Annotated in this window: 99 protein-coding genes, 1 tRNA gene, 2 pseudogenes and 2 riboswitches (2 of these 104 cut by a window edge); of the genes and pseudogenes, 68 read left to right on the plus strand and 34 right to left on the minus strand. The window is 66.6% G+C overall.

The annotated features are described in order from the left end of the window. On the minus strand, window positions 1-1,052 hold the 5' portion of the coding sequence (gene serC, locus ACHMXB_RS00250) for a phosphoserine transaminase (protein ID WP_395401729.1). Its footprint begins 79 nt before the window's first position; 1,052 of the gene's 1,131 nt are visible here — the first part of the coding sequence; it begins with the start codon at window positions 1,050-1,052; its stop codon lies beyond the left edge, outside the window. A 344-nt stretch (window positions 1,053-1,396) separates the two neighbouring features. Between serC and ACHMXB_RS00255 the strand changes: the two genes are divergently transcribed. The 10 genes from ACHMXB_RS00255 to ACHMXB_RS00300 all read left to right on the plus strand — a co-directional run bounded on the left by ACHMXB_RS00255 (window position 1,397) and on the right by ACHMXB_RS00300 (window position 12,784). Then, on the plus strand, window positions 1,397-2,092 hold the full coding sequence (locus ACHMXB_RS00255; RefSeq protein WP_395401731.1) for a metal-dependent transcriptional regulator: 696 nt from the start codon (window positions 1,397-1,399) through the stop codon (window positions 2,090-2,092). 151 nt (window positions 2,093-2,243) lie between these two features. Next, window positions 2,244-2,485: riboswitch (cyclic di-AMP (ydaO/yuaA leader) on the plus strand. Window positions 2,486-2,496: 11 nt separating this feature from the next. Next, entirely contained in the window at window positions 2,497-3,321 is an 825-nt protein-coding gene (locus ACHMXB_RS00260; RefSeq protein WP_395405037.1) for a M23 family metallopeptidase, read from the plus strand. Window positions 3,322-3,443: 122 nt separating this feature from the next. After that, window positions 3,444-3,628, plus strand: a riboswitch (cyclic di-AMP (ydaO/yuaA leader). Between the two features lie 160 nt (window positions 3,629-3,788). After that, the gene (locus ACHMXB_RS00265; RefSeq protein ID WP_395401733.1) at window positions 3,789-4,391 is read left to right on the plus strand and encodes a C40 family peptidase; all 603 of its coding nucleotides are present in this window, start codon (window positions 3,789-3,791) and stop codon (window positions 4,389-4,391) included. Between the two features lie 102 nt (window positions 4,392-4,493). After that, on the plus strand, window positions 4,494-5,282 hold the full coding sequence (locus tag ACHMXB_RS00270; protein WP_395401735.1) for an NlpC/P60 family protein: 789 nt from the start codon (window positions 4,494-4,496) through the stop codon (window positions 5,280-5,282). A gap of 222 nt (window positions 5,283-5,504) precedes the next feature. Next, complete coding sequence (locus ACHMXB_RS00275) at window positions 5,505-6,005, plus strand: HNH endonuclease (protein WP_003804664.1); 501 nt, start codon at window positions 5,505-5,507, stop codon at window positions 6,003-6,005. Window positions 6,006-6,040: 35 nt separating this feature from the next. Next, on the plus strand, window positions 6,041-6,634 hold the full coding sequence (locus ACHMXB_RS00280; protein WP_395401737.1) for a molybdenum cofactor guanylyltransferase: 594 nt from the start codon (window positions 6,041-6,043) through the stop codon (window positions 6,632-6,634). 36 nt (window positions 6,635-6,670) lie between these two features. Continuing rightward, complete coding sequence (locus ACHMXB_RS00285; RefSeq protein WP_395401739.1) at window positions 6,671-7,018, plus strand: DUF6457 domain-containing protein; 348 nt, start codon at window positions 6,671-6,673, stop codon at window positions 7,016-7,018. Continuing rightward, on the plus strand, window positions 7,015-8,571 hold the full coding sequence (locus tag ACHMXB_RS00290; protein ID WP_395401741.1) for a molybdopterin molybdotransferase MoeA: 1,557 nt from the start codon (window positions 7,015-7,017) through the stop codon (window positions 8,569-8,571). The genes ACHMXB_RS00285 and ACHMXB_RS00290 overlap by 4 nt, the downstream gene beginning before the upstream one ends. A gap of 62 nt (window positions 8,572-8,633) precedes the next feature. Further along, complete coding sequence (gene fdhD / locus ACHMXB_RS00295) at window positions 8,634-9,506, plus strand: formate dehydrogenase accessory sulfurtransferase FdhD (protein WP_395401743.1); 873 nt, start codon at window positions 8,634-8,636, stop codon at window positions 9,504-9,506. A 176-nt stretch (window positions 9,507-9,682) separates the two neighbouring features. Next, entirely contained in the window at window positions 9,683-12,784 is a 3,102-nt protein-coding gene (locus ACHMXB_RS00300) for an alpha-mannosidase (protein WP_395401745.1), read from the plus strand. 176 nt (window positions 12,785-12,960) lie between these two features. On the opposite strand, the gene ACHMXB_RS00305 is transcribed toward ACHMXB_RS00300, so the two are convergent. From ACHMXB_RS00305 to ACHMXB_RS00335, 7 genes are all read right to left on the minus strand, one after another. Continuing rightward, window positions 12,961-13,791: an amino acid ABC transporter ATP-binding protein gene (locus ACHMXB_RS00305; protein WP_395401747.1), complete on the minus strand. Its 831-nt coding sequence runs from the start codon at window positions 13,789-13,791 to the stop codon at window positions 12,961-12,963. Beyond that, window positions 13,778-14,443, minus strand: a complete 666-nt coding sequence (locus ACHMXB_RS00310; RefSeq protein ID WP_395401749.1) for an amino acid ABC transporter permease — start codon at window positions 14,441-14,443, stop codon at window positions 13,778-13,780. Before ACHMXB_RS00310 ends, ACHMXB_RS00305 begins: the two co-directional genes overlap by 14 nt. Beyond that, window positions 14,444-15,277 carry an amino acid ABC transporter substrate-binding protein gene (locus ACHMXB_RS00315; protein ID WP_395401751.1) on the minus strand — a complete coding sequence of 278 codons (834 nt, stop codon included), beginning with the start codon at window positions 15,275-15,277 and terminating at the stop codon, window positions 14,444-14,446. It abuts the gene before it with no gap. 288 nt (window positions 15,278-15,565) lie between these two features. Next, window positions 15,566-16,303: a hypothetical protein gene (locus tag ACHMXB_RS00320; protein WP_395401753.1), complete on the minus strand. Its 738-nt coding sequence runs from the start codon at window positions 16,301-16,303 to the stop codon at window positions 15,566-15,568. After that, on the minus strand, window positions 16,300-17,061 hold the full coding sequence (locus tag ACHMXB_RS00325; RefSeq protein ID WP_395401755.1) for a hypothetical protein: 762 nt from the start codon (window positions 17,059-17,061) through the stop codon (window positions 16,300-16,302). The genes ACHMXB_RS00320 and ACHMXB_RS00325 overlap by 4 nt, the downstream gene beginning before the upstream one ends. Before the next feature lie 35 nt (window positions 17,062-17,096). Continuing rightward, a complete protein-coding gene (locus tag ACHMXB_RS00330) occupies window positions 17,097-17,831 on the minus strand; it encodes a hypothetical protein (protein WP_395401757.1) in 735 nt (244 codons plus the stop codon). Beyond that, window positions 17,828-18,583 (minus strand): hypothetical protein, encoded by a 756-nt coding sequence (locus ACHMXB_RS00335; protein ID WP_395401759.1) that lies wholly within the window; start codon window positions 18,581-18,583, stop codon window positions 17,828-17,830. Before ACHMXB_RS00335 ends, ACHMXB_RS00330 begins: the two co-directional genes overlap by 4 nt. A gap of 194 nt (window positions 18,584-18,777) precedes the next feature. On the opposite strand from ACHMXB_RS00335, the gene ACHMXB_RS00340 reads away from it, so the two are divergent. Both ACHMXB_RS00340 and ACHMXB_RS00345 read left to right on the plus strand, forming a co-directional pair. Then, window positions 18,778-20,442, plus strand: a complete 1,665-nt coding sequence (locus tag ACHMXB_RS00340) for an ABC-F family ATP-binding cassette domain-containing protein (RefSeq protein WP_395401761.1) — start codon at window positions 18,778-18,780, stop codon at window positions 20,440-20,442. Continuing rightward, window positions 20,439-22,352, plus strand: a complete 1,914-nt coding sequence (locus ACHMXB_RS00345) for an ABC transporter ATP-binding protein (RefSeq protein ID WP_395401762.1) — start codon at window positions 20,439-20,441, stop codon at window positions 22,350-22,352. Before ACHMXB_RS00340 ends, ACHMXB_RS00345 begins: the two co-directional genes overlap by 4 nt. A gap of 103 nt (window positions 22,353-22,455) precedes the next feature. Here ACHMXB_RS00345 and ACHMXB_RS00350 read toward each other — a convergent pair whose 3' ends face one another. From ACHMXB_RS00350 to ACHMXB_RS00360, 3 genes are all read right to left on the minus strand, one after another. After that, window positions 22,456-22,860 (minus strand): NUDIX domain-containing protein, encoded by a 405-nt coding sequence (locus ACHMXB_RS00350; protein WP_076798721.1) that lies wholly within the window; start codon window positions 22,858-22,860, stop codon window positions 22,456-22,458. Next, on the minus strand, window positions 22,857-23,396 hold the full coding sequence (locus tag ACHMXB_RS00355; RefSeq protein WP_395401763.1) for a DUF6314 family protein: 540 nt from the start codon (window positions 23,394-23,396) through the stop codon (window positions 22,857-22,859). Before ACHMXB_RS00355 ends, ACHMXB_RS00350 begins: the two co-directional genes overlap by 4 nt. Window position 23,397: 1 nt before the next feature. Next, window positions 23,398-23,470: transfer RNA gene (locus ACHMXB_RS00360), tRNA-Arg, on the minus strand. Window positions 23,471-23,557: 87 nt separating this feature from the next. On the opposite strand from ACHMXB_RS00360, the gene ACHMXB_RS00365 reads away from it, so the two are divergent. After that, entirely contained in the window at window positions 23,558-24,340 is a 783-nt protein-coding gene (locus ACHMXB_RS00365; RefSeq protein WP_395401765.1) for a hypothetical protein, read from the plus strand. A 49-nt stretch (window positions 24,341-24,389) separates the two neighbouring features. On the opposite strand, the gene ACHMXB_RS00370 is transcribed toward ACHMXB_RS00365, so the two are convergent. Next, window positions 24,390-25,034 carry a hypothetical protein gene (locus tag ACHMXB_RS00370; RefSeq protein ID WP_395401767.1) on the minus strand — a complete coding sequence of 215 codons (645 nt, stop codon included), beginning with the start codon at window positions 25,032-25,034 and terminating at the stop codon, window positions 24,390-24,392. A gap of 73 nt (window positions 25,035-25,107) precedes the next feature. Between ACHMXB_RS00370 and ACHMXB_RS00375 the strand changes: the two genes are divergently transcribed. The 15 genes and pseudogenes from ACHMXB_RS00375 (at window position 25,108) to ACHMXB_RS00445 (ending at window position 43,199) form a co-directional block, all read left to right on the plus strand. Then, window positions 25,108-25,983, plus strand: a complete 876-nt coding sequence (locus tag ACHMXB_RS00375; RefSeq protein ID WP_395405039.1) for an inositol monophosphatase family protein — start codon at window positions 25,108-25,110, stop codon at window positions 25,981-25,983. Between the two features lie 121 nt (window positions 25,984-26,104). Beyond that, window positions 26,105-28,661, plus strand: a pseudogene (gene pcrA / locus ACHMXB_RS00380) (DNA helicase PcrA). 2 nt (window positions 28,662-28,663) lie between these two features. Then, window positions 28,664-29,389, plus strand: coding sequence for a hypothetical protein (locus ACHMXB_RS00385; protein ID WP_395401769.1), 726 nt, complete (start codon window positions 28,664-28,666; stop codon window positions 29,387-29,389). 224 nt (window positions 29,390-29,613) lie between these two features. After that, window positions 29,614-30,780 carry an ADP-forming succinate--CoA ligase subunit beta gene (sucC, locus tag ACHMXB_RS00390; protein WP_102973202.1) on the plus strand — a complete coding sequence of 389 codons (1,167 nt, stop codon included), beginning with the start codon at window positions 29,614-29,616 and terminating at the stop codon, window positions 30,778-30,780. A gap of 30 nt (window positions 30,781-30,810) precedes the next feature. Then, on the plus strand, window positions 30,811-31,713 hold the full coding sequence (gene sucD / locus ACHMXB_RS00395; protein WP_102973203.1) for a succinate--CoA ligase subunit alpha: 903 nt from the start codon (window positions 30,811-30,813) through the stop codon (window positions 31,711-31,713). A 185-nt stretch (window positions 31,714-31,898) separates the two neighbouring features. After that, a complete protein-coding gene (locus tag ACHMXB_RS00400; protein WP_395401771.1) occupies window positions 31,899-32,372 on the plus strand; it encodes an SRPBCC family protein in 474 nt (157 codons plus the stop codon). Between the two features lie 204 nt (window positions 32,373-32,576). Continuing rightward, the gene (locus tag ACHMXB_RS00405; RefSeq protein WP_395401773.1) at window positions 32,577-32,981 is read left to right on the plus strand and encodes a tautomerase family protein; all 405 of its coding nucleotides are present in this window, start codon (window positions 32,577-32,579) and stop codon (window positions 32,979-32,981) included. A gap of 223 nt (window positions 32,982-33,204) precedes the next feature. After that, window positions 33,205-34,239 (plus strand): 5-dehydro-2-deoxygluconokinase, encoded by a 1,035-nt coding sequence (iolC, locus tag ACHMXB_RS00410; protein WP_395401775.1) that lies wholly within the window; start codon window positions 33,205-33,207, stop codon window positions 34,237-34,239. Beyond that, window positions 34,236-35,174, plus strand: coding sequence for a deoxyribose-phosphate aldolase (locus ACHMXB_RS00415; protein ID WP_395401777.1), 939 nt, complete (start codon window positions 34,236-34,238; stop codon window positions 35,172-35,174). Before iolC ends, ACHMXB_RS00415 begins: the two co-directional genes overlap by 4 nt. Before the next feature lie 3 nt (window positions 35,175-35,177). Next, window positions 35,178-37,127 (plus strand): 3D-(3,5/4)-trihydroxycyclohexane-1,2-dione acylhydrolase (decyclizing), encoded by a 1,950-nt coding sequence (gene iolD, locus ACHMXB_RS00420; protein WP_395401779.1) that lies wholly within the window; start codon window positions 35,178-35,180, stop codon window positions 37,125-37,127. Between the two features lie 47 nt (window positions 37,128-37,174). Beyond that, window positions 37,175-38,686, plus strand: a complete 1,512-nt coding sequence (locus ACHMXB_RS00425; RefSeq protein WP_395401781.1) for a CoA-acylating methylmalonate-semialdehyde dehydrogenase — start codon at window positions 37,175-37,177, stop codon at window positions 38,684-38,686. A 96-nt stretch (window positions 38,687-38,782) separates the two neighbouring features. Further along, the gene (locus tag ACHMXB_RS00430; RefSeq protein WP_395401783.1) at window positions 38,783-39,694 is read left to right on the plus strand and encodes a sugar phosphate isomerase/epimerase family protein; all 912 of its coding nucleotides are present in this window, start codon (window positions 38,783-38,785) and stop codon (window positions 39,692-39,694) included. Window positions 39,695-39,730: 36 nt separating this feature from the next. After that, window positions 39,731-40,744, plus strand: a complete 1,014-nt coding sequence (locus ACHMXB_RS00435) for a Gfo/Idh/MocA family protein (RefSeq protein WP_395401785.1) — start codon at window positions 39,731-39,733, stop codon at window positions 40,742-40,744. Window positions 40,745-40,872: 128 nt separating this feature from the next. Further along, complete coding sequence (locus ACHMXB_RS00440) at window positions 40,873-41,748, plus strand: sugar phosphate isomerase/epimerase family protein (protein ID WP_395401787.1); 876 nt, start codon at window positions 40,873-40,875, stop codon at window positions 41,746-41,748. Further along, window positions 41,745-43,199 (plus strand): sugar porter family MFS transporter, encoded by a 1,455-nt coding sequence (locus tag ACHMXB_RS00445; RefSeq protein ID WP_395401789.1) that lies wholly within the window; start codon window positions 41,745-41,747, stop codon window positions 43,197-43,199. The genes ACHMXB_RS00440 and ACHMXB_RS00445 overlap by 4 nt, the downstream gene beginning before the upstream one ends. Before the next feature lie 169 nt (window positions 43,200-43,368). Here ACHMXB_RS00445 and ACHMXB_RS00450 read toward each other — a convergent pair whose 3' ends face one another. Then, window positions 43,369-43,818, minus strand: a complete 450-nt coding sequence (locus ACHMXB_RS00450; protein ID WP_395401791.1) for a MarR family winged helix-turn-helix transcriptional regulator — start codon at window positions 43,816-43,818, stop codon at window positions 43,369-43,371. Window positions 43,819-43,994: 176 nt separating this feature from the next. Between ACHMXB_RS00450 and ACHMXB_RS00455 the strand changes: the two genes are divergently transcribed. Beyond that, entirely contained in the window at window positions 43,995-45,290 is a 1,296-nt protein-coding gene (locus tag ACHMXB_RS00455) for an MFS transporter (protein WP_395401793.1), read from the plus strand. Window positions 45,291-45,373: 83 nt separating this feature from the next. Here ACHMXB_RS00455 and iolB read toward each other — a convergent pair whose 3' ends face one another. From iolB to ACHMXB_RS00470, 3 genes are all read right to left on the minus strand, one after another. Continuing rightward, entirely contained in the window at window positions 45,374-46,291 is a 918-nt protein-coding gene (gene iolB / locus ACHMXB_RS00460; RefSeq protein ID WP_395401795.1) for a 5-deoxy-glucuronate isomerase, read from the minus strand. A 103-nt stretch (window positions 46,292-46,394) separates the two neighbouring features. Continuing rightward, window positions 46,395-47,135 carry a GntR family transcriptional regulator gene (locus ACHMXB_RS00465; protein WP_111902934.1) on the minus strand — a complete coding sequence of 247 codons (741 nt, stop codon included), beginning with the start codon at window positions 47,133-47,135 and terminating at the stop codon, window positions 46,395-46,397. 128 nt (window positions 47,136-47,263) lie between these two features. Next, complete coding sequence (locus ACHMXB_RS00470) at window positions 47,264-48,256, minus strand: gamma-glutamyl-gamma-aminobutyrate hydrolase family protein (RefSeq protein WP_395401798.1); 993 nt, start codon at window positions 48,254-48,256, stop codon at window positions 47,264-47,266. A gap of 41 nt (window positions 48,257-48,297) precedes the next feature. Between ACHMXB_RS00470 and ACHMXB_RS00475 the strand changes: the two genes are divergently transcribed. From ACHMXB_RS00475 to ACHMXB_RS00495, 5 genes are all read left to right on the plus strand, one after another. Further along, entirely contained in the window at window positions 48,298-48,765 is a 468-nt protein-coding gene (locus tag ACHMXB_RS00475) for an SRPBCC family protein (protein ID WP_395401800.1), read from the plus strand. Between the two features lie 83 nt (window positions 48,766-48,848). Then, entirely contained in the window at window positions 48,849-49,556 is a 708-nt protein-coding gene (locus ACHMXB_RS00480; protein WP_395401802.1) for a FadR/GntR family transcriptional regulator, read from the plus strand. Window positions 49,557-49,841: 285 nt separating this feature from the next. Next, complete coding sequence (locus ACHMXB_RS00485) at window positions 49,842-51,209, plus strand: MFS transporter (protein WP_395401804.1); 1,368 nt, start codon at window positions 49,842-49,844, stop codon at window positions 51,207-51,209. Between the two features lie 36 nt (window positions 51,210-51,245). Then, the gene (locus ACHMXB_RS00490) at window positions 51,246-52,022 is read left to right on the plus strand and encodes an SDR family NAD(P)-dependent oxidoreductase (RefSeq protein ID WP_395401806.1); all 777 of its coding nucleotides are present in this window, start codon (window positions 51,246-51,248) and stop codon (window positions 52,020-52,022) included. Between the two features lie 170 nt (window positions 52,023-52,192). Beyond that, complete coding sequence (locus ACHMXB_RS00495) at window positions 52,193-53,326, plus strand: LOG family protein (RefSeq protein ID WP_395401808.1); 1,134 nt, start codon at window positions 52,193-52,195, stop codon at window positions 53,324-53,326. 75 nt (window positions 53,327-53,401) lie between these two features. Here the strand turns inward: ACHMXB_RS00495 and ACHMXB_RS00500 are convergent, their stop codons facing one another. Then, a complete protein-coding gene (locus tag ACHMXB_RS00500; protein ID WP_395401810.1) occupies window positions 53,402-53,977 on the minus strand; it encodes a matrixin family metalloprotease in 576 nt (191 codons plus the stop codon). Between the two features lie 14 nt (window positions 53,978-53,991). Here ACHMXB_RS00500 and ACHMXB_RS00505 point away from each other — a divergent pair, with 14 nt between their 5' ends. Beyond that, a complete protein-coding gene (locus tag ACHMXB_RS00505; RefSeq protein WP_395401812.1) occupies window positions 53,992-54,510 on the plus strand; it encodes a hypothetical protein in 519 nt (172 codons plus the stop codon). A 123-nt stretch (window positions 54,511-54,633) separates the two neighbouring features. Here ACHMXB_RS00505 and ACHMXB_RS00510 read toward each other — a convergent pair whose 3' ends face one another. After that, entirely contained in the window at window positions 54,634-55,818 is a 1,185-nt protein-coding gene (locus ACHMXB_RS00510) for a VIT1/CCC1 transporter family protein (protein WP_395401814.1), read from the minus strand. Between the two features lie 248 nt (window positions 55,819-56,066). On the opposite strand from ACHMXB_RS00510, the gene ACHMXB_RS00515 reads away from it, so the two are divergent. Then, window positions 56,067-56,303, plus strand: a complete 237-nt coding sequence (locus ACHMXB_RS00515; RefSeq protein WP_102973224.1) for a hypothetical protein — start codon at window positions 56,067-56,069, stop codon at window positions 56,301-56,303. A 160-nt stretch (window positions 56,304-56,463) separates the two neighbouring features. Here ACHMXB_RS00515 and ACHMXB_RS00520 read toward each other — a convergent pair whose 3' ends face one another. Further along, window positions 56,464-57,987 (minus strand): sodium:solute symporter, encoded by a 1,524-nt coding sequence (locus tag ACHMXB_RS00520; protein WP_395401816.1) that lies wholly within the window; start codon window positions 57,985-57,987, stop codon window positions 56,464-56,466. A gap of 289 nt (window positions 57,988-58,276) precedes the next feature. On the opposite strand from ACHMXB_RS00520, the gene ACHMXB_RS00525 reads away from it, so the two are divergent. The 12 genes from ACHMXB_RS00525 to ACHMXB_RS00580 all read left to right on the plus strand — a co-directional run bounded on the left by ACHMXB_RS00525 (window position 58,277) and on the right by ACHMXB_RS00580 (window position 73,854). Further along, the gene (locus tag ACHMXB_RS00525; protein WP_111902923.1) at window positions 58,277-58,852 is read left to right on the plus strand and encodes a helix-turn-helix domain-containing protein; all 576 of its coding nucleotides are present in this window, start codon (window positions 58,277-58,279) and stop codon (window positions 58,850-58,852) included. Between the two features lie 167 nt (window positions 58,853-59,019). Further along, window positions 59,020-60,132 carry an agmatinase gene (gene speB, locus ACHMXB_RS00530; protein ID WP_395401819.1) on the plus strand — a complete coding sequence of 371 codons (1,113 nt, stop codon included), beginning with the start codon at window positions 59,020-59,022 and terminating at the stop codon, window positions 60,130-60,132. Next, the gene (locus tag ACHMXB_RS00535) at window positions 60,129-61,793 is read left to right on the plus strand and encodes a thiamine pyrophosphate-binding protein (RefSeq protein WP_395401821.1); all 1,665 of its coding nucleotides are present in this window, start codon (window positions 60,129-60,131) and stop codon (window positions 61,791-61,793) included. Before speB ends, ACHMXB_RS00535 begins: the two co-directional genes overlap by 4 nt. Before the next feature lie 173 nt (window positions 61,794-61,966). Beyond that, the gene (locus ACHMXB_RS00540) at window positions 61,967-62,464 is read left to right on the plus strand and encodes a MarR family winged helix-turn-helix transcriptional regulator (RefSeq protein WP_395401823.1); all 498 of its coding nucleotides are present in this window, start codon (window positions 61,967-61,969) and stop codon (window positions 62,462-62,464) included. 61 nt (window positions 62,465-62,525) lie between these two features. Next, complete coding sequence (locus ACHMXB_RS00545) at window positions 62,526-64,499, plus strand: MFS transporter (RefSeq protein ID WP_395405041.1); 1,974 nt, start codon at window positions 62,526-62,528, stop codon at window positions 64,497-64,499. 331 nt (window positions 64,500-64,830) lie between these two features. After that, window positions 64,831-66,564 (plus strand): ABC transporter ATP-binding protein, encoded by a 1,734-nt coding sequence (locus tag ACHMXB_RS00550; RefSeq protein ID WP_395405043.1) that lies wholly within the window; start codon window positions 64,831-64,833, stop codon window positions 66,562-66,564. Further along, on the plus strand, window positions 66,561-68,642 hold the full coding sequence (locus ACHMXB_RS00555; RefSeq protein ID WP_395401825.1) for an ABC transporter ATP-binding protein: 2,082 nt from the start codon (window positions 66,561-66,563) through the stop codon (window positions 68,640-68,642). Before ACHMXB_RS00550 ends, ACHMXB_RS00555 begins: the two co-directional genes overlap by 4 nt. A 59-nt stretch (window positions 68,643-68,701) precedes the next feature. After that, window positions 68,702-69,130, plus strand: a complete 429-nt coding sequence (locus ACHMXB_RS00560) for a thioesterase family protein (protein WP_102973233.1) — start codon at window positions 68,702-68,704, stop codon at window positions 69,128-69,130. Between the two features lie 2 nt (window positions 69,131-69,132). Beyond that, on the plus strand, window positions 69,133-69,420 hold the full coding sequence (locus ACHMXB_RS00565) for a hypothetical protein (protein ID WP_395401828.1): 288 nt from the start codon (window positions 69,133-69,135) through the stop codon (window positions 69,418-69,420). Between the two features lie 53 nt (window positions 69,421-69,473). After that, entirely contained in the window at window positions 69,474-71,705 is a 2,232-nt protein-coding gene (locus ACHMXB_RS00570) for an McrB family protein (protein ID WP_395401830.1), read from the plus strand. A 115-nt stretch (window positions 71,706-71,820) separates the two neighbouring features. Continuing rightward, window positions 71,821-73,017, plus strand: coding sequence for a restriction endonuclease (locus tag ACHMXB_RS00575; RefSeq protein WP_395405045.1), 1,197 nt, complete (start codon window positions 71,821-71,823; stop codon window positions 73,015-73,017). A gap of 288 nt (window positions 73,018-73,305) precedes the next feature. Further along, on the plus strand, window positions 73,306-73,854 hold the full coding sequence (locus ACHMXB_RS00580) for a TetR/AcrR family transcriptional regulator (protein WP_395405047.1): 549 nt from the start codon (window positions 73,306-73,308) through the stop codon (window positions 73,852-73,854). A 9-nt stretch (window positions 73,855-73,863) separates the two neighbouring features. Here the strand turns inward: ACHMXB_RS00580 and ACHMXB_RS00585 are convergent, their stop codons facing one another. Next, the gene (locus tag ACHMXB_RS00585) at window positions 73,864-75,555 is read right to left on the minus strand and encodes a sensor histidine kinase (RefSeq protein ID WP_395401832.1); all 1,692 of its coding nucleotides are present in this window, start codon (window positions 75,553-75,555) and stop codon (window positions 73,864-73,866) included. Window positions 75,556-75,656: 101 nt separating this feature from the next. Here ACHMXB_RS00585 and ACHMXB_RS00590 point away from each other — a divergent pair, with 101 nt between their 5' ends. Further along, entirely contained in the window at window positions 75,657-76,412 is a 756-nt protein-coding gene (locus ACHMXB_RS00590) for a response regulator transcription factor (RefSeq protein WP_395401834.1), read from the plus strand. Window positions 76,413-76,428: 16 nt separating this feature from the next. Here ACHMXB_RS00590 and ACHMXB_RS00595 read toward each other — a convergent pair whose 3' ends face one another. Next, a complete protein-coding gene (locus ACHMXB_RS00595) occupies window positions 76,429-76,854 on the minus strand; it encodes a very short patch repair endonuclease (protein ID WP_395401836.1) in 426 nt (141 codons plus the stop codon). A 26-nt stretch (window positions 76,855-76,880) separates the two neighbouring features. Further along, entirely contained in the window at window positions 76,881-77,315 is a 435-nt protein-coding gene (locus ACHMXB_RS00600) for a pyridoxamine 5'-phosphate oxidase family protein (protein WP_395401838.1), read from the minus strand. Window positions 77,316-77,707: 392 nt separating this feature from the next. On the opposite strand from ACHMXB_RS00600, the gene ACHMXB_RS00605 reads away from it, so the two are divergent. Together ACHMXB_RS00605 and ACHMXB_RS00610 are read left to right on the plus strand one after the other, a co-directional pair. Then, window positions 77,708-78,175, plus strand: coding sequence for a DUF6318 family protein (locus tag ACHMXB_RS00605; RefSeq protein ID WP_395401840.1), 468 nt, complete (start codon window positions 77,708-77,710; stop codon window positions 78,173-78,175). Window positions 78,176-78,666: 491 nt separating this feature from the next. After that, window positions 78,667-79,110, plus strand: a complete 444-nt coding sequence (locus ACHMXB_RS00610; RefSeq protein WP_395401842.1) for a PKD domain-containing protein — start codon at window positions 78,667-78,669, stop codon at window positions 79,108-79,110. 77 nt (window positions 79,111-79,187) lie between these two features. Here the strand turns inward: ACHMXB_RS00610 and ACHMXB_RS00615 are convergent, their stop codons facing one another. Beyond that, window positions 79,188-80,183 carry a patatin-like phospholipase family protein gene (locus ACHMXB_RS00615; RefSeq protein ID WP_395401844.1) on the minus strand — a complete coding sequence of 332 codons (996 nt, stop codon included), beginning with the start codon at window positions 80,181-80,183 and terminating at the stop codon, window positions 79,188-79,190. A 316-nt stretch (window positions 80,184-80,499) separates the two neighbouring features. Between ACHMXB_RS00615 and ACHMXB_RS00620 the strand changes: the two genes are divergently transcribed. The 9 genes from ACHMXB_RS00620 to ACHMXB_RS00660 all read left to right on the plus strand — a co-directional run bounded on the left by ACHMXB_RS00620 (window position 80,500) and on the right by ACHMXB_RS00660 (window position 90,495). Then, on the plus strand, window positions 80,500-81,573 hold the full coding sequence (locus tag ACHMXB_RS00620; RefSeq protein ID WP_395401846.1) for an alkene reductase: 1,074 nt from the start codon (window positions 80,500-80,502) through the stop codon (window positions 81,571-81,573). Between the two features lie 145 nt (window positions 81,574-81,718). Beyond that, complete coding sequence (locus tag ACHMXB_RS00625; protein WP_395401848.1) at window positions 81,719-82,450, plus strand: GntR family transcriptional regulator; 732 nt, start codon at window positions 81,719-81,721, stop codon at window positions 82,448-82,450. A gap of 312 nt (window positions 82,451-82,762) precedes the next feature. Continuing rightward, a complete protein-coding gene (locus ACHMXB_RS00630) occupies window positions 82,763-83,758 on the plus strand; it encodes a sugar phosphate isomerase/epimerase family protein (protein ID WP_395401850.1) in 996 nt (331 codons plus the stop codon). 61 nt (window positions 83,759-83,819) lie between these two features. Beyond that, window positions 83,820-85,595, plus strand: a complete 1,776-nt coding sequence (gene dhaL / locus ACHMXB_RS00635) for a dihydroxyacetone kinase subunit DhaL (RefSeq protein ID WP_395401852.1) — start codon at window positions 83,820-83,822, stop codon at window positions 85,593-85,595. Then, window positions 85,592-86,074, plus strand: coding sequence for a ribose-5-phosphate isomerase (locus ACHMXB_RS00640; protein WP_395401854.1), 483 nt, complete (start codon window positions 85,592-85,594; stop codon window positions 86,072-86,074). The genes dhaL and ACHMXB_RS00640 overlap by 4 nt, the downstream gene beginning before the upstream one ends. Before the next feature lie 2 nt (window positions 86,075-86,076). After that, window positions 86,077-87,045, plus strand: coding sequence for a 3-hydroxyacyl-CoA dehydrogenase family protein (locus tag ACHMXB_RS00645; protein WP_395401856.1), 969 nt, complete (start codon window positions 86,077-86,079; stop codon window positions 87,043-87,045). Between the two features lie 166 nt (window positions 87,046-87,211). Beyond that, window positions 87,212-87,979, plus strand: coding sequence for an SDR family NAD(P)-dependent oxidoreductase (locus ACHMXB_RS00650; protein ID WP_395401858.1), 768 nt, complete (start codon window positions 87,212-87,214; stop codon window positions 87,977-87,979). Between the two features lie 209 nt (window positions 87,980-88,188). Further along, window positions 88,189-89,592, plus strand: a complete 1,404-nt coding sequence (locus ACHMXB_RS00655) for an MFS transporter (RefSeq protein WP_395401860.1) — start codon at window positions 88,189-88,191, stop codon at window positions 89,590-89,592. 66 nt (window positions 89,593-89,658) lie between these two features. After that, window positions 89,659-90,495: a triose-phosphate isomerase family protein gene (locus ACHMXB_RS00660; protein ID WP_395401862.1), complete on the plus strand. Its 837-nt coding sequence runs from the start codon at window positions 89,659-89,661 to the stop codon at window positions 90,493-90,495. Here ACHMXB_RS00660 and ACHMXB_RS00665 read toward each other — a convergent pair. Continuing rightward, window positions 90,492-90,788, minus strand: coding sequence for a hypothetical protein (locus ACHMXB_RS00665; RefSeq protein ID WP_395401864.1), 297 nt, complete (start codon window positions 90,786-90,788; stop codon window positions 90,492-90,494). The two genes, ACHMXB_RS00660 and ACHMXB_RS00665, sit on opposite strands and share 4 nt — an antisense overlap. A 135-nt stretch (window positions 90,789-90,923) precedes the next feature. On the opposite strand from ACHMXB_RS00665, the gene ACHMXB_RS00670 reads away from it, so the two are divergent. From ACHMXB_RS00670 to ACHMXB_RS00680, 3 genes are all read left to right on the plus strand, one after another. After that, window positions 90,924-93,665 (plus strand): Tex family protein, encoded by a 2,742-nt coding sequence (locus ACHMXB_RS00670; protein ID WP_395401866.1) that lies wholly within the window; start codon window positions 90,924-90,926, stop codon window positions 93,663-93,665. Between the two features lie 93 nt (window positions 93,666-93,758). After that, window positions 93,759-95,681 (plus strand): gamma-glutamyltransferase family protein, encoded by a 1,923-nt coding sequence (locus ACHMXB_RS00675; RefSeq protein WP_395401868.1) that lies wholly within the window; start codon window positions 93,759-93,761, stop codon window positions 95,679-95,681. 110 nt (window positions 95,682-95,791) lie between these two features. Then, entirely contained in the window at window positions 95,792-96,112 is a 321-nt protein-coding gene (locus ACHMXB_RS00680) for a hypothetical protein (protein ID WP_395401870.1), read from the plus strand. A gap of 179 nt (window positions 96,113-96,291) precedes the next feature. Here ACHMXB_RS00680 and ACHMXB_RS00685 read toward each other — a convergent pair whose 3' ends face one another. The 3 genes and pseudogenes from ACHMXB_RS00685 to ACHMXB_RS00695 all read right to left on the minus strand — a co-directional run bounded on the left by ACHMXB_RS00685 (window position 96,292) and on the right by ACHMXB_RS00695 (window position 100,654). Next, complete coding sequence (locus tag ACHMXB_RS00685; RefSeq protein WP_395401872.1) at window positions 96,292-98,670, minus strand: DUF222 domain-containing protein; 2,379 nt, start codon at window positions 98,668-98,670, stop codon at window positions 96,292-96,294. 133 nt (window positions 98,671-98,803) lie between these two features. Next, window positions 98,804-99,665 (minus strand): annotated as a pseudogene (locus ACHMXB_RS00690) (NAD-dependent epimerase/dehydratase family protein). Window positions 99,666-99,673: 8 nt separating this feature from the next. Then, complete coding sequence (locus ACHMXB_RS00695) at window positions 99,674-100,654, minus strand: MSMEG_6728 family protein (RefSeq protein WP_395401874.1); 981 nt, start codon at window positions 100,652-100,654, stop codon at window positions 99,674-99,676. A 265-nt stretch (window positions 100,655-100,919) separates the two neighbouring features. Here ACHMXB_RS00695 and ACHMXB_RS00700 point away from each other — a divergent pair, with 265 nt between their 5' ends. Beyond that, window positions 100,920-101,447, plus strand: coding sequence for a hypothetical protein (locus ACHMXB_RS00700; protein WP_395405049.1), 528 nt, complete (start codon window positions 100,920-100,922; stop codon window positions 101,445-101,447). A 189-nt stretch (window positions 101,448-101,636) separates the two neighbouring features. Here ACHMXB_RS00700 and ACHMXB_RS00705 read toward each other — a convergent pair whose 3' ends face one another. Continuing rightward, a complete protein-coding gene (locus ACHMXB_RS00705; protein ID WP_395401876.1) occupies window positions 101,637-102,332 on the minus strand; it encodes a transglycosylase family protein in 696 nt (231 codons plus the stop codon). Between the two features lie 298 nt (window positions 102,333-102,630). Next, window positions 102,631-105,309, minus strand: a complete 2,679-nt coding sequence (locus ACHMXB_RS00710) for an ABC transporter (RefSeq protein WP_395401878.1) — start codon at window positions 105,307-105,309, stop codon at window positions 102,631-102,633. A 185-nt stretch (window positions 105,310-105,494) separates the two neighbouring features. On the opposite strand from ACHMXB_RS00710, the gene ACHMXB_RS00715 reads away from it, so the two are divergent. Continuing rightward, on the plus strand, window positions 105,495-106,463 hold the full coding sequence (locus ACHMXB_RS00715) for an adenosine deaminase (RefSeq protein ID WP_395405051.1): 969 nt from the start codon (window positions 105,495-105,497) through the stop codon (window positions 106,461-106,463). A 28-nt stretch (window positions 106,464-106,491) separates the two neighbouring features. Here ACHMXB_RS00715 and ACHMXB_RS00720 read toward each other — a convergent pair whose 3' ends face one another. Beyond that, window positions 106,492-107,139, minus strand: a complete 648-nt coding sequence (locus ACHMXB_RS00720; protein WP_395401880.1) for a hypothetical protein — start codon at window positions 107,137-107,139, stop codon at window positions 106,492-106,494. A gap of 493 nt (window positions 107,140-107,632) precedes the next feature. Between ACHMXB_RS00720 and ACHMXB_RS00725 the strand changes: the two genes are divergently transcribed. After that, on the plus strand, window positions 107,633-109,936 hold the full coding sequence (locus ACHMXB_RS00725; RefSeq protein WP_395401882.1) for an FdhF/YdeP family oxidoreductase: 2,304 nt from the start codon (window positions 107,633-107,635) through the stop codon (window positions 109,934-109,936). Window positions 109,937-110,011: 75 nt separating this feature from the next. Here ACHMXB_RS00725 and ACHMXB_RS00730 read toward each other — a convergent pair whose 3' ends face one another. The 3 genes from ACHMXB_RS00730 to ACHMXB_RS00740 form a co-directional block, all read right to left on the minus strand. Then, window positions 110,012-110,353 carry a DUF6457 domain-containing protein gene (locus tag ACHMXB_RS00730; RefSeq protein ID WP_395401884.1) on the minus strand — a complete coding sequence of 114 codons (342 nt, stop codon included), beginning with the start codon at window positions 110,351-110,353 and terminating at the stop codon, window positions 110,012-110,014. 61 nt (window positions 110,354-110,414) lie between these two features. Then, window positions 110,415-111,389 carry an aldo/keto reductase gene (locus ACHMXB_RS00735; RefSeq protein WP_395401886.1) on the minus strand — a complete coding sequence of 325 codons (975 nt, stop codon included), beginning with the start codon at window positions 111,387-111,389 and terminating at the stop codon, window positions 110,415-110,417. A gap of 243 nt (window positions 111,390-111,632) precedes the next feature. Then, window positions 111,633-112,526: a glucose 1-dehydrogenase gene (locus ACHMXB_RS00740; RefSeq protein WP_102971062.1), complete on the minus strand. Its 894-nt coding sequence runs from the start codon at window positions 112,524-112,526 to the stop codon at window positions 111,633-111,635. A 323-nt stretch (window positions 112,527-112,849) separates the two neighbouring features. Here ACHMXB_RS00740 and ACHMXB_RS00745 point away from each other — a divergent pair, with 323 nt between their 5' ends. Continuing rightward, window positions 112,850-113,146: a DUF2630 family protein gene (locus tag ACHMXB_RS00745; RefSeq protein ID WP_395401888.1), complete on the plus strand. Its 297-nt coding sequence runs from the start codon at window positions 112,850-112,852 to the stop codon at window positions 113,144-113,146. A 131-nt stretch (window positions 113,147-113,277) separates the two neighbouring features. Here ACHMXB_RS00745 and ACHMXB_RS00750 read toward each other — a convergent pair whose 3' ends face one another. Beyond that, complete coding sequence (locus tag ACHMXB_RS00750; RefSeq protein ID WP_395401890.1) at window positions 113,278-113,577, minus strand: hypothetical protein; 300 nt, start codon at window positions 113,575-113,577, stop codon at window positions 113,278-113,280. Window positions 113,578-113,822: 245 nt separating this feature from the next. Here ACHMXB_RS00750 and ACHMXB_RS00755 point away from each other — a divergent pair, with 245 nt between their 5' ends. Further along, window positions 113,823-114,210: the beginning of a glycosidase gene (locus ACHMXB_RS00755; protein ID WP_395401892.1), read on the plus strand. It continues 476 nt past the right edge of the window; 388 of the gene's 864 nt are visible here — the first part of the coding sequence; its start codon is at window positions 113,823-113,825; the stop codon falls past the right edge of the window.

Genomic DNA, 114,210 nt, shown 5'->3' on the forward strand with positions numbered 1-114,210 from the left:
GTGGCGATACGCAGCTGGTTGCGTCCCAGCTTCCGGTAGGGCTCTGTGTCCACGATGCCGTTGGCGCGAAGCACCTTGGCGATGGCGGCGGCATCGATCGAGTCGTCGAAGTCGATGGTGGCGATGACGTTGGAGCGCTCGGCGGCGTTCGCAACGAACGGGGCAGCGAATTCGGAGGCTTCCGCCCACTTGTAGATGCGGCCGGCCGAGTCGGCCGTGCGGCCGGCGGCGAAGTCAAGGCCGCCATTGGCGTTCAGCCACTGCACCTGGGCATCCAGCGTGACGAGCGTGGACAGGGACGGGGTGTTGTACGTCTGGTTCAGCTTGGAGTTGTCGATGGCGGTCTTCAGGTCCAGGAAGTCCGGGATCCAGCGCCCGCTGGCCTTGACGCGCTCGGCCCGCTCCAGCGCTGCCGGGGAGAAGAGCCCCAGCCACAGCCCGCCGTCGGAGGCGAAGTTCTTCTGCGGCGCAAAGTAGTAGACGTCCGTCTGGGCCACGTCGACATCGAGGCCGCCTGCGGCCGAGGTTGCGTCCACCAACACCAGCGCGCCCTCGTCGGCGCCGTTCACTCGTTGGACGGGAGCAGCGACGCCCGTTGAGGTCTCGTTCTGCGGCCATGCGTACACGTCAACGCCCGCCTCTGCCTTGGGGGCGGGGCAGGTGCCGGGCTCGGACTTGATGATGGAGGACTCGGCGAGGAACGGCGCCTTGTTCGTTGCCGCGGCAAACTTGGACCCGAACTCGCCGAAGGACAGGTGCTGTGCCTTCTCTTCCACGAGGCCGAAGCTGGCGACGTCCCAGAACGCGGTGGAACCGCCGACGCCGAGAACAACCTCGTAGCCTTCGGGGGCACGGAAGAAGGTGCTCAGGCCTTCGCGGACGGATCCCACGAGGTTCTTCACGGGGGCCTGGCGGTGCGACGTGCCCAGGAGCGTCGTGGCGGCCGCCGAGAGGGCCTCGATCTGCTCGGGCCTGACCTTGGAGGGACCGGCGCCGAACCGTCCGTCCTTGGGCAGGAGGTTTGCGGGAATAGTGATGCTGGTGTCGCTCACATTGGCTCCAATTTTCGGCATGGAAGTGCGGTTCGGCTGGGTCGGGGCGATGGCCGGCAGGCACCATGACCGCCACGAAAGACTCTCCTTATTCTGCCCGAAGCGCGGATACCGCGGGAACACGCCCACGTCATAGTCCAGTCACTGAGATGGCCCCCGTCACAGGTCCGCGGATTATCCGGACTAATTCAAAATAGGCTAAGCTGGCACTGGACGTACGGGCAGACAGCCGGTGCTGCGCCGCCGTCATACAGGACCGCCGCTGCAGCTTGCCGGATCCCGGTGCGGCGGGCCCGCGGTACGGTGGGACGGACACAAATACTGGGCTCGAGGAGCTGAGCTGAATGACGGATCTGATCGACACCACGGAGATGTACCTTCGCACCATTCTGGAGCTGGAGGAAGAGAACATCGTGGCGCTTCGGGCACGCATCGCCGAACGTCTCCGCCACTCGGGCCCCACTGTTTCGCAGACCATCGGCCGGATGGAGCGCGACGGACTCGTCGTCGTCTCCGGTGACCGCCACCTGGAACTGACCGAAGTGGGCCGGAAGCGCGCCACCGAGGTGATGCGCAAGCACCGGCTCGCCGAGCGCCTGCTCGCCGACGTGATCGGCCTTGACTGGGCCTACGTTCATGACGAGGCCTGCCGGTGGGAGCACGTGATGAGTGAACGCGTGGAGCGCCGGATATACGAAATGCTGGACCACCCCACGGAATCGCCCTATGGCAACCCGATTCCCGGCTTGGCCGCGCTTGGGGGCCAGCCTGCCCGCCCGTTCTCGGACGGTGTGGTGAACCTGCTCGATGCCATGACCGGCTATGCTCCGGAATCCAGGGTCACCGTGAGCCGTCTGGCAGAACCCATCCAGGTGGAGCCGGAGTTGCTGGTGCAGTTGGATGAAGGCGGGATCCGGCCCGGCGCCGCCGTCTCGCTCGAACGCGTGGGGGAGTACATTTCGGTCCGGGTGCCCGGGTTCGAAGGTGCCCTTGAGCTGCCGCCGGAAGTCGCTGCGCACGTGTTCGTCAGGGTGGGTTAGCCCCGAAAAGCGGCGGTCGGCCGGGTGCTTTGTCCTGTCTGACATCTGCAGGCAGGATGACCCACCTCTTTTGCACAGCGAATATAACGGAATTATTACTGCGTCCCTTAATCGCCTATAGTTAAACAGCAACGCCGATGCAAAAGCGTTACCTGATCTGGAGCCGAACCTTGCCAGCAGATCAGTAGCACGAGTCACCTACTGGCAGGGGCGGGGGAACCACAACCGGCTGTTTCTACAGCCTTGGGGTGAAGTCCGCAGCAGCAAGTCTCTTCCGCAGAAGGAATCCTCCCGGGATACCCCTGTGCCGGAATGGCTTGTCATGGCGGGCCGGGTCTGAACTCTCTGACCCGAATCCGACAGCTAACTTCGCAGGCTATCCAGAGAGGAAGCAGTACTTGTCCATGCAGAATGCCCGGGGCCGCCGCCGCGCGTCCGGTCCCGCTCCTGAGCCGCGCCTCGCGGAGGCCATTGCCGCGGACCGTCCCCGGGACGCCCAGCGCGAAGCGCGCCGCCGCCGTCGGGGTCCGTTCCGGCAGGTTACGGATTTCGCTTCGGCCAGTGGTGTGGGGCAAAAAGCTGGAGTGGCCCTTGCTGCCACCGGCCTGCTGCTGACTGTTACTGTCCCCGCCACGAGCCCCGTCCTGGCTGCCGGAGAGCAGCAGGGAGCGGCATCCGCGTCCGCCGCCGCACCGGCCCAGCCGAAGGTCTCGGCGGAAGCGGCAGCAAAGATCGACTTCAGCCGCACGTCCGTCTCCACCACCGGAGACCCGGACGGAAAGCTTAAGCAGCTCCTGAGTGCCCAGTCTGCCGGCAGCATCAGCCGTGCGGCCTCTGTGGGCACCCTGGGCGGGCCGCTGACCACGCTGGTCAAGTCCTCGCCGTTTGGTTACCGGGTCAGCCCGATCACCGGCGGCGCCGGAGAGTTCCACCGCGGCCAGGACTTCGCCGCCCAGTGCGGCACTCAGGTGCTTGCTGCGGCCAGCGGCAAGGTCACGTTCTCAGGGTGGCATCCGTACGGGGGAGGCAACCGCGTGGTCATCGACCACGGCAACGGCTTGGAGACCACGTACAACCACCTGTCGTCCTCCAGCGTCGAGGTTGGCCAAAAGGTCACCCGCGGTGAGGCGATTGCCCTGAGCGGGACCACCGGCGCCTCCACCGGCTGCCACCTCCACTTCGAGGTGATGGTCAACGGGGAAGTCGTTGATCCCACCCTCTGGCTCTAAGCCAAACCGAGTGAGCACTCTCATTCCTGTGACATGCCGTGACCTGAATGTGACATTCGCTCGGAACTGCTGTACCGTCTAAACCGCGTCAACTTTTCCGAAGTTGACGCTCTTGAGTGGATTGCCTAGCTCTGCCACCGCTCAAGGTCCGTTCGCATTACATCGTCTGGCAGGGGCGGGGGAACCAATTTTGGTCTTCGCAAGAAGGCCTTGGGGTTAAGTCGCAAAGCTTCCCAGGAAGCCGAGCGGCCGGGTGCACTCCCATCCGAATCCGACAGCTCACCTCGCAGGCATTGGGAGAGGCTACCTTCGTGTCTTCACGCCACAATGCCGCGCGCCACCGCGCGCAAACGGTTCGTATGAACCCATTGGACTCCGTGTCCAAGGCGGTTAGCGCCAATGCCGGCACAGTAGGTCGCCAGGCAGCTGTTATCGCAGCCGCTTCAGGTCTCATCCTGAGCGTTGGCATGCCTGCCAACGCAGCCGACGCCAACATTGGTGTTTCCGCCTCCTCGGAGACCGGATCCCAGGCCGCGCAGCTTGCTGTGACCGCCGCGCCCACCGCCACTGTCTCCTTCGAGCGTCCTGCCGTCACCACCGTGGCAGCCCCGGTCGTCGAAACTATTGCTCCGCAGGCGAGCGATGAGGGCCAGGCGGGCGACGTAGGCCAGGCCACCGACGAGAGCACCGGTGCGGCCCAGGCCGTCACCGCCAAGTCCACCGATGGTGCGGCATCCGCCGCGGCGTCCGGACTGGCTGCAATCGCGTACACCGGCATCGGCAACCCCTACGTCTGGGGCGGCACCACCCCCAGCGGCTGGGACTGCTCCGGCTTCACCCAGTGGGTTTACGCTCAGGCAGGCATCAGCATTCCTCGCGTCAACGCATGGAACGCCATGAAGCCCACCTCCACGCCTGCTCCCGGCGACCTGGTCATGCAGAACGGCGGCGCCCACGTGGGCATCTACGTTGGCAACGGCATGATGATCAGCGCGCTGAACCCCTCGGACGGCACTCTGCTGCACGCGGTGTCCGCAACGGGCACGTCCGCTTTTTACACCCTTCGCTAAAAATCCGATTCGAGGCGGGCCGGCTTACCCCCAAGATGCCGGCGCGTCGATAACCCACGTCCTGCTACCGCGGTCCGTGGAACACGAAAGAGAGACATTTTCATGACTACACGTGCGACCATTGCACGGCACCGCGCCGAGGTCACCAAGACCAGCTCGCTGGCTGTCATTGCCAAGGCCGTCGGCGACAACGCCGGTGGCATGGGCCGCCAGGCCGCAGTTATCGCTGCTGCTTCCGGTCTTGTCCTGACCAGCGGCATCGCGGCCAACGCTGCTGAGACCAACGTTCAGCGCGAATCCGTTCCGGCTTCCACGCTGGAAGTCCAGTCTGTTGCGCCGGCCACCATCTCTGCTGCATCCAGCATCGCGATCTCCTACGAGAAGCCGGTGGTCTCCACCGCCCCGGCTCCCGTCGTTGAGGCCCCGAAGCCGGTCGTCAAGGTCCAGGAAGCGGCCCCCGCAGTTGAGGCTGCTCCGGTTGCTGAAGCCACCCCCGCAGTCCAGACCACGGCCGCTGTCGAAACCGCTGCCCCGGCAGCGCCGAAGACCACTGCCGCCAGCGGCAAGGGCGCTGCAATCGCTGCTGCCGCCTACGCGCAGCTGGGCGTTTCCCAAGACTGCACCGCCCTGGCCACCAACGCACTCGCAGCTGTGGGCATCCACTACCACGGCTGGCCGGCAGGCTACCTGTCCCTGGGCCGCACCGTCAGCGCTGCTGAGGCTCAGCCGGGCGACCTCGCCTACTACCAGAACGGCGGCATGGGCCTGGCCCACATCGCTGTCTACGTCGGCAACGGCCAGGCCGTCCACGGCGGCTGGAACGGCGGAACCACCGCACTGTTCAGCGTAAACGTCGGCTCCGGCCCGGTCTTCATCCGCGTCGGCGGCTAAGACACCCAATCGTTACGGAAGGACCCCCGCCAGCATGGCGGGGGTCCTTTTTTGCCTCGTGCCCGCACGAATTTTCGGCGACACGCCATGGTGATGCTTGTGTTCGATTCGCTCATCTGCCTAGTGAGTGTTTACTCTTATGGTGTCGATCCATAGCCCGGACATGCAGAGGGCAGCCGGCCCTCGCGCCTCTGCCGGGTGCGGCCGTGAAGAGGTATGTGCATGCGCACTCTCGTTCTGAATGCTGGATATGAACCGCTGGCGGTAGTGACCTTCCGCCGGGCGCTGGTCCTTGTGCTCACCGGAAAGGCAAGCGTGGTGGCCGAAGGCGACGATCCTGTCGTCGGGCCGCAGGACATCATGGGCCGTCCGTCCGTGATTCTCCTCAACCGCTACATCCGCCCCCGGTACAACATGATCACCGCGGTGAGCAGACGCGGTGTGCTTCGCCGCGACGGCCACCGGTGCGCCTACTGCGGCAAGGCAGCCCACACCATAGACCATGTCCAGCCGAAATCGCGGGGCGGTGCGGACTCCTGGGAGAACCTCGTCGCAGCCTGCCTTCGCTGCAACAACGTCAAGGGTGATCACACGCCCAGCGAAATGGGCTGGAAGCTCCGGTTCGATCCGGCGCCACCGGTGGGCACCATGTGGCAGATCAAGGAGCTGGAAAAGCCCACACCGGCGTGGGATCCGTTCCTGCTTCCGGAAAGAGCAGCCTGACGCTAGCCTGAGCCTTCGCGGCTTACTCTGGGTGGGTGGACTTTGACGCAATAATCTTGGCCGGCGGCCGCTCCTCGCGACTGGGCGGCTCACCCAAGTCTGCCCTGATGTACGACGGCGCTACCCTCCTTGAGCGCTCCCTCGCGGCTGCCGCGGGTGCCCGGCACACTGTTGTGGTGGGACCTGAGGCGGCGGGCATTCCTGGTGAAGTCCTCACCGCGCGTGAGGATCCTCCTTTCGCGGGTCCGGCGGCGGCAATCGCGGCCGGCCTGGCCGCGCTCCGGGGTGCAGACCTTGCGGGCATGGTGCTGGTTCTGGCGTGCGACATGCCCCGCGTGGGCGATGCTGTCCGCGCCCTCGTGGACGCTCTCCCCGGCGCGGGCGCCGACGGCGTCATGGCGGCATCCGCAGACGGGCGGCTGCAGCCGCTGGCGGGTTTTTATGGCACAGCTGTGCTGGAACGCGCCGTGCAGGCTGCCGCCGCAGGCAACGCCCTGGTGCACGGGTCAGTCTTCGCCCTCCTTGCTAGTCTTGACGTGCAGGCTGTGGTTGTCCCTGCCGGCTCCACCGACGACGTGGACACCTGGGACGATGCGGCTGCGTTGGGAGTAGCTGTCCGGGAGCAATGACCCGCATTCCGGACCGCCGTAAATTTGGAGGCAGGCATGAAAAGCCAGGACGAAACGCTTGAGGAGTGGTGCCGTCTGCTGCTGCGGGCCTTCGAGCTCGAGGACGTGGACGTGGACATCAACGAGGTGTTGTCCGTTGCGGGAGTTGCCGCGCACTCCGTGGTGCGTCCCGCCGCCCCGCTGACCACCTTCATAGCAGGGCTCGCCACCGGCCTCAAATGTGCTGCGGGCCAGGCCCCGGACGGTCACGCCATGCAGGGCGCCATGGACGTGGCCCGTGCCGTTGCCAAGGCCTACGCCGCCGATGAGGCGCAGGCTGCTCCCGGTACCCCGGCCGCAGGCACCGCTGGAACTTCGGCCCCCACCGGGACCCCGGGGGAATGACAGCCGCGCCCGGGCACCGCTCTACCGACCCATACTCCACCGGGGACGCAACCTCCACCGGGGATGCACCCGCTGACGACGACGCACCTGCTGCCGCGTCCGACGTCGAGCCTGCCTCCGAAGCCGGGCCTGCGCCCGTCGCCGGACCCGGTGCCGATATCCAACCCGGCGCCGGCGCCGAATCCGCCGCAGGCGAGCCGGACGCACAGGGCGAGCCGGACGCGCCGGCGAAGCATCTGGCGCACACCTGGGCGGAGGCCCGGCAAGCCGCCTTCGACTGTGCTGCGCCGATACCCGCAGCACCCGTGCCCCTGCGTGACGCCGTGGGCCGGACCCTGGCCGCGGACATCACCGCCCACCAGGACATGCCGCACTATGCGTCGTCGGCCATGGACGGCTGGGCGGTTAACGGAACCGGTCCGTGGATCCTGGCCGAGCCGGGGCAGCGTCTCGCACCGCATGAGGCGAGCGTGATTGTGACGGGCGGACTGATTCCGCCGGGCGCCAAGGCGGTGCTGCGCACCGAGAGCGGTGCGATGTCCACGGACGACGACGGCCTGCCTGTCCTGACGCTGGGAGGCGCGGCCCGGCCCGGCGAACCGCGGAACGGCCAGCACATCCGGAAGGCTGCCGAGGAGGCAACTGCCGGGGATGTGCTGGTCAAGGCCGGCGTCGTGCTGAATCCCGCCCATGTGGCCCTCGCCGCCCTGGCGGGCTACGACGAGGTCGAGGTGCTCGGCAAACCGGTGGTGAAGCTGGTGCTGACAGGATCCGAGGTGGTGGAGCAGGGGCTGCCCGAGCCCGGGCGGGTGCGTGACACGTTCGGGCCACAGCTGGCCACAGTGGTGGAGATGCTGGGCGGCCTTTGCCGTGAACAGGTCCGCATCGGCGACAGCTACACGGAATGGCTGGAGGGCCTCGAGGATTCGGGCCTGCCTGAGGCGCTGAACCTGCCGGCCGACGTCGTCGTCACCACCGGCGGCACGGGCCGGTCCGGCACCGACCACTTCAGGCGTGCCGTGGCTGACCTGGGCGGACGGCTGATCATTGACGGCGTGGCAATGCGGCCCGGACACCCCGCCGTCCTCGCCGAACTTCCGGACGGGCGCTTCGTGCTGGGGCTGCCGGGCAACCCGCTGGCGGCCATGATGGCCTTGTCCACGGTGGGCGCGCCGCTGCTGGCTGCCCTCGGACATGGCCAGCTGCCGCCGGTCCGGGAAGTCCCCTCCGGCACCATGCTCGAGCCCGAGCCTGGCCGCACACGGCTGATGCCCTTCCGGCTCCTTTACGGCATGGCCTCGCCGGCGCAGCACACCGGCCCGGGCATGATGCGCGGACTGGCGTCGGCCGACGGCGTCCTGGTGGTGCCGCCGCACGGCGTGCAGCTCGGCGAGATGGTGCCGGCTTTCGCGCTGCCGTGGGGCCCGGCCATCCCTGAGCCCAAGACCGCCGAAGCCAAACCCAAGAGCCCGGCGCGGAAGTCTGCATCCCGGGCGTCCGCCAAACAGGGAGCCCAGAGCGGGCCGGTGGACTGGAGTGCCCTGCTCGACTGAAGTGCTGCTCGACTGAGGTGCAATGATGGAGGCATGAACAGCCACTCAGCGCGGAGTCTCGCATGGGCCGTGTAACGCAACGACGCAGGGTCTACCGCTACGTCCTGGACGGCTCGGCCGCGGCATTGGAGTTCCCGGTCCGGCACCGCGAGGACGTGCTCGCCGTGGAGGAACCGCTCGAGATCCGGCTGGGCAACCTTTCCTACTCCGTCACCATGCGGACGCCCGGGGACGACTTCGACCTGGTGGCGGGATTCCTCGTCTCCGAGGGCGTCATCTGGGACGCCGATCAGCTAATCTCGCTCAGGTTCTGTGCCGGCGAAGACGAAAACGGGATCCAGACATTCAACGTGGTCGAAGCCCAGCTGCGGCCGGACGTGCCACTGCCGGACACCGGGCGGCACGTCTACACGTCCAGCTCGTGCGGGATCTGCGGCACGGACTCCATTGAATCGGTCACCAAGTCCTCGCACTTCAACCCCGCCGCCGACCCGCTCACCGTTCCGGTCGAGACGCTTGCCTCCCTGCCGGACAAGCTGCGGGAGGCGCAGGCCGTCTTCGAGGCGACCGGGGGAGTGCACGCTGCCGGACTCTTCAGGATTGACGACGACGGCGGTGCGGAGCTGCTGTGCCTCCGGGAGGACGTGGGCAGGCACAATGCGGTGGACAAGGTGGTTGGCTGGGCCCTGCGCGAACGGCGGCTGCCGCTCACGAACACCATGCTCCAGGTGTCGGGGCGGGCCTCTTTTGAGCTGGTGCAGAAGGCTGCACTGGCGGGCATTCCGGTGCTCGCCGCGGTCAGCGCTCCGTCCAGCCTTGCGGTGGAGCTGGCCGAGTCCACCGGCGTGACGCTGGCAGGGTTCAGTCGGGGAACCAGCCTGAACGTCTACGCAGGTGCAGGCCGCATCTCCACGCCTTCGCCGGTGGCGCAGTAGGGGCATGCCCCCTTGGCGGCCGGACGCCCACGCAGTAGATTTTATCCATCGAATGGAAACGTTGATCCGCTCATGAGGCAGCTCATCTGCCCGGACCCCAAGCTGACCGCGAAGCCCATGCCCGCACGAAAGCCAGCACAGCCCGCTTCAGCTTTCACGTACTAAAGAGGTACACATTGCACGACGACCGCCGGATCACGGAAGTCCGCCTGGACCGCTTTCTCCGCGAACGGATCACCCCCGCCATCTACGGGCGCAGCGTGCCCCTGGACCTGACCAGCTGGGACGTTCCGGATGAGCCCGTCCCGGTTCTGGAGGCCCTGCGCCAGGACTTCGTGCCGCAGGAACACGGTGCCGCCTGGGGGCGCCCGTGGAGCACAAAGTGGCTGCGCCTTCAGGGAGAGGTGCCGGATGCCTGGGGAACCGCGCCGGATACCGAGGTGGAGATCGTGGTGGACCTCGGGTTCACCACGGAGATTCCCGGCTTCCAGTGCGAGGGAATCGCCTGGCGCCCGGACGGCAGCATCATCAAAGCCATCTCGCCCCGAAACCAGCACATCCCGCTGAAGCTCCTGGGCAGCGGGCTCGCCGTCGACTTCTATGTGGAGGCAGCAGCCAACCCCGATGTTGCCCAAGGCTGGAGCTTCGCGCCGACTCCGTACGGGGACAAGGCCACCGCGGGCAACGAACCGCAGTACCGGCTGGGCAGCATCGCCATCGCCGAGCTGAACCGGGCAGTGTGGGAGCTCCAGCAGGACGTGCTGACACTCAGCGGCCTGATGCACGAGCTGCCCACCGAACTGCCGCGGCGGCACGAGATCCTCCGCGCCCTCGAACGCATGATGGACATCATGGACCCGGACGACGTCGCCGGCACAGCGCCCGCCGGGCGCGCGGCGCTGGCGGAGGTGCTGGCCAGGCCTGCCTACGCCTCGGCCCACCAGTTGCTGGCCACCGGGCATGCGCACATTGATTCGGCCTGGTTGTGGCCTGTGCGGGAGACCATGCGCAAGTGCGCCCGGACCTTTTCCAACGTGGTTGCCCTCATGGATGAGGACCCGGACTTCGTGTTCTCGTGCTCCTCCGCGCAGCAGCTCGCCTGGATCAAGGAATACTACCCGGAGCTCTTCGCCCGTATCAGGGAGAAGGTGAAGTCCGGCCAGTTCATTCCCGTGGGCGGCATGTGGGTGGAGTCGGACACCAACATGCCTGGCGGTGAGGCCATGGCCCGGCAGTTCGTCGAAGGCAAGAGCTTCTTCCTCAAGGAGTTCGACGTCGAGTGCATGGAAGCGTGGCTACCGGACTCCTTCGGGTACTCGGCAGCCCTGCCGCAGATCGTCAAGGCCGCCGGCAGCCGCTGGTTCCTGACGCAGAAGATCTCCTGGAACCAGATCAACCGGATGCCGCACCACACCTTCAACTGGGAAGGCATTGACGGCACCCGCGTCTTCACGCACTTCCCGCCGGTGGACACCTACAACTCCGAACTAAGCGGCCGGGACCTGGCGCACGCCGAGCGCAACTACCGGGACCACGGACACGGCACCATCTCGCTCGTCCCCTTTGGCTATGGCGACGGCGGTGGCGGACCGACGCGGGAGATGGTCGCTGCCGCGCACCGCGCGGCGGACCTGGAAGGGTCGCCGAAAGTCCAGATCGGCACGCCGCGCAGCTTCTTCGAGCAGGCCGAGGCAGAATACAAAGCGCTGCCGGTCTGGGTGGGGGAGATGTACCTGGAGCTGCACCGCGGCACCTACACCAGCCAGGCCAGGACCAAGCAGGGCAACCGGCGGTCCGAGCACCTCCTGCGCGAGGCGGAGCTGTGGTGCGCCACTGCCGCTGTCCGCTCCGGCGGGGAGTACACGTACCCCGCGGCCGAGCTGAAGCGGCTGTGGCAGCTGGTCCTGCTGCAGCAGTTCCACGACATCCTGCCCGGCAGCGCCATCGCCTGGGTGCACCAGGACGCCGAACGCAACTACGCCGCCGTCGCCAAGGGGCTGGAAGCCCTCATCAGCGAGGCGGCCGCGGCCCTCCTGGGGGAGGGGACGCAGGAGTTCCTGCTCAACGCCAGCCCGCATGCCCGCCTGGGAGTCCCGGCCCTCGCGGCCGCTGTGTCATCGGCAACCCAGGATGCCGCGGCCACCCAGGGTGCTGCGGCAACCCTGGACGCAGCGACGGACGGGGAGGCACCGACGGACCGGGAGGCAGTTCAGGCAACGCCCCTGGACGGCGGCTTTGTCCTGGACAACGGAATCATCCGCGCCGTACTGGATGACAACGGGCTCCTGGCGTCGCTGCAGGACCACGGGACAGGCCGCGAAGCCATCGCACCCGGCCAGTTCGGAAACCACCTGGAACTGCACCGAGACACCCCCAACGAATGGGACGCCTGGGACATCGACGAGTTCTACCGGCGCAACGTCACCAGCCTGACCGACGCAGCAGAGGTGAGGCTGGAGCGGAACGGCGGGGACGCCGTCGTCGTGGTGGAACGGCTCACCGGTTCCTCCCGCATTACCCAGCGCATCACCCTGGCGGCGGGCAGCCCTTCCCTGGGCATCTCCACGGAGGTCGACTGGCAGGAGCGCGAGAAGCTGCTCAAACTGGGTTTCCCGCTGGACCTGAGGGCGGACCGGTCGGCGGCGGAAACCCAGTTCGGTCACGTCTTCCGGCCAACCCACGTGAACACCTCGTGGGAGGCGGCCAAGTTCGAGATCTGCGCGCACCGCTGGATCCATGTGGCCGAACCCGGGTACGGCGTGGCCATCGCCAACGCCTCCACATACGGGCACGACGTCGCCCGAACTGTCCGGAACGACGGCGGGACCACCACCACCGTCAGGCTCTCGCTGCTGCGCGCTGCCAAGTTCCCGGACCCGCAGGCCGACCGCGGCCGGCACGTGCTGGACGTCTGGGTCCGTCCGGCAGCGGGAATCGCCGAGGCCGTGGAGGAGGGCTACCGTGCCAACCTCGCGCCGAGGACGGTGCTCGGCGCTCACCCGGCCGAGGCGCTGGTTACGGTGGACAACCCGGCCCTGGTGGTCGAAGCCGTCAAGCTGGCCGAAGACGGCTCGGGAGACGTCATCGTCCGGCTGTACGAATCACTCGGCCAGCGCTCGGCCGGGCGCCTGACCGCCAACTTCCCGGCCACGGGCATCCAGGCAGTGGACTTGCTCGAGCGGCCGGTCGAGCCGACGGGTGTGGTGGCCGGGGCGGACTCCGCGGAACTCACGCTGCGGCCGTTCCAGCTGGTGACCCTGAGGCTCACGCGCCGCTGACGGCCCATCCGGGGTGCCCCCGCTGCCGGCGTCATTGATTTACCAAATAGGGCCGCTTGTGGCGGAACGGTCCCGCGAATTGCCACAAAGGGCCGCTCAGCTTGCTGCTGGGGGCCCTTCTCGGCAAAACAGTCAAGGCCAGGGCGCCAACAGCAGGCAGCTGCGGCTAAAGGCGCTCAGAACTCGTGCAGCAGCCGCCGGACGAACTGCCGCGTCCGCTCCTGCCGCGGCGCCCGCAGGACCTCGGCGGCCGGGCCGCGCTCCACCACCAGGCCGCCATCCATGAAGATGACCTCGTCTGCCACCTGGCGGGCGAAGGCAAGCTCGTGGGTGACGATGACCATGGTCCATCCCTCGTCGGCCAGTTCCTGGATGACGCCCAAAACGTCACCGACGAGCTCCGGGTCCAACGCCGAGGTGGGCTCATCGAAAAGCAGCAGCTGGGGCTTCAGGGCCAGGGCACGCACAATGCCCACGCGCTGCTGCTGACCGCCGGAGAGCTCGAACGGGTAGGCGTCGCGCTTGTCCGCCAGCCCCACCCTCGCGAGCAGCTTTTCGGCCTCGGCCACGGCCTCGGCCCGCTTGCGCTTCTGGACCTGGACCGGTCCTTCAATGACGTTCTGCAGGACGGTCATGTGCGGGAACAGGTTGTAGTGCTGGAACACCATGGCGCTGCGGTCCCGCAGGTCCGAAATCTCCTTCTTGGAGACCTTTGCGGAGAAATCCAGCGCGAGCTCGGGTCCCGCGGAGGTGCCGGGACCCGCAAAGGTGACCGTCCCGGCGTCGGGCGTCTCCAGCCCGTTCAGTGAGCGCAGCACGGTGGTCTTGCCCGAACCCGACGGCCCGATCAGGGCCACGACGTTCCCGCGGCGCACGTCGAGGTCGATGTCCCGCAGCACCACGTTGCTGCCGAACGCCTTCGCGAGGTTGCGGACCGACAGCACCGGCCGGCCCTGCGATGCGGCGCCGGGGGGCGCCGCCTGTGCTGCTCCGTCAGTGGGCGACATAGCGGTCCAGTCTCCTTTCAAGCACGGACTGCCCGGAGGAGAGCGCCAGGCAGATGATCCAGTAGACCAGGGCCGCCTCGAGATACAGCACCATGAACTCCTGGCTGAACGCCGCGATCTGCTGGGCGTTGCGGAACAGCTCCGTGACCAGGATGAGCGAGGCCAGCGACGTGTCCTTCACCAGCGAAATGAAGGTGTTGGACAGCGGCGGCACCGACACCCTCGCGGCCTGCGGCAGGATGATGCGGCGCAGCGACTGGCCCCGGGACATACCGATGGTGTGGCCGGCTTCCCACTGGCCCTTGGGCACCGACAGGATGGCGGCCCTGATGACCTCGGCGGCATAGCCGCCGATGTTCAGCGAAAAGGCGATGATGGCGCTGGGCCATGGATCAAGCTTCACACCCAGGCTCGGCAGGCCGTAGAAGATCACGAAAAGCTGCACCAGAAGCGGGGTGCCGCGGATCACAGAAACGTAGAACCGCGCGATAGCGGACACCACGGCGTTCCGGCTTAGCCGCATCAGCGCCACCAGCAGCGCCAGAGCGAGGCCGATGGCGAATGAAGCGAGCGTCAGCGGAATGGAGCCGGTGATGGCGCCCGTGACAATGGGGCCGAAGGAGCTCCAGACGAGATCCCAGTTCAACGGCATCTACTTGGAGACGTCGGTGCCGAAGTACTTCTCGGAGATCTTGGCCAGCGTCCCGTCAGCGCGGAGGTCGTCCAGCGCCTTGTCTACCGCCTTCGTGAGCTCCGTGGAGCCCTTCCGGAACACGAAGGCGCTTTCAGACTTCTCCGTGGTTTCGGCGGCGATCTTCAACCCGGCGTCCGGATTGGTCTTCGCGTAGTCGAGGTAGGTCAGCTTGTCATTGACGATGGCGTCCACGCGTCCCTGCCGGACCAGCGTCACGCCCTGGGCCCAGCCCTCCACGGACTGCACATTGGCGCCCGCGTCCACGGCCAACTTGTAGAAGTTGCTGGTGAGCGACTGGGCTGTGGTCTTGCCCTTGAGGTTCTCAAAGCTGGTAATGCTTCCGTTGTCCGCCTTCGTCACGATCACGCCCGTTGAGACGGTATACGGCTTGGAGAAGTCGTACTTGGCCTTTCGTTCGGCATTGATTGAGATCTGGTTGGCGATGGTGTCGAACCGCTTGGCGTCGAGGCCGGCGAAGATCCCGTCGAACTGGGTTTCCTGGAAGTTGGCCTTCACACCCAGCTTGTCGGCCACGGCCCGGGCGATCTCGACGTCGTAACCGGTCAGATCACCGGCTCCCTCCGCGTGAAAGCTGAACGGCTTGTACGTGCCCTCGGTGGCGACGACAATCTCGCCCTTGGACTTCACATCGCTGAGCGAGGTGTCCGAGCTGCTGGCAGCCGGAGCCTGGGAACCCCCGCCGCCGCTGCCACCGCCGCAGGCCGTCAAAGCCAGTGCCAGTCCGGCGAGGGTGGCTGCAAGAGCGGAGCGGCGGGAATGGACACGGTTCATGGCGGGTACCTTCTTCTTCAGGCTGCGGCGGTAGGCATCGCGGCGGCCGGATCCGGTCCCCGCGATGCCAGTGCCTGCAACGCATTGGCAAAGACCTTTATTTCGCCATCATACGGGGGCTTAAACTTGCCCTTAAAAAGGCTGAGTGGGGGCGGTCCCCAACGGCCGCCACCACTCATCCCCCCAATGTGTGATCCGGCAGGCGCCACAGCTTGTGAGCCAGGCAGCAACTGCTTTCACACATTCATGATTCTCTCACGGTCTAATGATTTTGTGAATCCCGGTTTGCTACCTTCCGGTAGATGACGTTCCGTGACCTCCGCGGCTGGCGGCTTTGACGCGCGCCAGCCAGACCAGGACGAGGCCCGAGATGTAGAAAACCACCGCCCCGTTGTTCACCGCCGGCGCGAGGACGAGGAGCTGGGGAGGAGCGAATTCAAGGCAGAGGCCGGCCACAGTGGCCACCGCTCCGGCCGCCATCAGGGCCGCCCCGGTCCTGACGAGCGGCGGCAGGCTTTCCTTGACGCTGCGGAGCAGGGCAGGGAGCAGTGCCAGCGAGACGTACGCCAGGTAGCCGCGCGCGGCGGCCCAGTAGTACGGCAGCAGGACCTCATTCCTGGCGCTGGCCGCGGCGGCGTCCCTGAAGCGCGTTGACGAGGCGGCGGGGTCCATCAGAAGGAAGACCGTAACGAGGGCCGCTGAGAAAATCGCGAGCATGGCCAGCCCCGGACGCCCGGCGATCATGCGGTGGGCGTCAGGGGCACCAAACCCCTTCGTGACGCGGACAGCGATGAGGTAGATCGTGGCGAAAACAATTAGGCGCAGCAGGACGTGGGCAATGTTGATGCCGCCGAGGGCACCGTCGATGGCCACGTAGAACTGTTCGATGCTCAGGACCCCGGCGGCCGTCGCCAGCAGGAAGATGAAGAACAGGGTGGGGTTCACGCCGCGCACTGCGCTGGGGAGCCGGGCCAGGGCGGCACCGGCGCATACAACCAGTGTTATCCACGGGAGAATCTCGCTCATACCAGGTTCTCCCAGATTCTTTCGGTCTGTTCCTGGTCCTGCTCCTGCCGCCGCAAAGTCTTGCCCAGCGCCTGCAGGCGTTCGCCGGACAGGGCGGCTAGGTCGCCGTCGCTGAGCCGGTCCAGGGCCGCCTGCCGTGCGCCCGGCGGCCAGCCTGCTTCCGCTTCGCTCACCAGCCCCGTGGCCACCAGTCCGCCGGCCAGTCCGACGCCGGCGGCCCGGGAGGTGGCGACGGCCAGTTCCGGGGCGAGCCGGTTGGCGGTCAGCTGGGCGGAGTAGTTCTGCGGGGCGACGCCGGTTGCGGCGGAGACGCGGTGGCGGAGTTCGCCGTCGTCGATCGCGTCCACCCAGTTCTTCACCGAGGTGCCATGCGGCGGCGGGCTGAGTTCCGGCCGGCACGGGCCGGTGGAGCCGGTGCCGGTGGGGCCTGTGCCGGTGTGGCCCGCCGGTGCGGTGCGGACAATGACGGCCCGCAGCAGGTCCACGGTGGCGATTTGGCTTACCAGTTCCTTGTCGGAAGGCGGCAGGGAGGAACTGGCGAGGTCGCTGTAGGTGTCAAAGGTGGCCAGTGCGGCGACCGGATTGATGTTGTAGGCCCGGCTGATGCTCACGACTGTGGTCTCGGCAACCTTTCCTCGCACCAGTTGCTGGGCGAGGGTGGTGCGCTTGACCCCGGAGACCCTGCAGATGTCGGCCGTGCTGGTATCCGGTGCCACGCCATTTAGCCAGCGCTGGAATGCTTTGGCGGGGAGGGGCATGAAACGCTCTCTGCTGAACGATTGATGGAACGATACTAGCGGCGTTCGGCGGGCAGCGGCCGGTGCCTCCGGCCGGCCCGGCCGCTGGCCACCCAGATGAGTGCCAGGCCGACGACGAAGCACAGGATGGCTGTGTAGTTGACGAGGAAGCGCAGGAACCCCAGCCCCGGGGGGACGAGGGGGAACAGCAGCGAAAGGGGGATCGCGATGCTGCCCACTGCCAGAAGCGCCGCGCTCATCCGGAGCAGCACGGGCAGCGGGCTCCGGATGGCCCGCAGCATCCCCGGCAGGATCGCGAGGCACACGTACGCCGGATAGGCACGACCGGCGGCGCCGTAGTACTCCACGAGGAGGGCGTTCTGCTGATTCTTGGCCGCAACGTGTACCAGCCCCGCCGACGATCCTGACGTGTCCATCAGGGCAAAGCAGACCACCAGCACGGCAGAAATCAGTCCCAGTGCAAGCATGCCGGTGCGGCCCCGTATCAGCTGGATTCCGCGGCTGTCCCCGAACCCGGCGGCAATTCGAAGGGCAAGGAAAAAGATGGCCCCGAAGATGATGAAGCGCAGCAGCAGGTTGGCCACGTTCGCACCGCCAAGCAGGCCATCGATCGCCAGGTAGGGCCCGTCGATGCTGAGCAGGATGGCCAGTGTCAGTAGCGCCAGAGCGTAGAAAATGGACCTGTTCTTCCGGCGGATCAGGTTCGGGATTCTGCTCAGCGCGGCCGCGCCGGACGCGATCAGGGTGGTCCACTGCAGGATTTCAATCATCCGAGGTTCTCCCAGATCGTTTCGGTTTGTCGTTGGTCGTGTTCTTGCCGCCGCAAGGTCTTGCCGAGCGCCTGGAGGCGTTCGCCGGCCAGAACGGTCAGTTCGCCGTCGGTCATGCTGTCCAGGGCAGCTTGCCGGGCACCGGGCGGCCAGCCGGCTTCGGCTTCGGTCACTAACCCGGCGGCCACCAGACCGCTGGCGAGTCCGACGCCGGCGGCCCGGGAGGTGGCGACGGCCAGTTCCGGGGCCAGCCGGTTGGCGGTCAATTGCGCTGAATAGTTTTGGGGAGCGACGCCGGTGGCGGTGGAGACGCGATGCCGGAGCTCGCCGTCGTCGATCGCGTCCACCCAGTTTTTCACCGAGGTGGCATGCGGCGGCGCGCTGAGTCCGGGCGGCGCAGTGCCTTTATCTGTGCCTGTGCCTTTATCTGTGCCGGCGTCCGGCTTGGTGCGGGCGATGATGGCGTGCAGCAGGTCCACGGTGGCGATCTGGCTGACCAGTTCCGGCAGCGTCGGCGGGATCGCCGGATTTCCCAGATCCCGGTATGGCTCAAAGGAGCCCAGCGCTGCCACAGGATTGATGTTGAAGGCCCGGCTGATCCCCACCACGGTTGCCTCGGCCACCTTGCCGCGGACCAGCTGCTGGGCCAGGGTGGTGCGTTTGACCCCTGACGCCCTGGCCACATCAGCCACGCTGGCGTCCGGCGCGACGCCGTGCAGCCAGCGCTGGAAGGCCTTGGCGGGTAGGGGCATGGAACGCTCTCTGCTGACGGGCGGGCGGTGCGAAGTGGCGGCCCGCCGGCCTTGATTTTACGTAGCGCGCCGCTTCAACTATGCTAAGTGGTCGAACCCGCTGGTCCGTACACCCCCCAAGTCCGGACCAGCGGGTTCTTTCATGCCCGCCTGATTTTTCGGGTGAAAACGGGCAGCGGTGAGAGGATGGATTGATGACTGCAACCCTTGTTGCGAAGGACCTTTCGGGCGGTCATGATCACCGCACCCTCTTCTCCGGGCTGTCCCTCACGGTGGCTCCCGGGGACGTTGTTGGCGTGGTCGGCGCCAACGGTGCAGGCAAGTCCACACTGCTGCGGCTCCTGGCAGGGGTTGACCAGGCACAGGACGGCACGGTCAGCCTCGCACCGGCCGACGCCTTTGTGGGCTGGCTGCCGCAGGAACACGAACGGCTCGCCGGAGAAACCGTCGCCGCCTACATCGCCCGCCGCACCGGCTGCGCCAAAGCCACCGCAGAGATGGAGTCCACGGCCGAGGCCCTCGGCTCGGGAGCTCCCGGGGCCGACGATGCCTACTCGATGGCCTTTGACCGGTGGATGGCCTCCGGCGCCGCGGACCTGGACGAACGGATCGCGCCAGCCCTCGCGGACCTGGGCCTGGACGTCGGCCCCGACGCCGAAATGACCGGGCTGTCCGGTGGCCAGGCCGCGCGCGTGGCGCTCGCCGCCCTGCTGCTGAGCCGCTTCGACGTCGTGCTCCTGGACGAGCCCACCAACGACCTTGACCTGGACGGACTGGCCAAGCTGGAAGCCTTCGTGCAGGGGCTTCGCGGCGGCGCGGTGCTGGTCTCCCACGACCGCGAGTTCCTGGCCCGCTGCGTGACCTCCATCGTGGAGCTGGACCTGGCCCAGAACTCGGTGGCCGTGTACGACGGCGGCTACGAGGCCTTCCTGGAGGAACGCGCCGTGGCCCGCCGGCACGCCCGCGAACGGTACGAGGAATTCGCCGCGACCAAGGCCGACCTCGTGTCCCGCGCCCGCACCCAGCGGGAATGGAGCTCCCAGGGCGTCCGGAACGCGATGAAGAAAAACCCGGACAACGACAAGATCCGCCGCGCCGCCAGCACCGAGTCCTCTGAAAAGCAGGCGCAGAAGGTCCGGCAGATGGAATCGCGCATCGCCCGCCTGGACGCGGTGGAGGAACCCCGCAAGGAGTGGCAGCTGCAGTTCAGCATCGGCCAGGCGCCCCGCTCCAGCTCTGTGGTGGCAACGCTCCGCGACGCTGTCGCCCGGCAGGGCAGCTTCACCCTGGGGCCGGTGAACCTGCAGCTCAACGCCGGTGAGCGGATCGGCATCACCGGGCCCAACGGTGCCGGCAAGTCGACGCTGCTCCGGCTGCTTCTGGGAACCCAGGAACCGGACTCCGGCGACGCTTCCCGCGGAGTCTCCGTGGCCGTCGGCGAGATCGACCAGGCCCGCGGGCTGCTGGCCGGACACCTCAGACTGGCTGACGCCGTCGAAGCCGTCCTGACCGACTACACCTCCGCCGAGGTCCGCACCCTGCTGGCGAAGTTCGGCCTCAAGGCGGACCACACCGCGCGCACCGTGGACTCGCTGTCGCCGGGGGAGCGGACCCGCGCCGCCCTGGCCCTGCTGCAGGCCCGCGGTGTGAACCTGCTGGTCCTGGACGAGCCCACCAACCACCTGGACCTCCCCGCGATCGAGCAGCTTGAGGAAGCACTGGAAAGCTACGACGGCGCCCTGCTGCTGGTCACCCACGACCGGCGGCTGCTGGAAAACGTCCGCCTGGACGTGCGCTGGAACGTGGACAACGGCGTCGTCACCGAACTGGCGGCAGGCAAGATGGAGCAAAACAAATGAGCATGGACGGCGTCGCCTGGCGCTCGCTATACAACATCACCCGGGCCAAGAGCGGCTCGCGGCCGTTCTCCAAGGAGACCCTGAAGCGCGTCATGGGCTTCGCCCGGCCGCACCGGGGACGGCTGATCGCGTTCGTGGCCGTCTCCGTCGCCATGGCCTTCCTGGCCGTGGCTACTCCGGTCCTCGCCGGCCAGGTGGTCAACACGATCGTTGCCCGCGCCGATGCCGGCGAGGTGATCCGCCTCGCGGCCATGATCGCCGGCGTGGCCGTGGCCGAGGCGGCCCTGGGCATGGTAAGCCGCTGGTTGTCCTCCACCATTGGCGAGGGCGTCATCGTGGACCTCCGCACCAAGGTGTTCGACCACGTCCAGAGAATGCCCATCGCGTTCTTCACCCGGACCCGCACCGGCGCGCTGGTCAGCCGCCTGAACAACGACGTCATCGGCGCGCAGTCAGCCTTTGCCGGAACCCTGTCCGGCGTGGTCAGCAACGTGGTGGCCCTCATCCTCACCCTTGTGGTGATGCTGAATACCTCCTGGCTGGTCACCGTGCTGGCCATGATTCTGCTGCCGATCTTCCTCATCCCCGCCCGGCGGATGGGCTCCCGGCTGGCGGACCTGCGCCGCGAGGCGGCCGAGCACAACGCCGCCATGGGCACCCAGATGACCGAACGCTTCTCCGCCCCCGGCGCCACCCTGGTCAAGCTGTTCGGCCGGCCCGACGAGGAATCCCGCGAGTTCGCGCTTCGCGCCGGCCGGGTCCGCGACATCGGCGTGCGGACGGCCATGCTCCAGTTCACGTTCGTGACCGCGCTGACGCTCGTCTCCGCCCTGGCCCTCGCCCTGGTCTACGGACTGGGCGGCTGGCTGGCGATCGGCGGGCAGCTCGCCCCCGGCGACGTCGTGGTGCTGGCGCTGCTGCTTACCCGCCTGTACGCGCCGCTCACCGCGCTGTCCAACGCCCGCGTGGAGATCATGAGCGCCCTGGTCAGCTTTGAACGGGTCTTCGAAATCCTGGACCTCAAGCCCCTCATTCAGGAAAAGCCGGGTGCGCTGGCCGTCCCGCCCGGTCCGGTGGCCGTGGAGTTCGACGACGTGCGCTTCTCCTACCCCTCGGCGGACAAGGTCTCGCTGGCCTCGCTGGAGGAGGTCTCCACGCTGGACACCCGCGGCGGCGAGGAAGTGCTGCACGGCCTCAGCTTCCGGGTGGAACCGGGACAGACCGTCGCCCTTGTGGGGTCCTCCGGTGCCGGCAAGTCCACTGTGGCCCAGCTGCTGTCCCGGCTGTACGACGTCGACTCCGGCGCCGTGCGCCTCGGCGGCACCGCGCCGGCCTCCGGCCTGGACGTGCGCGACCTGACCTTCGATTCCATCCGCGCCACCCTGGGCATGGTCACCCAGGACGGGCACCTGTTCCATGAAACCATCGCCTCGAACCTCAGGCTCGCCCGTCCGGAGGCCACCGACGAGGACATGTGGGCGGTGCTGCGCCAGGCCCGGCTCGAAGCCATGATCCGTTCCCTTCCCGACGGCCTGGAAACCGTGGTGGGGGAGCGCGGCTACCGGCTCTCCGGCGGCGAACGCCAGCGGCTCACCATCGCCCGGCTGCTGATCGCCCAGCCCCGCGTGGTCATCCTCGACGAAGCCACCGCCGCGCTGGACTCCACCAACGAGGCCGCCGTGCAGGCGGCGCTAGGGGCGGCGCTGGAAGGCCGCACCGCCGTTGTCATTGCCCACCGGCTCTCGACGATCCGTGCCGCCGACGCCATCCTGGTGGTGGAGGACGGCCAGATCGTGGAACGCGGAACACACACCGAGCTGCTGGCCGCCGACGGCCGCTACGCCGAGCTCTACCGAACCCAGTTCGCCGAGGCCACAGCCGTAGCGGAGGAAGCGGTCCCGGAGTACTGACGCTTCTTCGGGCGCCCATCGAGGCGTGAGATCTTGTCGCTTAGCCAAGCCCTAAGCGACAAGATCTCACGCCTCGGCGCCAAGTCCAACGTGAGCGCCGGGGTCAGCGCCCGGATTCCGCCAGCGCCGGCAGTATGTGGTCCGTGAGCAGCGGCGCTAGGTCGCCGGGCCACTCCGCCGCGAGGTCCAGCCACCGGATCTCGGCGATCTCAGCGGAGGGGTGGGCCACCCAGGTGCCCGGCGCCGTAAAGACCGTGGCTTCGATCTCCGTGGCAGCCTCGTTGGCGGCATCGGCCAGCCACACGCCCATCAGGGTCAGTTCGCGGGGATCGACAATGATGCCGACTTCCTCCTGCAGCTCCCGGGCGGCGGCCTGCACCGCGGTCTCGCCGGGCTCGGGCTTGCCGCCGGGGTGCATGAACTTGTCCGTGCCGCGTTTGCGGACGGTCAGGAGCCGGCCCGCGGCGTCGTAGACACAGACGGCGGAAACGATGATGCGCGGATTCACGGTTTCGAGCCTAGCCCGTCCACAGCCATCGCCGTTCCGGGCAGCCGGCGCAGCACGGACTCCAGCAGCAGGTTCTTGCGCGGGCCAGTGACATCCCAGACGTAGCTGAACCGGTCCTCGCCATGACGTACGTAGGTGACGCGGTAAGTGTCAGGATCGCACCAGTGCTGGTCTTGGCTGGCCGCCGGCGAGAAGCTCATGCGGTGAAACGGCCGCCCGTCGGGAAACAGCATGTCCATGGCGTCCGGCGTGTCCGCGGGCCTGAGCAGGTAATCGCGGGTGGCCGGGCCGGAGAAGGTGTCGCCGTCGGCGGCAGGCCAAACCACGGTCCCCTCCTCGTGGAAGCGGAGCCCGCCGTCGCCGTCGGGGGAAAAGATCACGACGCCGGCAAAGGTACCGCGGGTGCCCGCGGCCCGGTCCAGCATGGTCCGCTCCACTGCCCAGTAGCAAGCGGGCGGAAGGCCAGGGGATGAGGGATCCACCGGCGGTGCGCCCAGCAGATAGTCGCGGAGCCCGGAAGGGTGCTGCAGATTCAAGTGCCCTCGATTGGAATCGAACCAACGACACCGGCTTTAGGAGAGCCGTGCTCTATCCACTGAGCTACGAGGGCGGGTGCCCGCCGCAGCCGGGTTTTGGACCGGCCCGTTCGGGCACGCTTACAAGCATACAAGGTGAGCGCGCGTACTACGCTCTTGGCATGGCCGCTGCAGCTGAAGTCCCCACCGCCCGCGCAACGTTCCTGCCGGACACCGCCTCCACACGGCAGTACATCGGGGCGTGGGCGGTGCTCAGCGTCGTCCAGTATTTCGTGGCGGAGGCTGCCGTCATCGGTGCCTGGGCCGGATCCGCCCCCTACAGCCGGCGGACCGGCCTCATCAGCGACCTGGGTGCCATTACCTGCGGGCTCTACGGCGGCCGCAGCATCTGTTCGCCACTGCACGTGCTGATGAACGCCTCCTTCGTGGTTCAGGGGCTGGGGATGCTGCTTGGCGCGCTGCTGCTGAGCTCGGCGCTGCTGCGGGTGGCCGCCCGGGCCAGGGTGCGGGTCATGGCCAGCCATGCCGGGGAAGTGCCGTGGTACACGGCCGTGGCGGCGCGGATCCTGACCGGGACCGCAGGCGCCGGAACGATCGTCGTGGGGCTGGTCCCCGAGGACCTGGAATCCGGCTGGCACTACGCGGGCGCCGTCATGTACTTCATCGCCGGCTCCCTGGCGCTGCTGCTGCTCGGCGCCTTGTGGTTCCGGCAAACGCCGCTCGGCTGGTTTATTCTGGCCGCCGGCGGAGTGTCCGCGGCGGCACTTGTCACGGCGGGCGTTACCGGCCTGGACGTTCCCGAGCCCGGAACCCTGGAACGGCTGATGGGCTACCCCATCACGATTGGCCTCGCGGCCGCCGGTCTGGTCGTCGCGCAGCGTGTCCGGCAGGAACGGCAGGTGCGCAGGGCCTTCGCCCGGGCCCAGGCGGCCCGGAGGGCCTAGGCTCCCTTGGGCCGCCGGGAGCGCCTAGACGGCCTGAGGCCCAGAGCGCCTAGACGGCCGGAGGCCCGGCGGCTTCCTTCGAGGACCGTCGCCCCAGGAACACGGCGGCGCCGCCGGCGAGAAGGCTGGCCACGAACAGTACCCAGCCGGCCACGGTGAGGCCGGACGCTAAGGCGACCTGGCCGGCGTCGAGGTTTACCGCCGCGATCATGGAATCAATGGTGACGTTGCCCCACAGCCGGACCACCACGAACAGGAGTGGCAGCGCCCAGAGTGCCCAGCGCAGCGCCTTTTTTGCCACGTTGGTGCCGATCAGAAGCAGCCAGGTGAAGGCGAAGATCAGCGGAAACAGGGTGCCCGCCGTCTTGTGGACGTAGTTGAGCTGGCCGCGGGCGTCCCCGTCCAAAGCGCGGCGCAGCTGATCGGCGTAGCCGGTGTCGAAGCCGCCCACCAGGGAATCGGGGATGGCCAGGCCGCCGGAAAGCTGGGTGAGCTGGTTCAGCGTGAGCAGGTGGATGTACCAGAACAGGAACAGGCTGGCCACAACGCCGGCGATGACGATCAGGTTGGCGTTGTTCTGGGCCTTCGCCGGAGACCGGTCCGTGCCGGGGTTGATTACCGGCGGCAGGTGGTGCTGGGGTACTGCGGCCTTCGCGCCGTGCTTCTTGATCCGCTGTGCAGGTGTTTTGGCCATGCGTCCATTATCGCCCGCCGCCCTCCGGCTCTGCCGCCCGCCGCTACTGTGCCCCGCCGCTGCTGTGCAGGGCATGCCCGGCGCCGATAGGGTGGGAACCGTGACGGAACTGGGCAGACACAAACTTGGCAAACACAGCGCCACCAACCTGAGCCCCGAGCTCGACGACTACGAGCTGGCGGCCGAGCTGGTCCGTGAGGCCGGGCAGCTGGCGCTGCTGATGCGGCAGGGCGGCCTCGACGCCCAGCGCAAGACCTCCATCTCCGACGTCGTCACAGCCGCGGACCATGCGGCGGAAGCCTATGTGCTGGAGCAGCTTCAGCGCTGCCGCCCGGACGACGGCGTTCTCGGCGAAGAAGGCGCCGCGGTGCACGGCAGCAGTGGGCGGACGTGGGTCATCGACCCGGTGGACGGCACCTACAACTTCCTGCAGGGCTCCACCTACTGGTGCTCAGCCATCGCCCTCAAGGACGAATCGGATGTGCTGCTCGGGGCCATCTTCCAGCCCGAGGAGGACAAGCTCTGGATCGGCGGCAGGCAACGCGCCACCACCCTCAACGGCGAACCCGTCACCACCTTCAAGGAGGACGGAACCAACCGCAACGCCGTCGACCTCTCCCACCTCGGCGCCGCCACCTACATCCACCCGCGCTGGCTCGCCGACCCAATGTGCGCCATGCCGTGGCACGCCGCCGCGACGTCGGCCGCAACGCTGCGGATGCTCGGGTCCGGCTCCTGTGACCTGGGGCGCGTCGCCGATGGGCAGCTTGGCTGCTGGTTCCAGCACAGCTGCCCCGAATGGGACTGGCTGCCCGGAAAGGCGATCGTGACGGCCGCCGGCGGCATGGCCGGCACCGTTCACGTCAACGGCCTGGAATGGTTCATGGCGGGAGGAACGACGGCGGTGCACCAGTTGCGCGCAGCGCTTGAGTCAGGCTCTGTCGACTAGATTTCCTGCCGGTTTCCTCCCCTCGCGGAGCCCGGCGCGGGCCCCTGCGCCGGGGTTATCTGCAGGGTTATCCACAGGGCGGAATCCAGTGTCAGTCCCACCGCCTAGACTTGTAGTCACCATGGATATGTTGTTTGACCCCTACGCTGACGGTCCGTTCAAGGCTGGTTCCCACGCCGGTGCCATCACCAAGTCGCGCCCCGAAACAGGGCTGATGACGCCCGCGTTCGGCGGCGGCCCGGGCGAATCCGCCGGCCGCCCGGCAGCGGGCCAGGCAGCCGGCCCGGGAGCGGGCCAGGCAGATGCAGCCCCCGCGGAGGAGCACGCCCGGCACCATCTCCCGGATGCGGGCGCGCTGCTGGCGGGCCTGAATCCGCAGCAGGAGGAAGCGGTCAAGCACTCCGGCAGCGCGCTGCTGATCGTGGCCGGAGCCGGCTCCGGAAAAACCCGCGTCCTCAGTAACCGGATCGCGTACCTGATTGCCACCAAGCGTGCCCACCACGGCGAGATCCTGGCCATCACGTTCACCAACAAGGCCGCCGCGGAAATGCGTGAACGCATCGAAGCCCTGGTGGGCAACAGGGCCAAGGCCATGTGGATCTCCACGTTCCACTCGTCCTGTGTCCGGATCCTGCGCCGCGAGGCCGCCAACGTCGGCCTGAACTCCAACTTTTCCATCTACGACTCCGCAGACTCCCTGCGGCTGATTACCCTGGTGGCCAAAAACCTGGACCTGGACCCCAAGAAGTTCGCGCCCAAGGCCATCCAGCACAAGATCTCCGCGCTCAAGAACGAACTGATTGACGACGACTCCTTCGCGTCCGCCGCGAACCACAGCGACCCGTTCGAGAGCGCCGTGGCAGACGTCTTCAAGGGCTACACCCAGCGGCTGCGCCAGGCCAACGCCATGGACTTCGACGACCTCATCGCGCAGACGGTCTACGTGTTCCGGGCCTTCCCGGCGCTCGCAGATTCCTACCGGCGCCGGTTCCGGCACGTCCTGGTGGACGAATACCAGGACACCAACCACGCGCAGTATGCACTTGTCCGGGAAATCGTCGGCGAGGGCCCGGGCGCGGCCGAACTGACCGTCGTCGGCGACTCCGACCAGTCCATTTACGCATTTCGCGGAGCAGATATCCGCAACATCGTGGAGTTCGAAAAGGACTACCCTGACGCCCGCACCATCAAGCTGGAGCAGAACTACCGCTCCACCCAGAACATCCTGAGCGCGGCCAACTCCGTCATTTCCCGCAACCCGAACCGCCCCGAGAAGCGGCTCTGGACCGCGGAGGGCGAAGGCCACAAGATTATCGGCTACGTGGGCGAGAACGAGCACGACGAAGCCCAGTTCATCGCCAAGGAGATCGACCGGCTCCAGGACGAGGACAACCTCCGCCCCGGCGACGTCGCCATCTTCTACCGCACCAACGCCCAGTCCCGTTCCATCGAGGACGTCCTGGTGCGCGTCGGCCTGCCGTACAAGGTGGTGGGCGGCACCAGATTCTACGAGCGCAAGGAAATCAAGGACGCGCTGGCGTACCTCCGGGTGCTCGTGAACCCGGACGACGACGTCAACCTCCGCCGCGTTCTCAACGAGCCCAAGCGCGGCATCGGGGGACCGGGCCGAGGGTGCCGTCGCGGCTCTCGCCGAGCGGGAACGCACGTCCTTCATCTCAGCGGCCCGCCGCGCCGACCAGGCGCCCGGCATGGCCACCCGCTCGGTCAACGCGGTGCTCGGCTTCGTGAAGCTCCTGGACGATCTCGCCGAGGTCGCCGCGGGCTCCGGCGCCGCGGCCGCGCTCGAGGCAGTGCTCGAACAGACCGGCTACCTCGCCACGCTGCGCTCCAGCACGGACCCGCAGGACGAGTCCCGGGTGGAAAACCTCGCCGAGCTTGTCGCCGTCGTCCGTGAATACGAGCGCGACAATCCCGAAGGATCCCTGGGCGCCTTCCTGGAACAGGTGTCCCTGGTGGCCGACGCCGACCAGATCCCGGACGCCCCCGGCGCGGACATTGACGCTGCGGTGGCGGAGGCCAAGCGGCTGGGCGTGGTCACGCTCATGACGCTGCACACGGCCAAGGGGCTCGAATTCCCCGTGGTGTTCCTGACCGGCATGGAGCACGGGCTCTTCCCGCACCAGCGTTCTGCCACTGACCCGAAGGAACTGGCGGAGGAACGCCGGCTGGCCTACGTGGGGCTGACACGCGCCCGGAAGCGCCTCTACGTCACGCGTTCCGAGGTCAGAAGCATGTGGGGGCAGAGCCAGTACAACCCGGCCAGCCAGTTCCTGGAGGAAATCCCCTCCGAACTCGTCGAATGGAAGCGCGAGGGAACCAGCAGGCAGTCCGGCGGGTGGGGGAGCGGCGCCGACATCGGGTCCAGCCGGTACGGCGGGTCCTTCTGGGGTGCGGGAACGGCACGAGGCGCCCGTGCCGATTCGTCCGCGGGCTTCAACGCTGACGTCCCGGCCGCCATCGCGAAAAACCGCGTGCAGCCGCAGAAGGAAGTCATCGCGGTCAGCGTGGGGGACAAGGTCAACCACACGAGCTTTGGCAACGGCACCGTGCTCGCCGTCGAAGGCGCCGGGGACAAGACCGTGGCGAAGGTGAAGTTCGACGTCGGCGAGAAGCGGCTGCTTCTGCGGTACGCGCCGCTGACCAAGATCGACGCCTGAGCGTGCCGGTGCGGCCCCCGGCGGGCGTGGCTGCAGGCCTGGCGCCGCTGTTCTGGTTGGCCCTGTTCGCAATGACACTGGCGGGCTGTTCCGTAACCGTCGCGGATCCGGAGTACACCCCGCCGCCACCGCTGCCGGCCCTCGAACAGCTGAAACAGGCTCCGCTCACTGACCCCTCGGGATTTGCGGCAGGGGAGGATGCGCTGGCGTTCGTCACTGCGGACCGGAACGTGGTGTGCGCGCTGACCTCAGCCCGCGGACCGCACCTGAACCTGCCGTACGAAACCAACAACTTCAGCGATCCCGACAACCAAAAACTGGCAACCGTGCCCGTGGCGCACTGCGAGCTCGCGGCGTATCCCGCGCCGGCAGCACCTGACATCGGTGACGACTGCTCGGGTACCGGACTCGGTTACCTGGGCGGCGCGGCACTCCTGACGCCCAGCCGGGCCCGGTACGGCGAATGCCGGGCCGGGGTCACGCAAATGGAGGCCGAGTACGGGCCCAAGGGCACGGCCAACGGAGCCGTCTCCAAGCTGCGCGTCCTGCCCGACGGCGGCAACCTCGAACGGAACGGTTTGCGGTGTTCCGCCTACCGCTTGGGGGTGGCCTGCGGAAACGTCTCTGGCGGCGTCGGTTTCTTTATCAGCCGGGATCATTACGAACTCATCTCCGCGAAGGGCAAAAACGTCAAGACGGCGCCCGCCAAGGCCGCAAAAACCCCGTAATTACGGGGTTTTTCTACGTTCCATAGAATAGTGTCCTTACTCACAGAACAGGTAGTCTGGAACGGGCCGGTCCCTCCAAAGGACTAGAGTTCAAAAAAGGATCATTGCGCCGCGGGGCTTGTTTCCGGACCTGCCGCAGGGCGCGCTAATTCCGCAGCCCGGTCCGCACCTTGGGTGCAGTCCGGCTGTACAGAAACTACTTCGACGTAGAAGGACACTAAACCGTGGACCTGTTTGAATATCAGGCGCGCGATATGTTCGAAGCGCACGGTGTACCCGTGCTCGCCGGCATCGTGGCGCACACTCCTGAAGAAGCAAAGGCAGCTGCCGAGAAGATCGGCGGCGTAACTGTCGTCAAGGCACAGGTTAAGGTCGGTGGCCGCGGCAAGGCTGGCGGCGTCAAGGTTGCCAAGTCTGCCGACGAGGCACTTGAGCACTCCACCAACATCCTGGGCATGGACATCAAGGGCCACACCGTCAACAAGGTGATGATCGCCCAGGGTGCCGATATTGCCGAGGAATACTACTTCTCCGTCCTGCTGGACCGCGCCAACCGCAACTACCTGGCCATGTGCTCGGTTGAAGGCGGCATGGAGATCGAGCAGCTCGCCGTTGAGCGGCCCGAGGCCCTGGCCAAGGTAGCCATCGACCCCGCCGTGGGCATCGACCAGGCTAAGGCCGACGAAATCGTCGCTGCCGCCGGCTTCGCTGAAGAACTGCGCGGCAAAGTCGCCGGCGTCATTCTGAAGCTCTGGGACGTCTTCAAGAAGGAAGACGCCACCCTCGTGGAGGTCAACCCGCTGGTAAAGACCGGCGCGGGCGAGATTGTTGCCCTCGACGGCAAGGTCACGCTGGACGAGAACGCCGAGTTCCGCCACCCCAAGCACGCCCAGCTTGAGGACAAGGAATCCGCAGACCCGCTCGAGGCCAAGGCCAAGGCGCAGGACCTGAACTACGTCAAGCTGGACGGTGAAGTCGGCATCATCGGTAACGGTGCAGGCCTCGTCATGTCCACCCTGGACGTCGTCGCGTACGCCGGTGAGAACCACGGCAACGTCAAGCCCGCCAACTTCCTGGACATCGGCGGCGGAGCCTCCGCCGAGGTCATGGCCGCAGGCCTCGACGTCATCCTGGGCGACGAGCAGGTCAAGTCCGTATTCGTCAACGTCTTCGGCGGCATCACCGCCTGTGACGCTGTCGCCAAGGGCATCGTGGGCGCACTGGCCGAGCTGGGCCACTCCGCCAACAAGCCGCTGGTCGTCCGCCTCGACGGCAACAACGTCGAAGAAGGCCGCCGCATCCTCGAAGAGGCCAACCACCCGCTGGTTACCCTCGCCGCCACCATGGACGAGGGCGCCGACAAGGCCGCCGAGCTCGCCAACGCCCGCTGATCGAGCCTGTCGAGATCTAGGAAAGAAAACATGTCTATTTATCTGAACAAGGACTCCAAGGTCATCGTCCAGGGCATCACGGGCGGCGAAGGCACCAAGCACACCGCCCTCATGCTCAAGGCCGGCACCAACATTGTGGGCGGCGTCAACGCCCGCAAGGCCGGCACCACCGTCCTGCACGGCGAAAACGAGATCAACGTTTTCGGCACCGTCAAGGAAGCCATCGCCGAGACCGGCGCCGACGTCTCCATCGTCTTCGTTCCGCCGGCATTCACCAAGAACGCCGTCGTTGAAGCCATCGAGGCCGGCATCGGCCTGGTCGTCGTCATCACCGAAGGCGTGCCGGTTCAGGACTCCGCCGAGTTCTGGGCACTGGCGCAGTCCAAGGTCGACGCCGACGGCAACCAGGTCACCCGCATCATCGGACCGAACTGCCCCGGCATCATCACCCCGGGCGAAGCCCTCGTGGGCATCACCCCGGCCAACATCACCGGCAAGGGCCCCATCGGCCTGGTCTCCAAGTCCGGCACGCTGACCTACCAGATGATGTACGAACTGCGCGACCTCGGCTTCTCCACGGCCATCGGCATCGGCGGTGACCCCATCATCGGCACCACCCACATCGACGCCCTGGCTGCGTTCGAGGCTGACCCGGAGACCAAGGCCATCGTGATGATCGGCGAAATCGGTGGCGACGCCGAAGAGCGTGCGGCCGACTTCATCAAGGCCAACGTCACCAAGCCGGTCGTCGGCTACGTGGCCGGCTTCACCGCGCCGGAAGGCAAGACCATGGGCCACGCAGGCGCCATCGTCTCCGGTTCCGCCGGTACGGCCCAGGCCAAGAAGGAAGCCCTCGAAGCTGCCGGCGTGAAGGTCGGCAAGACGCCGTCCGAGACCGCCAAGCTGCTGCGCGAAGTCTTCGCAGCGCTCTAAGGCCACTTCAAGCAACGCGGGGTCACTCCCAGCCCAATCCACCCCCCGGATTGGGCGCGGAGTGACCCCGCGTTTCTTTGTTTAAGCGCGGGGTTTAAGCGCTGGCGGACTGACCCTTGCCCCGGCGCGGCAGTGAGGTCTATGTTGGCCGTCTCGAAGCACTGCCGCAGTGACAAGGACCGATCATGAGCAATGCACTTAAACTCACCGTCCCCGACGGCCTCCCGTTCATCGACTACGAGCGGGAGTTCGACTTCCCTGTGGCGGACGTGTTCCGCGCGCACAAGGAACCTGAGCTGATCTCGCAGTGGCTGGGCCCGCGCGGCACCAACATCGACATCGACCACTACGACTTCCGTTCCGGAGGCACCTACCTGTACAACCACACCGGCCCGGACGGGGTGACGTACGCCTTCAGCGGCATCTTCCATACCGTCCGTGAAAACGACTTCGCCATCCAGACCTTCGAGTTCAGCGGTTACCCGGACATCGTCAGCATCGAATTCATGAGCTTCGAGGACCTGGGCGGCGGCAAGTGCCTGCTGCGGGCCCACTCTGTCTATCCCAGCATGGAAGCCCGCGACGGGATGGCCCAATCAGGCATGGAAAGCGGCGTGTCCGACGGCTACGAGCGGCTCGAGGAGCTGCTCGCGAAATAGGGGCCCGCACCGCAACTGAAACGTCCGACGGCGGCCGGTGACCTTTACCTCGAAGGTCACCGGCCGCCGTCGTCCGTTTAAAGACCCAACTAAGTAGCAGCAGATGGCGTTCCCAGCCCTGAGAACGCCATCTGCTGCTACCTACTTCGGAAGCCGCGTTGTGAGTTTGATAGTATGTCAGTACAAACTATCAAAGGAGAAGATATGCCGCTCGTACGAATCGACGTCAACTCGGGGCGCAGTCAGGATGAATTGAATCGCCTAAGCCGCGGCATCCATGACGCCATCCTGGCTGAGTACGGAATCCCGGAGCGGGACTACTTCCACATCGTCACTGAACATGCGCCGGGCCAGATCGTTGCGCAGGACGCGGGCCTCGGCTTCGAGCGCACACGCGACGTCATCATGATCCAGATCTTTACCCAGGGCGGGCGCAGCCAGGAGGCAAAGCAGAGCCTGTTTGCCGCGGTGGCAGACAAGCTGGGGGCTCTGGGGGTTGCCGGCGAGGACGTTTTCATTGGCTATGTCGAGAACACCGCGGGGGACTGGTCCTTCGGGTTCGGCCGCGCGCAGTATGTCACCGGCGAGCTCGCCATCCCGAAGAAATAAGGGCGGAATTACTAGCCCCGCAAGTCCGCATAAGCAGCTCCGCACCACCTCTTTTTGAAGGCCGTTCTGCTTGTTGTAAGTATGTCAGTACAAACCTTTGACAGGACATAAATTCTAGGGCACAGTAGTTCTTGTGGTCCCGCTCACGGGGCCGCGGAACGCCGGAGCCCTGGCCGTTCGGCTGCTTAGAGGTTGAGATCCAAAAGAAAGGTCCACGATTACCGTGACCCACGAACTGCTCACGATCGGGCGAATCAGCGTTGATATCTACCCGAACGATATCGGGGTGGGGCTGGAGGATGTGACGTCCTTCGGCAAGTACCTTGGCGGCTCGCCGTCCAACGTTGCTGTAGCCGCCGCCCGCCATGGCCGCCGGACCGGGGTCATCACCCGCACCGGCGATGACCCGTTCGGTACGTACCTGCACCGCGAACTGGAAAAGTTCGGCGTTGACGATTCGTTCGTCAGCCCGGTCCAGGGGCTCCAGACGCCGGCCACGTTCTGCGCGATCCGGCCTCCGCATGATTTCCCCCTGTACTTCTACGGCCGTTTCCCCACCGCACCTGACCTGCAGATCAAGGCCGATGAGCTGGACACGGACGCCATCCGCGATGCGCAGATCTTCTGGTCGACTGTGACCGGCCTGTGCCAGGAGCCGAGCCGCGAAGCGCACATCACCGCGCACGAAGCCCGGCCCCGCACCGAGCTGAAGCCCGGCCAGTACACCATCCTGGATCTTGACTACCGCCCCATGTTCTGGGCTTCCGAGGAGGAGGCCCGGGAGCAGGTGGCCCGGATCCTGCCGCACGTCACTGTGGCGATCGGCAACGACCAGGAATGCTCCGTGGCCGTGGGCCCGGGCACCCCGGATGAGCAGGCGGACCGTCTGCTGGACGCGGGCGTGGAGATCGCCGTCGTGAAGCTGGGCCCGGAGGGCGTGATGGCCAAGACCCGCACCGAGCGTGTGGTCTCCGCCCCGGTTCCGGTGGAGACCGTCAACGGTCTGGGTGCCGGTGACTCCTTCGGTGGCGCCTTTGTGCACGGCCTGCTTTCGGGCTGGCCGCTGGCCCAGGTCCTGGACTATGCGAACGCAGCCGGCGCCATCGTGGCCTCCCGGCTGTCCTGCGCGGATGCCATGCCCACCCCGGCCGAGGTCACCTCCCTGCTCGCCGAGCGCGGACGCCTTGTTCCCGATGCTGCTGTTCCCGACCAGGACTCAGTTCCCGGCCACCTCACCCCCGAAGGAGCGGCCCTGTGAGCCTCAACCCCGGTTCCGCTGCCCTCGCGGTGGATGACAACCCCCGCCGCTACGAGCACCTGAGCACCATCCGGCTCGAAGACCCGGACGCAGTGGCGCGCGCCGCGAAGGCCCGCCGCCGCCACCCCGGCCTCAAGCACGGCCGGCAGAACTTCATCGTTGCCGCGGACCACCCGGCACGCGGCGCCCTCGCGGTCGGCAACGATCCGGTGGCGATGGCGGACCGCCGCCAGCTCCTGGACCGGCTTCAGATCGCGCTGGCCAACCCGGCAGTGGACGGCATCCTGGCCTCCCCGGACATCATGGATGACCTGCTGCTCCTCGGCGCCCTTGAAGGCAAGCTGGTCTTCGGGTCGATGAACCGCGGCGGCCTCGCCGGGCTCGTGAACGAATTCGACGACCGTTTCACCGGCCACACCGCCGCGGCGCTGGAGGAACTGGGCGCGGACGGCGGCAAGATGCTGACCCGCATCTGCCTGGGCGACCCGGACACTGTGGTGACCCTTGAGGCGACCGCGAAGGCAATTGATTCGCTGGCGGCGCGGAAGCTTATAGCGATGGTGGAGCCGTTCCTGTCTGTCCGGGAGAACGGCCGGGTCCGCAACGACCTGAGCACGGACGCGGTGATCAAGTCGATCGGGATCGCCGAGGGGCTCGGCTCCACGAGCGCCTACACGTGGATGAAGCTGCCGGTCGTTGCCGGGATGGAACGCGTCATGGCCGCCACCACCATGCCCACCGTGCTGCTGGGCGGGGACCCGGCAGGCACCCAGGACGAGGTGTTCGCGACCTGGGGAGCCGCCCTCGCCCTGCCCGGCGTGCAGGGACTCACCGTCGGCCGGACCCTGCTGTACCCGGCGGACGGCGATGTCGCCGGAGCGGTCGCCGCGGCCGCTTCACTCCTCCACCACACCACAGAAGAAGTAACGGAGTAAACGATGGGAACTGGAACCCGCCGGATGACCGTGGCGCAGGCCGTGGTCGAATACCTTTCCAAGCAGTACACCGTTGATTCCGTCGGTGGAGTCGATTTCCGCGAACGCCTGATTCCGGGCACGTTCGGCATCTTCGGGCACGGCAACGTGGCCGGTGTGGGCCAGGCCCTGAAGCAGTACCAGCAGCTCGATCCGACGATCATGCCGTACTACCAGGGCCGCAACGAGCAGGCCCAGTCCCACCAGGCCGTGGGCTACGCCCGCCACACCCGCCGCCGGCAGACCTTCGCGATCAGCACCTCCATCGGCCCGGGTTCGTCGAACCTGCTCACCGGCGCCGCTTTGGCCACCACGAACCGTTTGCCGGTGCTGCTGCTGCCGTCGGACACATTCGCCACGCGTGCCGCGGACCCGGTGCTGCAGCAGCTTGAACAGCCCTACGCCTACGACCTCACGGTCAACGACGCGTTCCGGCCGCTGTCCAAGTTCTTCGACCGGGTCACCCGCCCGGAGCAGCTGTTCTCCGCGTTCCACCACGGCCTGCGCGTCCTCACGGACCCCGCCGAGACCGGCGCGGTGACCATCTCGCTGCCCCAGGACGTCCAGGCCGAGGCCTTCGACGTTCCCGAGGAGTTCCTGGCCGAGCGGGAGTGGCGGATCCGCCGCCCGGAAGCGGACGACGACGACATCCGCCGCGCCGCCGACGCCATCCGGGCCGCAAAGCGGCCGCTGATCATCGCCGGCGGCGGCGTCCTCTACGCCTACGCCAATGAGGAACTGGCGAAGTTCGCCGAACTGACCGGTATTCCGGTGGGCAATACGCAGGCCGGCGTCGGCGTCCTGCCCTGGGACCACAAGTACTCCCTCGGCGCGATCGGCTCCACGGGCACGACGGCGGCCAACGCCCTGGCAGCCGAAGCGGACCTGGTCATCGGCATCGGCACCCGCTACGAGGACTTCACCACCGCGTCCCGGACCGCATTCCAGAACCCGGACCTGAAGTTCATCAACATCAACGTCGCACCCATCGACGCCTACAAGCACGGCACCTCGCTGCCGATCGTTGCCGACGCCCGCAAGGCGCTCGTCAAGCTCAACCAGGCCCTGGGTGGCTACCGCGTCGGCGCCGACCTCGAGCAGCAGATCGCCGCCGAAAAGCAGCGCTGGAACACCACGGTGGATACGGCCTTCGACACCCGCTTCAGCCCGTTGCCGGCGCAGAACGAGATCATCGGCGCCACCAACCGGGCCATGGACGCCTCCGACGTGGTCATCTGCGCAGCCGGCTCCCTGCCCGGTGACCTGCACAAGATGTGGCGGGTCCGCGATCCGTTCGGCTACCACGTCGAATACGCCTACTCCTGCATGGGCTACGAGATCCCCGGCGGGCTGGGCGTCAAGCGCGCAGCGCTCGCCGAAGCCGCCAAGGGCGGCACCCAGCGCGACGTCGTCGTGATGGTGGGGGACGGCTCCTACCTGATGATGCACACCGAACTGGTCACCGCCGTCGCCGAACGGATCAAGCTGATCGTGGTCCTGATCCAGAACCACGGCTACGCCTCCATCGGCTCACTGTCCGAATCACTTGGCTCGCAGCGCTTCGGCACCCAGTACCGCGTCCTGGACGAGGAACAGCACAGCTTCGACGAGGGCGAGACACTCCCGGTGGACCTGGCCCTGAACGCCGAATCCCTCGGCGTGAAGGTGATCCGCATCGAGCCGGGCGAGAAGGCCATCGCCGAACTCGAACAGGCCATCCGCGACGCCAAAGCCGCCCCCGAACGCGGCGGCCCGATCGTGATCCACCTCGAATCCGACCCGCTGCTGGACGCGCCGAGCTCCGAATCCTGGTGGGACGTGCCCGTCTCGGCAGTGTCGGAACTCGACTCCACCAAACAGGCCTTCCAGACCTACATCGACCACAAGTCCCGCCAGCGCAAGCTGCTCGGCTAACCTCCCCCACGCTTCACGACCAGCTACAGACCAAGGAAGTCATCTCTATGTCAACGACGACCGTCACCACCACTATCAACCACTTCATCAACGGTGCCGAGACCGCCGGCGAAGGCGACCGCACCACCCCCGTGTACAACCCGGCCACCGGTCAAGTGTCCGCCGAGCTGCGCCTGGCCAACCGGGCTGACCTGGACAACACCGTCGCCGCGGCCCGCGCCGCTGCCGACTCCTGGGGCGACATTTCCCTCGCCAAGCGCACCGCCGTTTTGTTCAAGTTCCGCGAGCTCGTCGCCGAGCACGTGAACGAACTCGCCGAGCTGATCACCGCCGAGCACGGCAAGGTCATCTCCGACGCCAAGGGCGAGATCGGCCGCGGCCTGGAAGTCATCGAGTTCGCCTGCGGCATCCCGTCGCTGCTCAAGGGCGACTACTCGGACCAGGTCTCCACCGGCATCGACGTCTTCTCCTTCCGCGAACCCCTCGGCGTGGTCGCCGGCATCACCCCGTTCAACTTCCCGGTCATGGTGCCGCTGTGGATGGCCCCGATGGCGATCGCCACCGGCAACGCCTTCATCCTCAAGCCCTCCGAACGCGACCCCTCCGCCTCGCTGCTGCTGGCCAAGCTCTGGAAGGACGCCGGCCTGCCCGACGGCGTGTTCCAGGTCCTGCACGGCGACAAGGAAACCGTCGACGGGCTGCTGACCCACCCGGACGTGGACGGCATCTCGTTCGTCGGCTCCACCCCAATCGCGAAGTACGTCCACGAGACCGCCACCGCCCACGGCAAGCGCGTCCAGGCCCTGGGCGGGGCCAAGAACCACGCCATCATCCTGCCCGACGCCGACCTGGACAACGCCGCCGACCACCTCGCCGCCGCCGCGTTCGGCTCCGCCGGGGAACGCTGCATGGCCATCTCCGTCGCCGTCGCCGTCGGAGACGCCGCGGACCTGCTGGTCAAGAAGGTCGAAGAACGCGCCCTCGACGTGAAGGTCAACAACGGCACCGTGCCCGGCGCCGAAATGGGCCCCGTCATCACCCCCGCCTCCAAGGAACGCATCGTGAAGATCGTCACCGAGGCCGAAGCCGCCGGTGCCGCGATGGTCGTCGATGGCCGCGACCTCGTCGTCCCCGGCCACGAAGACGGCTTCTGGGTCGGCCCCACCGTGATCGACCACGTCAAGACCGAAATGACCGCCTACTCCGAGGAGATCTTCGGACCCGTCCTCGTCGTCGTCCGCGTCGACACCCTGGAGGACGGCATCAAGCTCATCAACTCCAACCCCTACGGCAACGGCACCGCCATCTTCACCTCCTCCGGCGCCGCGGCCCGCAAGTTCCAGCGCTCCGTCACCGTCGGCATGATCGGCATCAACGTGCCCCTGCCCGTCCCGGTCGCCTACCACTCCTTCGGCGGCTGGAAAGCATCCCTCTTCGGCGACAAGCACATCTACGGCCCCGAAGGCGTCTCCTTCTACACCCGCGGCAAAGTCGTCACCTCACGCTGGCCCGAACCCACGCACGCCTCCGGCGCCTCCTACAACTTCCCCTCCAACTAACCTCCACCACCCCGAGAACCACATCGATTGCTCCGTAACCGCCGTTTTGAGCGTCCAAAAGGGCACCTGCGGAGCAATCGATGAGAAGGAACAGTCATGACAGAGAACAAGCTGATCATCGGCACCGCGCCCGACTCCTGGGGCGTGTGGTTTGCGGATGACCCCAAGCAGACCCCGTGGGAGCGCTTCCTGGACGAGGTGGCCGAGTCCGGCTACAAGTGGATCGAGCTGGGCCCGTACGGTTACCTGCCCAACGACCCCACCCGGCTCGCCGAAGAGCTCAAGCAGCGCGACCTGAAGGTCTGCGCCGGAACCGTCTTCACCGCGTTCCACCGCGGCCTGGACCAGTGGGAGCAAGCCTGGGAGCCGGCCCGCAAGGTCGCCGAACTCACCGCAGCCATGGGCGGCGAGCACATCGTGGTCATCCCCGCGATGTGGCGCGACGACGTCACCGGGGAGGCTGTGGAGAGCGGCACGCTCAGCGACAAGGCCTGGAGCGACCTGTTCGCCGGCCACAACCGGATGGGAAAGACGCTGCTCGAGGACTTCGGCCTGAAGCAGCAGTTCCACTCCCACGCCGACTCGCACGTCGGAGCCCAGGAGGACATCGAAACGCTGTTGGGCGCGACGGACCCGCAGTACCTCAACCTGTGCCTGGATACCGGCCACGCGGAATACTGCGGCGCCTCGAGCCTGGAGCTCATCAAGAACTACCCGGACCGGATCGGGTACCTGCACCTGAAGCAGATCAACCCGGACGTCCTGAAGAAGGTCAACGAGGAAAACATGACCTGGGCCGCGGCAAACCTGGCCGGCGTCATGACCGAACCGCCCAACGGCCTGCCCGACCTGCGCGCGGTCATCGAGGCCGTCGAGGCGCTGGACCGGCCCATCTTCGGGATTGTGGAGCAGGACATGTACCCGGTGGCCTTCGACGTTCCGATGCCCATCGCCAAGCGCACCCGCAACTACCTGCTGTCCTGCGGCTCCCGCACCGCGGTCAACTAGCCTCCGCCCCGGCATCCCAAACGTAAGGAAAGAACAATGACTGAAACCCTTCGCGTCGCCGTTATCGGCGCCGGCCGCATGGGCGCGGACCACATCCAGCGCCTCAGCAAGCGCATCCACGGCGCTGAAGTTGCCGCCGTCGTCGACGTTGACCTCGCCCGTGCGCAGGCGGCCATCGAGGGCATCCCCGGGGCCGTTGCCCTGGCCGACGCCGAAGAGGCGCTGAACAACGGCGACGTCAACGCCGTCCTCATCGCCACGCCCGGCTTCCTGCACGAGGAGATCCTGCTCAAGGCCATCGCCAAGGACATTCCCATCCTGTGCGAGAAGCCGCTGACGCCGGATGCCGAGTCGTCCTGGAAGATTGTCCAGGCTGAGGAGAAGCTTGGCCACAAGCGCATCCAGGTGGGTTTCATGCGCCGTTTCGACGCCGAATACGCAGCCCTGGGCTCGGTCATCCGCGACCGCGAACTGGGCGAACTGCTGATGCTGCACCACCAGCACCGCAACCCGACCACGCCGGCGGGCTTCACCAACGAGATGCTCATCAACGACTCCGTGGTCCACGAGTTCGACGCCATCCGCTTCTTCACCGGCGAAGAGATCACCTCCGTCCAGGTCCGCCTTGGCAAGGCCACGAAGAACGCCCCGGCCGGCCAGCACGATCCCCAGCACGTCCTGATCGAAACCGAGTCCGGTGTCCTGGCGGACGTCGAAATCTACGTGAACGCGAAGTTCGGCTACGAAGTGGCCACGCAGGCCTCCTTCGAGGACGGCATCGTCAGCATCGGCGGCGACAGCGGCCCGTACCTGCGCAGCAACGGCCGCTGGGGCGGCAAGGTCACGCCCGGCTTCGAAGAGCGCTTCGGTGCCGCGTACGACGTCGAAATCCAGGCCTGGGTTGACGCCGCGCTCCGCGGCGAAATCGGCGGACCCACCGCCTGGGACGGCTACGCCACCGCCGCCTGCTGCGAAGCCGGCGTGGAGGCCCAGAAGAACGGCGAGAAGGTGGCCGTGAAGCTGAACGCCAAGCCGGCCCTGTACAGCTAAGCCCCCGCCCTTGGAGTTTTTGTCCAGATAATGCGACTTAGAGGCCCTCAAGGTTGCATTGTCTGGACAAAAACTCCGTTCGTTAACCGACTCTTTCCACAGACTCTTTCCACAATGGAGTGTTCCTCGTGAAAATCGCCCTTGACCCCACCCCCTTCCACCACAGCCACAGCCTGCTGGAGTTCCCCAAGGTGGTGGCCGACCTCGGCTACAAGTACATGCAGATGACGCCGCACCCGGATTTCATCCCCTTCTACAACCACCCGAAGGCCGACGACGAACTCGTGGGCCAGTTGAAGAAGGCGTGCACCGACGCCGGAATCGAAATCGCGTCCATTCTGCCTGTGCTGCGCTGGTCCGGCCCGGACGAGGACGCCCGCGAGGCGGCAGTGCGCTACTGGAAGCGCGCAATCCAGATCGCCGTGGACCTGGGCGTGGGCACCATGAACACCGAGTTCAGCGGCCGCCCGGAGCTGGCCGAGGAATCCGAGCGCGCGTTCTACCGCTCCATGGAGGAACTGCTCCCCATCATCGAGCGCGAAGGCATCGACCTGCTCATCGACCCGCACCCGGACGACTTCGTGGAGGAAGGCCTGGCCGCGATCCGCGTCATCCGTGGCCTGAACTCCAAGAACGTCGGCATGGTCTACGTGGCCTCCCACAGCTTCCACATGAAGAACTCGCCGCTGGACATCATGCGCGCCGCGGGGGACAAGCTGCGCCTCGTCCACGTCGCCGACACCATGGACCACCACGCCTCGCACGGACTGCGCTACATCACCAACCCGCCGGGCAACGCCGTCCGGGTGCACCAGCACCTGAAGATCGGCGACGGCGACGTGAACTGGGACGAGTTCTTCGGCGGCCTGAAGGAAATCGGGTTCCTGGACCGGGACGACACCGTAATGGTGTCCAGCGTCTTCGCCGAAGACGACAACGCCGAGGAGGTTTCCCGTTTCCAGCTGGACACCATGAAGCAGTACGTGCAGAAGGTCAGCGTATGACGGCCGCGCCTTCTGGCAAGGCTGACTTAAAACACCAGCGGGCGCTCCGCACGGTCACTATCATTTCCACCTTCGGCGGCCTGCTCTTCGGCTACGACACAGGCGTCATCAACGGCGCCCTGCCCTACATGCAGGAGGACCTGGGACTGACCCCGCTGGCCGAGGGGATGGTGACGTCGTCGCTGCTGTTCGGTGCCGCCTTCGGTGCACTGTTCGGCGGCCGGCTGGCGGACCGGAACGGCCGCCGCAAGATGATCATGGTCCTTGCCGTCATCTTCCTGGTCGGCACGCTGTCCTGCACCCTGGCTCCGAGCACCGAGTTCATGGTGGCGGCCCGGTTCATCCTGGGCCTGGCCGTGGGCGGGGCGTCCGTGACGGTGCCGGTGTACCTTGCGGAGGTGTCGCCGTCAGCCCGACGAGGGCGGATCGTGACGCAGAACGAGCTCATGATCGTCACCGGCCAGCTGCTTGCCTTCATCTTCAACGCCTACCTCGGCAACACCTTCGGCGAAGCCGGGGGCATCTGGCGCTGGATGCTGGTAATCGCCACACTGCCGGCCGTCGCCCTGTGGATCGGCATGGCCTTCATGCCCGAAAGCCCCCGCTGGCTCGCCTCCATGGGCAGCTTCGGCGAGGCGCTCGGCGTGCTCCAGCGCATCCGCTCCAAGGCCGAGGCCACGGCGGAGTTCGACGAGGTCAAGGCCATGGCCGTGGAGGACTACAAGTCCAAGATGGGGTCCTGGAAGGACCTGCAGGTTCCCTGGCTGCGGCGGATCTTCTTCGTCGGCGTCGGCCTGGCCGTGATCCAGCAGATCACCGGCGTGAACTCCATCATGTACTACGGCACCCAGATCCTGGCGGATGCCGGCTTCGGCCGCGAAGCCGCACTGAGCGCCAACATCGCCAACGGTGTCATCTCCGTGCTGGCCACCTTCGTGGGCATCTGGCTGCTCGGCAAGGTGGGGCGCCGCCGGATGCTTATCACCGGCCAGATCGGAACCACCTCGGCGCTGCTGCTGATCGGACTCTTCTCACTGATCCTGCCGGAGGGCACCGGCCGCGGCTACGTGATCCTGGCGCTGACCGTCACGTTCCTCGCATTCCAGCAGGGGGCCATCTCACCGGTCACCTGGCTCATGCTCTCGGAGATCTTCCCGCTTAAGCTGCGCGGCCTGGGCATGGGCGCGTCGGCCTTCGTGCTCTGGATTGTGAACTTCCTGATCGGATTCGGCTTCCCGCAGCTGCTCGCCGCCGTCGGCATCTCCAACACGTTCTTCGTGTTCGCCGTCCTGGGTGTCGGGGCGATTCTCTTTGCCGCTAAGTACATTCCCGAAACCAAGGACAAGAGCCTCGAGGACGTGGAGCACTTCTTCAAGCACCAGGCCGGCGTCCCCGGCGGAGTCAAGACCGAAGCCAAGACCGACGTCGGAGCGGGAACCCCGGTCCACTAAGACCGCTCCCGCTCGGAGTTTTTGTCCAGATAATGCGCTCTCGAAGGCCCCTCGAGGGGGCATTATCTGCACAAAAACTCCACGCCTGAGGCAGTTATGCACCCAAGCGTTCGACGGCGGGCGGTCAGTCTAAGCGTTCGACGTCGGGCGGAGGGCCGGGCTGGCAGCTCTAGACGCCGGCGTGGAGGCGGGGGAGCGCGTCCACCAAGGGCGCCAGCTCCGGCACCTCCTGCGCTTCGGCCAGGGTCCGCTCGAGCGTGGCGTCGTGGACCGGCCGCGCGTCAGCCAGCAGCTTGCTCCCGCTGTCCGTGAGTTCGGTGTAAATGCCGCGGCGGTCGTCCGCGCACAGGATGCGGGTCAGCAGGCCGCGGTCCTCCAGCCGGTTCACGAGGCGGGTGGTCGCGCTGGCACTGAGGGCAGTGGCCCGGGCCAGCTGCTGCATGCGCATGTGCCACCCGTCCTGCCGGCTGAGCGCGTCCAGCACCGTGTATTCGACGACGGAGAGCTGCGCCTGCCCCTGCAGCGACCGTTCCAGCTCCGCCTCGATCAGCCCGTGCAGGGCCGCCAGGGTCCGCCAACCCTGGGCGCGCACCTCAACGGCGTCGTCCTTGATGCCCATGGGCTCTCCTCCTTCGGTTCTCCGGCCCCTTTGGAAACAGAGCACGGCACAGAAATAGTTGCTTGCGCGGCATATTTGCTTGTGCAACAATTACTTGCGTAGCAATAAATAGCGCGCCTGCAACTATTAGCTTACGTCGCGCTCCCCATTCAGTACAGTTCCGAAGGAGCACATCAATGCCTGTTGGCCTGATAGCCCTAGCACTCGGCGGGTTCGGCATCGGACTCACCGAATTCGTCATCATGGGCCTGCTCCCCGAAGTGGCCTCGGACTTCCAGGTGAGCGAAGCCTCCGCCGGCTGGTTCATCTCCGGCTATGCCCTCGCCGTCGTGGTGGGGGCACTGGGGCTCACCGCCGCGGTGTCCCGCTTCCAGCGCAAGCCCGTGCTGGCCGCTCTGCTGGTGCTTTTCGTCGCCGGCAACCTCCTGTCCGCCATTGCGCCCGACTACTGGGCGATGATGGCAGGCCGGGTGGTTGCCGCCCTCGCACACGGCGCCTTCTTCGGCATTGGGGCGGTGGTGGCGGCCGGCATGGTTGCCCCGACCAAGAAAGCCGCCGCCATCGCCATCATGTTCACCGGGCTCACGGCCGCCAATGTCCTGGGCGTACCGCTCGGCACGCTGCTGGGCCAGGCGGCCGGGTGGCGTTCCACCTTCTGGGCCATCACCGGCATCGGAGTGCTGGCGCTGGTGGGCATCCTGGCCCTGGTGCCCAAGGCAGGGAACGGTGACACCGTTAGCGGTGGACTGCGCAGCGAGCTCAGCGCCTTCCGCTCCGGCCAGGTGTGGCTGTCCATCCTGGTGACCATCCTCGGCTACGGCGGAATGTTCGGCGCCTTCACCTACATCGCCTTCACGCTCACCGAGGTTTCCGGATTCGCTGCCTCCACGGTGCCCTGGCTACTGATTGTCTTTGGCATCGGCCTGTTTATCGGCAACACCCTCGGCGGTAAGGCGGCCGACCGCGACGTCGACCGCACCTTGCTCGCCGTGCTCTCGGTCCTCGTCGTGGTGCTGGTGGTTTTCGCCCTGAGTGCGGGCAACCAGGTGCTTACCGTCGCGTCGCTGCTGCTCCTTGGCAGTTTCGGGTTTGCCACGGTGCCCGGCCTGCAGATGCGCGTCATGAAGTACGCGGCCAAGGCGCCCACGCTGGCGTCCGGAGCCAATATCGGCGCGTTCAACGTGGGCAACGCCCTCGGCGCCTGGCTCGGTGGCGTGACCATCACCACCGGCCTGGGCTACACCTCGCCCATCTGGGCAGGGGCCGGGATTACCCTGCTGGGCCTTCTGGTGATGGCCGGCGCCGCCGCCCGGGCACACGCGAGTGCACGCCACGTTCCTGCTCCAGGGGCTCCCGTTCCGGGCGAACGAGCCGAGGCAACAGTTGCGTCCCAAGCGGGCGTGGAGAAGGAAGCGGCGGCCGGTTCAGTCCATGCTGAACCGGCCGACGTCGGACCCGTTTCCGTCCGCTAGCCCCGCGGCCCCCGCACCCCGCGCGACAGCGGCGCGGCAGGCCGGCACGGCAGGGCGCGACGGCGGCCTGGGGAAGTTCCGGCCTATGCCCCGAACGGCAGCCGGGGGTCCAGGTTCTGGCTGTCCCAGGTCTGGCGCACCCAGCCGTGGTGCGGGTCGTCGCTGATGAGCCAGTCGCGGACGCGGCCGGGCCCGGCCATGACGTTGAGGTAGTACATGTCGTAGCCGGGGGCGGCCATGGCCGGGCCGTGCCAGCCGTAGGGGACCAGCACCACGTCGCCGGTGCGCACCTCGGCCGAGACGTCGATGGGCCGGTCATCGGAGGCGTAGACCCGCTGGTAGCCGATGGCGTCGGCATTCCCGCCCGGGCCGGCAGAACCTGAAGCCGCGGACGCCGGGATGTCGGCCACCCGCGTTTCGAAGTAGTAGATCTCCTCGAGTTGGGTCTCGCCCTCCTTCTCCTCGTCATGCTTGTGGGGAGGGTAGGAGGACCAGTTCCCGGCCGGCGTGAGGACTTCGCAGACGATGAAGCGGTCGGCTTCCAGCGCGGCGGGGGTGCCGAAGTTGTGGACCTGGCGGGAACAGTTTCCGGCCCCGCGCAGTTCCACCGGCGTCTCCGCCGCGGTGATCAGGCGGGTGGGGTACTGGACCTTGGCGGGCGCCGTCGCGATGGCCACCCGGCCGCCGTCGGACGACGTAACCGTCACGGCCTTGTCCGTCCCGGAGTACAGCACGTCGGTGGGGCCGCTGAAGACGCTGGCGCGCCCGGCAAGGGGGTGGTCCAGCCCGTCCACGGTGGCCGTGAACGCCCCGCTCAGCGGGATGACAATCCGTTCCTCCGCGGCGGGCGGGAGTTCGACGACGGCGCCCGGCGCCAGCGTGGCCACCTTCAGTCCCGTGTGTTCCCAGCCTTCCACGGCAAGTGTCGAGTCGGACGTCCCCAGCGAAACGTCCCAGCAGCCTTCGGCTGCGCTGCCCAGGGGGTATACCCATTCAGCCATCAGTTCGTGTCCCTTTCGGATGTGTGGTGGTCGGTCCGGCGCACGACGGCCCGGCGCAAGGGCGGGCATGTCGCCGCCCCGCGCTGAAGGAGCCGGTTTGTTCCTAGCGCTGAACCAGTGTCATTTCGAAGCTGTAGGAGTCGCCGCGGTAGACGTGGTGCCCGGTCTCGACGTTGCGGCCCGTGTCATCGACGGCGGTGCGTTCCATGGTGACCAGGGCTGAGCCCGGTTCCGTTTCAAGCAGGGGAGCCTGGTAGTCGTTGGCCACCATCGCGCCGATCCGCTGCGTGGCCAGCCTGAAATTGACGCCGCCGCTGCGCAGGATGCCGTACAGGCCCTGCGCCTTCAGCAGGTCCTCGTCGATGTGGGTTATGTCGTCGCGCACCCAGTTCTCCATCAGGGCCAGTGGCTTGCCGCCCACCTTCCGGAGCCTGGTGAAGTGGTAGACCTTGGCGCCGGCGGCGAGGTGCAGGGCCTCCCGGGTGGCGGCGTCGGCCTCGATGTGGGCAAAGGTGAGCACCTCGGTGGTGGGCTTACTGCCGTTATTCGTCAGGTCGTCGTACAGGCTGGACAGCTCAAGCGGGCGGCGGACCTGGCTGGACACCACCTGCGTGCCGACTCCCCGCTTGCGGACCAGCAGCCCGGACCGGACCAGTTCGTCCATCGCCTTGCGCATGGTGGGGCGGGAGAGGTTCAACTGGGCGGCGAGATCGATCTCGTTCTCCAGCCGGCTCCCGGGTTCCAGCAGGCCGGTATGGATGGCAGCCTCGATCCCCTGGACGACCTGATGGTACAGCGGCACCGGCGACGAGCGGTCGATGCTAAGGCGTAGTTGGTTCGCCATTGAGTGCTCCCTTTGTGCTGCAGGTTCCCGCGTCCAGAAGGCCTGTATGTCAGTGCATGTCCGTTTGTTAGGACATACTCTGATTTTGATCATAGCAGGGCGCCGCGGGCAGTCAAGGAGCCCTGCAGTTAGCGGGCGCGGCAGGCCTCCACGAACACGCGGAACGGGCCAAGCCTCTGCTCTTCCGTCAGTTCCATGGCCTCCGGATGCCACTGCACCGACGCGACCCACCGCTCGGGGTCCTCCAGCGCCTCCACCGTGCCGTCATCCGCCACGGCGGTCACCAGCAGCCCCGGCGCCACCCGGTCCACGGCCTGATGGTGGCCGGAGGCGATCTTGACTTCCATTGCGCGTGCGTCGCCTCCGGCTGTGTCACTGGCGGCTGCGTCATCTGCGGCGGCACCGGCGCCGGTTGAGGCCGGTCCGCCAGCCTCCGGATTTTCGGCGGCGGCGTACATCTTCGCCACCTTGGATCCCCGGGTGATGGTCACCTCGTGCCAGACCCATGGCCTGTTGGCCGCTGCCGGGATCTGGCGGTGTGGCACGGTACCCGGTGTCATGTCCTGGACCAGCGTTCCGCCGTAGAGGACATTGAGCAGCTGGTGCCCGCGGCAGATTCCAAGCACGGGCATGCCGGCATCGAGCGCGCGCCGCGCCACAGCGATGTCCAGCCGGTCCTGCTCGGCATTGACGTCATAGAGCGTGGGCCCCGGTGCCTCGCCGTAGAGGCGCGGGTCAACGTCGCCGCCGCCGGGAAGCACGACGCCGTCCAGCGCCTCGGGCGCGTCCGGCGCCTTATCGCCGTCGGAAGTTCCGCCGTCGCCCTTTCCACTGTTGGGTGCGCCGCTCAGCCCGCCCTCCAGTGACTCAGCGGTGAGCAGCACCGGCTCCCCGCCGACATCGCGGATGAGGCTGACGATGCAGCCGAAGAGGTTGTTGGCCTTTGCCACCCGCGGGTCCGGATCCGCCGAGCTGCTGAACCGGACGGGGATTCCGATCCGTGGCCGGCGCTCTTGACGCGGCCCCGCGCTCTGTGCCGCGTCTGCATCCGGCGCTGTGTCCGGGTTCTGCGCTGCGTCCGGGGTCTGCACTGTTCCTGAATTCCGCGGTGAATTCTGCATCCTCAAATTCTGCCCCATATCCGGCCGGTTAGGCTGGCCGGATGAACAACCGCTATCTGGTGTCCCGGGACCGTTTCATCGCCGCGGCGCCGGACGTGGTCTTCGAGGTCCTGGCCACTCCCGCGCTGCACAGCGAAATCGACGGATCAGGCACCGTCAAGGGCGCCCAGCCGCGGGGGCCGTTGCGCCTTGGCCCCGGGGCCAAGTTCGGCATGGAAATGAAAATCAGGGTTGATTACTGGATCCTCAACACCGTCACTGAGTTCGAGGAGGGCCGGCGGATCGGCTGGCGCCACTTCTACGGGCATGTGTGGCGTTACCTGCTGGAACCGGCCACGAGCAGCAGCGGCGTCCCCGGAACGCTCGTGACCGAACAGTGGGATGCGCGCCATGTCCGCGGCAAGTTCCTGCTCCGGCTGGCCGGCTACCTGGGCCGCCATCCGGCGAATATCGACAGGACGCTTGCCAGGCTGGACACCTACGTTGCGGGTGCGCAAGCCGGGGGCTGACGCACTTTCGTGCCAGTTTTACTGGGACTGCGCGGGTTTCGGTAGTGTGGGGAGCAGTAGGCAAGGCGAAAGTAGGGCAGTCGATGGGGCGCAGGACACTTGTTGACGACCTGGTTGACGGTCTGCTGGATGACATTCTTGACGGCAGGCTCAAGCCGCATGATGCGCTGCCGCCGGAAGCCGACATTGCCAAGGCCTACGACGTCAGCCGGCTGACCGCCCGCGAAGCGCTGAAGGCACTCCGGGCGCAGAATATCCTTTACGTCAAAGCCGGCCGCGGAACGTTCGTGAACCCTGCAGACAGCTGGACCGGCCTCGACGCGATCATCAAGGCCGCGTCGCACGGCAATGCGGACGACCAGGTTTCCCGCGGCCTGATCGAGGTGCGGCGCATGGTGGAGACCGGCGCCGCAGCGCTCGCGGCCAGGCGCCACACTCCTGAGCACGCCGAGGAGATGCGGGCGTCCATCGCGGACATGAAGCGGTTTCACCAGGCAGGCGACCTGGACGGGTTCGTGGCGGCGGACATCGCCTTCCACGACACCGTGCTGAAGGCTTCCGGCAACCCGTTTGTCCGCGCCCTCCTGGCCCAGCTGGGCCAGTCCCTCTACCGCGCCCGTCGCGAGACGTCGGCCATCGAGGAGATCCAGCGCCACGCCATCGCCTTCCATCAGCGCGTGCTGGAGAGTATCCTCACCGGCGACTCCGAGCTGGCCCGCAAGGCCATGGACGAGCACATGGACCAGACCTTCGAAGACTACGAACGCTACGTTCACGGCAACCGTTCCTAGGTTCTGAGTTCCTGGGAGCCGGTGTCCCTGAGGCCTGACTTTTCTCCTCCTCTGCATTTTTCTGGGCCTGACGTCGTTCTGGCCCACTTTTTTGCCGCCGCAACCCTTTTCGTCTTGACGTAACGCTCGTCACCCTCCTATGCTTTTGGTCATGTTCTTCCGTCAGATGTCTGACATCAGATTAAGTACCGACATTCCCCTTTGAAGCGGATAGAACCCAATAGAAAAAAGCATCGGATTCCCCGGGCGAAGCCGCCGGATCGGAAACCGACAGACAGAAGGTCGATGATGACTTCATTCACCACAAAGTCCTCCGGACTTGGCGAGCTTGGAGACCGCACGCTCCGCAAGGTCCGCCGCCGCGTAATGCCCCTGATTGTGCTGCTTTACTTCATCGCGTATCTGGACCGGAACAACGTCGGCTTCGCGAAGCTGACCATGAGCGAGGACATCGGCCTGAGCGCCGCAGCCTACGGCCTGGGCGCCGGCATCTTCTTCCTCGGCTACGCCGTGCTCGAAATCCCCAGCAACGCCGGCATGTACAAGTTCGGTGCCCGCAAGTGGCTGGCCCGCATCCTTATCACTTGGGGCATCTTCGCAGCGGCGATGGCCCTGGTGAACGGCGAAACCACCTACTACATCATCCGCTTCCTGCTGGGCGCGGCCGAGGCCGGCTTCTTCCCCGCCATCCTCTTCTACCTGACCCTGTGGTTCCCGGCCGCACAGCGGGTAACCGTGCTGGGCATCTTCATCCTGGCCCAGCCCGTCTCCAACGCACTGGGTGCCCCGGTTTCCGGCCTGCTCCTCCAGATGGACGGCATCATGGGCCTGCAGGGCTGGCAGTGGCTCTACATCATTGAAGGCATCCCCGCCATCCTGCTGGGCGTACTCACCCCCTTCCTGATGACGGACCGCCCGCGGGACGCCAAGTGGCTCAACGCTGACGAGCGCGAATGGCTCGCCACCACCATGGACGCCGAACTGGCAGCCAAGTCCAAGGGCAGCAGCCACAACTTCCTGGCCGGTCTTAAGGACAAGCGCACCATCGTCTACTCGGCCCTTTACTTCGGCCTGGTCTGTGGCATCTACGGCCTGGGCCTCTGGATGCCCACCATCGTCGCCGCCCTGGGCAAGTTCTCCACCGCTGAGGTCGGATTCATCGTCCTCATCCCGTACGCCATCGCTGCGGTCTTCGTCTACTTCTGGAGCAAGCGCGCTGACAAGACCGGCAAGCGTGCCTGGCACAGCGCCGTCAGCATGGTCCTGGCCGGCCTGGGACTGCTCGGCGCCGGTTTCCTGCTTCCGGTCAACCCTGTCCTGGCACTCATAGCCCTGACCGCCTCAGCCATGGGCATCTACGGGGCCATCGCCCCGTTCCTGTCGATGCCGTCCGCAGCGCTCACCGGCGCAGCCGCCGCCTCCGGCCTGGCCATGGTCAACTCGCTGGGCAACCTGGGCGGATTCGTCGCCCCCTACGCAGTGGGCATTTTGAAGGACGCCACCGGCAACAACCAGAGCGGCCTGCTGTTCCTCTCCTTCTGCCTGTGCGTTACGGCCGTGGCCACTTACCTCTATGCCCGCAAGCGCCCTGAAGGCGATGCCGCTCTGGATCCGGCAGTCAAGGCCGCCGCAGACGTTTCAGCCAGCCGCTAAAGACCCATCCGAGAACCACCCGAAGGAATACCCGCAATGAGCTCAATCACCCCTTTCCCCGCAGAACGCACCGTTGTGCTGACCGGCGCGGCCTCTGCCCGTGGCATCGGCCGCGCGGCAGCTGACCGCATGGCCAGCGAAGGCTGGTCCATCGCAATCCTGGACATCAACGCCGAGGACGCGAAGGCCGCGGCCGCGGAGATCGGATCCAACCGTGCGGTGAAGGCGATCGGCGTCGGCGCCGACGTCTCCGATGAGGTGTCGGTGGACCGGGCCATCACGGAGATCGAAGAGGCCTTGCCGCCGATCGTGGCCCTTGCCAACCTGGCCGGCATCAGCTCACCAACCCCCTTCATGGAAACCACGGTTGCCGAGTGGGACAAGGTCTTCGCGATCAACATGCGCGGCACCTTCGTGGTGTCACAGCGGGTCCTCAAGGGAATGATCGAACGCAAGCTCGGCCGCATCGTGAGCATCTCCTCCATCTCCGCCCAGCGCGGCGGGGGGACCTACTCCAAGGTTGCCTACAGCGCCTCCAAGGCCGGCATCATCGGCTTCACCCGTGCCCTGGCCCGCGAGGTCGGCGAGTTCGGCGTGACCGTGAACGCCATCGCCCCGGGCCCGATCGACACCGACATCATGGGCGGCACGCTGAGCGAGGAGCGCAAGGCACAGATGTCCGAGGGCATCATGATGGGCCGCGTGGGAACCCGCGAGGAAGTGGCAGCCCTGATCTCCTTCCTGCTGGGCGCGGACTCGGGCTACATCACGGCCGCGACCTACGACATCAACGGCGGCCTGCAGGTTTCCTGACCCGTTTCTGATTCGAGTGAAGTGCCCTGCCGGGATCCCGGCAGGGCACTTCGTCTTTGAAGTAGGTAGCAGTTGTGGGCGTTCCCAGTGCTGGAAACGCCCACAGCTGCTACCTAGTTGGGTTCGTCGGCTCCGGCATCCCGCCAGAACACGGCACTAGGCTGGGCACCATGAACCCCTCCGGCAGCCTGAACCCCAGCCCGCGGACCCTTGAGGTGAACAGCGTCGCTAGCTTTGACCGGCTGGTCAATGCCGGGGCCCGGGCGATGCATGGCTGGCACGCCCAGTCGCTGGACCTCCGCGGACGCGGCACGGCCTTGGCAGCACTGGACGCCGAGGGTGCGATTTTCCTGGGCTGCACCTTCGACCCGGGCGTGGAGGCTTCACTCCGCAGCCGGGGCGCACTGATTTTTCCGCGGCTTACCGGTGTACCTTTCAATCCGTACCGGGCGGGGCTTTACACGCCGCAGGAGCTGTACGCAGGCATCGTCGATGAACCCTACGAGAAAACCCCCGATGCTTTGGTCTACCAATGGAGCATCCGGCCGGGTCAGCGGAACCGCCTCGATTCCACCCTCGCCGCAGCCCTGCACGATCACGCCGTAGGCGATGCCCTGGAGGAGTTCGTCCGCAGCCTCAACAGCGGGGGCCGTTCCATCGTCGGGGTTATGGGCGGCCACGCCCTGCAGCGGGGGACCGGCGGCTTCGCCGCTGCCGCCACGCTGGGCCGGCTCCTGGCCCGCCGCGGCCACCTGGTGGCCACCGGCGGCGGGCCGGGGGCCATGGAGGCGGCGAACCTTGGCGCCTACCTCAGCGCGGCTGACGACGACGATTTCCACGGTGTGCTTCGAGAGTTGGCGGGCGTCCCCGGCTTCCGCCCCTCGGTGTCTGCCTGGGCACGTGCTGCGGCGGCCGCCGTCGAACGCTTTCCGGGCGGAACAGCGTCCCTCGGCATTCCCACCTGGTTTTACGGCCACGAGCCGCCCAACTATTTCGCCACTCACATCGCCAAATACTTTGCCAACGCGGTCCGCGAGGCCATTCTCCTGGAGGTCTGCAATGGAGGGATCGTGTTCCTGCCCGGTGCGGCGGGCACCGTGCAGGAGATCTTCCAGGATGCCTGTGAGAACTACTACGGCGCCCAGGAGACCATGACGCCCATGGTGCTGGTGGGCCGGGAACACTGGGAGGAACGGTTTCCGGCCTGGCCCATGCTGCAAAGCCTCGCTGCCGGCCGCGCCATGGAGCAGCGGATCTTCCTGGTGGACAGCGTGGACGAGGCGCTCACGGTCCTCGGCGGGTAAGGCGCCCCGCTGGCACGACGCCCTGCTGGAATAACGCCCCGCTGGAATAACGCGCCGCCGGAATAAGCGGGCGGCCTACAGGTCCTTGCGGCAGGGTGCCTTGCCCAGTTGATACAGGCCGTTCAGGTCGCCGGCCGCGAGCCCGTCGGGGGCGCCGATCTCCGGATACATGAGCTGCACGGGGTCGTCGACGTGCTCCAGCCCCATCACGTGGCCCAGTTCATGGAGGATGACGGCGGTGGCGTAGGCGGTGCCGTCGGGGCGTTCCAGTTCCGCAGCCAGCTGCGGGGCATCGAGTTCCAGGCTGCCGGTGACGTAGCTCTTAGGTCCGTTTCCGTAGCTGTAGTGGGTACTGCCACCGGTGCCGATGACCTTGCCTGCCAGTTTGGGAGCCGCGCCCGGTGTGGTCCAGCTGATGAGCATGGGTGCCCAGCGGTCGCCGTAGGCCCCTGGCTGGTAGGGGGCGCGCTGGTCCTTGGGCTTCTCGTCGGTGGCGCCGTCGTCGACAAACTGGATGCCGGTGGCGCGGGAGATTTCCTGGATCGCCAGGGTAACCAGGCCCGCTGCACCTGCAGGCGCAAGGCTGGCATTCACCACGTAATGCAGCGGACGGCAAGGTGAGTAGCCCACGGGGGAGCCGTCGCTGTTCACGGCCAGAAACCTGTATGAGCTGCTCGGTTCCGGAGGTGGCGCCGGCGTGCTCAGGGGAGTGGCTGCTTCCTCGAGGCCCGACGGCGGTGCGCCCCCGGTACTGCCTGGCCTCCGGGGCCGCCGGACCCGGCTCCGCCGGACCCGCCGCCGTGCCCGGGTTGCCCCGTTTGCCCGGCCCGATCCTGGCCAGCACGATTGCGGCCGTCCGGATCCTGGCCGGCCGGATCCAGACCAGAATCGTCCCGGCCGGAATCATCCTGCCGGGACGCGGGCTGGTCCCCGGAACCAATGCGAAAGTTCAGCACGCCCGCAAAGCGGGGGTCCCCGTACGCCATTCCGGCCGCAAGGAACGCCGCACAACCGAGGGCAGCGAGCACGATCAGATGGCGGATAAACCTCGCCGCCGCGGTGGCCGGAGCCGAGTGCCGCGGCAGGTGCCGGTGCCGGTGCCGGCGCTGCATTCGACCAGGGTCGTGGCTCTCCACTGCACCCCTTTCACGGCATTCCTCGGCGGCGTCGCCTCCACAGGGTAAACAAGTATCAGGCAAACGGGCCCACTTTACAGTTCCGCTCGCCACGCCCTGAAACCAGCTGCCGGAAACCAACTGCCCGGAGACCGGCTGAGCGGTCAGGGAAGTTAAGGCAATCCCCGTCAATCAGGCGATCACAGCGCCAAATGCCATGCCCAGGAGATAGGTGACGCCAGCTGCTCCCAGCCCGATGGCGAGCTGCCGCAGTCCGCGGGTCAGCGGCGAAGTGCCGGACAGCAGGCCAACGGTGCCGCCGGTGGCCAGCAGCGCGATGCCCACGAGGACGGCCGCCACAATCAGGGCGGCTATCCCGGTCATGCCAACAAGGAAAGGAATGATGGGTACGATCGCGCCCGAGGCGAAGAAGCAGAAGCTGGAGAGCGCGGCCCCCCAGGCAGTGCCTACGGCTTCGTGTTCGTCCTCGGTCTCGGGCAGTTCGGGATGGAGCGAGAGGCTCGGATCGCAGTCGCACGTGAAGAGGCCCATGCGCTCGGCGACGCGGTGTTCGGCGGCCTCGCGCGACATGCCGCGGGCCAGGTAGACCAGCAGGAGCTCGTTGTGTTCGATGTCCAACTGGGGTGCCGCCACCAGCGTCACTTGCGTGGGCTTGGTGGCAGCCAGGAGCTCGCGCTGGGAACGGACGGACACGAATTCGCCTGCGCCCATGGAAAACGCGCCGGCCAGGAGTCCGGCGATACCGCTGAGCAGGACCACGCCGCTGCCAACGCCTGTGGCCGCCATGCCCATAACCAGCGAAAGGTTGCTGACCAAACCATCGTTGGCTCCGAAGACGGCGGCCCGGAAGGTGCCGGCCAGCCGGTTGCGGCCGCGCGTAGCCAGACCGCGGACCACTTCCTCATGGATCTGTTCGTCGGCCGCCATGGCCGGAGTGGCGGACGGTTCCCTGGTGTAGGGGGAGCGGCCCTCGGCCCGCTGCGCCAGCGCCAGCACAAACACGGACCCGAAGTGCCGGGCGAGGAAGCCCAGAAGGCGACTGCGGAAGGAGGCGTGCCGGGGCTTGCCAGCATGCTCGCCCAGCAGCTTCAGCCAGTGCGCCTCGTGGCGGCCTTCAGCTTCGGCGAGGGCCAGAAGGATGGCGCGCTCTTCGCCGGAGCGGTTCTGCGCGAGGTCACGGTAGACGGAAGCCTCGGCCCGCTCGTCGGCCAGGTACTGGCGCCAGCGCTTGATGTCTGCAGTGGTGGGCTCCGGCCGGGGTGCGGCGGTCCCGTTCGGTGCTGCGCCGTTCGTTGAAGCAGACGGGGCGGATGCGTTGCCGGTGGTGTGAGGGCCAGATTTTGCGTGCTGAGACACGGGAACTCCTGGGTAGCTGGGACGTGATGCGGCCCCATTGCATCGCCTACTTTACCGCGTAATTCCGCGGTTTTTCGGCCGGTAACCCTTAGCCAGAAGTTTAGGGAACCCTCAATAACGCCGGCTTCCGGAGCCAAGGCCGCCCGGCCCGCGGGGACGCCCTTGACCGCCTGCAGCCGCGGTGATCTGATGAAAATGTGCCCCGCTGATGCCGGGTACGGAAGTCCAACCACACGGAGGTCTGCCTGATGAACACCAACGGATCGCGCCCCGAGCCGGACACCCGCCATACCATCGAGTCCGATCCTGCCTATGACTTTGCCGAGGACGCGCCGGTGGACGAAGACTGGGACACGGAAGACGAATTCCTTGACTCCGAGGAGAGGGTTGTCCCCGCCAGTTCCGAGGCAGTGGACGACGACGAACGGGTAGTTCCGCGCGATGCGGACGACGAGTTCCGTGCGGACGAAGGCTACGAAGCCTAAAGCCCCCGTTCAGCATTGTTCCAATGCTGACGCCCGTTCCGTCCCTGGACCGTTTCCTCCCGCTTTAGCCCAACTCGTTAAATCGCGACGGCGGTGCCTCCTTACGCTGGGAGGCACCGCCGTCGTCGTACTTCTTAGAGCTGCCGGATCGCCGGGAAAATCACCGGACTGTCGCCGTGACCGGCACTTCCTCAGTGTCCTTGCCGGCCACGCGGCGGTACCAGCGGCTCATGACCGCGGGGTCCGTCGGCTTGGTCAGCAGCGACACTGCAACGTAGACCACGGCGGAGGCGAGCAGGCCATAGTAGATCGGCTCGTTGGCGAAGACGCCGTCCAGCGGTGCCTTGGCGTTGATCTCCAGAACAATCATGGTCCCGAGCGTCACCACGGATCCGACGGCCATGGACGCCGCGGCCGCGATTCCCGTGCCGCGCTTCCAGATGAGTCCGCCGAGGATGGCCACGAGGAGGCCGCCCACCAGGATGTCGTAGGCGATGGTGAGGGCCGCGACGACGTCCTTGGTGATGATGGCGATCAGGATGGCCACGATGCCCAGCCCGAGGACCCACATGCGGTTGGCCTTGACGTCGTGCTCGGGGTTGTCGGAGTCATCGGTGTTGATGGTCTTGCCGAACCAGCCGGCGACGAACGGCAGCACGTCCGCACGGGCCACGGTGGCAGCCGCGATCAGGGCGCCGGACGCGGTGGACATCATGGCCGCGACGGCGGCGGCGAGCACCAGGCCGCCGATGCCGATGGGGAGCAGGTTCTGGGCCACCTCGGCGTAGACCACGTCCTTGCCTTCCGTGGCGACGTCGATGGCCGGCAGCGCCACGCGGGCGGCCAGGCCAATCATGGCGCCCGCTGCGCCGTACAGGATGCAGTATATGCCGGCCGTGGCGCCACCCCAGCGGGCAACCCGGGGCGTCTTGGCGGTGAACACGCGCTGCCAGATGTCCTGGCCGATCAGCAGGCCGAGGGTGTAGACGACGAAGTAGGTGATGATCGTCTGGACGCCGATGCCGTCGATCTGGAAGAAGCTGGCCTCCACGCGGCTGCGGATGCCGTCCAGGCCGCCGGCTGCGTTGAGTGTGAAGGGCAGCATGAGGAAGAAGATGCCCACGGTCTTGATGACGAACTGGACCTGGTCGGCCAGGGTGATGGACCACATGCCGCCGATGGTCGAGTACACCAGCACGATGGCGCCGCCGATGGCAATGGCGAGTGCCCGGTCCCAGCCGAACAGGACCACGAAGATGGTGGCGTAGGCGCTCGTGGAGGTGGCGCAGAGCATCAGGGTGTAGGCGAGCATGATGATGCCGGAGGTCCGGGTGGCCTGGCTGCCGTAGCGCAGGGACAGCATCTGGGAGACGGTGTAGATCTTCAGCTTCTGGATGGTTCCGGCGAAGAGCAGGCTCAGCAGCAGGACTCCGGCGCCGATCGCCACCACGAGCCACATGCCCGAGATGCCGAACTTGTAGCCCAGGCCGACGCCGCCAACGGTGGAGGCGCCGCCCAGGACGACGGCGGCCATGGTTCCGGTGTAGAGGAACGGGCCCAGGCGGCGGCCGGCCACGAGGAAATCGCTGTTGTTCTTGGTGCGGGACTTGCCCCACCAGCCGAAGGCCAGCATGGCGGCCAGGTAGACCACCACGATGGCGATATTGACGAAACTTGCGTCCATGATTTGGGGATCCTTGGAGCTTTGGCAGCTGGCGGGCCTCGCGGAGCGGGCTGGCCGGATGGCGCTGCACTGAACGGAAATCTGGGGGAACGCGGGGTTCCTTGCTGCGCGTCTCCTCGTGGGAGTTGTTTCACAAGCAACAGTTGTTGCGTTAGAGCGTAGGGTGTGATTCGAGTAACAGTCAAGACGCAAAGCCCCGGGGCGCGGTTTGCCCCGCGTCACGGAGGGGCCGGGCGGCTAATATGACTCCAATGATGGGGCCGAACTGCCGGCCGTGAAAGGTTCGTAAATGAAGGCACTACCAGTTGAGCCGAGCAATGTTCCGGTTGCCATCGGTTCAAGAATCCGTGCCGCGCGCCAGTCCCAGCGGCTCACCATCGAGCAGGTGGCCGACGCCACCGGATTGACCAAAGGTTTCCTGAGCCGCGTGGAGCGGGATCTCACCTCACCCTCCGTGGCCTCGCTGGTGACGCTCTGCCAGGTGCTGTCGATCTCCATTGGTGACCTGTTCGCCGCACCGGAAACCCACCTGACCAAGCGGGATGCCGGTCCGCGCATCTCCCTCGGCGGCGAAGGGATCGTCGAGCGGCTGCTGACCGCACGGTCCGAACGGCGCGTACAGATCATCCAGGCCGTCATCGATCCGCGCGGACGCGGCGAATCGGAACTGTATGCCGTTGACTGCGACGTCGACGTCCTGCACGTGATCAGGGGGACCATCAAGCTCATCCTGACGAACGAGGAGTATGAGCTGACCACCGGCGATACGGTGACCTTTCCGGGCCGGGAGCCGCACACCTGGGTCAACCCCACCGATGAGGCCGTGGAAGTTCTTTGGGTGCTGGTGCCGGCGGCCAGCCGGTAGCGCTCTTCCGTCGTTGGACCCGGGTTGCCTGTTGTGTGGCAGCCCGGGTTTTTACTGCCCTCCTTTCCCATTTCAGGTAAACAGTCGGTGCGTAGTAGGCAACTCCGTGTGTATGATGGCTGTCACAACCCACCTCCACATTTCATCCTCGAAGGAGAAGCGTTCCTTTGGAAGAGCTGCGCATCGAAGCCAACGGCAACCTTGGCCCCATCGATTCATCCCGTATTCCCCGCTACGCCGGAGCGGCCACCTACGCCCGCCTGCCGCGCCTTGACCAGGTGGCCAAGTCGGACATCACCGTGGTGGGCGTGCCCTTCGATTCCGGCGTCTCTTACCGCCCTGGTGCCCGCTTCGGCGCCAACCACGTCCGCGAGGCCAGCCGGCTGCTCCGCCCGTACAACCCCGCCTGGGACGTCAGCCCGTTCGAGAACTGCCAGGTGGCCGACGCCGGGGACATGGCCGTGAACCCGTTCAACATCAACGAGGCCATCGAGACCATCCAGCAGAACGCCCTCGACCTGACGGCGGGCGGGAGCAAACTGCTCACCCTCGGCGGTGACCACACCATCGCGCTGCCGCTCCTGCGCGCCGCCGCTGAGCGCGCCGGCGGCCCCATCGCCATGCTGCACTTCGACGCCCACCTGGACACCTGGGACACCTACTTTGGTGCCGAGTACACCCACGGCACGCCGTTCCGCCGTGCCGTGGAGGAAGGCATCCTGGATACGGAAGCCATCAGCCACATCGGCACCCGCGGCCCGCTGTACGGGAAGAAGGATCTCGACGACGACCACCGGTTCGGGTTCGGCATCGTCACCTCCGCGGACGTTTACTACCAGGGTGTCCTGGAGACCGTGGCCAAGGTGCGCGACCGGATCGGGGGCCGTCCGCTGTACATTTCCGTGGATATCGACGTCCTGGATCCCGCCCACGCGCCCGGAACCGGCACGCCGGAAGCCGGCGGCATCACCAGCCGGGAGCTGCTGGAGATCATCCGCGGCTTCCGCGGCATGAACCTCGTTGGCGCCGACGTCGTTGAAGTGGCCCCGGCCTACGACCACGCCGAGATCACCGGTGTGGCCGCCAGCCATGTTGCCTACGAGCTCGTCACCCTCATGGCGGACAACACCGTCGCCGGAGACCGCTTCGGCGCCGAGACCGGCTACGCCGCCCAGGCCCTGGGCCGGGAAGCCCGCCGTCCGGCAGGGTTCGCGGCCGCCTCGCCCGCGCCGGCCGACAACGGCGCGGTCCGTGCCGCCGTAGGGGAGTACTCCCAGTGACCGGTGTCCGCAACGGCGGGGACCTCGTCGTCGAAACCCTCGAGGCGCTGGGTGCGAAGACGGTGTTCGGCATCCCCGGCCAGCACGCGCTGGGCCTCTTCGACGCGATGGGCCGGGGAAACCTGAAGTTCGTGTCCTCCCGCGTGGAGAACAATTCTGCGTTTGCGGCGGACGGCTACTCACGTGCCACGGGGAAGGTGGGCGTGCTGTTCCTGTCAACCGGGCCGGGCGCTCTGACGTCGCTCGCCGGGCTGCAGGAAGCGTACGCCACGGGCGTGCCCATGGTGGTGGTCGCCAGCCAGATCCCGCTCGAGGGGCTGGGTGCCCGGCGGAAGGGCATGCTGCACCAGCTGGATGACCAGAAGGCGTCGGCCGCGAACGTCACCAAGAGCCAACGCCTGATCCAGCACGCGTCGGGCATTCCGTCCGCCATCCAGGATGCCTGGACCGAGGCGATCTCGTCGCCGCAGGGCCCGGTCTGGCTGGAAGTCCCGCAGAATGTGCTGCTGGACCCCATCATGGTGCCGCCCGTGGAGGATGCGCTGGCCGAAGCGGCGGACAACCCGCCGCGCGTCGAGCTTGTCCGGGAAGCCGTGAAGTGGCTGTCGGCGGCGGAGCGTCCGGCCATCATTGCCGGCGGCGGAACCCGCCGGGGCCGGGCGGAAAAGTCGCTGCTCTCGATCGCGGAAAAGCTCCGGGCTCCCGTCATCTGCACGCCCGGCGGCAACGGGGCCTTCCCCTGGAACCATGAACTGTCGCTGCAGTCGTGGATTGAGGACCGGCATATGACGGACCTCCTTGAGGATGCGGACGTCCTGGTGGTGATTGGCTCCTCGCTCGGCGAAGTCACGTCCAACTACTTCACCTTCGAACCGCGCGGCAGGATCATCCAGATCGACGCCGAACCGCGCGTCCTGGAATCCAACCGGCCTGGGCTGGGAATCCGCGCCGACGCCGGCCAGGCGCTCGCGGCCCTCGACGCTTCGCTGGTGGTGCCCGCCGACGCCCGGCCTGACTGGCACGGAACCTCGCCGGAGGACCTCGTCCGGGAGTCGCTGCGCAAGGTGAAGGAGCGGCTGGAATCGCAGGACCTGGCCAAGGAACTGCAGTTCATGGCCGACATCCGCGAGGCAGTCCCGGCGAACATGCAGACTTTCTGGGACATGACCATCTCGGCCTACTGGGGCTGGAGCTGCTGGGACGCCCGGGAAGGGCAGTTCCACTCGGCCCAGGGCGCCGGCGGCCTGGGCTACGGGTTCCCGGCGGCGATCGGCGGGGCCGTGGGCCTGGAAACCGTGGGCAGGTCAGCGGCTTCGGCGCGCGTCCTGGCGGTTTCCGGCGACGGCTCGGCCATGTACTCCATCGCCGAACTTGCCACCGCGAAGCAGCACAACGTGCCGGTCACCTGGTTGATCGTGGACGACGGCGGCTACGGCATCCTCCGCGAATACATGGTGGGTGCCTTCGGCAAGGCCACCGCCACCGAACTCGCCCGGCCCGACTTCGTGAAACTGGCGGAATCCTTCGGCGTGCCCGCCACCAGGGTCGCCCCGGAGGAAGTGGGGGGCGCCCTCAAGGCGGGCTTCGCCGCGGACGGCCCGAACGTCGTCGTCGTCGAAACACTGCTCAAGATGTTCGCCCCCACCCACCTGGGGGACTGACTCACCTTCGATAACAAGCGCGAACTGGCAGCTGATGCCCTCAAAACTCGATTTTGAGGGCATCAGCTGCCAGTTCGCGCTTGGCGTTTAACGCACCTCACACTTGGTTAGTTTCCTAAAGCAACCATTTATTGCTATAGTTGCCTAAGGCAAGCAATAAGGGGCAGTCCATCATGGCAGTTGAGCCAAACACCGCGGCCGAACTCGTACGGCAGATCTTCGACCTCCAGCGCGCCGTCCGGTGCGCGGCAGTCTCGAACTCGCGCGGCCTGGAGGCGGGAGTCGCGCTGCAGGGCGTCCTCCGGTTCGTGGGGGAGAAGGAGTCCCGCGCCACGCACCTGGCCGCACGGCTGGGTGTCAGCGCTCCGGTCCTCAGCCGGCACATCGCCGAACTTGAGGAACTCGGGCTGGTCCACCGCCGGCCGGACCCCGACGACGGCCGGGCGCAGCTGGTCGCCCTCACCGACGCCGGCCGCGCCAAGCTCGTCGAGATCGAGGAACACCGCGTGGCCACGCTGCAGGAATACCTCCAGGACTGGAGCCAGCAGGACGCCGCCGAGACGGCGAAAGTACTCTCCAAACTTGCGGAATCCCTGCGGGAATCCGCCCGGGCAACGACGGCCGGCCCCACCACAACCATCACCAAACGCAAGGAGCAGTTCATTGGCTAGCCACGCTGCCGTCTCCGGGACGGCCACGTCACGCCCTTCGGCCCACCCGCCGCAGGCCCCCATGACGCACCGGCAGATCATGGAGGCACTGACCGGGCTCCTGGCCGCCTTCTTCACCGCGATCCTCAGCAGCACCATCGTGGCCAACGCGCTGCCCACCATCATGTCCGAGCTCAAGGGCACCCAGACGGACTTCGCGTGGGTCATCACCGCCGCGCTGCTGGCCAACGCGGCCACCACCCCCGTCTGGGGCAAGCTCGCCGACCTGTTCGACAAGAAGGTCCTGGTCCAGCTCAGCATTGTGATCTTCGTGGCGGGATCGGTGATGGCAGGCCTGTCCCAGACCATCCCGCTGCTGCTGACCGCCCGCGTTGTCCAGGGCATCGCCATGGGCGGCCTGACCGCGCTGGCCCAGGCAATCATCGGTTCCATGATCCCGCCCCGCGACCGCGGAAAGTACTCCGGCTACATGGGCGCGGTCATGGCCGTCGGCACGGCCGGCGGGCCGCTGCTTGGCGGCTTCATCGTTGACAGCCCGCTGGGCTGGCGCTGGACGTTCTTCGTCTGCGTGCCGCTCGCCGTCGTCGCCCTGATCCTGCTGCAGATCACCCTCAAGATCCAGCACGTCAAGAGGCCCGCCAAGATTGACTGGCTTGGTTCCATCCTCCTGACCAGCGGCGTCAGCCTGCTCCTCATCTGGGTGTCCTTCGCGGGCAACCCCGACTACTACGACTGGTGGTCCTGGCAGTCGGCACTGATGGTGGGTGGCGGCGTCGTGCTGCTGGCGCTGCTCGTTGTAGTTGAATCCAAGGTTGAGCAGCCCATCATCCCGCTGAAGATCATCTCGGAACGCACTACCGCCCTGGCGATCTGGGCCTCCGTGGCCGTGGGCGTGGCGATGTTCGGCTCCTCGACCTTCCTGGGCCAGTATTTCCAGGTGGCACGTGGCGCGACACCCACCGAGGCGGGCCTCCTGACCCTGCCCATGATCGCGGGCAACCTGATCGGCTCCGTGGTTTCGGGGCAGATGATCAGCCGTACCGGCAAATGGAAGCGCTACCTGATCGCGGGTACGGTCCTGCTGATCGGCGGGCTGGGCCTCGCGGGCACCATGGACCACACCACGGAGCTGTGGCAGGCCGGGGTGTTCACGGCGATCCTGGGCCTGGGGCTCGGCATGCTGCTGCAGAACCTCGTCCTGGCCGTACAGAACACGGTCAGCGCCAGCAATATCGGCACAGCCAGCGCTTCTGTGGCGTTCTTCCGCTCGGTAGGCGGTGCAATCGGCGTGTCGGTGCTGGGCGCGATCATGAGCAACAGGGTTAAGGAACTGGCCACCCAGGGCTTGGCCGACGCCGGCATCAAGGCAGGTTCCGGCTCTTCCGGCGCCAGCCTCGACCTGGCCGACATGCCTGCCCCGATCCGGGACATCATGCGGGCGGCCTATGGCGACGCCACTGCAGAGATTTTCCTGATCTCTGCCGTCATCGCGGTTGTTGCCCTGATTGCCGTGCTCCTGATCAAGGAGCAGCCGCTGCGCCGGACCGTTGACATCCGCCCGGAGGCTGCTACTGATCCAGAACCGGAGGCTGGAACGGGTTCCGGGCGGCCCGCCACTGAGTATTCCGACGACGACCTCGAGCGTGAGTTCGCCGAAGTGCTGACCCGCCAGCTGGCTAGCGACGCCCAGTCACCGTCCTACCCCGGCCGGCAGCCGGCGGCCGAACCCGTCCTGCCGATGAACGAACCGCCGGCGCGGGCCCGGACCATGCTGGCTGAGATGCACAACAAGCCTGCGGATGTGGTTCCTCTTCTCCAGGAAACGCAACGGCTCCTCGCGGAACAGCAGGTCCAGCTTGCCGCGGCCCTGAACGCCGTGGCCAGGCAGGCTGAGCAGCAGCGAATCATCGCTCAGGAGCAGGCCCGGGTCGGCGCCGAACTGAAGGCGCTGAGCCGCCGGCTGGCCAAGGAGCGGAAGCTCCAGAGCGCCGCCGCGCACTACATCGCCTCGCACGGCAAGCACCGCGGCGAATAGCGCACGCTCCGACGGAGTTTTTGTCCAGATATTGGCCGCTAAAACCACATTTGGTGCCGATACCTGGACAAAAACGCCGGTTAAGCGGGTGGGGCGTACGACGGCGGAGCTTGGCTTGGGGGCTTAAATGTCCGTACGCGCTGGGGTGCGATGTGCTGAACTGTACGCTCGCGCTGGGGGTGCGGGAGCCGGCGTCGTCCGTTGGGATGATCTTCGGCCGCGACGTTTCGCACGGGCAACAGATTTCGTAGAGTTGGAAGGCTTGGGCTGTCAGACCCGTCTGCTATTACTTCTCTTAACTCATTCGCGCTCTCCCGAAGGATCCGTGAGCATGCTCGTCACCCTCATACGGCGTTACTCCAAACCGTATTTGCCGTACATCCTGGCTGTCATTGCATTCCAGCTGGCATCCACCATCGCCGCGCTCTACCTGCCCAGCCTCAACGCCCAGATCATCGATGAGGGCGTCTCCCGCGGCGACACCGACTTCATCTGGCGGACCGGGGCCGTCATGCTCCTCGTGGCCTTCCTGCAGGTGGGCACCGCCATTGCCGGCGTCTACTTCGGGTCGAAGACCGCAATGGCGATGGGCCGCGATCTTCGCCGCGGGGTCTTCCGCAAGGTGACCAGCTTCTCGGCCAAGGACGTGAACGCGTTTGGCGCGCCCACCCTGATCACCCGCGGGACGAACGATGTCCAGCAGGTCCAGATGCTCGTGCTGATGGGCCTGAACTTCATGGTGTCCACACCGATCATGTGCATCGGCGGCATCATCATGGCCCTGCGCGAGGACATCAACCTGTCCTGGCTGGTCTGGGTCTCGGTCCCCATCCTCATTGTGGTGGTCGGCTACATCGTGGTGCGCCTCATGCCACTGTTCCGCTCCATGCAGACGAAGATCGACCGCATCAACGAGGTCCTGCGCGAACAGATCATCGGCATCCGCGTGGTCCGTGCCTTCGTCCGGGAACCGTATGAGACGGAGCGCTTCGGCCAGGCCAACAGGGAACTGACGGACGTGTCGCTCAAGATCGGTGCACTGTTCGTCCTGATGTTCCCTGCCATCGGCATGATCCTGCACCTGTCCACCGCTGCCGTGCTCTGGTTCGGCGGCCAGCGGGTGGACGCCGGCGACATGCAGGTCGGCTCCCTGACAGCGTTCCTGCAGTACCTGCTCCAGATCCTCATGGCGGTGATGATGGGCACCTTCATGGCCATGATGATTCCGCGCGCGTCCGTCTGCGCAGACCGCATCGGCGAGGTGCTCGACGTCGAACCGTCAATCCACGACCCCCGGCAGCCGGTCACGCCGCGACAGCTGGAGGGCGTGGTGGAGTACCGCAACGTCACCTTCGCCTACCCCGGAGCCGAAGCCCCGGTCCTGAGCAACATCAGCTTCACCGCCCGCCCGGGGGAGACGGTGGCCATCATCGGCTCCACCGGTGCCGGCAAGACCTCCCTGCTGTCGCTGCTGCCGCGCCTCTACGACGTGGCCGACGGCGAGGTGCTCCTCGACGGCGTCCCCGTCGGCCAGCTGGACCGGGCGGAAATCACCAAGCGCGTGGCCCTGGTTCCGCAGCGGCCCTACCTGTTCTCCGGAACCATCGAACACAACCTGCGCTTCGGCAAGCCGGAGGCTACCGACGACGAACTCTGGGATGCGCTGCATGTGGCCCAGGGCGAAGGTTTCGTGAGGGAAAAGAAGAGCGGGCTTGCGTCCCGCATCGCCCAGGGCGGCACTAACGTGTCCGGCGGCCAGCGCCAGCGCCTCTGCATAGCCCGCGCCCTGGTCACCAAGCCCAAGGTGTACCTCTTCGACGACTCGTTCTCAGCGCTGGACGTCGCCACCGACGCCCGGCTGCGTGCCGCGCTCAAGCGCACCACCACCGACGCCACGGTCATCATCGTCGCGCAGCGCATCTCCACCATCACGGAAGCGGACCAGATCCTGGTGCTGGACAACGGCAGGATCGTGGACCGGGGAACGCACGAGGAACTCCTCGAAACGTCGCCCACCTACCAGGAAATTGTTGAGTCCCAGCTGAGCGTGGAGGAGGTGGCATGAGCGCCGACAAGAAGGGCACCAGCCAGGACGCCAGCACCAGCAAGGATGCTGCGAAGCTTCAGAGCCAGGCTGCCACGGAAGCCGCCGTCCTCGAAGACGACGACTTCGTCGAGGAGGAGTACAAGCCGGGCGAGGCAGACGGAGGCATGTTCGGTGCGATGCCGGCCAAGAAGGCCCAGCATTTCTGGCCGTCCGCCAAGCGTCTTATGGGCTTGCTGAAGCCGGAAGCCGGCGGCATCTACGTCGTGGTGGGCATGGTGATCATTTCCGTGATCCTCAATGTCATTGCGCCCAAGGTGCTGGGCCAGGCCATGGACGTGATCTTTGGCGGTGTGGTGGGCAAACAGCTGCCCGCCGGCGTCAGCAAGGACCAGTTCGTCGAGGGCCTGCGCGAACAGGGACAGAACAACTTCGCGGATATGGTCTCCCGGATGGAGCTCGTCCCCGGAATCGGCATCGACTTCCAGAAGCTGACCGTCCTGATTTCGGCCGTGCTGCTGATGTACTTCGTGGCCAACATCTTCCTGTGGCTCCAGGGCTACGTCCTCAACAGGATCGTCATGAAGGTGATCCGGCAGCTGCGCGACGATACGGAAAAGAAGCTCAACCGGCTGCCGCTGAACTACTTCGACACCCGCCAGCGCGGTGACGTGCTCTCCCGGGTGACCAACGACGTCGACAACGTGCAGCAGGCGCTGCAGCAGGCGTTCGCCCAGCTGATCAGCTCAGTGCTGACGGTGGTGGGCATCGTCATTATGATGTTCATCGTCTCCTGGCAGCTGGCCCTGATCGCCCTGATTGCGCTGCCGCTGTCCGGTGCGGCGGCCGGCGTGATCGGCGCGCGCAGCCAGAAGCTGTTCGCAGCGCAGTGGAAGAACACCGGTGAGCTGAACGGCCAGATTGAGGAGTCCTTCTCCGGGCATGACCTGGTGCGCGTCTTTGGCCGCGACGCCGACATGCTGGAACGCTTCGAGGAGCGCAACGAGGCCCTGTACAAGGCCAGCTTCGGCGCGCAGTTCGTGTCCGGCATCATCTTCCCCGTGATGCAGTTCGTCTCCTACCTCAGCTACGTCGGCATCGCCGTTGTGGGCGGCCTGCGGGTTGCCTCGGGCAGCATGAGCCTGGGTGACGCCACGGCCTTCATCCAGTACTCGCGCGAGTTCACCCAGCCGCTGGGCCAGATGGCGGGCATGGCCAACATGCTGCAGTCCGGTGTGGCATCCGCCGAGCGCGTGTTCGAGTTCCTGGATGCGGATGAGCAGGACGCCGAGACCGCTACGCGGCACCTGCCGGCCAAGACCGACGGCCACGTGGAGTTCCAGGACGTCACGTTCAGCTACACGCCGGACAAGCCGCTGATCGAGAACCTGTCCTTCACCGCGGAACCGGGGCACACCGTGGCCATCGTCGGACCCACCGGCGCGGGCAAGACCACCCTGGTGAACCTGGTCATGCGCTTCTACGAGCTCAACTCCGGTTCCATCACGCTCGACGGCGTGGACGTCACCCAGCTGAGCCGGGCCGAACTGCGCTCCAAGGTGGGCATGGTGCTGCAGGACGCCTGGCTGTTCGGCGGATCCATCTACGACAACATCCGGTACGGCAAGCTGGACGCCACCGAGGACCAGGTCATGGCGGCGGCCAAAGCCACGTTCGTGGACCGCTTCGTCCGGGCGCTGCCCGACGGTTACGACACGGTCATCGATGAGGAAGGCAACAACGTCAGCGCCGGTGAAAAGCAGCTCATCACCATCGCCCGCGCCTTCGTGGCCAACCCGTCGCTGCTCATTCTGGACGAGGCCACCAGCTCGGTGGACACCCGCACCGAACTCCTGGTGCAGAAGGCCATGGCAGCCCTGCGCACGGACCGGACCAGCTTCGTCATCGCGCACCGCCTCTCAACGATCCGCGACGCCGACACCATCCTTGTCATGGAGAACGGCAAGATCGTGGAACAGGGCAACCACCAGACCCTCCTCGCCGCCGAGGGCGCCTACTACCGGCTGTACATGTCGCAGTTCGCCGGCGCGGATGCCGAGGAGACGCCGGTGCACGATTCGACGGCGGTGCACAGCTGACCGCCGCGAACCCCGGAGGCGGCCAGCGGGACCCCCGGCGTATTGAGGTGCTCGTGCCCATGCGCTGGGGGGACATGGACGCCTACGGGCACATCAACAACGTGCAGATCGTCCGCATGCTGGAGGAGGCGCGCATCGCCGCCTTCGGCCCGCCTGCCGGTGCCGGCCTGCCCGGGATAGATCCTCACGTGTCGCTGTTCAACGAGGTTCCCAAGGGGACCATGGCGCTCGTGGTGGACCACCGGATCCGCTACGTGAAGACCCTCGAGTACCGGAACGTTCCGGCGGCGGTCCAGGTATGGGTCGGGGCCGTCAAGGGCGCGAGTTTCGACATTCACTACCTTGTGCAGGACCCGGTAACTGGCGACGATTGTGTGAAGGCCTCAAGCCACCTGGCCTTTGTCGATGAAGCCACCGGAAGGGTACTGCGGCTGACTCCGGAGCAGAAGCAGCTGCTGGAGCCCTTCATTGAGCGCAAGGAGCATTGACCGTGAAAACGAAGCGCGCGGGAACGTGGAACGTGGGAATGAAAAAAGGCGCAGGGAAGAAAAAGTCCTGGAAGGAACTCCCGCCGGCGGCCCGCATCGGCACCATCGTGATTGGAGCCGCGCAACTCGCCTTCCTGACCGCGGCCCAGCGCGACCTTTCGCGCCGGCCCGACGAGCAGATCCGCGGCCCCAAGATGTTCTGGCGGCTGGCTACCCTGGTCAACTTCATCGGCCCGGGCTGCTATTTCGCCTTCGGCCGGAAGCGGCTGCCACCTGTTACCGGCAAGTAGCTTTCGGGCCGCCATGGTGCTCGCGTTCAGGTTAACCCTGTAAATTTGAACGCATGACCCCCGCCCCAAAGCCTGCCATGCACCGCGCCCTCGGAATCTCCAAAGAGATCGAAGACGCCGCGTGGTTCGTGCTCGGCGCGGGGCTACAGGGCAGGCCGTCTGCGCTGGACGGCCGCACGCAGACGTGGACGGCGGAGGCCGCTGCGGAACTGCTGGAACGGCTTGAACGGGGAGTCGCGGACGCCAAGGCACCCATGATGACCAACCTGCGGCACAACCTGGCGGACGCGTCCCCTTCGGCGAAGCAGCTGGCCGTGGAGCTCCTCTTCCTGCAGTCCCTGCCGCTGGCGCACGAGGTCAAGTCGCTCAAGGTCAAGCGTGCCCGGGTCGCGGAGGCGGCGTCCTGGCTCGAGCCGCCGCTGCAGCTCCCGGAGGAGCTGTACCAGGGCATGACCGACCACGGCGTCATCCGCGACCGGACTGCCGAGTTCAACTGGACCATCTGGGACCACCTGAAATGGCTCTGCCGGTTTGTGCACCACGTCGACCGGCAGTCCACCGCGGTCATCAACAAGGCGCTGAAGGATCCCCTGGCGTTCCACCTGCTGGCGGCCGGCACTCCTGAGGACCAGCCGGCCATCCGGCGCAGCATCGAATATCTCGCCTGGCCCAGCTACTTCGAGCCGGTGGTGGCCGACATCGAACGCCAGGAGATCAGGGACGCCTTCGCCTCCCTCGTCGGCGGGGCCAAGGGGGACAGCGAGGAAGAAATCACCGCCGACATCCGGCGCATCCGCCTGCACCTGGATGAGCAGGCCGGCCAGCGCATCGACTGGTACGCCCGGCAGCTGGTGAGCCAGTGGCGGAAGGTCGGGGATCCGGGCCGCCGCGCCTGGCTGCTGCGCACCCACCACGACAACGCCGAGCTTCTGGCTGCCTGGCAGGCAGAGGAGAAGGTGACGCTCGACGTCGAACACCTCCGCCTGCTCGACGCCGGCGTTACCGCCGGGCTGGTCCAGCACGCCGTGGACGAGGACTACAAGCACCTCGGCTACGTGGAGCGGGAGGACACCAAAACCGCAGTTTTCGCCTTCCTGACCGTGATGAAGCCGGGCGACTTCGCGCTGTACCAGAACGCCGGAGCCGTGCGGATCGGCGTCGTGCTGGGGGAGCCGGACCACAACGGGGACAACCGGCGGATGCGCCGCAAGGTGCGCTGGTTCGACGAAGCCCACGCCGTGACCGACCTGCCGCGGCACATCCAGCGCCAGCTGGCCACGCCGGGCATCGTTGTCGACGTCACCCGGGTGGTGCAGGCATTGCAGGCGCTGCTGCCCGCGGAGGCGGAAACCGAGCCCGACGCCGATGACTCACCGGCCACCGTTGCCCTCCCCGTGCTGGGCGGCTTCCGTCCGGTGACGCAGGAGTTCGCGGACTCCCTCCACATGGAGGCGGAGCCGCTGCAGGAGATCGCCGATCTGCTGGAGGAGAACCGGCAGCTGGTGCTGTACGGCCCGCCGGGAACCGGCAAGACCTACCTCGCAAAGCACCTCGCCGCCGAACTGGCGCAGGACAGCACCGACGAGCGGGTGAAGCTCGTCCAGTTCCACCCGTCCTACGCCTACGAGGACTTCTTCGAGGGATACCGGCCGGACAAGACCGACGAGGGCCAGGTTTCCTTCAAGCTCGTGGCCGGGCCGCTGCGCCGGCTCGCGGAGGAGGCGGCCAAGCCCGGCAACGAGTCGAAGCCGTACTTCCTGATCATCGACGAGATGAACCGCGCCAACCTGGCCAAGGTGTTCGGCGAGCTGTACTTCCTGCTGGAATACCGTGATGACCGGATCTACCTGCAGTACAGCCCCAACGAGCCGTTCACGCTCCCGGACAACCTGTACATCATCGGCACCATGAACACCGCGGACCGCTCCATCGCCATGATGGACGCCGCCATCCGCCGCCGCTTTGCGTTCATCGAACTGCACCCGCAGACCGAGCCGGTGAAGGGCTCGCTACTGAGGTTCCTGGAGGCCCGGCAGCTGGACACCACGCCGGCGCTGCTGCTTGACGCGCTCAACCAGGCCATCGACGAGTGGGACCGGGACCTCATGATCGGGCCGTCCTACTTCATGAAGAAGGCCGCGCAGACCCCCGCCGGCCTGCGCCGGATCTGGAAGTACGAGCTCATGCCGTTGCTGGAGGAGCACTACCACGGGCAGCTGAACCGGGCCCAGCTGGAAGAGCGCTTCGGGCTGGACCAGCTGCTGGGACGCCTTGCGGCTCGCTAGCCCCCCCGGCTCCGGTGTGACCGCCGGCGCCGCGACGGCGACGGCGGCTTCCGCGCCGTCCGGAACTCGCGGCAGCACCGCCCGCGGCTCCGCCCAGGCACTGCGGCATATCGTTCTGGACGAACTCTCCGGCGGCACCGTAGAGAAGCTCGACGCCGAAAGCGCCGCCTTCCTGAACTCCAGCGGCCTGGCCAGGGCGACGCCGATGGGCATGGGGCTGTTCCGGATCGAGCCTGTCGGCATGGTCGGGTCGGTGCGCACTCCGCGGGTGCAGCTCGACGTGCGGCCGAAGGACCGGCTCGGGCTGAGCCGGCTGCTGTTTCTGCTGAGCTACGCCGGGGACCAGGGCTTCCGCGACGACACCGTGGCCGCGGACGAGGATGCCGAGCTGTGGAGTGCCCTGGCGGCGTCCCTGGTGCAGCTCGCCGAACGTGCACTGCAGCGAGGCGTCCTGCAGGGGTACGTCACCGTCGATGAGTCGCTCCGCACCGTCAAGGGCCGAATCCGCATCTCGGACCAGATATCCCGCCGGCCGGGGATGCTGGTGCCGCTGGAAGTGTCCTACGACGAGTTCACCGAGGACATCCCGGAGAACCGCATCCTGCGTGCCGCGCTCGAGCGCATGTCCCGTGTCCCGGGCGTTCGTCCGGAGGTGCTGGGCCGCCTGCGGCAGCTGAAGGGAAAGTTCGACGGCGTCACGCGCCTCCACGCGGGCGCTCCGCTTCCGCCGTGGCGGGCCAGCCGGATGAACCTCCGCTATCACGCGGCGCTGAGGCTTTCCGAGGTGATCCTCCGCAACGCTTCCGCGGAGGCGGGGGAGGGCAAGCAGCAGACGGCGTCCTTCGTCGTCGACATGGGCAAGGTCTTCGAGGATTTCGTCGGCGCTGCGCTGCGCCGGGCCATGGCGGCCTTTCCCGGGGAGATGAGGCTGCAGTACAACGCGCTGCTGAATGAGGCGGTCCGGGACTCTGACCGGCTGACGGTGCGGCCGGATGCCGTGCACCTGCTGGGCGGCCGGCCGGTGGTGGTGTACGACGCCCAGTACCGTGCGGGCACCGACCAGGGCGCGTCGCTTTCGGCGGACCATTTCCAGATGCTGGCCTACTGCACGGCCTTGCGGGTGCCCACGGCCTGGCTGGTCTACGCGGGAGCGGGCGAGGTGAAGCTGAGGCGGATCCTCAATACCGACATCGACATCGTCGAGTTTCCGCTGGATCTTTCCCGGCCGCCGTCGGAGATCCTGGCAGCGGTCGCTGACCTTGCCGAGCAGTCTTGGGGTGAAGTGGTGCGGCAGGCGGGTCTCAGCCGCTAGTCCTGGGGATGCTGGTTCCGGGGCCCGGGCTCGGATCGGGCCCAGGCTGCTACGCGATAATCGCACTGATCTGTATGTACAATATCCCAAGACAGACAGGTCTGTCTTGCATTGTGGGATAGACTGTTCCTAATGGCAGAGGTACCCAGCTCCGAGCCGTGGAGCGCCGGGAAAATTCCTTCCGGAGGGCTTCAGACTGGACCGCAGCCGGCCGCCACGCCGAGTGTCCCGCTCACATCGGGAGGCCGGACGTATGGCGAGGAGATTGCGGCGTCCGGTGCTTCCAGAATGCATGAACGGATCGTCAGTGCGGCCTACGACCTCTTCGCCCGCCGTGGCGTCCGGGACGTGGGCATCAACGAACTCATCAGCAGCTCCGGCGTAGCAAAGGCCACCTTCTACCGCCACTTCGCATCCAAGGACGAGCTCGTGCTGGCGTTTCTCGAGAAACGCGACCAGGTGTGGACAGTTAACGCTATCGTTGGGCAGGCTCGGCGCAGGGCGGACACCCCCGAACAACAGCTGCTGGCGATCTTCGATGTCTTCTCCGACTGGTTCCACCGCACCGATTTCGAAGCCTGTTCCTTTATCAACGTGCTGCTGGAGATGGGCGCCTCGCATCCGCTGGGACGTGCCAGCATCGACTACCTCGCCAAAATCCGCGGTCACGTGAAGCAGCTCGCGGACGAGGCCGGGCTGCAGCGGACCGACGACTTCTCTCGGTCCTGGCACATCCTCATGAAGGGTTCGATCATCTCCGCGGCGGAGGGCGACCTCGACGCGGCCCGGCGCGCCCGCCGGCTGGCCGGCTGGCTCATCGAGGATCACCGGGCATAGACGGGCGGCTCAGTTCTGCACCGGGACCGCAAACGTGAACGTGGTGCCCTTCCCCACTTCACTGCGCAGAGAGACCCTGCCCCCGTGGGCTTCCACGATGGCCTTGCTGATGGACAGCCCCAGCCCGACGCCGGGAATCGCCGAATTGCGGACGGCTGCGGACCGAAAGAACTTGGCGAAGACCTCCTCTTGGTCCTGCTGGCTCATCCCCATGCCTGTGTCGCTCACACTGCACGTAATATGGCCGTCCTCGGAGCGCAGCGACACCACGACGTCGCCGCCGTCGGGAGAGTATTTGATGGCGTTCGATACGAGGTTATCCAGCACCTGCGAGATGCGGGCGGCATCGATGTGGGCCTCCAGCCTCTCAGGGGCGTCGGCGCGCAGCTGGATGCCGGATTCCGCGGCGCGCGGCAGGGCGGCAGTGACGCTGGTGCGCACCAGCTCGGCCACATTTACGGCCTTCGGGGTGACGAGCAGTTGGCCGTTGCGGCTGGAGAGCAGGTCCGAGACCAGCGTGAGCAACCGCTCCGAGTTCCGCCGGATGATTTCCAGGGGGCCGCGCTGGGAGTCCGTGAGGTCGTCGTCGTCGTCCAACAGAAGCTCCACGTAGCCAAGAATCGAGGTGAGCGGCGTCCGGAATTCGTGGGAGACGTTGGAGACGAAATCGTCCTTGGCAGCGAGGGCATTCACCAGTTCGGTGACGTCGCTGAACACAATGACGGAGCCGGCGAAGCTCCCATCCTGGTCCTGCATGGGCCTCGCGCTGGTTGAAACGGCGCGCTGTTCGGCGCCCGCTCCGAGCCACACGAGGTAGTCGGTAAATTCCTCGCCGAGAATCGCGCGCCGAACGGGCCGGCGGTCGACGGGGACCAGGGTGGTCCGGTCGGAGGAGAACACCAACAGTTGGGATTCGTTGGGATCGTCGATGGTAGGCGGCGAAGCCAGCTGGTGATGCTTGCGCTGCTTGCGGTTCATCAGGATGTCATTGCCCTGCGCATCGACGGCGAGGACGCCCAAATGCACCGTGTCCAGAACCGTATTTAGTAGCCGCTCCTGGCGCTTGCTTCCGGTCAGCACACCGCGGAGCTGAGAGTCCTTTTCTTCCAGGTCGCGCTGCTGCTCCTCCAGGTCCCGCTGCTGCCGGACCATGCTGAGGGTCATGACGGACACGGTCACGCCGATGCCCAGCATCATCACCGGCAGCAGGAAGGAGCGCGCGAGGTCCTGGCCGGAGGTGGCGCCGTGGAGAAACTGCGGGACCCAAATGATGCCCAACGGACCGAAAAAGGATATGGCCACAGCGGCTTTGGGGAACAGTCCGGAGGCACACAGCCAGATGACCGGAAAAACGGCCATGAGGCTGAGTCCCGTCAGGCTATCCTGGCCGCCTTCCCTGCCCAGGGAGATCGACACCAGGTCCAAGAGAGGTATCGCCAAGAAAGACGGATACGGCAGCCGGTGCCAAGGTACGGCGTGGCAGAGTATCAGTATTACTGCCTGTGACAGCAGAAAACTGATGAAAAGGGGATTGCGCAGCGTTTCAGGGAAGAACGCCAGAATAAGAAAAGCTGTGATTCCTGCCGTGACGGAAAGCGGCATCTGGCTCAGTAGCACCCTCCCCCGCAGGGAATACTCGTGGAAGGGCCTGCGGAAGAGCGAGATACGGCCGGAGGGATCCTTCCAGGCGATACTGCTCATGGGCGCGGGTCCATTCGGACGGGGCGTGAGAAACGCATAGGAGCAGGATATCCGCCGGGAGCTATACTGCAGACGGGATGTAGCGGGCTGAGGGGGCTGCGATGGGTGATACACGTGTAGGACTGGTCATCGAGGATGACCATGACATTCGCGAATTGGTACGCGTTGTTCTGACGCAGGCCGGTTTTGACGTGCGCGCCGCAAGCAGCGGAGCCGAGGGGGTACTTGCCGCCAAGGAACTGGACCCGGCGGTCATCACGCTCGACCTCGGGCTGCCGGACATCGACGGCTTCGAAGTCGCCCGGCAGATCCGCCAGTTCTCCGACGCTTACATCGTTATGCTTACAGCCCGCGCAGAAGAGCTGGACACCCTGATCGGCCTTGAGTCGGGCGCGGACGACTACCTGACCAAGCCGTTCCGTCCGCGCGAGCTGCGTGCCCGCGTCGCTGCCATGATGCGGCGTCCGCGTTCGACGCCGGACCTCACCGAAGAGGCGGGCTCACCTTCCGCCGCCGCGAACGAGGGGCGGAAGTACGCCCACAACGGACTGGACCTGAGCTATGATTCCCGGACCGTTTCAGTCGACGGCCAGGAGTTGAGCCTGACCCGCACCGAGTTCGACCTGCTGCATGCCCTGCTCGAGGCGGGCCGCATGGTCCGTACCAAAGCGGATCTGGTGCGCCGCCTGCGGGACGAACCGTACGACGTCGGAAGTTACATCAGCGAAGCGGACGAGCGGTCCGTTGAGGTGCACATGGGCAACCTGCGGAAGAAGCTGGGCGATTCGGCGCAGAATCCGCGCTGGCTGCAGACCGTGCGCGGCGTGGGCTACCGGCTGGCTCCGGCCGAGAGCTGAGCTCGCTTAATTTTGGTCAGCCTGTCGCGAGGAACAGCTCCAGCTGTTTCTCGACGGCGGACATGTCCCTGAGTTCGCACTCCCAGACGGTGAGAACCTCCCAGCCGTCGTTTTCGAGTTGACGGCGCTGGCTGGCGTCGCGGTCCCGCGTGCGGGTGCGTTTGGTTTCCCAAAATTCGGCGTTGGCCTTGGGAGCGTGCTGGCCCACTTTGCAGTCGTGGAAGTGCCAGAAGCAGCCGTTGACGAAGATGACCTTGCGCCGGCCGGCGAAGACGAGATCCGGATTGCCGGGCAGTTTGATCCCGCGCGAGGCCCCGTGCAGGCGGTACCGGTAGCCCTTGGCGTGCAGGAGGCTGCGCACCAGCAGCTCGGGCTTTGTGTTCTTGCCCCGGATCCGGGACATGTTCCAGCTGCGCTGCTCAGGGCTCAGCCGGTCCGCCATAATTCCAGTCTAGGCCGGCGGCCCCGCTAGAAATCGCGCTCCGGCTGCTCGCCAAACTTGAAATGCCGGCCGCTTACGGAGCCGGGATCGATCTCGACGTAGAAGTCCTTCAACGTGGGTACCCAGGATGCGAGCCCCAACTCTTCGGCCTCGGCAATCTCGGCTGACTTGCTCAGGACACGGGCCGTGCCGCGGAGCACCACGGACCACGCCTGGCCCGACATGATGCCGTCCGTCTCGAACAGGACCCTGTCATTGATGGTCACCTGGGCGAGCTTGTTGCCCGGCGCTGTCCGGAAGTACAGCTTCCGCCGGCTGGTCACGTAATTGACGGGGAAGATATCCGGCTCGCCCGCCACGGTGACCACCAGGCGGCCGTGCCTGGTGCCCTCCAGAAGCTGCCAGCACTGCTCTTCATCGAGGACCAGGATGGGATCGCCGTCCGTGTGGTTGAACATCATGCACTCCATTCTTCTACGGCATGTAGAAAAACGATAGGGGTATGGGCGGATTTTCCCAGTAACAGCAGTAGTGCGTTACGGCTGATCTGGACCCGGAAGGCCTGTGGATAACTTTGAGCCGAAAAGTGTGACCTCAGTTACCCTTTAATCATTGTTCGGACACAGATGTCTTGAAACCTATCCGGGGGGATTAGCGCATGACTTCTCGTACCTGCATTTCTGGGCGCCTCCGTTTGCCTCTAGTCTCCGCCCTCGCGGTGTCCGTCATTGCGCTCAGCGGCTGCAGCGGCGGTGGGGACCCCCAGGCTGGTCCTACCGCTACGGCCGTGGCGTCCCCAGCCCAGTCGGCTTCTGCCACACCTAGTGCCACTCCCACGCCCAAACCCACGCCGATGTACAAGCCTGCCGACGCCAAGGGGAGAGCGCAGAACGTCCCCGTGCCAGTCAAGCCAGCCTTGGCGGACAAGAATACGAAAGAGGGGCTGGAGGCGTTTGCAAAGTATTGGTTTCAGGCCCTCTCCTACGCTTATGAGACTGGCAATACCAAGTTGATGGAGGCGGGAAGCGGTCCCAACTGCCGTTTTTGCAATGGGCTCCGGGACAACATCAAGAACGCCTGGCAAGGTAAACAATGGATCGTCGGTGGGAAAGTACAGACTCCGTCGGTGAGTGCCCTATACAAAAAAGGGGCAACGTCGCAGCAGGCGACTGTTCAAGTCATTCAACAGGAAATCACCATCTACAAAGCCGATGGGACGCCCTTCCCCGACGTGACCAAGCAAACGAATACCGGTTCGCAGGCGGTGGTTAGCTTCGATTCGTCGGGTTGGACCGTGATAGACCTCGGTCTAATTCGCTGATCATGAGGCGCGTGAGGCGGAACTGTCCGGCCATGTCGTTGTTACTCGTGGCTCTGACCATTCACGCGGGCGTAGCTTACGCTCACGGAACTCCGATTGTCGGTTTTGAAGACACCGGCATCGACGTCAACGCGACCAACTGGGTCCGCGACGAGAATACGGGGGAGATGGTTCCCGCTCCGCCGGGCCACGTCAGTGAAGACCCGAACCAATACAACGCTTTTCCGCAGTGCCAGGTGGATGACGGTAACCTAGCTATCGATTGCTTGGCGAAGCAGCGGGTTTGTCCACCGAGAGCCGACGGCAAGCCCGGCGTTCCGGTGATCTGGAAGGTAGCACCTAGGTCGGTAGAGAATCCTACTTGGACGGATTGGCAAGGAAATGGCGGCGGCCCCACGTGCCTCTACGACAGGAGTCCGGAAGACCTTCTGCCCCGAATCGCAGCTCGCATCCAGAGAGAATTCGATAGGCTACCCGTCATCCCGGGAACGTTGACCGCGCAGCCCAGCCCGCATACTCTTCGTGGCGCCGAGACCAACTTCTACGCCCAAGCCACAGAGCAGCCATTCGACATCACCATCCTGGCCCAAAAAATTCACATCACCGCCAAGCCTGTCCAGTACCGCTGGGATTACGGCGACGGGTCATCGCTCGGCCCCACCACCACCATGGGCGGCCCGCTCCCGCAGGACCGCTGGGGAGAGAAGACCCGGACCAGCCACGCCTACGCAGCGACCGGCGACTTCAACGTCGTCCTCACCACCTACTTTCAAGGAACCTACTCCGTAAACGGCGGGCCGGATCTTCCCATCCCCAATCAGGGCCAGTTCAGCTCCCCAGCACAGACGGTCAGCGTTTGGCGCTCGGTAACACGCAATTACGCGGACGACTGTCTGACCAATCCGCGGGGAGAGGGCTGCCCGGGGGCTGGATGAAGGGCCGCTGACAGAATTTTTCCCGACCCCTCCTCAAAGCCGTCATTCTAGCCACCCGTACCACTCGGGCGAGAGCGTCAGCGCCAGAACTCGGTGAGCTGTTCGGCAAGGGCTCTGCCTTGGTCGTAGCCAGCTCGAGCAGCGGGCGGACGCAACGACAGATTCATCGCATTGGCGCCGAACATGTGCTCGGAGTTGCTGTCCGGGAAGATCGTTTCGACTCTGCTTGCGCCTGCGCGTAGTTCGTCGACCTGTGTCGAGAGATGCATGCCCCAGTCCATCGGTGTGCGTGATCTGCCACCGAATGGCGAGAGCACCAGCACTCGCGCATATTCGGCTGCCAGATCGGCATTGTCGGCGTTGGATCGGTAGCCGCCGTCGATGTATCGGCCGTCGCCGATCCTGTAGGCGAAGCCACTTGCACAGCTTGCGGCGATGGCGTCCACCAAGTCGACCCCGCTGTGGCGGTCGAACACGACAGGTTCACCGGTTAGGGCATCCACGGCCGTGATGAGCATTCGCCGTTGCGGCCAAAGCTGACTGGGAAGCCGAGCAGCGACGGTAGCGCGCCATCGTGTTTGCCCAGAACCGTCCGACGCCGCGTCCAGGTCGAGTGCCGCCGCGCCCATTCTGCGGCGCATGTCGGCCGCGTCCTCAGCGGCCGCGATGATTGCGCTCGTTCTTTCCATGTGGTCGGTCATCGGCCTGGCCGGAACGCGTCCACCGTCGGATCCGACCGGACTGCTCCGTTGCAAGGGTGCCGCAGAAAGGGTCGCGGCAAGCAGCTCGATAGGGGTCGCGCCAGATATCTGGGCTGCGGCCGTCGATCCGGCCGACGTCCCGATGACCAGATCAGCGTCGGTCACGTCCAGCCCGGACTCGAACAGGCCAGCAATGACGCCAATCAACCACGCGTTGCCCGTGGACCCGCCGCCACCAAGGACCAAAGCTCGCTCGCCGGCGGCGTGCATTCGCTTTGTGGCATCGACTTGCGGCTGATCCTGGCCCGAGCTCGGCCTGTCGGAGGCGGCCGCCGAGGTGGAGTGCAGAGTTGAAGAAGGTGTTGTGTTCATGGGAGTCGCCTTTCGGGAATTGCCTGTTAAGGCGCTCCCGGAAGGCGACTAGCTCAGTCGCGCGATCGTGGACTGCAGGGGAGCGCCCGTTGCGGATACTACGTTCATGGGTCTCACCTCCTGCCGATAGATCACGATCACGGGAATAATCGCACACCAGCGTCGTGGTGCGCAATGGGCATAAGCCAGCTGCCGCAACGCTGTCGAAGGCGCCACCGCCCGCACTTGGGCTGGTGAACTCCGTCACACCCGGAATAGTTGCACACGCTAGGCAGTTACGCCTGGTGAACCTGATGCATTCTGAAAGGAACTCCGCATGTTGTTTTCCCCGCTGACTCTCGGCGAGCTCGAACTTCCCAACCGCCTCGTCATGGCACCGCTGACCCGTGTCCGGGCCGGCCAGGAGGGCGTCCCCGGCCCGCTTGTGGTGGAGCACTACCGCCAGCGTGCGTCGCTCGGCCTGATCGTCAGTGAGGGAATCTACCCCAGCCCGGCCGGCCGCTCCTACCCGGGTCAGCCTGGGCTGGTAACCCCCGAGCAGATCGCCGGCTGGAAGAAGGTCACCGACGCAGTCCACGCCGAGGGCGGCCGGATTTTCGCCCAGGTCATGCACGGTGGACGCGTCTCGCACGAGGACATCAACGGCGGCCACCGCGTCGTGGCCCCCAGCGCCATCGCCGTCGAAGGTGAGACGCGGACCTACAACGGCAAGCAGCCGCACCCGGTGCCGCACGAGCTCTCCACCGACGAGCTGCCCATCGTCCGCGAGGAAATCGTCACCGCGTCGCGCAACGCGATTGAGGCAGGGTTCGACGGCGTTGAGCTGCACTCCGCCAACGGTTACCTTCTCCACGAGTTCCTGGCGCCGAACACCAACGTCCGCACCGACAGCTACGGCGGCTCGCCGGAGAACCGCGCGCGCTTCGTCGTCGAGACCGTGAACGCCGTCGTGGAGGCGCTGGGTGCCAACCGCGTCGGCATCCGGATCTCGCCCGAACACAACGTCCAGGGCATCGAAGAGACCGATGCCGCCGACGTCCGGGCAACCTATGAAGTGCTGGTCAACTCCATCGCCCCGCTGGACCTGGCCTACCTGAGCATCCTGCACGCCGACCCCACCGGCGACCTGGTCCAGGACCTGCGGTCACGCTTCAACGGCACGTTCCTGGTCAACACCGGCTTCGGCGTCATCACCACCCGCGAGGAAGCACTGTCTCTGGTCGCCGAGGGCCACGCGGACGCCGTCGTGGTGGGCCGGCCCGCCATCGCCAACCCGGACCTTGCCCGCCGCTGGCGCGAGGGCCTGCCGCTGAACGAGCCGGACCAGTCCACGTTCTACGGCGAGGGCGCCAAGGGCTACACCGACTACCCGGTGTACCAGCCGGCCTAGCCCCGGCACCGCTCCGCCCGAGCCTCGCTAGTAACCACTGGAACCGCCCGTTCGCCGGGCGGTTCCAGTGGTTTAACCGCGGCGGAAGGGTCTTTCGCGGGACTAGCGTGCGGTCATCCCTGAGGCGTCCCTATAGGATCTGATCATGCAAAAAGCGTCCAACGGCACCCGCGCCGGGAACCGGCCCGATGATCCGGCCGGGCGCAAGGCAGGCAGGACCGTCAGCCGTCAGGTCCTGGCTGACCACGTCTACGAGGAGCTGCTGGCCTCGCTCATGGACGGCAGGCTGGAACCCGGTGCCGCCGTCAGCATCGATGGAACTGCCCGCGAATTGGACGTTTCCCCGACCCCAGTCCGCGAGGCGCTGGCTCGCCTGGAACACACCGGAATGGTCCGCAGGGTGGCGCTGAAGGGTTACCGGGTGGCGCCGGTGTTCACCCGCGAGGACTTCGCCGATCTCATGGAGGCCCGCCTCGCGATCGAGCCGGTCAACGCCCGCCTGGCCTGCGCGCGCCTGAACCCGCACCGCCTCGCCGAGCTTGAGCAGACAGTCGCTGATCTCAAGTCCGCGCCACGTGGGCCGTCCTTCGCCGAGTACAAGGACTACCTGGAGGCGGATGAGCGCTTCCACCAGCTGATTGCCCAGCAGACTGACAATCAGTTCCTCCTGGGCGCGTACGCCGCACTCGGCGGCCAGGTCCAGCGCTTCCGGCTTTTCGGGGGAGTGGGGATTACTGACGCCGAGAATGCGATCGCCGAGCACGAGTCCGTCCTGGACGCGCTGTCCAGCGGCGATCCTGAGAAGGCTGGAGCCGCCATGGCAGCCCACATTGAGAAGGTCCGAGAACGCGCCATGGCGGACGCCCCGGAAGAGTAGCCCGGCGCAGCAGCGCCGCCTTGTGCGGAGTCGCCACCCCTCGCTGGCACCACCCGCCCCCAAAGCAGGTAGCAGCAGAGGGCGTTCTCAGCGCTGGGAACGCCCTCTGCTGCTACTTACTTGGGGGAGGCGTAGCTTGTAAGGTGCACGGACTTGATGCCCCAAGGCGTGACGCCCTTCACATGCGGGACGCATCCCTATAGGATCTTCGATGGCCGGGAATCATGGTCCGCGCTGAGGAATGTGACCTTGACAACTCCTACTAGATAGTAAATCCTATAGGAAACAGGATTCCACAAGGGAGTGAACACCATGGCTTACACCGCCGACAACTGGCCCATCACCGCGGCCCTGCTGCAGTTTCCGGGCGTCGACGTCCAGGGCACCCACATCAACGACGCCGACGCCTCCGCCTGGGCCGAGGTGTTCACCGAGGTCAAGGAAGCCGGCTTCGCCGACGCCGACCTCACCGACAGCTGGGTCCGTCCCGGCGACCTGAGCAAGGAGCGCCTCGCCGAGTTCAAGCAGACGGCTGACAGCGTCGGCATCGGGATCCCGGTCATCTCCGCCATCCGCCGAAGCATCATCGAGGAGGGCAAGTGGGAGGACAATCTGGCCTACAGCCACCGCACCATCGACGCCGCCGCTGAGCTCGGCTGCGAAGTGGTCTCCTTCGGCCTGCACCAGGCAATCACCCCGGAACAGCAGAAGCACCTCTGGTTCTGGACCGTCGAAGGCTACAAGGACCCGGTCGGGAACAAGGAAGCCTGGAACAACGCCGTCGCCCGTTTCCAGGAACTTGGCCGGCACGCCGCGGAGGTGGGCGTCCTGCTCTCGCTCGAGATGTACGAGGACACCTACATCGGGACAGCCGACTCCTCCGTGCAGTTCGTCCAAGACATCGGTCTGTCCAACGTCGGCCTCAACCCGGACCTCGGCAACCTGATCCGCCTGCACCGCCCCATCGAGGACTGGCGGGAAATGGTGGCCAAGACCCTGCCGTACTCCAACTACTGGCACATGAAGAACTACATCCGCGACGAGGACGTGGCCCGCGACATGTACGTCGCCATGCCTGCCCCCATGGAAAGCGGCCTCATCAACTACCGCGAGGCATTCAAGGTCGCGCTCTCCGTGGGCTTCCAAGGCATCCTGTGCACCGAGCACTACGGCGGCGACGGCCTCTCCGTGACGGCCTCCAACCAAGACTACCTGCGCCGCCACGTGCTGCCCAAGAAGGAAGGCTACGCCCTCGGCCAGAGCCAGGTGGCGCAGGGGCGGCAGCAGCCGGCCGTCGTCGCGCACTAGAGACGCCAGCCCAATAGACCCAGCAGAAACTGTTCATCCAACCCGGATTCAATGAGGAACCATGACCCAGATCTTCGACAATCCCGCTGATTTCGCAGATGAGGCGCTGGACGGCTTCGTCGCCGCCAACCGCGGCTATGTTGCCCGCGTGGACGGCGGCGTGGTCCGCTCCACCGAGATCCCCGCCGGCCAGGTGGCCCTTGTGGTGGGCGGCGGCTCCGGCCACTACCCTGCCTTCGCCGGCCTGGTGGGCCCCGGCCTTGCCTCCGGCTCCGCGTGCGGCAACATGTTCGCCTCGCCGGCCGCCGGCCAGGTTTACCGCGTGGCCAAGGCCGCCAATGCCGGCGGCGGCATACTGCTGAGCTACGGCAACTACGCCGGTGACGTGCTGCACTTCGGCCAGGCGCAGCTCCGGCTCAATGCCGAGGGCATCGAGACGCGTACCGTTCTGGTCACGGACGACATCGCCAGTGCCCCGCTGGACCAGATCGAGAAGCGCCGCGGCATCGCCGGCGACCTGACGGTCTTCAAGATCGCCGGCGCCGCGGCCGAAGCGGGCCTGAGCCTGGACGAGGTGGAGCGCCTCGCCATCAAAACGAACCACCGCACGCGCTCACTGGGCGTCGCCTTCGACGGCTGCACTCTGCCCGGGGCATCCGAGCCGCTGTTCCACGTCCCGGCCGGGCAAATGTCGCTGGGGCTGGGCATCCACGGCGAACCGGGCATCTCCGAGCACCCGATGCCCACGGCGTCCGAGCTCGCTGAACTGCTGGTGTCCCGGCTGCTCGAGGACAAGCCCGACGACGCCGGCAGCCGCGTGGTGGCCATCGTCAACGGCCTGGGCACGGTCAAGTACGACGAGCTGTTCCTTCTCTTCGGCAAGATCGAAAAGCTCCTCAACGCCGCCAACCTGACCATCGTGGAACCGGAGTGCGGCGAACTGGTCACCAGCCTGGACATGTCCGGGCTCTCGCTCACGCTGCTGTGGCTCGACGACGAACTCGAGCAGTTCTGGGCCGCGCCCGCCGATACCCCTGCCTACCGCAAGGGCAACACGGCGCCGCGCGCCCGCCGCGAACTCTCCCGTGCCGAAGACACGGCCGCCGAGGACACCGAAAAGGCAACCGTGGCGTCCGCCAATCTGGGCAGGCTGGCAGCCGCCGTCCTCGCCCAGGTGCGGGACGTCGTCGTCGAACATGAAGCGGAACTAGGCGACCTGGACGCGATTGCCGGCGACGGCGACCACGGCATTGGCATGCGCCGCGGCGTTGACGCCGCTGCCGCCGCCGGCGAGCAGAACGCAGCAGCCGGAGCCTCGGCTGAACGCGTGCTCACGGCCGCAGGCGAGGCCTGGAGCGAGCGCGCAGGCGGAACGTCGGGCGCGCTGTGGGGAACCGCAGTCATGGCCGCCGGCCTCGCGCTGGGCAACCGCGATTCGTACGCCGCCGGGGACGCAACGGCCGCCGTGTCCGCCTTCAGCAACGCCATCACCGAACTCGGCAAGGCGGAGCCGGGGGACAAGACCATGGTGGACGCGCTCCTGCCGTTCCGGGACGCGTTCAAAGAAGCGTCCGACGGCGGGGCCTCCCTCAGCGGCGCCCTCGCCACCGCCGCTGCCGCGGCGAACGAAGCAGCCCGCCGGACCGCGGACCTTCGCCCGCTCAAGGGCCGCGCCCGCCCACTGGCGGAAAAGAGCCTCGGCCACCCGGACCCCGGCGCAGTCTCGTTCGGACTGATTGCCGAGCGTGTGGCCACCTACCTCGCATCTGATGCAGCCGACTCCACACCGGCCGCGTCCCCCATGGCCTCGACGGCCGGAAAAGGAGCAACGGAATGAGCAACACGGAAGGCTGGCGCATTGTCATCGGCAACGATGAGGCCGGCGTCGAATACAAGGAAGCACTGAAGGCCCTCTTGGAGGCGGACCCCCGTGTTGCCTCCGTCGAGGACATTGGCGTCGCGGCCAACGACTCCACCGCGTACCCGCACCTGGCCGTCGCCGCCGCCCGCAAGGTGGCCGACGGCGAAGCGGACCGCGCGCTCCTGATCTGCGGCACCGGCCTCGGCGTGGCCATCGCCGCCAACAAGGTCCCCGGCATCCGCGCCGTCACCGCGCACGACAGCTACTCGGTGGAACGCTCCGTCCTCAGCAACAACGCCCAGGTCCTCACCATGGGCCAGCGCGTGATCGGGCTGGAACTCGCTAAGAAGCTGGTGGGCGAATGGCTGGAGCACCGCTTCGACGAAAACTCCTCCTCCGCCGCGAAGGTGGACGCCATCTGCTCGTACGAACCCGACTACACGAAGGCCGACTGAACATGACCGAAACACCCACCAGCTCACGCAAGTTCGCCGTCGTCGGATCCGGCTACATGGGCGGCGGCATCGCCCAGGTCCTGGCCCTCGGCGGGGCCCGCGTTGCCCTCGCTGATGTGTCCGCTGAGGTGGCTCAGAAGAACTACGAGCGACTGCTCACCGAGTCCGACCAGTTCGTGGCCGACGGGCTGTTCCCGGAAGGATCCACCGAGATCCTGAAGCAGAACCTTTGGGCCGCCAAGGACATCGAGGAAGCGGTGGCAGACGCCGACTTCATCGAGGAGGCAGTGCCCGAGATCATCGCCATCAAGCACGAGACCCTGGCCCGTATCAGCGCCGCCGCCCGCCCGGACGCCATCATCGGCTCCAACACCTCCACGATCTCCATCGCGGAGCTGTCGCGGCCGGTCGCCAACCCGGAGCGCTTCCTCGGCGTGCACTTCTCCAACCCGTCGCCGTTCATCCCCGGCGTCGAGATCATCCCGCACGAGGGCACGTCCACAGAGACGGTTGGCGCCGTCCGCGACCTGGTCCACTCCGCCCACAAGGAGACGGCCGTGGTCAAGGACGTCACCGGCTTCGTGCTGAACCGCCTGCAGTACGCGCTCTTCCACGAAGCCGCGCAGTTGGTGGAACAGGGCATCGCGACGGCGGAGGACGTGGACACCCTGGTCCGCACCACCTTCGGCTTCCGGCTGCCGTTCTTCGGCCCCTTCGCCATCGCCGACATGGCCGGCCTGGACGTCTACAACTTCTGCTACAAGTCGCTGCAGACCGACTTCCCGGAGCGCTTCGCCACCCCCAAGATCCTCACGGACCTCGTGGAGGCGGGCAAACTGGGCACCAAGACCGGCGCAGGCTTCCTGAACGTCCCGGCAGAGCGCACGCCCGAGCTGATCGCCTACCGCAACAAGGCCTACGTCGCCATGCAGAAGCTCATCGAGGAACTCGGCCCGGCGCCGATCAACTAATTCGCAACCGGGCGCCGGTCAACTAGCGCCATTCAACTACGTACCACGGCAGGTGGGCGCTGCCCCCGGGCAGCTGCCCTCATGTTGTGCTGCCCATTTCACCCGGGCTGCGGCGGGACACCGCCGCGCAAACGACTCAGTCCACCAACGACTTAGGAACACATCCATGAGCACTTTTCCGTCCGAGCGCACGGCCATCGTCACCGGCGCCGTCTCGGAACGCGGCATCGGCCGGGCCACAGCCAACTACCTGGCAGAGCAGGGCTGGAACATCGGCATCATCGACCTCGACGACGCCCTCTGCCAGGCCACGGCCAAGGACATCGCCAGCCAGTACGGCGTGAAGGCGCACGGCGTGGGCGCGAACGTCGCGGACGAGGCATCGGTCCGGGCGGCCATCGACTCCATCGAGGCGGAGCTCCCGCAGATCGTGGCCCTTGCCAACGTTGCCGGCGTCAGCTCGCCTGTTCCGTACCTGGAACTCGACGCCGCCGAGTGGGACCGCGTGCTCAACATCAACCTCAACGGCGTCCACTACGCCACCCGCCGCGTCGCCGAATCCATGGCGAAGAACCGGATCGGCCGCATCGTGAACATTTCCTCCGTTTCCGCCCAGCGCGGCGGCGGGACGTTCTCCAAGACCCCGTATTCCGTGGCGAAGGCCGGTGTGATCGGACTGACCCGCTCCACGGCCCGCGAACTGGGCGAGTACGACATCACGGTCAACGCCATCTCGCCCGGTCCCATCGACACCGACATCATGGGCGGCACCCTCAGCCAGGAACGCAAGGACGAACTGGTCCGGGACCTCGTGGTCAACCGCGTCGGGTCCACGCGTGACATCGCCGCAGCCATCGCCTTCCTCATCAGCGAAGACGCCGGATACATCTCCGGCCAGACGCTGAATGTGGATGGCGGCCTCTACATGCACTAGGAAGGACAGCCATGCTTCGCTCCTGGACCCGGGAACGCAAGATTTACCTCGCCATCGGCGCCCTCGCCAGCCTGGCGGGCGTACTGCTCATCGCCTTGTCGCTCTAAGACTTTCGAACCATCAACCTGCATTACCGGAACCAGTTCCTTCCGGAACCGGCCCGTTCGCTCTGCCCGGATTTGCTCACTTTTGCTCAAAGAGGAGTTTGAATGACTGTCACCAAACCATCCACCACGAAGGAGCTGCTGGACTCGCCGGTCCTCAAATCGGCCATCTCCAAGGCATCCTTCCGGCTCATGCCGATGCTCGTCATCCTGTACGTTGTGGCCTTCCTGGACCGCACCAACGTGGGCTTTGCCGAGGCCGCCCTCGAAGCGGACAAGGGCATCAGCGCCGGTGCCTACGCGCTCGGCGCCGGCATCTTCTTCATCGGCTACGCCCTGTTCGAAATCCCCAGCAACCTGCTCCTGACCAAGTTCGGCGCCAAGGTGTGGCTGGCACGCATCGCCGTCACCTGGGGCATCGTCTCCGCCTGCTTCGCCTTCGTGCAGGATGAGACCTCCTTCGTGATCCTGCGCTTCCTGCTGGGCGTGACCGAGGCCGGGCTCTTCCCGGGCGTCATCATGTTCCTCGCCGCCTGGTTCCCGAACAAGGTCCGCGTCAAGATGTTCGCCATCTTCTACCTGGCACAGCCGTTCTCCCAGATGATGGGCGCCCCGCTGTCCGGCTGGCTGATCAACATTGGCGACCAGGTTCCCGGCGTCCAGGGCTGGCAGGTCATGTTCTTCGTTGAGGGCATGCTCGCAGTGCTGGCCGGCATCGCCTCCTTCTTCTTCCTGATCAACAGCCCGCAGGACGCCAAGTTCCTCAACAAGGACGAGAAGAAGGCGCTGCTGGACGTCATGGCCCTGGAAGACACCGTCAAGGAAGAGACCGGTCCGCGCGGTGTGCTCGCCGCGATGAAGAACGGCAAGGTCTGGTACTTCACGGTCATCTACTTCTGCCTCCAGATCGCCGTTTACGGCGTCACCTTCTACCTGCCGCAGCAGGTGGCGCAGCTGACCGGACAGAAGGTGGGTCTCGCCGTCGGACTCATGGCCGCCATCCCGTGGTTCTTCGGCATCTTCGCCTGCTACTTCATCGGCAAGGCCGCCAACACCGTGATCCGCCGCCGCGTCTGGGGCACCGGGCTGTTCATCTCCACCGGTCTGTGCATCTTCGGTTCCGCCTGGGCCGGTGCCAACCACCTCCCCGCCCTGGGAATCGTGTTCATCACGCTCGCGGTGTGCAGCTTCCTCTCCATCGGCCCCATCGCCTGGTCGTATCCGACGGCGTTCCTCACCGGAACTGCCGCGGCGGCTGGCATCGGTCTCATCAACTCGCTGGGCAACCTGGGCGGCTTCGTGGCCCCGATCCTGCGGACCACTGTCAACCAGGTGACCGCCTCGGACACCGGCACCATGGGCGTCTACGCACTCGGTGTGCTGCCGTTCCTTGCCGCGGTCATGATGATCGGGACCCGGAAGTTCAAGAACAAGGCTGACGACCTGCTCGATACCAGCGCCACCGGAACGGCTGGCACTGCCAAAGATCAGGCACTGCTGGAAAAGTAGTCAGCAGCGCGCACAGGCGCGCAGCAATATCGGCGCCGAGTAACCCCAGCAAAGGCAGGAAATCCCGTGACCCAGCTCAGCCAGGCCATCAAAGACCCCGGCACGATATTCGTCGGCGTCAGCACCAAGATGTACCTCGGCTACCGGGACAGCCTGCGCTGGCTGGATGAACTGCGCCAACAGGTGGACGCCCGCCCGGCCCTCGCGGCCGGGCGGGTGGTCCCGTTCGTGATCCCGTCCTTTCCGATGCTTCCAGCAGCAGGGGAGATCATAGCCGGGTCGCCGCTGGTCCTGGGCGCCCAGAACTGCGGCTGGGCCGACGGTCCGTGGACGGGCGAACTCTCGCCGTCGCTGCTGGCCGAGCTGTGCGTGGGACTCGTGGAAATCGGGCACGCCGAGCGGCGGCGGCACTTCGGTGAGGACGACGCCATGATCGCGCTCAAGGTCAGGGCGGCCGACGACGCCGGCGTCACCCCGCTGCTGTGCGTCGGGGAGGAGTCGCTCGGCCCGGAGGCCACCTCGAAAACCGGAGCAGCCGACGCCGGCAGTACGGGCGGTGCGGAAGGCGCCGCCCGGTTCGTCTACGGACAGATCGAGGCCGCGGTCGGCGGGGACTGGGACCTGGCCGCCCGGCTGGTCATCGCCTATGAACCCGTCTGGGCCATCGGCGCCGCCGAGCCTGCCAGCGCGGAGTACGTGTCCGCCGTCGTCCGTGTTTTGCGGGAGCTGCTCGGTGCCCACGGGCTGCAGCACCTTCCCGTCATCTACGGAGGCTCGGCGAAACCCGGCCTGCTGCCAACACTGAACGGTGTGTCCGGGCTGTTCCTCGGCCGGTTCGCGCACGACGCCGCGAACTTCGGAAAAGTGCTGGACGAAGCATTGTCGCTGGCGGAGGCAGGCTAGAGGAATGCCTCGCGGCCCGTCCCTTCGCTGAGCACGAGTTCGCCGTCCTCGATGGACACCAGGAGGCTCCGTGGCCTGCCGTGGAGTTTCATTTCCGCGCTGAGATTGCGGCTGGTGACTTCGACCCCCACCGTTGCGCCTTTTGCTGGCAGTTCAATGGAGACTTCCTCGGCCATGCCCAACAGTTCCCGGGTGGTGACATCGCGGTCGTACCGGGCCTCCTTGCCGTTGACCGTGATGGCGACCTCATCCTCGTTGAAGCCGTCCTGAAGAATGATGAGCAATTCCTGCATGATGCGCCGCCTCAGTCGATGACCCCCAATGCATAAAGTCACTACATCACTTAAGGGCGGTTGTGGGTAGTGCGGTTTGCTCCGTCGCCGGGCCCGTGATCTCCCGGTTCCGGGCACGTAGGGCAAAATGTTCTGGTGACCCAACAGCCGCAGCACCCCGCCACGCCCTCGCCCACCCCCGCCTCCGCCGCCGGGACAAAGCCAAAGGACGTCCCTGCACCCGGGCCGGTCGGCGGCCCTGCCGCCAGCGATGTTGCCGCCCGTATAGCGGAGCAGATCGCCGCCGAACTCGGCGTGAAGGCCTGGCAGGTGAAGGCCGCCGTGGACCTGCTCGACGGCGGGTCAACGGTTCCGTTCATCGCCCGCTACCGGAAGGAAGCCACCGGGACGCTCGACGACGGCCAGCTCCGCGAGCTTGACGAGCGCCTGCGCTACCTCCGCGAGCTCGAGGACCGCCGTCGTGCTGTCCTGGAGGCGATCGCCGCACAGGGGAAGCTCACCCCGGAACTGCAGGCCGCCGTCGTGGCCGCCGATACGAAGTCCCGCCTCGAGGACATCTACCTGCCCTTCAAGTCCAAGCGGCGCACCAAGGCGCAGATTGCCCGCGAGGCCGGACTGGAACCGCTCGCGGACGCACTGCTCAAGCGCCCCGAGCTTGACCCCGAGCGCGAGGCAGCCAAGTACCTGAACGCCGAGCACGCCGTCGACGACGCCGCTGCGGCGCTCGCCGGCGCCCGCGCCATCCTCGTGGAGCGCGTGGCCCAGGACGCCGACCTTGCAGAGAACCTGCGCGAGCGGCTGTGGACGCAGGGCCGGATGGTGTCCCGGGTGAAGAAGGGCAAGGAAACGGAGGGGCAGAAGTTCGCGGATTACTTCGAGTTTTCGCAGGCGCCGTCGGGAATGCCGTCGCACCGCGTGCTGGCGCTGCTGCGCGGTGAGAAGGACGGCGTGCTCGAGCTGGATCTTGCCGAGGCGGAACCGTCCGACGACGACGCCCTCGCCGCCGCGCGCACCCGTTACGAATCCGCCGTGGCCCGGTTCCTCGGCGTCGCCGACCGTGGCCGGCCCGCCGACTCGTGGCTGCTCCAGACCGCGCAGGTGGCGTGGCGTTCCCGGGTGCTGGCGCGGCTGACGGCCGACCTGCGGGGACGGATGTTCGCCGCCGCGGAGGACGAGGCCGTGCGCGTTTTCGCCGCCAACCTCCGCGACGTGCTGCTGGCCGCGCCCGCCGGAAACCGCTCCACCCTTGGCCTGGACCCCGGGCTGCGCACGGGCGTGAAGGTGGCGGTGGTTGACGGAACCGGCAAGGTGGTGGCCACGGACACCGTCTACCCGCACGCTCCGGCGCGCAAGTGGGACGAAGCCCTGGCGACGCTGATCCGCTTGGCGCGGCAGCACGCCGTCGAACTCGTGGCCATTGGCAACGGAACCGCTTCCCGGGAAACGGACAAGCTCGCGGCTGAGCTGATCAAGCAGCTCTCCGCGGCAGCCGGCTCCGGGTCTGGTGCTGGGTCAGGTGCTGCGGGAACTGGTGCGGCGGCGCCGCAGAAGCTCGTGGTGTCCGAGGCGGGTGCGTCGGTGTACTCCGCGTCCGCCCTGGCCGCCGCCGAGCTGCCCGGCATGGACGTGTCCCTGCGCGGGGCGGTGTCCATCGCCCGCCGGTTGCAGGACCCGCTGGCCGAGCTGGTGAAGATCGATCCGAAGTCGATCGGCGTGGGGCAGTACCAGCACGATGTGACCGCCGCGAAGCTGGACCGCAGCCTGGATGCCGTGGTGGAGGACTGCGTGAACGCCGTGGGTGTGGACGTGAACACGGCGTCGCCGGCACTGCTGAGCCGGGTGGCCGGCGTCGGACCGCTGCTGAGCGAGAATATCGTGGCGTACCGCAATGAGAATGGTCCGTTCGCAAAGCGCAGCGACCTGAAGAAGGTCCCGCGGCTGGGCGCCAAGGCGTTCGAACAGTGCGCAGGCTTCCTGCGGATCACCGGGGGAGCGGAGCCACTGGATGCCTCCAGCGTGCACCCCGAGGCGTACTCGGTGGCGCGGAAGATCCTGACTGCGGCCGGTGCCTCCCGCGGCTCCGGTGCTTCCGGAAGCGCTGCGGGTCTTGCTCCATTGGCGGATGCCGGGCGGCTGAATCCTGCTGATTTTGTGGACGGCTCGTTCGGGCTCCCCACGGTGCGCGACATTATCGCCGAACTCGAGAAGCCGGGACGCGATCCGCGCCCGGCGTTCAAGGCGGCAGCGTTCTCGGAGGGCGTCGAGAAGATCTCCGACCTCAAGCCGGGCATGATCCTGGAAGGAACCGTCACCAACGTGGCCGCGTTCGGCGCGTTCGTGGACGTGGGGGTTCACCAGGACGGGCTGGTTCACGTGTCCGCCCTCGCCAACAGGTTCGTGGCCGACCCGCGCGAGGTGGTCAAGTCCGGCCAGGTGGTCCGGGTGAAGGTTCTTGAGGCTGATCCGGAGCGGAAGCGCATTTCCCTCACGCTGAGGCTCGACGACGAACCGGCCGCTGCCGGTGAACGGTCCGCCGGGGGACGCCCGGTTGGGGGACGCTCAGGTGGGGAACGCGGCGGTGGCGACCGAGCTCGGGAGGGCGGCCGCGCCGTCGAACGGTCGGCGGGCAGCAACAGGGACGGCGGCAGGGAAAGTGGCCGCGGGTCCGGTGGCGGCAATCGCGACGGCGGCCGGAACCGGTCGGCCACTCCGGGTCAGGGCGGCGGAAAGCCAGGGGCACGCCAGGGGACGGATTCGGGCCAGGCTGCGGCAGACCGCAACCGCGGAAAGCGGCAGCCGCAGCAGTCCGGCCAACGGCGGGCCGAGGCGGACACCGCCATGGCCGAGGCTCTGCGGCGGGCTGGCCTGGGTAAATAGGGCTAATCGAGGCAAGCAGGACCCCGCCCGGGGGAGCGTGTCGAGGGCGCCGTATCCCGGAAGCGCCGGAAGCGGGTGACTACAGTAGCCCCTATGAGTTTTACGAGGCCGGAGACTTTTACCACCCGTCCTACGCTGCAGGGCACGTTCGGCATGTCCGCCACGACCCACTGGCTCGCTACCGGCACTGCGCAGGCAGTGCTGGAGCGGGGTGGCAACGCGTTCGACGCTGCCACCGCCGCCGCGTTCGTGCTGCATGTGGTGGAACCACACCTCAACGGGCCCGGGGGCGACATGACCGGCGTCTTCAGCACAGCGGAGGAGCCCGGGAAACCAGTCGTCCTGATGGGGCAGGGCCCGGCTCCGGCGGGAGCGACCGTTCAGCACTTCCGTGCGGAAGGCCTGGAACTGGTGCCCGGTTCAGGTGCGCTGGCTGCGGCCGTTCCCGGCGCCGTCGACGCCTGGCTGTTGCTCCTGAGGGACCACGGAACGTGGGAACTGGCGGAAGTTTTGGATTTCGCCATCAGGTACGCCCGCGACGGCCACCCGGTGCTGGCACGCGTCTGCAGCACGATTTCGGCAGTTTCGGAGCTGTTCCGGGAGCACTGGCCCACGTCTGCCGAGCTGTGGATGCCGGAGGGGCGCATCCCGGAGGAGGGCGAGCTGGTCCGGAATCCGGCGCTTGCCCGCACCCTCCAGAAACTGGTCCAGGCCGGTGCTGGGCTTGGCGAGGCATTCGCCGCAGCGCCGGCGCACACGCGGGAGGAGCGTATCGACGCTGCCCGCAGGGAATGGGGCGAGGGCTTCGTGGCCCGCGCTGTGGCCGAAAGCGTCCGAACACCGCACCGCCACTCGTCCGGGACCGACCACAGCGGCGTCATGACGATGGCGGACATGGCCGGCTTCCGCGCGTCGTATGAGGACGCGGCCACGTTCGAGTTCCGCGGGCACACCATCGCCAAGACCGGCCCGTGGGGACAGGGCCCGGCACTGCTGCAGACGCTCGCGATCCTGGCCGGCTTCGATGACGATCGTCTCGACCCCTCCACCGAGCTGGGAGCCCACACCATCCTGGAGGCCCAGAAGCTCGCGCTGGCGGACCGCGAGGCGTACTACGGCGACGCTGGTGTTCCACTCGGTTATTTGTTGTCGGAGGAGTACGCGGCGTCGCGGCGGGAGCTGATTACGGAAGATGCGTCGCACGAGTTCCGTCCGGGCTCCGTTCCCGGGCATGAGCCGTACGTTCCCACGCTCCGGACCGAGTACGTCCCGCCTGCACTGTCGGATGACGACGGCGGGTCGCCCGCTTGGGGAGGTCGTGCCGTTCCCGGGCGCGCAGGTTCCGCGGCTGCCGCCGCCGGCGTGGGCGAACCCACGATCGGCGAACCTACCCGCGGTGAACTGAGCGTGGCGTCCAACGGGAAAACCCGCGGCGACACGTGCCACATCGACGTTGTGGACCGCTGGGGCAACATGGTCTCGGCCACGCCGTCCGGCGGTTGGCTGCAGTCGTCGCCGGCGATTCCGGAGCTCGGGTTCTGCCTGGGCACGCGGTTGCAGATGACGTGGCTTGAGCCCGGGACGCCGTCGACGTTGACGCCGGGCAAGCGGCCGCGGACCACGCTGACGCCGACACTGGTGCTGCGCGATGGAGTTCCTGTTTCCGCGCTCGGCTCGCCCGGGGGAGACCAACAGGACCAGTGGCAGTTGCTGTACCTGCTACGGACCATCGTCGGCGGTTACTCGCCGCAACAGGCCATCGATGCGCCGGCGTTCCACACGACCTCGATGCCCGGATCCTTCTGGCCGCGCACCTGGGAGCCGGGCGGTGCTGTCGTCGAGGATCGATTGGGAGCTGACGTCATCGCCGGGCTCGAACGGCGGGGACACCGGATCACCAGGGCAGGCGACTGGACGCTGGGACGACTGTCCGCCGTCGTGCGTGATCCCGGGACCGGTGTGTTGCAGGCCGCCGCTAACCCTCGGGGTGCACAGGGATACGCGGCGGGCCGGTAGGAGCGGAGGGGTCTTTCGCTAGCGATCCCGTGAAGGGGCGGTGAAACATTCGTGTGCGCTGGCGGCGGGGCGGGGTTTCTGGCGTGGCGGTTATCTGCAAGGCTGGGGTCATGAACTACTTCCTGGAGTACACGATTCCCGCTGCCCCTGACGACGCCGAATTCGAGTTTCCGCACGATGAGATTCGTCCGGGGACCACTATCCCGCTCTCGGAGACCAACGCCGTGGTAGTCCACACCCCGGAGCTTCCCGCGCGCACCGGAATCATCGGCGCCACCGTGCCTGAGGCGAAGCTTGAAGCCGAGCAGCTCATCACCCATAGCCGTGCGACAGAGGCGTCCCTGTACGAGGACCCCTCGAATTCGCTGCAGGCCGGCGTGGGAACTCTCGTAGCCACCTTCACCGAAGGCAGCGGCTGGCAGGACGCGTAGCGAACGTAGGTCTCGTTTCACCGGAAGCGCCTGGTCCCGAATTGAGGGGGCTGGGCGCTTCTGGTTTTGGGTCCGAAGTTGGTGAACCCACCCAGTACCGGCGTATCACCGCGCTGCATGTCTTGGAGGCCGTTGACAGAAACCGACTTCGCGGCTGGGCACCGCGGCGCCCCCTACCTTCACGTTTTGTGGTGGTGGTTTTGTCGGGGTTGTTGGCGTGGGTCGATGTGGGGCGGGGGTATGAACCAGGGGATTCCGTTGTTGACGTGGATTTTCCACTGTTCTTTGTGGATCAGATGGTGGTGGTGGGTGCAGAGGAGGACGCCGTTGTCGGTGCTGGTGGGTCCGCCTCTGGACCAGTAGGTGATGTGGTGGGCTTCGCACCAGGAGGCGGGGATGGTGCAGTTGGGGAAGGCGCAGCCTTGGTCGCGGGCGTTGAGTGCTTTGCGGATGTGGGGCGGGAAGATGCGGGTGGTGCGGCCGATGTCGAGGATGCGTCCTTCGGAGCCGAGGAGGACGGGGATGATGTCGGCGTCGCAGGCGATTTTGCGGATGGTGGAGGCGGTGACGGGGCCGGTGTAGGTGAAGGTCCCGCTGCCGATAGGACCGCCTGCGGGGGCGCCGGGGAGGCGCGTGGCGAAGAGGTCGGTGTCTGACCAGTTGATGCCGGGAAAGGTGGTGACGGGCCGGTTGCCCGTCAGGGCGCCGACTTCGCTGGTCTGTCGGGCGTCTGTGCCGGCGTCCTCGCCGGGTTCGCTTGTCTGCCAGGTGCCTGGTAGGAGTTCGGGACCGCTGGCCTGCCAGGCGTCTGTGCCCGTCGGCCGGTCGATGGTGGTCTGCCGCGTATCCGGGCTGGCATCAGCCGGTGGTTCCGTGTCGCTGCTCTGCCAGGTGCCCGGGCCTGTTGGCGGATTGATGGCGGCCTGCCAAGGGGCGGGCGTTCGCCGGGGGTTGCCTGCTTGCCGGGGGTTGGGTTGGTTTCTGTTGTAGCGGGGGCCTTGGGTGGCTGCGGTTTCGATGCTGTTGAGCAGGTCCCGGTGGTTGATGGTGACCATGACTTGGGGGCGGAGTCCTCCGGTGATGGGCAGGGTACCGGCGGCGAGGGCTGCCTTGGAAGCGCCGACGAGGCCGTCGAGGCGTTGTTGGGCGAGGGTGCGGCGGTCCAGGTCCGGTTCCGGGGCGGGGGCGTTGAACGCCTGGTCCAGGTCGACAGCGGCGCTGTCACTGTTGGCAGCGTTGTCCTTGCCCTTGCCCTTGCCCTTGCCGTTGTCGTTGTCGTTGTCACTGTCACTGTCACTGCCGTTGCCAGGGTTGGTGCGCTCATCGCTGCCGTCACTCCCGCAGTTGGTGGTGTTGGGTGTGGCGGTGCGGGGGTTGGTGGCGGTGTTCATGACGGTGGTGAGGACTTCGTATTGGTCGGTGGTGGCGCGGATTTCGAGGTGGTGGAGGCCGCCGCGTTTGTGGTGGAGGAAGACGCCTTGGCGGTGGCGGAGGTTTTCTTCGGACGGTTCGGTGCCGTCCTGGTCGAGCGCGTCGATCCAGCGGTGGGCGATGCGGGTGAGGAAGTCGTGGTCGTTTTCGATCGCGGTTTGGGTGAGGTTGTGTTCCATGTCGGCGATCAGGCCGGGGTCGGGGATGTGGCGGACTTTGTCCAGGGCGGTGGTGATGATGGTTCCGGCGCGGGAGGAGATGGTCCCGGCGGTGAGGGCTGCGGCGGTTTCTTCGCGTTCCGGTGGCATGGCGCGGCCGGCGAGTCCGGTGCGGGGGAGGGTGGCGTTGGCGAGGGCGAGTCGGCGTCGGGCTTCGGGGGTGCTGATCCGGAGCCGGGTGCGGAGGAACTCGGCGGTGTTGTGGGCCCCGTCATCGGCCGGGGACCAAGCCACCGCAGAGGCAGGGACCGGCGGTCCAGCTGTGTCGGCTTCGTCCGTGGCGGAGCTGGCGACGGTAGCTGCAGCGAGTTCGGGTCCGGTGCCCCAGCCTGTGGTCCAGCCGGCCGCGCGACGGGAGGCCTCAGCGGCGTTGATCGCCTCGGTCCGCGTCCGGTCCACCGCGGCGGCAGCCTGCAGCTGGAGGTACTCGACACGGCGGGAGAGCTCCTCGCTGAGCTCTGCGAAATCGGCCGCTTGGAGGAAGTTTGCTTCGGCCAACTCCTCCGGCGCCGAGCCGGTGGCGGAGTCCAGCAGCGCCAGCGCCGCCTTCAACTTAGGAGTCGCCGGCGCTGGGGACCCCAGCTCAGTAGCTGCCAGGTCAGTTGATACCGGGCCGGGCGTTTGCGAGCCAAGGGTTACCGAGCCAAGCGTGGGGAAACCGGCGGCTGCGGGAGCGTTGACGGCGGACGCCAGCCCGGCCCCGAAGCGGTTGGTAGCGTCAAAGCCGGCGGCAGCACCGCCGTCGGACGTTCCGCTTGCTGGAGCGTCAGAAAGTATCGGGCTGCCGCTAAGGGAACCGGCGGATGGAATGCTGTGAAGCCCGCGGCCGCGCATCAGGGCTGCGGCGCTGAAACCGGAGACGTCAGTCCCGGCCGCTGTATCCGCTCCCTGCTCCCCAATGGCTTCCATAGGAAAACTATCTCAACGAGGTCTGACATTTTTAGGAGTGATCGGGGTCACTGAGGCCGAATAGTGAAAAGTTTTTGAAAAACTTTTGGACCCCCGCCCGTACCGGCCGCATCTCGCCCGGCCGTTCATCGAATCAGGGGTGGCGCGCGCCCACCCCGGCCAGAATGTCGCGGTAGCCCTCACGGAAGGTTGGGTACTTGAACGAAAGCCCTGTTTCCCGAAGCAGCGCGTTGCTGCACCGCTTGTTCCCGCCGCGGGCATCACCCAGGGAACCCGTCGGTGGGACGTCCAACCCCAACTCAGCTGCCAGGAAACGCAGAACGTCGCCCAATTCGGCTGGATCGTTGTCCACGCCGAGATAGACCGGCGACGGCACAGCAGCCATGGTGCACAACTGCACGATGGCACCGGCGGCGTCATCGCGATGGATGCGGTTCGAGTAGCGCGGCTGGTCCGGAATGACGGCGGTGCCGGCCCGAACCTGGTCGATGAGCCTGGTGCGGCCCGGACCGTAGATGCCGCCAAGCCTGAGCACGACAGGTGAGGTTCTGGTTCCATCAAACCGCTTCAGCAGGAGCTCCTCGGCCTCTCGCATGATGCGGCCGGAGAATCCCGCGGGTTCCGGCGTCGTGTTTTCATCGATCCAGCCGCCTCCGGCGTCGCCATGCACGGCCGTGGACGAGACGAAGAGGACGCGTTCGGGCGTGACGCGGTCGCGCTCAAGAGCGTCGAGCACGTGCGCCACACCGTTCAGGTACGCGCTTCGGTATGCCTCCTCCGTAGGCGCATCCGCTGCCACAGCAATGACGACGGCGGTGGCGTCCGCCGGGACAGGCGGCAGTTCGGGGGGTGCTTAGGTCTGCAGCGGCGCCCTGGATCTCGGCCGGCAGCTTGTCCGGTGAGCGACGCCAGCCCACCACTCGGTGCCCCGCTGCGGCGAACCGCAGGCCCGCCTCGGTGCCGAGGTCACCGCAGCCGGCAAGAAGGATAGTCATAGCCGCGCTCAGAGGGCCGGGACCGGGAAGAAGACGCGGGGGTCCTGCAGCAACGCGGGGTAGTCGAACTCTGACCGGTCGATGATGTCGGTGAGCTGGAAGTTGCGGCCGAAGCGCCCGTCGTCGAGCGTGATGGGACGGCCTACGACCATTCCGACGGCGAACCTGCTGCCGCCGTCGAACGGTACGGCCACCGGCGATTTTCCGGGAAGCGTCGAGAAGGCTGCCTCCTGGCGCTGCCGCTTACGGGACGGCTTCTTGACCAGCGGCTTGGCCGGAGCCTTCTTGGCCGCCTTGGCTGGCCGGCGCGACGTTTCCTCCTTGTAGACGAACTGGTAGTCGTCGCCGGATTCCCCGGTAGCGCCCGAGTCATCGCCGGAAGCACCGGCACCTTCGCCGGACGCACCCGAACCACCGCCGGCGCCAGTAGCGGAAGCCGCCCGCCCGACGGCAGGAAGCCCAACCTTGTCCAGCCGCTCGGGGTTGCCGTGGCCGACGTGCTCGCGAAGGATCCAGAGAACCTCGCCCTCGGGATCCTCCGGCAGGAACTCGTGCCGGGGCTCCGGCCAGACGTACTCCAGGCCGTGCTCGGTGCCGGGGAAGACCTCTTCGTAGAACCGAGGGTCCTTGCGGATCAGGTTGGAACGGTGGCTCAGGTGCAACTCGGGGTCGCCGAGCCACGGCGGAAGCAGGATCTTGGCTGCGTAGTCAGGGTGCGCAGCCTGCGGGGCAAATTCGCGGATGTTGTCCCGGGTGTTATCGGCGAAACCACGCTTGGTCCACTCGTCCACCATGGCCAGGCCATACAGGGTCAGTGCGGGAACGTGCCCCATCCACATCCGGATGGCGGGGTGTGACTGCCATCCGTATTCCGGGATGACCAGCGCGCGGAGTGTCTGCAGCGCTTCTACGCGCTGTTTGCCCAGCCGGGGCGTGTCCAGCGCGGCCGCGCTTTGCTGGAAATCGGGATACGGAAGGAAGGTTTGCATCCCTTCAGTCTGCCGTCCTTGGCGCCATGTGCCAATTGAAGTGCCGGGCAGCACAGTCAGCCGTCAAAATGGACTGCCGGGTGTTCACATTGTGGACCTATGCATACGGAAGGTTTATTAATCCACTAGGATGTCCGAAACCTCACCAGCGTCTGGAAGCCAACTCATGACTCTTACGTCCCCCGCGCCCCTGTCCTCCGCCGCCGCGGCAGCGAATTCACACGCGTCACAGGAGCCTCAGCCGTTCGTTCCGAAGTACGGCCAGATGCTCGGCGCCGACGCGAACGGGATCCTCGTTCTGGACGAGTTTACGCTTGATCCGGCCGCTGCGCGCAAGGACCAGCACCGTTTCCGCACTGCGCTTGCTTCCGTTGCGCTGACCCTGCGCCGGCTGGTCGCCCTCCGTGTTTTCATCGCAGTGGTGGCCGTCGCCAACCTGCCGCTCTTCCTGATGTCGACGGGCTGGTGGATCTACGCCGTCTCGCTGGCGCTGGTCATCGGTGTCCACGCTGCCGTGAACTGGCTGAACAAGCACGAACCGCGCCTCAAGCAGCGCCACGAGCTCGAACTGCACCTGCACCGCGAACGCAGCGACAACTACCGCAAGGTGCGGGACGCTGTGAAGTTCGTCGTCGACAGCCCTGCCCGCGTCAACGAGCACCTCTACCTTGAGCTGCTGCACGCCAAGCGGGTTGCCCTGCACCTCGCGTCGGGTACCGTCGCCCTCCTTGACACCAGCGACGACGCCGCCTGGAAGGTGCGCATCGTCCGGGAACTCCCCGCCGCGGCCTAAGGCTGAATATAGACGCTTCCAGCGGTCGCGCTGTAGGCGATCGATTACGACGCCGGGCGTCCCCACTCAGGGGGCGCCCGGCGTCGTCGTTGGTGGAGCCGTACAAAAACGAAACCGGACGGCCCCTGGAAAGGGACCGACCGGCCTCGAGCTTTAATGCAGTGCCGCTAAGCGGCCTGACCAGCCGGATTAGGCAGGCAGCTGCAGGACCTGGCCCACGAACACGAGGTCCGGGTCGCTGATGGTGTCGGTGTTGGCGTCAGCGAGCTGCTGCCAGCCGCCCTGGATGCCCAGCTTCTGAGCGATCTTGCTCAGGGTGTCGCCTTCCTGGACGGTGTAGGTCTGGCCGCTCACGGCGACGGGGGCAGCGTGGCGGGCCTCGACCGGTGCCTGGACCGGAACTTCGGCGGCCACCGGGGCCTGTGCCACGGGAGCCGTCTGGACCGGAGCCGTCTGAACCGCAGCCTGGGCGGGTGCAGCCTGGACCGGCGCGCTCTGGGGCAGGATCTGCGGTGCAGGAGCGCCACCGCCGCCGTTCAGTCCCAGCTTGGCGGAGCAGGCGGGCCATGCGCCCCAGCCTTGGCTGGCCTGGACCTTTTCGGCTACGGCGATCTGCTGCGCGCGGGAGGCGCCCTGGGGGGAGCCGGTTCCGCCGAAGGCAGCCCAGGTCTGCGGCGTGAACTGCAGGCCGCCGGAGAAGCCGTTGCCGGTGTTGGTGGACCAGTTGCCGCCGCTCTCACACTGGGCGAGGGCGTCCCAGGTGGAGGTGCTGGCGGTAGGCGCTGCCGCGTTGGCGGCCGTGGCGGAGAGCGCCAAGGTTGCTGCGGAAACGGCGGCCAGGGTGACTCCACGGCGCGCGGCAGTACTGAGTGTCGACTTTTTCATTATTGGGATGCTCCTGAGGCCACCCGCGCTCGGTCCGTCCCCGGACGTTGTCGCGCTACTGCCCGCCCCTGACGAACTAGAGGTCATTTCGGTATCCGCCGGCCGGGCAGTAACTGGTGGTGGCGGCACCGGGCATTCTTGGGCCCGCGTCGCGCGGGCATGTGTCCCACCCTAGAGGTGTCGCGCGCTGTTATCAAATCGAGATCTTTATTGACAGTCAACCAGTTTAAGGGCACTCCAACCCGGCAGTTGGAGGGCCCACGCCCGTCGGAACCGGCGCCGTGAGGCCGCCCGGCTTTTACCCCGCGGATGCGGAATTGAGGGCGGAAGCCAGGTACGGCGCCGTCCGGCTGTCCGGTGAACTGGCGACGGCGGCGGGCGTTCCCGAGGCGACGATCTGTCCACCGGCGTCCCCGCCGGCAGGTCCGAGATCTATCACCCAGTCCGCTTCCGCCACCACGTCCATTTCGTGCTCCACCACGACCACCGTGTTCCCCGCGTCCACAAGGCGCTGCAGCTGGGCCATGAGGAGCCGGACGTCCGCCGGATGCAGCCCGGTGGTGGGCTCGTCCAGCAGGTACAGTGTGTGGCCGCGGCGTGCGCGCTGCAGTTCGGTGGCGAGTTTGATGCGCTGGGCCTCGCCGCCGGACAGTTCGGTGGCGGGCTGCCCGAGCCGCAGGTAGCCCAGACCAACTTCCCGGAGCGTCTGCAGGCTGCGGGCGGCGGCTGGAACGTCCTGCAGGAAGTCCGCTGCCGCGTCCACGGTCAGGCCCAGGACGTCGGCCACCGTCTTGCCGCGGTAGGTGATTTCCAGGGTTTCAGGGTTGTAGCGGGAACCGCAGCATTCCGGGCACGGACCGTAGCTGCCGGGCAGGAAGAGCAGTTCGACGGCGACGAATCCCTCGCCCTGGCAGGTCTCGCAGCGCCCGCCCGCCACGTTGAAGGAGAACCGTCCGGCCCCGTATCCCCGCGCCCGGGCTTCGTCCGTGGCGGCGAACTCCTTGCGCACGGCGTCGAAGAGCCCGGTGTAGGTGGCCAAATTGGACCTGGGCGTTCGGCCGATCGGTTTCTGGTCCACCGTCACGAGCCGGTCCACGTGGTGCAGCCCGGTCACGGTGCCTACACTCAGCGGGGCGCCAGGGTCGATGTCCGCCACGGGCTGGTCTTCGGTGGTTTCCACGGAATCCGTGCCCGCATCACCGTGCAGTTCGGATCCGACCACTTCGGCCAGGACATGGCTGACCAGCGTCGACTTGCCCGATCCGGACACTCCGGTGACCGCTGTCAGGACCTGCAACGGGAACGCCGCGTCGAGGCCGCGAAGGTTGTGGCGGGAGATGTCCTTCAGTTCCAGCCAAGCGCCGGGCTCCCGACGGCGGCCGGCACGGTCGCTGCTGTCAGGTTCAGTGTCGTCCGCACCGCGTCCGCCGGTACGGTCACCGCCGCCGGTGGTACCGCCGTCGTCGGCACCGCAGTCGTCAACGCCGCCCCTGGAACCGTCCCGAACGAGGAACGGGCGCGTCACGGAAGCCTCGACGGCCGCGAGACCGGCCACCGGCCCGCTGTACAGAACTTCGCCGCCGTCTTCTCCCGCCCTCGGCCCCACATCCACGAGCCAGTCGGCGCGGCGGACGATGTCCATGTTGTGCTCCACCACGAACACGGAGTTGCCCGACGACTTGAGCTGCTCCAGCACCGCCAGGAGGGGCTCGGCGTCGGCAGGGTGCAGGCCGGCAGACGGCTCGTCCAGCACATACACCACACCGAACAGCCCCGAGCGGAGCTGCGTGGCGATCCGGAGACGCTGCATTTCGCCCGGTGAGAGGGTGGGCGTCGAGCGGCCCAGGGCAAGGTAGCCGAGCCCCAGATCCAGCAGGACCGTAATCCGCTGGAGGAGGTCACGCGTGATGGCCACGGCCACCTCGTTGCCTTCGCCGGAGGACAGCTTGCGGGACGCGGTTCCGGCCTCCTTCAGCTCGCTCGTTGGCCGGATGATGTCAGCCAGTTCGGCCATCGGCACCGCGTTGAGTTCGGCGATGGTCCTGCCGGCGAAGGTCACGGCCAGGGCCTCCGGCGTGAGTCCGCTTCCGCTGCACCGCCGGCAGGGGCCGGTTTCCATGAAGCGGAGCACCCGTTCGCGCATTGTGTTGCTCTTGGAATCGGCCAGGGTGTGCATCACATGGCTCTTGGCACTCCAGAACTTGCCCTTGTACGGCTTGGCCACCCGGTCGCGCTGCGGCGTGATTTCCACCACCGGCTGCTCGTCGGTGAAAAGGATCCAGTCGCGGTCCTTCCTGGGCAGCTCCCGCCAAGGGATGTCGACGTCGTAGCCCAGGTGGGTGAGGATGTCGCGCAAGTTCTTGCCCTGCCACGCCGTCGGCCACGCGGCGATCGCACCCTCCCGGATGCTCAGCGACGGGTCCGGGACCAGGGTCGCTTCGGTGACGGTGTGCGCCACGCCGAGGCCGTGGCACTCGAGGCATGCCCCGGCGGCCGTGTTGGGCGAGAAGGCGTCCGAGTCCAGCGGCCTGGCACCGGCCGGGTAACTGCCGGCACGCGAGAAAAGCATGCGCAGCGAGTTGGAGAGCGTGGTCACCGTCCCCACCGTGGAACGGCTGCTGGGGGTGCCGCGGCGCTGTTGAAGCGCGACGGCGGGGGGCAGCCCCGTGATCATCTCCACCTTGGGATTGTGGCCCTGCTGGATGAGGCGGCGGGCGTACGGCGCCACGGACTCGAAGTACCGGCGCTGGGCTTCGGCGTAAATCGTGCCGAACGCCAAGGAGGACTTGCCCGACCCCGAGACGCCGGTGAAGGCGACGATCGCGTCGCGCGGGACGGCCACGTCCACGTTGCGAAGGTTGTTCTCGCGCGCGCCGCGCACCCGGACGAAGCCGTCAGCAGCATGGTGGGCGCCGGTGCCGGCTTCCAGGCTCCAGTCCAGATCGGCCAAGGGGTCAGCATACTCTTCAGTCCGCATCTGTTCGACTCTACGGGCATAGCCGGTCCGGGGACTATTCTGTCGGGGTGAACACTAACGACGTTGCCGCCGAACCGATCGATCGCACTGCTCTTTCAGGTGAAACTGCACTTTCAGAGCAAACGGGGCCTTCGGGTGAAACTGTGCCCTCCGATGAAGAGGAGCTGGTGGCGGCCTCGGCACCGATGCCTTTGGCGGAGCTCCACCTGCACATCGAGGGGACGCTGGAGCCGGAACTGATCTTTGCGTTCGCTGAGCGGAACGGGATCGAGCTGCCCTACGCTGACCTGGACGAGCTGCGAAGCCGGTATGAGTTCACGGACCTGCAGTCGTTCCTCGACCTGTACTACGCCAATATGGCCGTGCTGCGGACCGAGCAGGACTTCGCGGACATGACCCGGGCCTACCTGGAGCGCGCTGCGGCGGCCGGGGTGCGGCACGCGGAAATCATGATGGATCCGCAGGCGCACCTCTCGCGTGGCGTGCCCCTGGAGACATGCGTGAACGGCGTTTCCTCGGTGCTCGCTACTTCGGAGGAGGAGTTCGGCATCTCGACGCTGCTGATCGCCGCCTTCCTGCGGGACCTGTCCGAGGACTCGGCGCTGGAAGTCCTTGAGGGGCTGCTGGCGATGAACGCGCCGATCGCCGGCATCGGCCTGGATTCCGCAGAGGTGGGCAACCCGCCGTCGAAATTCACGCGGCTGTTTGCCCGGGCCGGCGAAGCAGGCCTGCGGAAGATAGCGCACGCGGGGGAGGAGGGGCCGCCGTCGTACATCGTGGAAGCGCTCGACGTCCTGGGCGTGGAGCGGATCGACCACGGGATCCGGTGCATGGAGGACCCGGACCTCGTGGAGCGGCTCGTCGACGAGCATGTGCCGCTGACGGTGTGTCCGCTGTCGAACGTCCGGCTTCGCGCCGTGGACATGCTGGCCGCGCACCCGCTGCCGGCGATGCTGGCCGCCGGGCTCAACGTCAGCGTGAACTCGGACGATCCGGCGTACTTCGGCGGCTACGTGGACAGCAACTTCGCCCAGCTGGAGTCGGTACTGGGCCTGTCCGAATTCGACCGGGTCAGGCTTGCCGCGAACTCTATCCGGTCGTCCTTCGCCAGCGAGGAGCGGAAACACGAGCTGCTGGCCGAGCTGTCGGGCTAAGGTCCGGGCGGGTTACGGCTCGGGCGGGCTAAGCCTCGGGTGGGGCGCTCGCCGTCCGGCCGTCTATTGCCGGGTCACTGGCAGCCACTGCCGGGGCGCCCGTCCGGATGATCCACCAGCCCAGCGCCGCCATGACCAGCCCGATGGGGATCCCGTAAGGCGGCAGCCCTGCGTTGTAGCCAAGCAAGCCGGCGACCACGAACGCGACGCCGATCCACGCGGGGAACATGCCTGAGCGCCAGCCGGCGATGCCAAAAAACATCCAGCCCAGGGCGAAGAGGATGTAGCTGGACAGCGCGCCCACGGCCAGCATTCCGGACCCTCCAGCGAGGATCGCGCCCGGGGCGACGTCGGTAATCCAGGGGCCAGCGAAGCCGTCGAACCACATGTTGCCGGCCATGTCCAGGGTGCCCGCCAGCGCGAAGCAGAAGGCGACGGCGCCCAGTCCGCCGGCCCGGTTAGCGAACCTGAAGTAGACGGACACCAGAGCGAGGGTGAGAGGGATGAAGGCCACCCAGTACAGGGCGTTCGTCACCTGGAAGGGCGCCTGCCTCATCATCTCGATTCGGTCGAGGCTCCTGTCGGCCGCGAGCAGGCGGGCCACGTCCACGGCGGCGAAGACGAGGCCGGACACGAGGGCGATGGGACCGGCGGCCCTGGTTAGCGGTGAGGACATTTTTCCTCCTGAATGGATGGGAATGCTCCTTTGTGACTGCGAGCGGCGCCGTTCGCCCGGTGCCGGCCACCCGCCGTCGTTCACCTGGGACGCATTTGGAACGGGAATCGCCCGACGGCGGCGGCCGAGCGGGCAAGCGGACCCACCGAGAGGAACTCCATGCGTGGCATCAGCCCGGCCGCGTAGGCAGGCCACGAGGCCAGGAAATTGCGTAGGCCAGGACAAAGAATGCCGGAAGCCTGTGGTGTTTTAGCCAGCCCATCCGTCGGCGCATGTCGGCTCCAAACAGTTCCTGCAGGTGCACCAATTGTCCGCCCGTTCCGCGTTGGCGCGCTAGCGGGCATTGCATCGTTACGGCCGCCGAGCCGGCGTCAGGAGGCCAATTGCTTGCAGCCACCTTCCATAACTGCTAGTCCTGTGAGGGAGGCAGGACCGCGGGCGAGGTGCCGCGGGCAGCAGTACCGGGACGATGGCCAGTCGAGGAGTGTGCAGCATGCCGCGCAAGAACCCAGACGTGGAAGAGACGGACGAGAAGGACCTGGACGTCGGCAAGCCGAAGGAGTGGGCGGCCGGCATCCCCGGCGTCCTCCATTCCATGCAGCCAGCCATCAAACACATGGGCCTGAGCAGGACCGAGAAAACGCTGCTGGCCCTGAACCAGAAGCACGGTTTCGACTGCATGAGCTGCGCCTGGCCGGACCCGGACCACCGCAAGACGTTTGAGTTCTGTGAAAACGGTGCCAAGGCCGTTACCTGGGAAGCTACGCCCGTGGTCATCGAATCGGATTTCTGGGCGGAGCATCCCGTCAGCGAGCTGCGCCAGAGGACTGAGTACTGGCTCGGGATGCAGGGCCGCCTCACGGAGCCGGTCTACAAGCCGGAGGGGGAGGACCACTACCGGCCTGTGAGCTGGGACGAGGCTTTCGGAATTCTGGGGCGGAAGCTGAACGGCCTGGCAACTCCGGACGAGGCAGCCTTCTACACGAGCGGCCGGACGTCGAACGAGGCCGCCTTCATCTACCAGCTGTTCGTCCGGGCGTTCGGCACCAACAACCTGCCGGACTGTTCCAACATGTGCCACGAGTCGTCCGGCTGGGCGATGGGCCAGACCATCGGCATCGGCAAGGCCACCATCACCTATGATGACTTCGCCAAATCACAGCTCATCATCATCATGGGCCAGAACCCGGGCACCAACCACCCGCGCATGCTCACCGCGCTGGAGGAAGCCAAGGAGGCAGGCGCCGAGATTGTGGCCGTCAACCCGCTGCCGGAAGCCGGGCTGCTGCGGTACAAGAACCCGCAAAAGGTCAAGGGCATCATCGGCCATGGCACAGACCTCGCGGACCAGTTCCTGCAGATCCGGGTGGGCGGGGACATGGCGCTGCTGCAGGCCATCTCGAAACGGGTCCTTGACGCCGAGGCAAAAAATCCGGGGACCGTGCTGGACCGCCAGTTCCTTGAGCAGCACTGCGAGGGCCTGGACGAACTCAAAGCGCATCTCGACGGGCTGGACGACGAGGCAGTCCTCGCGGCCACCGGGCTCCGCAGCGACGAGATCGACGAGCTCGCTGCCCGGTATCTGAAGGCCGATCGGGTCATCATCACGTGGGCCATGGGCATCACCCAGCACAAGAAGGGTGTGGCTACCATCAAGGAAATCATCAACCTGCTCCTGCTACGCGGAAACATCGGCAAGCCCGGCGCCGGCGCCTCGCCGATCCGCGGGCACAGCAACGTCCAGGGGGACCGGACCATGGGCATCTGGGAGCAGATGCCGCCCGCCTTCCTGGACGCCCTCGGCAAGGAATTCAGCTTCGACCCGCCGCGGGAGCACGGCGCTGACGCGGTGGAAACCATCCGGAGAATGCGCGACGGCGGGATCAAGGTTTTCGTGGCCCTGGGAGGAAACCTGGTGGCCGCCATTTCGGACACGCATGCTGCCGAGGCGGCCATGGAGAACACCGACCTCACCGTTCAGATCTCCACGAAGCTCAACCGCTCGCACACGGTGACGGGCAAGGAAGCGCTCATCCTGCCCACCATGGGGCGCACGGAGATCGACCTGCAGGAATCCGGTCCGCAGTTCATATCTGTGGAGGACACTGTTTGCGCCGTGCACCCCTCGGCGGGAAGGGTGGAGCCCGTTGCACCGAATCTGCTCTCCGAGGTGGCCATCGTCTGCCGGATCGCGCGGGAGACGGTGGAGGGGAAGTCCAGCGCGGACTGGACCGGGTTCGAGAAGAACTACGACCTCATCCGGGAGCACATTTCCCATGTGGTGGCGGGCTGCGAGGACTACAACAGCAAGATCCGGCACGAAGGCGGCTTCGTCCTGCCCAACGGCCCGAGGGATTCGCGCACCTTCACCACCCCCACCGGCAAGGCCATGCTGACGGTCAACCACCTCGAGAGCATCGAGCGGCCCGCGGGCACGCTGATCCTGCAGTCCGTCCGCTCGCACGACCAGTTCAACACCACCATCTACGGGCACAACGACCGTTACCGGGGGATCAAGAAGGGCCGGGACGTGGTGTTCGTCAGCCCGGAGGACATCGCCGAGCTTGGCCTCAATGACGGCCAGTTCGTGGACATCCACGGCGTGTACGAGGACAACGTGGAGCGGGTGATGAGGAAGCTGCGCGTTGTTTCGTATCCTACGTCCGCAGGCTGCGCGGCCACCTACTACCCGGAAGCCAACGTTTTGGTGCCCTTGGAGAGCGTCGCGGAGGGAAGCAACACCCCGGCGTCCAAGGCTGTGCTCGTGCGGTTGGAGCCCACTGCAGAGACCGCGTGACGCCCGGCGCTTACTGACCGCCCCGCCAGTAGTAGCCCCCGTCCCCTGAACGGGGGCACTCCTTCGGGTTCGGGCTTACTGCGCGGTGCTTGACCAGCCCTCGCTGTCCGGGCCGCCTTCGGTTCCGTGCTCGCAGAGCCGCAGGGCGACGTCGGCCGCCGACTGCACAGCCTCCTGCGGCGTCGCGCTGCCGCCCTTTGCCGCGAGCCCGGCGGCGTAGCCAACCAGCAGTGCGCTGACGGGTCCGGCTTGCCCGTTGACCGCGCGCGAAGACTCCTCGGCGAGGCGTGCCATCAGCTGCTGGTCCACCTTGAGGTCCCGGATCTGCAGCGCCTGGATGAGCCGCTGGCGCCACTGGGCGAGGTCCTGGTCGGATGAGGAGGCAGCGCCGCCGTCGCCCTCCGTAATGCCCGTCATCGGACTCCCTTTCGCTTGACCGTTGGTGCCGGTTCCCCGGCCGGACGCGCTGGCCGGAATTCTAGGTGTCTATCGTGTTCATGTGCGGATAGCGCGCCCCTGCGGCAGCGCCCGCGGGGGCAAGTTCGTCGAGGCGGGCAAGGTCCTCCGCTGAAAGCTCGACGTCGGCCGCGCCCAGGTTCTCGGCCAGGCGTTCGCGCTTCTTGGTGCCGGGAATGGGCACGATGTGCTCGCCCTGCGCGAGCAGCCAGGCCAGGGCGAGCTGCGCCGGACTGCACTGCTTCTCATCCGCGAGTTCCTTGACCCGGTCCACGAGCTGCAGGTTCCGGGTGAAGTTTTCGCCCTGGAAGCGGGGAGAGTGCCGCCGGAAGTCGTCGGCAGCAAAGTCGTCGGGGCTGCGCAACTGGCCGGTAAGGAAGCCCCGGCCCAAGGGGCTGTAGGGCACGAAACCGATCCCCAGCTCCGCCAGCACCGGGAAGACCTTCGTCTCTGGCTCGCGTTCCCAGAGTGAATACTCGGTCTGCAGCGCAGTGATCGGATGGACGGCGTGTGCCCTGCGGATGGTCTCGGGGCTCGCTTCGGACAGCCCCAGATGGCGGACTTTGCCGGCCTGGACGAGCTCCGCCATGGCTCCGACGGTGTCCTCGATCGGGACGGTCTTATCCACCCGGTGCTGGTAGTAGAGGTCGATGTGGTCCACTCCGAGCCGCTGCAAGCTGGCGTCGCAGGCGGACCGGACGTACTCGGGGCGGCCGTTGATGCCCACCCAGGAACCGTCCTCCCGCCGCTCGTTGCCGAACTTCGTTGCCAGGACCACATCGGAGCGCCGCCCCGCGATGGCCCTGCCAACCAGTTGCTCGTTGGTGAACGGGCCGTACATGTCTGCGGTGTCCAGCAGGGTTCCGCCGGCGTCCAGGAAGGCATGGATGGTGGCGATGGACTCGGTGTCGTTGCCGGTTCCGTAGAACTCGCTCATGCCCATGCAGCCGAGGCCGAGGCTGGAGACGGAAAGTGAACCAAGTGTGCGGGAATCCATGGGGCTCTCCTCAGGTAGGTTGCGGGAGTGGCTCAGGGAGGTGCGGTGTAGTCGCCACTATAAGTCGACATGCGGCATTTTTGCTCCACTTTCGTGGCGCCGGAACGCCGCCGGCCCCGGGTCTCCCGCATGCTGACGGGGTTTTCCCGGTGACCGGCGGCGGCGTTGCTTCCGAAAAGTGGTGCAGAAATGCGCGGACCAGTGCGGCTGCGTGGATTTACGGCCGCGGCACGGCAACAACAGCTACGGCGTCGGGCTGCCGCCATTGACGTTCAGGGTCTCGCCGACCACGAAGCTCGACTCCGCCGAGGCCAGGAACACGTAGGCGGGAGCGAGTTCGGCGGGCTGTCCGGCCCGGCCCAGGGGAGTGTCCTTGCCGAACTCGGGCAGGGCTTCCTTGGGCTGGCCGCTGCTGACCTGCAGGGGTGTCCAGATCGGCCCGGGAGCCACGGCGTTCACCCGGATTCCCTTCGGCGCCAGCTGCTGCGCCAGTCCCTTGGTGAAGTTGTTGATGCTCGCCTTCGTGGTGGCGTAGTCAAGGAGGGTGGGCGACGGGTTGTAGGCCTGGATCGACGTCGTGTTGATGATCGTGGAACCGGCGGGAAGGTGCGGCACCGCGGCCCTCGTAAGCCAGAACATGGCGTACACGTTGGTCTTCTGCGTGTGATCGAACTGTTCGTCGGTGATGTCGCCGATATCCTCCTGCGCCACCTGCTTGCCGGCGTTGTTCACAAGGAGGTCCAGCCCGCCCAGTTCCTGCAGCGCGGTATCCACCAGCTTCTGGCAGGTAGCCGGGTCCTTGAGGTCACCGGGGACTTTCACCGCCTTGCGGCCGGCCTTCTCGATCAGGTTCGCGATTTTCGCGGCGTCTTCCTCCTCCTCAGGAAGGTAGGAGAGCACGACGTCGGCCCCTTCCCGGGCGAAGGCGATCGCCGTGGCTGCGCCGATGCCGGAGTCCGCGCCCGTGACGATAGCCTTCCGGCCGTCGAGGCGGCCGGTGCCGCGGTAAGTGTCCTCGCCCAGGTCGGCCTTCGGCTCAAGCTTGGCGTCCAGGCCGGGCTCGGGCTGGTGCTGCTTCGGCGGCTCGATGTGCTCATAAGCGGTCACAGGGTTCTTGAAGGTGTACTGGTCGGTCATGGTTCTCCTCCATAGTGGTGTTGAACGCGGACAGGAACATCGTGGTCCGGGCGGTGCTGGCATTCGGAGAATGCTAAGCATGCTTACCATCCACCCTAACGAGACTGCGGCGGTGCCGCCAGTGGCAGTTGGGCGGACTGCTAGGGGCTGCCGCTCAGGGACGGCTGCTCCGGCTGCTCAGGGCGGGCTGTGGTGTAGGGTTGGCGGCCACCCCTTCCGCGTACTGCATCGCCTGAATAGGCTGGCAGTCCCAGCCCGGCGCGCCGCGATTGTGGCGCTTCCGCAAAGGCAATCGATGGCGCGGTAACGAAGGAGTGTAGGCGATGGACAACCAGGACATTTTGCAGCGCATCCAGGCGCTGGTTGATGAGGAGCATCAACTCCGCGATCCTGCGGCGTCGGGTCCGGCCAGTGGCGCAGGCGGGGGCTCCGGGGACGGTGCTTCCGACGAGGATGCGGCTGAGCGTGATGAGCGACGTGCCCGGCTGCGGCAGGTGGAAGAAGCTCTGGACCAGTGCTGGGATTTGCTGCGCCAGCGCCGGGCAAAGGCGAAGGCGGGCGAGGACCCCAACGAGGCGGATGCCCGGCCCGTCAATGAGGTGGAAGGCTACGTGCAGTAGGTCTCTACCCGCGCGGAAGGGCGGCCGCCATGAGCAGCCGCCCTTCCGCATCGCCGAAAACGTTATGGCTGGCGCGTTGTTACCGCCGGCGGCTGGTGCCGCAAGCTAGCGCCGGCAGCTACCACCCCTGGTTACTGTTCCTGGCCGCTATGCAGTCCGTCGTCGCTGCTGTCCGCGGAAGCCGAGTCGCCGGTGTCGTCGGAGAGGTCCATGCTGCCCCGGGCTTCCTCCATGGTGGGGCCACCGGACGGGACGCTGTAGCGCTCCGGGCGGATGCCGTGCGACTGCTCCTCGATGAGCGCCTGCTCTTCGCTGAAGCGGATGACGTTGGCGTCATCTCCGGCGTCGCCGGGAACGTCCTCGCGGAGCTTTGAAGGGTCCGGAACGATAAAGCCGTCTGCCTTGCTGTTGTGTTCACTCACTGAACTCATCCCTTCCGTTTGGTGCCTCGCTCTACATGGTAAGCCTACTTTCTATTGCCGACGCCGGGAAATGGCCGGGGATGTGGGTCAGGGAAGTGGCCCCGGCAGCCCGAAAAAAGCGAGATTTTGGACTCACTTCGGGTGTTATCCCCGTCATAGTCGGTCACGACACACAATGTTTACCGAGCAAAGTCGCCATAATCGCCCAGCTCTTGGCAAACTACTGGGGGAACAATCGCTCTGTAAGGGGAACCATGCGCAAGACTGCCGCCGAAAACACCAACATCCGCCTTAAGGCCGTGCTGGACGTTCTGGCAGAGGGGGTGTTGTCCGGTGACTCGCAGAACGCCGGCGTCGTGCTGGCTGAAGCGCTCGTACGGGTTCCGCTGAACGCCTACGAGGCCGAGCTTCTCAGCGGCGGCATTCCTCGCGGCCACAAGTCACTGACCACTGCCACGGCCAAGCTGGTCAAGGCTGGCTGGCTCGTCAAGGGACGCTCCGGCTGGACCATCACCGAGGACGGGCAGCGCGCGACGGTCGCCTTCCCGGACGCGGCCAGCTTCTCGGCAGCGCTCGACGCCGGAACTCCGGTCCCAGCCGACACGCCCCTTCCGGTGGCCGCACCTGCCAAGCCGGCAGCCA

Source organism: Arthrobacter sp. UC242_113, assembly GCF_044054585.1.
Lineage (GTDB): Bacteria > Actinomycetota > Actinomycetes > Actinomycetales > Micrococcaceae > Arthrobacter.

Excerpts from the sequence above, each read along its gene's own strand:
- ACHMXB_RS00255 (WP_395401731.1), top strand. The coding sequence starts at position 1,397 with ATGACGGATCTGATCGACACCACGGAGATGTACCTTCGCACCATTCTG.
- ACHMXB_RS00260 (WP_395405037.1), top strand. The coding sequence starts at position 2,497 with ATGCAGAATGCCCGGGGCCGCCGCCGCGCGTCCGGTCCCGCTCCTGAG.
- ACHMXB_RS00265 (WP_395401733.1), top strand. The coding sequence starts at position 3,789 with ATGCCTGCCAACGCAGCCGACGCCAACATTGGTGTTTCCGCCTCCTCG.
- ACHMXB_RS00270 (WP_395401735.1), top strand. The coding sequence starts at position 4,494 with ATGACTACACGTGCGACCATTGCACGGCACCGCGCCGAGGTCACCAAG.
- ACHMXB_RS00275 (WP_003804664.1), top strand. The coding sequence starts at position 5,505 with ATGCGCACTCTCGTTCTGAATGCTGGATATGAACCGCTGGCGGTAGTG.
- ACHMXB_RS00285 (WP_395401739.1), top strand. The coding sequence starts at position 6,671 with ATGAAAAGCCAGGACGAAACGCTTGAGGAGTGGTGCCGTCTGCTGCTG.
- ACHMXB_RS00290 (WP_395401741.1), top strand. The coding sequence starts at position 7,015 with ATGACAGCCGCGCCCGGGCACCGCTCTACCGACCCATACTCCACCGGG.
- fdhD (WP_395401743.1), top strand. The coding sequence starts at position 8,634 with ATGGGCCGTGTAACGCAACGACGCAGGGTCTACCGCTACGTCCTGGAC.
- ACHMXB_RS00305 (WP_395401747.1), bottom strand. The coding sequence starts at position 13,791 with ATGTCGCCCACTGACGGAGCAGCACAGGCGGCGCCCCCCGGCGCCGCA.
- ACHMXB_RS00310 (WP_395401749.1), bottom strand. The coding sequence starts at position 14,443 with ATGCCGTTGAACTGGGATCTCGTCTGGAGCTCCTTCGGCCCCATTGTC.
- ACHMXB_RS00315 (WP_395401751.1), bottom strand. The coding sequence starts at position 15,277 with ATGAACCGTGTCCATTCCCGCCGCTCCGCTCTTGCAGCCACCCTCGCC.
- ACHMXB_RS00320 (WP_395401753.1), bottom strand. The coding sequence starts at position 16,303 with ATGAGCGAGATTCTCCCGTGGATAACACTGGTTGTATGCGCCGGTGCC.
- ACHMXB_RS00325 (WP_395401755.1), bottom strand. The coding sequence starts at position 17,061 with ATGCCCCTCCCCGCCAAAGCATTCCAGCGCTGGCTAAATGGCGTGGCA.
- ACHMXB_RS00330 (WP_395401757.1), bottom strand. The coding sequence starts at position 17,831 with ATGATTGAAATCCTGCAGTGGACCACCCTGATCGCGTCCGGCGCGGCC.
- ACHMXB_RS00335 (WP_395401759.1), bottom strand. The coding sequence starts at position 18,583 with ATGCCCCTACCCGCCAAGGCCTTCCAGCGCTGGCTGCACGGCGTCGCG.
- ACHMXB_RS00340 (WP_395401761.1), top strand. The coding sequence starts at position 18,778 with ATGACTGCAACCCTTGTTGCGAAGGACCTTTCGGGCGGTCATGATCAC.
- ACHMXB_RS00345 (WP_395401762.1), top strand. The coding sequence starts at position 20,439 with ATGAGCATGGACGGCGTCGCCTGGCGCTCGCTATACAACATCACCCGG.
- ACHMXB_RS00365 (WP_395401765.1), top strand. The coding sequence starts at position 23,558 with ATGGCCGCTGCAGCTGAAGTCCCCACCGCCCGCGCAACGTTCCTGCCG.
- ACHMXB_RS00370 (WP_395401767.1), bottom strand. The coding sequence starts at position 25,034 with ATGGCCAAAACACCTGCACAGCGGATCAAGAAGCACGGCGCGAAGGCC.
- ACHMXB_RS00375 (WP_395405039.1), top strand. The coding sequence starts at position 25,108 with ATGCCCGGCGCCGATAGGGTGGGAACCGTGACGGAACTGGGCAGACAC.
- sucD (WP_102973203.1), top strand. The coding sequence starts at position 30,811 with ATGTCTATTTATCTGAACAAGGACTCCAAGGTCATCGTCCAGGGCATC.
- ACHMXB_RS00400 (WP_395401771.1), top strand. The coding sequence starts at position 31,899 with ATGAGCAATGCACTTAAACTCACCGTCCCCGACGGCCTCCCGTTCATC.
- ACHMXB_RS00405 (WP_395401773.1), top strand. The coding sequence starts at position 32,577 with ATGCCGCTCGTACGAATCGACGTCAACTCGGGGCGCAGTCAGGATGAA.
- iolD (WP_395401779.1), top strand. The coding sequence starts at position 35,178 with ATGGGAACTGGAACCCGCCGGATGACCGTGGCGCAGGCCGTGGTCGAA.
- ACHMXB_RS00425 (WP_395401781.1), top strand. The coding sequence starts at position 37,175 with ATGTCAACGACGACCGTCACCACCACTATCAACCACTTCATCAACGGT.
- ACHMXB_RS00430 (WP_395401783.1), top strand. The coding sequence starts at position 38,783 with ATGACAGAGAACAAGCTGATCATCGGCACCGCGCCCGACTCCTGGGGC.
- ACHMXB_RS00435 (WP_395401785.1), top strand. The coding sequence starts at position 39,731 with ATGACTGAAACCCTTCGCGTCGCCGTTATCGGCGCCGGCCGCATGGGC.
- ACHMXB_RS00445 (WP_395401789.1), top strand. The coding sequence starts at position 41,745 with ATGACGGCCGCGCCTTCTGGCAAGGCTGACTTAAAACACCAGCGGGCG.
- ACHMXB_RS00450 (WP_395401791.1), bottom strand. The coding sequence starts at position 43,818 with ATGGGCATCAAGGACGACGCCGTTGAGGTGCGCGCCCAGGGTTGGCGG.
- ACHMXB_RS00455 (WP_395401793.1), top strand. The coding sequence starts at position 43,995 with ATGCCTGTTGGCCTGATAGCCCTAGCACTCGGCGGGTTCGGCATCGGA.
- iolB (WP_395401795.1), bottom strand. The coding sequence starts at position 46,291 with ATGGCTGAATGGGTATACCCCCTGGGCAGCGCAGCCGAAGGCTGCTGG.
- ACHMXB_RS00465 (WP_111902934.1), bottom strand. The coding sequence starts at position 47,135 with ATGGCGAACCAACTACGCCTTAGCATCGACCGCTCGTCGCCGGTGCCG.
- ACHMXB_RS00470 (WP_395401798.1), bottom strand. The coding sequence starts at position 48,256 with ATGCAGAATTCACCGCGGAATTCAGGAACAGTGCAGACCCCGGACGCA.
- ACHMXB_RS00475 (WP_395401800.1), top strand. The coding sequence starts at position 48,298 with ATGAACAACCGCTATCTGGTGTCCCGGGACCGTTTCATCGCCGCGGCG.
- ACHMXB_RS00480 (WP_395401802.1), top strand. The coding sequence starts at position 48,849 with ATGGGGCGCAGGACACTTGTTGACGACCTGGTTGACGGTCTGCTGGAT.
- ACHMXB_RS00485 (WP_395401804.1), top strand. The coding sequence starts at position 49,842 with ATGATGACTTCATTCACCACAAAGTCCTCCGGACTTGGCGAGCTTGGA.
- ACHMXB_RS00490 (WP_395401806.1), top strand. The coding sequence starts at position 51,246 with ATGAGCTCAATCACCCCTTTCCCCGCAGAACGCACCGTTGTGCTGACC.
- ACHMXB_RS00495 (WP_395401808.1), top strand. The coding sequence starts at position 52,193 with ATGAACCCCTCCGGCAGCCTGAACCCCAGCCCGCGGACCCTTGAGGTG.
- ACHMXB_RS00505 (WP_395401812.1), top strand. The coding sequence starts at position 53,992 with ATGAGCTGCTCGGTTCCGGAGGTGGCGCCGGCGTGCTCAGGGGAGTGG.
- ACHMXB_RS00515 (WP_102973224.1), top strand. The coding sequence starts at position 56,067 with ATGAACACCAACGGATCGCGCCCCGAGCCGGACACCCGCCATACCATC.
- ACHMXB_RS00520 (WP_395401816.1), bottom strand. The coding sequence starts at position 57,987 with ATGGACGCAAGTTTCGTCAATATCGCCATCGTGGTGGTCTACCTGGCC.
- ACHMXB_RS00525 (WP_111902923.1), top strand. The coding sequence starts at position 58,277 with ATGAAGGCACTACCAGTTGAGCCGAGCAATGTTCCGGTTGCCATCGGT.
- ACHMXB_RS00540 (WP_395401823.1), top strand. The coding sequence starts at position 61,967 with ATGGCAGTTGAGCCAAACACCGCGGCCGAACTCGTACGGCAGATCTTC.
- ACHMXB_RS00545 (WP_395405041.1), top strand. The coding sequence starts at position 62,526 with ATGACGCACCGGCAGATCATGGAGGCACTGACCGGGCTCCTGGCCGCC.
- ACHMXB_RS00550 (WP_395405043.1), top strand. The coding sequence starts at position 64,831 with ATGCTCGTCACCCTCATACGGCGTTACTCCAAACCGTATTTGCCGTAC.
- ACHMXB_RS00555 (WP_395401825.1), top strand. The coding sequence starts at position 66,561 with ATGAGCGCCGACAAGAAGGGCACCAGCCAGGACGCCAGCACCAGCAAG.
- ACHMXB_RS00560 (WP_102973233.1), top strand. The coding sequence starts at position 68,702 with ATGCGCTGGGGGGACATGGACGCCTACGGGCACATCAACAACGTGCAG.
- ACHMXB_RS00570 (WP_395401830.1), top strand. The coding sequence starts at position 69,474 with ATGACCCCCGCCCCAAAGCCTGCCATGCACCGCGCCCTCGGAATCTCC.
- ACHMXB_RS00580 (WP_395405047.1), top strand. The coding sequence starts at position 73,306 with ATGCATGAACGGATCGTCAGTGCGGCCTACGACCTCTTCGCCCGCCGT.
- ACHMXB_RS00585 (WP_395401832.1), bottom strand. The coding sequence starts at position 75,555 with ATGAGCAGTATCGCCTGGAAGGATCCCTCCGGCCGTATCTCGCTCTTC.
- ACHMXB_RS00590 (WP_395401834.1), top strand. The coding sequence starts at position 75,657 with ATGGGTGATACACGTGTAGGACTGGTCATCGAGGATGACCATGACATT.
- ACHMXB_RS00595 (WP_395401836.1), bottom strand. The coding sequence starts at position 76,854 with ATGGCGGACCGGCTGAGCCCTGAGCAGCGCAGCTGGAACATGTCCCGG.
- ACHMXB_RS00600 (WP_395401838.1), bottom strand. The coding sequence starts at position 77,315 with ATGATGTTCAACCACACGGACGGCGATCCCATCCTGGTCCTCGATGAA.
- ACHMXB_RS00605 (WP_395401840.1), top strand. The coding sequence starts at position 77,708 with ATGTACAAGCCTGCCGACGCCAAGGGGAGAGCGCAGAACGTCCCCGTG.
- ACHMXB_RS00615 (WP_395401844.1), bottom strand. The coding sequence starts at position 80,183 with ATGAACACAACACCTTCTTCAACTCTGCACTCCACCTCGGCGGCCGCC.
- ACHMXB_RS00620 (WP_395401846.1), top strand. The coding sequence starts at position 80,500 with ATGTTGTTTTCCCCGCTGACTCTCGGCGAGCTCGAACTTCCCAACCGC.
- ACHMXB_RS00625 (WP_395401848.1), top strand. The coding sequence starts at position 81,719 with ATGCAAAAAGCGTCCAACGGCACCCGCGCCGGGAACCGGCCCGATGAT.
- ACHMXB_RS00630 (WP_395401850.1), top strand. The coding sequence starts at position 82,763 with ATGGCTTACACCGCCGACAACTGGCCCATCACCGCGGCCCTGCTGCAG.
- dhaL (WP_395401852.1), top strand. The coding sequence starts at position 83,820 with ATGACCCAGATCTTCGACAATCCCGCTGATTTCGCAGATGAGGCGCTG.
- ACHMXB_RS00640 (WP_395401854.1), top strand. The coding sequence starts at position 85,592 with ATGAGCAACACGGAAGGCTGGCGCATTGTCATCGGCAACGATGAGGCC.
- ACHMXB_RS00645 (WP_395401856.1), top strand. The coding sequence starts at position 86,077 with ATGACCGAAACACCCACCAGCTCACGCAAGTTCGCCGTCGTCGGATCC.
- ACHMXB_RS00650 (WP_395401858.1), top strand. The coding sequence starts at position 87,212 with ATGAGCACTTTTCCGTCCGAGCGCACGGCCATCGTCACCGGCGCCGTC.
- ACHMXB_RS00655 (WP_395401860.1), top strand. The coding sequence starts at position 88,189 with ATGACTGTCACCAAACCATCCACCACGAAGGAGCTGCTGGACTCGCCG.
- ACHMXB_RS00665 (WP_395401864.1), bottom strand. The coding sequence starts at position 90,788 with ATGCAGGAATTGCTCATCATTCTTCAGGACGGCTTCAACGAGGATGAG.
- ACHMXB_RS00675 (WP_395401868.1), top strand. The coding sequence starts at position 93,759 with ATGAGTTTTACGAGGCCGGAGACTTTTACCACCCGTCCTACGCTGCAG.
- ACHMXB_RS00680 (WP_395401870.1), top strand. The coding sequence starts at position 95,792 with ATGAACTACTTCCTGGAGTACACGATTCCCGCTGCCCCTGACGACGCC.
- ACHMXB_RS00685 (WP_395401872.1), bottom strand. The coding sequence starts at position 98,670 with ATGGAAGCCATTGGGGAGCAGGGAGCGGATACAGCGGCCGGGACTGAC.
- ACHMXB_RS00695 (WP_395401874.1), bottom strand. The coding sequence starts at position 100,654 with ATGCAAACCTTCCTTCCGTATCCCGATTTCCAGCAAAGCGCGGCCGCG.
- ACHMXB_RS00700 (WP_395405049.1), top strand. The coding sequence starts at position 100,920 with ATGCTCGGCGCCGACGCGAACGGGATCCTCGTTCTGGACGAGTTTACG.
- ACHMXB_RS00705 (WP_395401876.1), bottom strand. The coding sequence starts at position 102,332 with ATGAAAAAGTCGACACTCAGTACTGCCGCGCGCCGTGGAGTCACCCTG.
- ACHMXB_RS00710 (WP_395401878.1), bottom strand. The coding sequence starts at position 105,309 with ATGCGGACTGAAGAGTATGCTGACCCCTTGGCCGATCTGGACTGGAGC.
- ACHMXB_RS00715 (WP_395405051.1), top strand. The coding sequence starts at position 105,495 with ATGCCTTTGGCGGAGCTCCACCTGCACATCGAGGGGACGCTGGAGCCG.
- ACHMXB_RS00720 (WP_395401880.1), bottom strand. The coding sequence starts at position 107,139 with ATGTCCTCACCGCTAACCAGGGCCGCCGGTCCCATCGCCCTCGTGTCC.
- ACHMXB_RS00725 (WP_395401882.1), top strand. The coding sequence starts at position 107,633 with ATGCCGCGCAAGAACCCAGACGTGGAAGAGACGGACGAGAAGGACCTG.
- ACHMXB_RS00730 (WP_395401884.1), bottom strand. The coding sequence starts at position 110,353 with ATGACGGGCATTACGGAGGGCGACGGCGGCGCTGCCTCCTCATCCGAC.
- ACHMXB_RS00735 (WP_395401886.1), bottom strand. The coding sequence starts at position 111,389 with ATGGATTCCCGCACACTTGGTTCACTTTCCGTCTCCAGCCTCGGCCTC.
- ACHMXB_RS00740 (WP_102971062.1), bottom strand. The coding sequence starts at position 112,526 with ATGACCGACCAGTACACCTTCAAGAACCCTGTGACCGCTTATGAGCAC.
- ACHMXB_RS00745 (WP_395401888.1), top strand. The coding sequence starts at position 112,850 with ATGGACAACCAGGACATTTTGCAGCGCATCCAGGCGCTGGTTGATGAG.
- ACHMXB_RS00750 (WP_395401890.1), bottom strand. The coding sequence starts at position 113,577 with ATGAGTTCAGTGAGTGAACACAACAGCAAGGCAGACGGCTTTATCGTT.